Below are 112877 nucleotides of genomic sequence, written 5' to 3' on the forward strand. Positions count from 1 at the left end.
ATCCCGAACAGGACCGTGAAACGCCTCTGCGCCGATGATAGTGCGGATTCCCGTGTGAAAGTAGGACATCGTCAGGCTAATATCAGCGAAAAAACGCCGGACAATGTCCGGCGTTTTCTTCTCTAAAGAGTGTGATCAAGAGAATTGATTGCAGTCTTTAGCGAAAGCTGAATCAGCGCTGGTTTTGATCAGTGCAGCTCTTTAAAAATACACAGCCGATAAGCGTGGGCGTTTGAAGGCGGAAGCCAAGCTGGAGTCGAAAGACGAAAGCAGGTCTCTTGGACCTTAAACGCTCATGGAAGTGAAGTTCACTTCAATTCTTTGAGCAAATTCAAGATCGAACTGAAGAGTTTGATCCTGGCTCAGATTGAACGCTGGCGGCATGCCTTACACATGCAAGTCGAACGGTAACGCGGGGCAACCTGGCGACGAGTGGCGAACGGGTGAGTAACGCATCGGAACGTGCCCAGTAGTGGGGGATAGCCCGGCGAAAGCCGGATTAATACCGCATACGACCTACGGGTGAAAGGGGGGGATCGCAAGACCTCTCGCTATTGGAGCGGCCGATGTCAGATTAGGTAGTTGGTGGGGTAAAGGCCTACCAAGCCGACGATCTGTAGCTGGTCTGAGAGGACGACCAGCCACACTGGGACTGAGACACGGCCCAGACTCCTACGGGAGGCAGCAGTGGGGAATTTTGGACAATGGGCGAAAGCCTGATCCAGCCATGCCGCGTGCGGGAAGAAGGCCTTCGGGTTGTAAACCGCTTTTGTCAGGGAAGAAATCTTCTGGGTTAATACCTCGGGAGGATGACGGTACCTGAAGAATAAGCACCGGCTAACTACGTGCCAGCAGCCGCGGTAATACGTAGGGTGCAAGCGTTAATCGGAATTACTGGGCGTAAAGCGTGCGCAGGCGGTTTTGTAAGACAGAGGTGAAATCCCCGGGCTCAACCTGGGAACTGCCTTTGTGACTGCAAGGCTTGAGTGCGGCAGAGGGGGATGGAATTCCGCGTGTAGCAGTGAAATGCGTAGATATGCGGAGGAACACCGATGGCGAAGGCAATCCCCTGGGCCTGCACTGACGCTCATGCACGAAAGCGTGGGGAGCAAACAGGATTAGATACCCTGGTAGTCCACGCCCTAAACGATGTCAACTGGTTGTTGGACGGCTTGCTGTTCAGTAACGTAGCTAACGCGTGAAGTTGACCGCCTGGGGAGTACGGCCGCAAGGTTGAAACTCAAAGGAATTGACGGGGACCCGCACAAGCGGTGGATGATGTGGTTTAATTCGATGCAACGCGAAAAACCTTACCTACCCTTGACATGGCAGGAATCCTGAAGAGATTTGGGAGTGCTCGAAAGAGAACCTGCACACAGGTGCTGCATGGCCGTCGTCAGCTCGTGTCGTGAGATGTTGGGTTAAGTCCCGCAACGAGCGCAACCCTTGTCATTAGTTGCTACGAAAGGGCACTCTAATGAGACTGCCGGTGACAAACCGGAGGAAGGTGGGGATGACGTCAGGTCCTCATGGCCCTTATGGGTAGGGCTACACACGTCATACAATGGCCGGTACAGAGGGCTGCCAACCCGCGAGGGGGAGCCAATCCCAGAAAACCGGTCGTAGTCCGGATCGCAGTCTGCAACTCGACTGCGTGAAGTCGGAATCGCTAGTAATCGCGGATCAGCTTGCCGCGGTGAATACGTTCCCGGGTCTTGTACACACCGCCCGTCACACCATGGGAGCGGGTTCTGCCAGAAGTAGTTAGCCTAACCGCAAGGAGGGCGATTACCACGGCAGGGTTCGTGACTGGGGTGAAGTCGTAACAAGGTAGCCGTATCGGAAGGTGCGGCTGGATCACCTCCTTTCTGGAAAATGCTTCCAAATTCTTGCGCCCACACTTATCGGCTGTGTTGAAAAGACAGCAACAAGGAAGTGGAGCGTAGAGCCTGGTGAGCGTCGTTCAAGCGATGGCACGGACAGTGCTGTACGTGCGACACAGCAGACTTCGCGCTTGGTTCCCAAGAAATGCGAGGGTCTGTAGCTCAGTCGGTTAGAGCACCGTCTTGATAAGGCGGGGGTCGTTGGTTCGAATCCAACCAGACCCACCAACCATTTCGCACCGGATCAAGCGTGGCTTGATCCTGCAAGGTGTACGAAGGGGGATTAGCTCAGCTGGGAGAGCACCTGCTTTGCAAGCAGGGGGTCGTCGGTTCGATCCCGTCATCCTCCACCAATCGTTGCATGCATCGCCTGGCCTACAGGGGCTTCAGCGGTGCCGACTGACGCGAGCATCGAGTTCAGCACTCGGTGCTCGCGTCAGTCGTCGACATCAGTCGGCTGTCTGTTCTTTAACAATTCATAGAGTCGAATCAGCGTTGTCGATGGAAAGCTTGGAAGTTTCGACTTTCAAGCACCGTGCCATCGGCAACTTTTGATTGCGTCAACAGACTTCAACATGCATGCGGCTGCGTCAAGCAGCTGGCAGCAGCGTTTGAAGAACGGCATAACGCGTACTACTCAAAGAAGTGTCCTTGACCGATTCTTCGAAGAAATTCGAGGCGTCAAAATTATAGGGTCAAGTGACTAAGTGCATGTGGTGGATGCCTTGGCGATTACAGGCGATGAAGGACGTGATAGCCTGCGATAAGCTTCGGGGAGCTGGCAAATTAGCTTTGATCCGGAGATTTCCGAATGGGGAAACCCACCCGCAAGGGTATCAATCACTGAATACATAGGTGATTGAAGCGAACCAGGGGAACTGAAACATCTCAGTACCTTGAGGAAAAGACATCAACCGAGATTCCGAAAGTAGTGGCGAGCGAAATCGGAAGAGCCTGCGCAAGATAGCCATCGATTCATCAAAACGGCATGGAAAGGCCGACCAAAGAGGGTGATAGTCCCGTATGGAAAAAGTCGGTGGTGGTACTAGGTGCGGAACAAGTAGGGCGGGGCACGTGAAACCTTGTCTGAACATGGGGGGACCATCCTCCAAGGCTAAATACTCGTAATCGACCGATAGCGAACAAGTACCGTGAGGGAAAGGCGAAAAGAACCCCGGGAGGGGAGTGAAATAGATCCTGAAACCGCATGCATACAAAAAGTCGGAGCCTCGAAAGGGGTGACGGCGTACCTTTTGTATAATGGGTCAGCGACTTACATTCAGTGGCAAGGTTAACCGAATAGGGGAGCCGTAGAGAAATCGAGTCCGAATAGGGCGTTTGAGTCGCTGGGTGTAGACCCGAAACCAGGTGATCTATCCATGGCCAGGATGAAGGTGCGGTAACACGCACTGGAGGTCCGAACCGACTAGTGTTGCAAAACTAGCGGATGAGCTGTGGATAGGGGTGAAAGGCTAAACAAACCTGGAGATAGCTGGTTCTCTCCGAAAACTATTTAGGTAGTGCCTCAAGTATTACCATCGGGGGTAGAGCACTGTTTAGGCTAGGGGGTCATGGCGACTTACCAAACCTTGGCAAACTCCGAATACCGATGAGTACAGCTTGGGAGACAGTGCACCGGGTGCTAACGTCCGGACACAAGAGGGAAACAACCCAGACCGCCAGCTAAGGTCCCTAATATTGGCTAAGTGGGAAACGAAGTGGGAAGGCTAAAACAGTCAGGATGTTGGCTTAGAAGCAGCCACCATTTAAAGAAAGCGTAATAGCTCACTGATCGAGTCGTCCTGCGCGGAAGATGTAACGGGGCTAAGCCAGTAACCGAAGCTGCGGGTGCATCGCAAGATGCGCGGTAGGAGAGCGTTCTGTAAGCCTGTGAAGGCAGATCGTGAGGTCTGCTGGAGGTATCAGAAGTGCGAATGCTGACATGAGTAGCGTTAAAGGGGGTGAAAAGCCCCCTCGCCGTAAGCGCAAGGTTTCCTACGCAACGTTCATCGGCGTAGGGTGAGTCGGCCCCTAAGGCGAGGCAGAGATGCGTAGCTGATGGGAAACAGGTCAATATTCCTGTACCGATCTACAGTGCGATGTGGGGACGGAGAAGGTTAGCTCAGCCGGGTGTTGGATGTCCCGGTTCAAGCCTGTAGTCGTGCCTGGTAGGCAAATCCGCCGGGCTTAGATGAGGGGTGATAACGAGACGGCTTGCCGTCGAAGTGAGTAATACCCTGCTTCCAGGAAAAGCCACTAAGCTTCAGCTGTAGACGACCGTACCGCAAACCGACACTGGTGCGCGTGATGAGTATTCTCAGGCGCTTGAGAGAACTCTGGAGAAGGAACTCGGCAAATTGACACCGTAACTTCGGAAGAAGGTGTGCCTTTAGTAGGTGAACCATTGACTTGGGGAGCCCAATGAGGCCGCAGAGAATCGGTGGCTGCGACTGTTTAATAAAAACACAGCACTCTGCAAAGACGAAAGTCGACGTATAGGGTGTGACGCCTGCCCGGTGCTGGAAGATTAAATGATGGGGTGCAAGCTCTTGACTGAAGTCCCAGTAAACGGCGGCCGTAACTATAACGGTCCTAAGGTAGCGAAATTCCTTGTCGGGTAAGTTCCGACCTGCACGAATGGCGTAACGATGGCCACACTGTCTCCTCCAGAGACTCAGCGAAGTTGAAATGTTTGTGATGATGCAATCTCCCCGCGGAAAGACGGAAAGACCCCATGAACCTTTACTGTAGCTTTACATTGGACTTTGAACAGATCTGTGTAGGATAGGTGGGAGGCTTTGAAACCAGGATGCTAGTTCTGGTGGAGCCGACGTTGAAATACCACCCTGGTGTGTTTGAGGTTCTAACCTTGGCCCGTTATCCGGGTTGGGGACAGTGTATGGTGGGCAGTTTGACTGGGGCGGTCTCCTCCTAAAGCGTAACGGAGGAGTTCGAAGGTACGCTAAGCACGGTCGGAAATCGTGCGTATAGTGCATAGGCAAAAGCGTGCTTGACTGCGAGACTGACAAGTCGAGCAGGTAGGAAACTAGGACTAAGTGATCCGGTGGTTCTGTATGGAAGGGCCATCGCTCAACGGATAAAAGGTACTCTGGGGATAACAGGCTGATACCGCCCAAGAGTTCATATCGACGGCGGTGTTTGGCACCTCGATGTCGGCTCATCTCATCCTGGGGCTGTAGCCGGTCCCAAGGGTATGGCTGTTCGCCATTTAAAGAGGTACGTGAGCTGGGTTTAAAACGTCGTGAGACAGTTTGGTCCCTATCTTCCGTGGGCGCTGCAAGATTGAGAGAGCCTGCTCCTAGTACGAGAGGACCGGAGTGGACGCACCGCTGGTGTATCGGTTGTCATGCCAATGGCATTGCCGAGTAGCTAAGTGCGGAAGAGATAACCGCTGAAAGCATCTAAGCGGGAAACTCGTCTCAAGATGAGTCTTGCCGGGGCCTTGAGCCCCCTGAAGAGTCGTTCAAGACCAGGACGTTGATAGGCTGGGTGTGGAAGCGCAGTAATGCGTTAAGCTAACCAGTACTAATTGCTCGTGAGGCTTGACCCTATAATTTTGACGACAAGGCACTTGCCAAGGTCGTAAGCGTTATGCTAGACTGGCGGACTTGACTGATCGTGATCGATCAATGTCAAGCCGACGCAATCAAGACTGATTCGTCTCTGTGAATTGGCCCGGGCTGGCCAGCGCCACAAGCGCACCAGCTCAGGCAACAAGTTAAGCCTGATGACCATAGCGAGGCGGTCCCACTCCTTCCCATCCCGAACAGGACCGTGAAACGCCTCTGCGCCGATGATAGTGCGGATTCCCGTGTGAAAGTAGGACATCGTCAGGCTAATATCAGCGAAAAAACGCCGGACAATGTCCGGCGTTTTCTTTCGTCTGTACGTTGGCTGCGCTTTTGAATGTGATGCTGCCTGCCGGATAGTGATATCCGGCAGGCATTGTTCATTGAAATGCGACTTCGTCGAAGCTTCGTAGCTTACGGCTGTGCAACTGGTCCAGGCGGCGCTCCCTCAGCAGTTCGATGGCTCGCATGCCGATGCGCAGATGTTGGTCAACGCGTTCTCTGTAGAACGCGTTCGCCATGCCGGGCAGCTTGATTTCTCCGTGCAAGGGCTTGTCGCTCACGCAAAGTAGCGTTCCATATGGCACGCGGAATCTGAATCCGTTCGCCGCCAGCGTCGCGCTTTCCATGTCGAGTGCGATTGCCCGGCTTTGGCTGAATCGGCGCTCAGGGCCCGGATGGGGCAGCAGTTCCCAGTTCCTGTTGTCCGTTGAGGCCACCGTTCCTGTGCGCAGAATCCGCTTCAAATCGTGCCCTTGCAGCTGGGTCACGTTTGCGACAGCTTGCTCCAGCGCCACCTGTACTTCGGCCAGCGGCGGAATGGGGACCCACAACGGCAGTTCCTCATCCAGAACATGGTCCTCCCGCACATAGCCGTGCGCCAGAACGTAGTCGCCGAGTTGCTGTGTGTTGCGCAAGCCTGCGCAGTGACCCAGCATCAACCAAGCGTGTGGACGCAGGACGGCAATGTGATCCGATATGTTTTTTGCATTCGCAGGCCCGACGCCGATGTTGACCATCGTGATGCCGCTTCGGTCTGGCCGCATGAGGTGGTAGGCCGGCATCTGGGGTAGACGTGCAGGCGCAGTTCCTGTTTCGTCGCCCGCTTCGATCGGCAAGCCCCGTCGACGTGTGACGACATTTCCTGGTTCCACGAATGCGCAGTAGCCGTGGCCGTCGTCATCCCGTTGCATCAGTTCATGAGCCAACCGGACAAATTCGTCAATATAAAACTGGTAATTGGTGAACAGGACAAAGTTCTGAAACCGCTCAGGCGCCGTCCCCGTGTAGTGGCGCAGTCGTTGCAGCGAGTAGTCAACCCGTGGTGCGGTGAACAGTGCCAAGGGGTGCGGCTCTTGCCGATCAGGATCATGGGTGCCGTTGGCAATGCCGTCGTCCATCGCGGCCAGATCCGGCAGGTCGAAGTATTGGCGCATCAGCGCTTTGCGCTGCGGATCCATTTCTCCCTCGACGTGAGTATGCTCCGCGAACGAAAAATGAATCGGTATTGGCTGGCGACTCATCCCGACCTCGATCGGCCCGCCATGGTTGCGCAAGAGCAGATCAAACTGCTCCCGGTAGTAGTCGCTGAAGAGGTCCGGTCGTGTCAGCGTGGTCTCGTAGGTTCCTCGACCAGCCACGAATCCGTAACTCAGCCGGGAGTCGACCGGTAACGCGGAGTCGACGTGCAAGCGCACGAACGGATAACACGCGCGGATCCGTTGTTCCGGATCACGGCCGGCAACGAATTCGCCGAGGCTCTGCCGCAGGTGCGCGATGCCCGTGTCATAAATGGTCCGGGCGTGAGCCAGAGCCAAATCGGCATCGAAGAAGCTCTGGGTGGTGATCAGGGTCGTCGACGAAGGGTGCATGGCCCATTCTGACAGCAGCGCCTTGTTGGAAGACAAGACCGTACAGCCCCGGTGTCTGTTTGTGCAGGTGTGCTGGTAACCTCCTGACAATCCGAGCTTTCCGTGGCGGCGCGGTCCGCTTCAGGTCTGCGATCTGCGGCCGACGGCAGCCTGCCGGGACGGATCTCCACGGCGGAGGCCCGTGATCCGCAACGATTTGACGCCCGACGTCGTGCAAGACTTCGATGAGTTGGACGAGCCACGCAATCAGGCCCGGCTTTTTGCCGTACCCGCTGAGAAAGTTGCTGCTGGCAGCGTCGTGTGCGCTTTCGGCCGATACCGTGAACTTGGGGGATGTGGCCGAATGAGGGGACTTCACGCTGCCGAGTCGGCGGCCTTGCCTCGGCGCTGGATGACGGCGCTGTGTTCGCGCCTGTTGTGGGCCCGTATCGCGATGACCGGCCCGTCGCTGAACGGCGCCACCGCCGACGCGGTGCCACGGGGCCCTTACAGTATGCGGTTGGGGCACGGCGCAATCGATGGGACATCGTCTGCTTGGTGGGGCATCGCGCCCAGAGCATCCATGCGCTGCACCGATCCTGTCCGAACTGAACCCGCATGAGCTTTCTGGCCATCGACATCGGCAACACCCGCCTGAAATGGGCGCTGTACGCCACAGCCCGCCCGGGTGCTGAACTGCTGGCGCAAGGCGCCGTCTTCCTCGAGAACATCGAGGTGCTGGCCGACAGCGAATGGCGGCATTTGCGCCCGCCCGAGGCCGTGCTCGGCTGCAATGTGGCTGGCGATGCGGTGAGGCGTCGCGTCGAGGAGCAGCTCGAGCTCTGGGATCTCGAGCCGCGCTGGGTCGTGAGCAGCAGCCTGGCCGGCGGCGTCGTCAACGGCTACGACCATCCCGGGCGGCTGGGAACGGACCGTTTCGTGGCCCAGATCGGTGCCCGCCACCATGTGCTTCGGCGCGGACGGCCTTGCCCGGCGCTGGTGGTGATGGTCGGCACGGCGGTCACCGTGGACGCCCAGGACGCCGACGGCCGCTTTCTCGGGGGGCTGATCCTGCCGGGCCACGGCATCATGCTGCGGGCGCTCGAGAGCGGCACCGCCGGCCTGCGGGTGCCCACCGGCGAGGTGGTGATGTTCCCGGCCAACACCAGCGACGCGTTGACCAGCGGCGGGACCTACGCGATCACCGGCGCCATCGAGCGCATGTACCGCCATCTGCTGCAGCGCTGCGGAGCGCCACCCTTGACGCTGATGACCGGCGGTGCGGGCTGGAAGGTCGGGCCGGCGCTCGACCTGCCGCACGAACTGGTCGACACGCTGATCTTCGACGGTCTGCTGACGCTGCAGTCCACCCGCTTGGCGCCCTGAGGGCGCCGGGCGCCATGGCTGGCCGGCGTGATCCGGCCTGACGCCCGCCACCGGCGCCGCGCCCCCGCGCTCAGAGAATGAAGCGCGACAGGTCCTCGTTGCCGGCGACCACCGCCAGCTTGTCCTGCACCATCGCGGCGTCGATGGTCAGTGTCTCGCCCTGACGGCGCGGGGCGTCAAAGCTGATGTCGTCGAGCAGGCGCTCGAGGACCGTCGACAGCCGCCGTGCACCGATGTTCTCGGTCCGCTCGTTGACCTGGTGGGCGATCTGCGCCAGCGCACGAACCGCCTCCGGGCTGAAGACCAGCCCCACCCCTTCCGTGGCCAGCAAGGCCTGGTACTGGCTGAGCAGATTGGCGTGCGTGCTGGCCAGAATGGCCTCGAAGTCATCGACGCTCAAGGACGACAGCTCGACCCGGATCGGAAAGCGGCCCTGCAACTCCGGGATCAGATCGCTGGGGCGCGACAGATGGAAGGCGCCGGAGGCGATGAACAGCATGTGGTCGGTGCGCACCATGCCGTGCTTGGTGCTGACCGTCGTGCCCTCGACCAGGGGCAGCAGGTCGCGCTGGACGCCCTGGCGGCTGACCTCGCCACCGTGGGCGCCGTCGCTGCGGGTCGTCACCTTGTCGATCTCGTCGATGAAGACGATGCCGTTCTGTTCCGCGGCGGTGACGGCCCGTGTGCGGATCTCGTCCTCGTTGACGAGCTTGCCCGCTTCTTCATCGGTCAGCTGCTGCAGGGCCACGGCGATGCGCAGCTTGCGCGTGCTGCGCTTGGCCGCACCCATCTGGCTGAACAGGCCCTTGAGCTGCTCGGCCATCTCCTCCATGCCCGGCGGGGTCATGATGTCGACGTTCGCCCGGGCGTCCGGCAGGTCCAGCTCGACTTCCTTGTCGTCCAGAGCGCCTTCCCGCAGACGCTTGCGCATGATCTGCCGCGCGCTGTTCCCGTCCCGGCCTTCGGTCTCGCCCGTGCTGCCGAAGCCGCTGCGCGGCGGCGGGACCAGGATGTCGAGCAGGCGCTCTTCAGCGGCCTCTTCCGCGCGCAGCCGGTTGCGCCGCACGGCGGCTTCACGTTCCTGCTTGACGGCGATGTCGACCAGGTCCCGGATGATGGTGTCGACGTCCTTGCCGACATAGCCGACCTCGGTGAACTTGGTCGCCTCGACCTTGATGAAGGGCGCGTCGGCCAGCTTGGCCAGTCGGCGGGCGATCTCGGTCTTGCCCACGCCGGTGGGGCCGATCATCAGGATGTTCTTCGGCGTGATCTCGACGCGCAGCTTCTCGTCGACCTGCTGGCGACGCCAGCGGTTGCGCAGCGCGATGGCCACGGCGCGCTTGGCGTCGTGCTGGCCGACGATGTGGCGGTCGAGTTCGGAGACGATCTCCTGGGGGGTCATCGACATCGGATGGGGCGCTGGGCGCAGAGGGACCGGAGGCGGGTGAGCGGCGATGGCCGTTCAGTCCAGCGTCTCGATCGTGTGGTTCTGGTTGGTGTAGATGCAGAGGTCGCCGGCGATCACCAGGCTTTGCTTGACGACCTCGGCCGCGCTGAGGGCCGTGTGGTCGATCAGTGCCCGCGCAGCGGCCTGCGCATAGGCGCCGCCGGAGCCGATCGAGACGATGCCGGCCTCGGGTTCGAGGACGTCGCCGTTGCCGGTGATGATCAGGCTCGTCTGCCGGTCGGCGACGGCCAGCATGGCCTCGAGCCGGCGCAGCACACGGTCGGTGCGCCAGTCCTTGGTCAGCTCGATGGCGGCGCGCTGGAGATGGCCCTGGTGCTTTTCCAGCTTGGCCTCGAAGCGCTCGAACAGCGTGAAGGCGTCAGCCGTGGCGCCGGCGAAACCGGCCAGGACCTGGTCCCGGAACAGCTTGCGGACCTTGCGCGCACTGGCCTTGACGACGATGTGGCCGAGGGTGACCTGGCCGTCGCCGCCGAGCGCGACCTGCCAGCCCTGGGGCGTGCGGCGTCGCACGCTGACGATGGTGGTGCCGTGGTAGGGTTCCATAGAACCGCGGCAGATGGGGATGGCCGGCCGGGCTTTCAAGCCCGGTCGTCTCACTGTCGCTGGACCTGGACCCGGGCGTGCTCGTTGATGCCCATCGCGCTGAAGAACAGCGCCACCAGCCGGTGCGTGTCGACGAAGCTGACACTGCGCTGCTCGCCGCGGCGGGCCAGCACCCAGTTCAGCAGATCACCGGCGGCGATGAAGTCCACGCGCACCAGCCGTGCGCAGGACACCTGGATCAGCGTCGAGGCGCCGATGCGCTGGTCGATGCGGGTCAGCAGGGCGCTGATGTCGCCGGCGAGCTGGCCGTCCAACTCGACACTGACGATCGGGGTCAGCTCTTCCAGCCGCGATTCCGGGAAGCTGGTGCTGGTCCCGTCGCTCAGCAGCGAGGCCGGCGCCTGCGTCGGCGTCCCGCCGGCACCGGTGACGGTCCGCACCTTGCACTGCGCATGCGCCCACGACGGCGGCGACACCTCGTAGGTCACGCAATAGTCGATCGCGGTCTCGTCGAACTGGTCCGGCCGGTTGATCAGCCGCAGCACTTCGAGCCGGGCCATCCAGTAGGCCTGCGCGGCGTCGCGGACGCCCGTCGGCGAGACGGCCTGCAGGACCTGCAGCAGGCGGTCGGTGTCCTGCCAGCGCATCTCCAGGCGCTGACCGGCCCATTGGCGCAACAACACGGCCAGCGCGTCGGCTGCATCGAGGGTCACGTGGCGCAGGGCGGACCAGTCCAGGCCCCAGGGCAGCGGCAGCTGCAGCGTGCCGGCGCGCAGGCGCTGCACGGCGTCCGCGTCCAGCGTCTCGGGACAGCTCCAGCTGCCGTCGGCACTGACCGCCCGCGGCACGGCGGGTCGTTCGCCGACCTGCTCGCTGAGCAGCTGCGGCAGCGAGAACCACTGTGGCGCCGAGCGTCCGAACAGCGCGGCGTAGTCCATGGCCAGAGGCTCGAAGCGCTCCAGCTGGCCGGTGGCCCGATAGAGATCGAACAGCACATGCCAGGTCTCGGCGTGGCCGTGTCGCGGCCCGCCCTGGCGCAGCAGCCGCTCCAGCGACTGCTGGCAGCTGTCGAAGTCCGCGTTGGCGAAGGCCATCACCGCTTCGTCCAGGTCCGGATCATGGATGATCTCGTTGACCTCGACGGCCCCCGCGGGCAGCGGGGGCGGGGTCGCGGCCGACAAGGCCATCGCGCCACCGCTGACCATCGGCAAGCCGCCCAGATCCATCTCCAGCGGCGGCAGATCCGTCATGGGCGCGGTGTCGGCGCCGAGGGGGGGGACGCCCTCGAGCATCCCCAGCGACTCCAGCGTCGGAATCGCGATCGCCGCCATCGGGGCGTCGATGCCGCGCGGGGTATCGAGCGGCATCGGCTCGGTCGGGGCCATCGCGGACGACAGCACGACCGCCGGCTCGGTCGGCGCATTCGAGAAGTCGGTGACCGGGCCTAGGCTCGGCAATGAGGGCGGGCCGGCATCCGGCGCCGGTCCGGCCGCCGGCGCGAGTGGCCGCCGCGGCGTCGGTCGCACGATCTCGCTGCCGCGCGGAATGCCGCTGGCCCCATCGCCGACCATCTGCTGTTCGATCTCGTCGATCTTGGCCTTGACGCCGCCATCGGCGCGCACGATCGACGGCTCGGAGGCACGCACCTCCGAGTCGCTCATCTTCGAGGAGCCCCCGAGGGCGGCCAGCTGTTCGGGTGACAGGCCTTCGCGCCGCAGCCGGCGCAGCATGTCGAACTCCCGCTTGCGCACGAAGTCGTTGCGCCGCTTGCGCTCGACCATCGCCTTGAGCTCGGAGCGTTCGGCGTCGTTCGGGTCATCGCCGCGTGCGGCGCCCAGGTCGTTCCAGTCGGTGGCCGGGTTGGCCACGAAGCGCACGACCTTGCGGAAGAACCCGCCTCCGCTTTCTTTCGAGTCCGCCATGGGCCTGCTTGTGCTGGCGCCGCTGCTGGCCGGCGCCTGTGGATGCGTGCTGCTACGGGTGTGCGGGCGATGTCAGGTTCAGTCGCCGAACATCTTCTGCTTGAGCTCGCGGCGCTGTTGGGCCTCGAGCGACAGCGTGGCGGTCGGACGGGCCAGCAGTCGACCGAGGCCGATCGGCTCGCCGGTCTCGTCGCAGAAGCCGTAGTCGCCACTGTCGATGCGCACCAGCGACTGCGAGATCTTCTTCAGCAGCTTGCGCTCCCGGTCGCGGGTGCGCAGCTCGAGGGCGTGTTCTTCCTCGATCGTGGCGCGGTCGGCCGGATCGGGAACGATGGTGGTGTCCTCGCGCAGATGTTCGGTCGTTTCGCCGGCGTTCGACAGCAGATCGTCCTTGAGCGCCTGCAGGCGGGTGCGGAAGAACTCCAACTGCTTGTCGTTCATGTACTCGGCCTCGGGCATGGCCAGCAGTTCCGCCTCGCTCAGGTCTCGTCCTGCCTTGGTCTTCCAGGCGTTGGCCAGCTTCGGGTCAGCCTTGTGCACGGTCTTGATGGGTTCTATGGGTTCGGGAAAGGCCCGAGCGGGTGGTCGGGGCGGGGAGAAGCGCTCTGTGAAACGGTTGCCGGGCGCGGGAGCGGCCGCGGAACGGGCTGCTGCCCCCGACTCGGGGACAGGAGGCTTGGCCGGTGTCTTGCTCACGTCGGAACTCCTCGCGAAGTCGGGCCGCCGGCACTCGGGGCGCGGTGGCGCCCCATGCGTTTGGCCGTTTGAAGGCGCGCGGATTGTAGCCACGCGGCCGATGGGGTCGCCGCCCTTGTTCGACCAAGCCGTGACCTGTGTCGGATCGGCGCCACCTCGGCCCCCGCCGTCAGGCTCAGACCAGGCAGCCCTGCAGGCCCTGCAGCAGGATCTCGCGCGGCAGATCGATGCCGATGAAGACCATCTTGCTCTGTTTCTTCTCGCCCGGCATCCACTTCGGGCCCAGGTCCGAGCCCATCAGCTGGTGCACGCCCTGGAACACCACCTTGCGCTCGCTGCCCTTCATGTAGAGCACGCCCTTGTAGCGCAGCATGCTGGGGCCGTAGACCTGCACCACGGAGCCGAGGAAATCTTCCAGCTTGTTCGGGCTGAAGGGCTTGTCGGCGCGGAAGACGAAGCTCTTGACGTCGTCGTCGTGGTGATGGTGGTGCGGGTGGTCGCAGGCTTCGCCCGGTCCGTGGTCATGGCCGCAGTCGTGGCCGTCATGCCCGTGGTCATGGGTGTGCGCAGGTGCATGCGCATGGGCATGGCCTTCTTCGAGGAAGGCCGGGTCGATCTCGAGCTTGGCGTTGAGGTTGAAGCCCTTGAGGTCGAACACACTGGCGATCGGCACCTCGCCGAAGTGCACGCGATGCTGCGGCGCGCGCGGGTTCATGTGCTTGAGGCGATGCACCAGCGCCTCGATGGCCGCCGGCTCGCACAGATCGGTCTTGCTGATGAAGATCTGGTCGGCGAAGCCGACCTGGCGCCGGGCTTCCTGACGGGTGTCGAGCTGGGCCTGGGCGTGCTTGGCGTCGACCAGGGTCAGGATCGAGTCGAGCAGGTAGCTCTCGGCGATCTCGTCGTCCATGAAGAAGGTCTGGGCGACGGGGCCCGGGTCGGCCAGACCGGTGGTCTCGATGACGACCCGGTCGAAGTGCAGCTCGCCCTTGCGGCGCTTGGCCGCCAGCTCCGACAGCGTGGTGCGCAGATCCTCTCGGATCGTGCAGCAGACGCAGCCGTTGCTCATCTGGATGATCTGCTCCTCGGTCTCGACGCGCAGGATGTCGTTGTCGATGTTCTCCTCGCCGAACTCGTTCTCGATCACGGCGATCTTCTGGCCGTGCGATTCGCTGAGCACGCGCTTGAGCAGCGTGGTCTTGCCGGCCCCCAGGAAGCCGGTGAGGATGGTGGCGGGGATCAGTCCTTGGGACATGCAGGCTCCGGATGGCGCCGCGGCCAGGGAGCCGGGGTCGCCGAAAAGAATCTTGGAAGAGGGGGGCGATGGCGTCCGAGCGGTCGCCGCCGGCGGGCGGGCGGACGCGTCGGCGGACCGCAACGCCCGAGCATGCCCGATGTCGGGGTGCCGGTCTGCATTGCAATGGCTGAGTCCCGCCCGGGGCTTGGGGTATTCTCCGCCCAACGCCACTAGCCACCCGTCCGGTGTCCGAACCTCCGTCTTCACGCGCCGGCGCATCCCGTCCGGCGTCGCCCGCGCCGGCTGCCGCCGATCGCCGCAGTCTGTTCGATCGCGTGGTCGAGTTCCTGTCCCCCGGTCCGGACTCGCGTGACGAGCTGATCGAGACCCTGGCCGAGGCCGAGGAGCGCGAACTGATCGCGCCCGAGTCGCGGGCCATGCTCGAAGGCGTGCTGCGCATGGCGGACATGACCGCCGGCGACGTCATGGTCGCCGCCCCGCGCATGGACCTGCTCGACATCGACGCGCCCTATGACGGCATGCTGGCGGCGGTGATCGCGACGGGCCACTCGCGCTTTCCGGTACACGAGGGTGCCCGCGACAACATCATCGGCATCCTGCTCGCCAAGGACCTGCTGAAACTGCAGCGGTCGCCCGACCTCAACCTGCGCACCTTGCTGCGGCCGGCGGTCTTCGTGCCGGAGAGCAAGGGCCTGAACGAGCTGCTGCGCGATTTCCGCGCCAACCGCAACCATCTGGCCATCGTCATCGACGAGTTCGGCAACACCGCCGGCCTGCTGACGATCGAGGACGTGCTCGAACAGATCGTCGGCGAGATCGAGGACGAGTTCGACGACGCGACCACCGATGCCGAGCAGGGCATCGTCAGCCTGGCCGACGGCACCTGGCGGGTGGCCGGCGATGCCGACATTCCCGATGTCAACCGCGTGTTCGGTCTGGAATTGCCGGCCGATGGCTTCGACACCATCGGCGGCCTGGTGGCGCATGAGCTGGGCCATGTGCCGCGCCGCGGTGAACAGGTGCAGCTGGCCGGGCTGGCCCTGACCGTGCTGCTGACGCGCGGCGGTGCCGTGCGCTGGTTCAAGGTCCGGACGGCGGCGGCCTGATGCCGTTCGCCCGGTTCCCGCGGGCCGCCCGGAGCGACCCGGCGGGTGAGCCATCGCCCGCGCGGGCCCTGCATCCGCGGATGGCCCTGCTGTGGGCCGCGGTCAGCGGGGCCGCGATGAACCTGGCGCTCGCGCCCTTCGACGCCTGGTGGTTGCAAGCCCCGCTGCTGGCGGTCCTGGGCCTGTTGTGCGGGCTGGCCTCGCCCGCGGCCGTGCTGCGGCCGGGGCAGGTGGCCGCACGGGCCTGGATGTTCGGTCTGGGCTGGTTCGGTGCCGGATGGTGGTGGCTGTTCATCAGCCTGCACCGCTACGGGCAGATGCCGGCGGTGCTGGCGGGGCTGTCGGTGGCCTTGCTGGCGGCCGCGATGGCGCTCTATCCCGCGCTGGCGCTGGCCGGCTGGGCGCGCTGGCATGCGGCCAGCACGTCCGCGTGGCGGCGCGTGGCGGCCTGGGTCGCCTGGTGGACGCTGGCCGAGTTGGCCCGCGGCAGCTGGTTCGGCGGCTTTCCCTGGAGCGCCCTCGGTTATGCGCACACGCTCGGACCGCTGGCCGCCTGGGCGCCGTGGACCGGGGTCTACGGGGCCGGGGCCGTCGCCTGTGCCGTCGGCGGCGCGCTGGCGGTGGCCGTGGCCGCGGTCGTGCGCGGGCGGCGGTCCTCGGCCGGCCGCGGTGCGGCGCGCTTCGCCGTGCCCTGCGCGGCGCTGGCCGTCGCCCTGGGGCTCGCGCTGATCGGCCGGCTTCTGCCGCAGGACTTCAGCCGGCCCGCGGGGCGTCTGAGCGTCAGCCTGATCCAGACCGCCGTGCGCCAGGACGAGAAGTTCGATGCCGAGCACCTCGTCGGCCACATGGACACGCTGCTGCGCGATGTGGCCGCCGCCCGGGGCACGCTGGTCGTCACGCCCGAGTCGGCGGTGCCGCTGCCGCACGGCATGGTCGATCCGGCCTGGTGGCGGCTGTTGCGCCAGGCGGTCCGGCAGCGGCCGGAGCGCGCGGCGCTGGTCGGCGTCTTCCTCGGTGACGAGTCGCGTGGCTACACCAACTCGATGATCGGCGTGTCAACGGCCGATGACCCGGCGCGGGGCGAGGCCCAGGTCTACCGCTACGGCAAGCGCCATCTGCTGCCCTTCGGCGAATCGATCCCGCCGGGCTTCGGCTGGTTCGTGCGGGCGCTGGCCATTCCGCTGGACAGCCAGCAGCACGGCGACAGCGAGGCGGTCTATGTCGCTGGCGGCCAGCGCCTGCGGCCGCTGATCTGCTACGAGGATCTGTTCGGCGAGGAGATCGCGGTCGCCGCGGCGGTCGACGAGGGCGATCCGCGCGCGGCCACGGTCTTCGTCAACGCCAGCAACCTGGCCTGGTTCGGCCGCTGGATGGTGCAGGACCAGCACCTGCAGTTCTCGCGCATGCGGGCGCTGGAGTTCCAGCGGCCCGTGGTGCGGGCGACCAACACCGGCGCCACGGCCGTGGTCGATCACCGCGGCCGGGTCACGGCGCGCCTGCCGCCCGAGGTGGCGGGCGTGCTGGAGACCACGGTCGACGGCCGCACCGGCACCACGCCCTATGCCCGCTGGGTGCATGCGGCCGGCGGGCTGTGGCCGCTGTGGGCGGCCTGTGCCGGGCTGCTGGCGCTGTCCTTGATCGGCGACAGGCGCCGCCCGACGTCGCGCCGCAGGGCCGCTGGCTAGAATCCGGCGCTTGCCTCGGACCCGGGCGGTCGCGCGGGCATGCCCGCCGCCGCGGGAGCCCTGCCGGCCGCGGAGCCGGTTCATCCTGCGGCGTGCCGCATGTCCTGTGCGCCCCGTCACCGGCGCCGGGCGCCCGCGCACCGCGGCGCCCGCACCGAGCGCCCACGCTGACGTCCTCGCACCATGCTCACCTTCCAGCACATCATCCTGCGCCTGCAGTCCTACTGGGACCAACAGGGCTGCGCCCTGCTGCAGCCCTACGACATGGAGGTCGGTGCCGGCACCAGCCACACCGCCACCTTCCTGCGCGCGCTCGGCCCCGAGCCCTGGAAGGCCGCCTACGTGCAGCCCAGCCGCCGCCCCAAGGACGGCCGCTACGGCCAGAACCCGAACCGCCTGCAGCACTACTACCAGTTCCAGGTCGTGCTCAAGCCCGCGCCGGCCAACATCCTGGAGCTCTACCTCGGCTCGCTGGAAGCCCTCGGCTTCGACCTCAAGAAGAACGACGTGCGCTTCGTCGAGGACGACTGGGAGAACCCGACGCTGGGCGCCTGGGGCCTGGGCTGGGAGGTCTGGCTCAACGGCATGGAGGTGACGCAGTTCACCTACTTCCAGCAGGTCGGCGGCATCGACTGCAAGCCCGCCACCGGCGAGATCACCTACGGCCTGGAACGGCTGGCGATGTACCTGCAGGGCGTCGAGAACGTCTACGACCTGGTCTACGCGCCCGGCATCAGCTACGGCGACGTGTTCCACCAGAACGAGGTCGAGCAGTCGACCTACAACTTCGAGCACAGCAACGTCGAGTTCCTGCTCACCGCCTTCACCGCGCACGAGGGCAATGCCCAGCACCTGATTGCGCAGCAGCTGGCGCTGCCGGCCTACGAGCAGGTGCTCAAGGCCGCCCACACCTTCAACCTGCTGGACGCCCGCGGCGCCATCAGCGTGACCGAGCGCGCGGCCTACATCGGCCGCATCCGCAACCTGGCCCGGGCCGTGGCCGCCGCCTATCTGGACAGCCGCAAGCGCCTGGGCTTCCCGATGGCCCCGCGCGCCTGGGCCGAGGAAGTGACCGCCAAGCTGGACGCCGAGGCCGCCAAGGCCGCCGCCCGCGACGCCGCCAAGAACGACGCCAACCCGACGGCCTGAAGCCCCATGAGCACCGTGAAGAACCTGCTGGTCGAACTGTTCGTCGAGGAACTGCCGCCCAAGGCGCTGAAGAAGCTCGGCGAGGCCTTCGCCGGCGTGCTGGCCGACAGCCTCAAGGCCCAGGGCCTGGCCGCGGCCGATGCCGCCGTCACCCCGTACGCGTCGCCGCGCCGGCTGGCCGTCCATGTCAGCGGCGTGGCCGCCAAGGCCGCCGACAAGGCGGTGCAGCAGAAGCTGATGCCGGTGGCCGTCGCGCTGACGGCCGACGGCCAGCCGACGCCGGCGCTGCTGAAGAAGCTGGCCGCCGTCGGCGCCGATGCGTCGGTCGTGCCCCAGCTCAAGCGCCAGCCCGATGGCAAGGCCGAGGCGCTGTTCCTCGACAGCACGGTGGCCGGCGTCACGCTGGCCGACGGTCTGCAGAAGGCGCTGGACGAGTCGCTGGCCAAGCTGCCGATCCCCAAGGTCATGACCTACCAGCTGGCCGACGGCTGGTCCAGCGTCAACTTCGTGCGCCCGGCCCACCGCCTGGTCGCGCTGCACGGCGCCGACGTGGTGCCGGTGCGCACCCTCGGCCTGGCCTCGGGCCGGGAGACCCTGGGCCACCGCTTCGAGGCCAGCGTGCCGGTCGTCAGCGTGCGCGACGCCGACGGCTGGGCCGACCAGCTGGCCGCCGAAGGCGCCGTCATCGCCGGCTTCGAGGCCCGCCGCGCCGAGATCCGCCGCCAGCTCGATGCCGCCGCCGCGGTCGAGGGCCTGAAGCCGATCGACGACGACGCGCTGCTCGACGAGGTGACCGCCCTGGTCGAGCGGCCGAACGTGCTGACCTGCCAGTTCGAGCCCGAATTCCTGGCCGTGCCGCAGGAGTGCCTCATCCTCACGATGAAGGCCAACCAGAAGTACTTCCCGCTGCTGGATGGTCAGGGCAAGCTGACGAACAAGTTCCTGCTGGTCAGCGCCATCCGCCCGGCGGACGCCTCGGCCGTCATCGGCGGCAACGAGCGCGTGGTGCGCCCGCGCCTGGCCGACGCCAAGTTCTTCTTCGACCAGGACCGCAAGAAGACGCTGGCCAGCCGCGTCGAGGGTCTGGGCAAGGTCGTCTACCACGGCAAGCTCGGCAGCCAGGGCGAGCGCATGGAGCGCGTGCGCGCCATCGCCCACGCCATCGTCAACCAGCTGCGCATGGCGACCGTGCCGTTCACGGTCGATGCCAAGGACGGGTTCGACGTGCTCGACAGCAAGGTGCGCGAGGCCGCGACGCTGGCCAAGTGCGACCTGCTGACCGACATGGTCGGCGAGTTTCCCGAACTGCAGGGCATCATGGGCGGCTACTACGCCCGCCACGAGGGCCTGCGCGATGGTGTCGCCATCGCCATCGAGGACCACTACAAGCCGCGTTATGCGGGCGACGCGCTGCCGCGCAACCACACCGGTACCGTGCTGGCGCTGGCCGACAAGCTGGAGACCCTGGTCGGCCTGTTCGGCATCGGCCAGCTGCCCACCGGCGACAAGGATCCGTTCGCGCTGCGCCGCCATGCCCTCGGCGTGATCCGCATCCTCAGCGAGAAGAACCTGCCGCTGGACCTGCCCGAGCTGCTGGCCCAGGCCGTGCCCTGCTTCGGCGAGCGCATCAGCGACCCGACCGCGGCCCTGACCGGTTTCTTCGCCGATCGCCTGGCCGTCAGCCTGCGCGACCAGGGCTACAGCGCGCAGGAGGTCGATGCGGTGCTGGCGCTGCAGCCGACGCGCCTGGGCGACATCCCCAAGCGTCTGGCCGCCGTGCGGGCCTTCGCCGCGCTGGCCGAGGCGCCGGCCCTGGCCGCCGCCAACAAGCGCGTGTCCAACATCCTGAAGAAGATCGAGGGCGCGCTGCCGACGGTCGTCAGCGACGCGCTGCTGCAGGAGCCGGCCGAGCAGGCGCTGGCCGCCGCGCTGGCCGAGGTCGGGCCGCAGGCCGACCGCCGGTTCGAGCAGCACGACTACGCCGGCTCGCTGCAGGCGCTGGCCGCGCTGAAGGCGCCGGTCGACGCCTTCTTCGACGGCGTGATGGTCAATGCCGACGATCCGGCGCTGCGGGCCAACCGCCAGGCGCTGCTCCACCGGCTGCACCAGGCGATGAACCGCGTGGCCGATCTCTCCCGTCTGGCCGCCTGAGGCCGCTGGCGTCGCGCTTGCTTCCGACTGCCGCATGCAACACATCGTCAAGCTGCTGATCCTCGGGCGCGACGGCATCCTCAACGTGTTCCGCAAGGACCACGTGAAGGCGCCGGAGGAGTGGGCCGCCATCCCGGGTGCCCTGCAGGCCGTGGCCCGCCTGAACCATGCCGGCTGGCATGCGGTGATCGCCACCAACCAGTCGGGCATCGGCCGCGGCCTGATCGACATGGCCAGCGTCAATGCGGTGCATGCCCACATGCACCGTGAGCTCGCGGCGGTCGGCGGGCGCATCGACGCGGTGTTCTTCTGCCCGCACGCGCCGGAGGAGTCCTGCACCTGCCGCAAGCCGCTGCCCGGCCTGATGCACGACATCGCCAAGCGCTACGGCATCGCGCTGCGCCAGGTGCCGATGGTGGTCGACACGCTGCGCGACCTGCAGGCGGCCGGCGCCGCCGGCTGCGAGCCGCATCTGGTGTGCAGCGGCCGTGCCGCCGCGCTGACGCCGTCCGAGATCGAGGTCGTGCTGGGCCAGGTGCCGGGTGCGCGCGCCCATGCCAGCCTGGACGCCTTCGCCACCCACCTGTTGACCCGACCGGCCGCGAGTCCGGCATCCCGATGAGTCTGCTGCGTTCCGTCCTGTTCCTGGTCTACCTGGTCGTCACCGTCATCCCGTGGGCGATCTTCGCGCTGCTGTTCTCGGTCGTGCGCGGCGGCGCGCCGCTGTACTGGGTGTGCGCCGGCTGGCTCAAGGCGGCCATCCTCGGTGCGCGCTGGATCTGTGGCGTGCGCTGGCGCGTGCAGGGCATGGAGCACCTGCCGACGGCCGCCGAGGCCCAGGCCGCGGTCATCCTGTGCCCCAAGCACCAGAGCACCTGGGAGACCTTCGCGCTGCCGATGCTGATGCCGCATCCGCTGGCCTTCGTCTTCAAGCGCGAGCTGCTGCGCATCCCGTTCTTCGGCTGGGCGATGGCGCGGCTGGACATGGTCCACATCGATCGCACCCGCCGCGCCGAGGCCTGGGCCCGGGTGCTCAAGCAGGGCGGTGAGCTGATGCAGCGCGGCATCTGGCTGATCATGTTCCCCGAGGGCACCCGCGTGGGCCGCGGCGAGCGCGGCGAGTACAAGACCGGCGCCACCCGGCTGGCGGTGCAGACGGGGGTGCCGGTGGTGCCGGTGGCCGTCACGTCCGCGCGCTGCTGGCCGCGCAAGAGCTTCCTGCTGCGTCCGGGCGTGATCGATGTGTCGATCGGCCGGCCGATCCCGTCCGTCGGCCGCCGTCATGACGAACTGATGGCCGAGGTCGAGGGCTGGATCGAGGCCGAGATGGTCCGGCTGGACCCGCAGGCCTATCCGGCCGCCACCGCAGCAGGCGCCGCGCCCGCCTCGCGGCAGGCCTGAGCCGCCCCGGACCCCGCCGGGGGCCGGTTCCCGACCGGCACGACGGTGCGGTCACTAGAATTCCGGCCGATGGCCCGACATCCCGAGCGCGACACCCCGGACCCGCAACAGCTGGCGCTGTTCGACGCGGGCTTTGCCGCGGCCCGTCCGGTCGCCGCGCCGCCGTCGCCGTCGCCGCTGCCTCCGTCACTGCCGCCCCCCGGCGCCGGCCGGGCCCTGCCGGTCGCGGCGCCGGCGGATGGCGATGCCTCCGCCCGCTTCCTCCACCCGCGGGCCAGCCGCAGCATCGTCCTCGGCGAGCACCGCGTCGGCTATGCGCTGCGGCGCGCCCAGCGGCGCTCGATCGGCCTGACCATCAATGTCGACGGCCTGGCCGTGGCCGCGCCGCGCTGGGTCAGCCTGGGGGACGTCGAGCAGGCCTTGCGCGCCAAGAGCGCCTGGATCCTGCGCAAGCTGCATGAGCAGCACGAGCGTCAGCGCCGGGTCGAGGCCGCGCGCATCGACTGGCGCGACGGCGCCGTGCTGCCCTATCTGGGCGAACCGCTGTGCGTGCGCCTGGATCCGGCGGCCGGTGCGGCCCGGCTCGAGGACACGCCCGACGGCCGCGTGCTGCGCATCGGCCTGCCGCAGACCGCCGAGCCGGCGCAGATCCGCGAGGTGGTCCAGGCCTGGCTGCAGCGTCAGGCGCGGGACTGGTTCCGGGTCCGCGTCGCCCATTTCGCGCCGCGGCTGGGCGTGACGGTCCGCCGGCTGGGCTTGAGCTCGGCGGCCACGCGCTGGGGCAGTGCCAGTGCCGACGGCTCGGTGCGCCTGCACTGGCGGCTGATGCACTTCGCGCCCGCCGTGATCGACTACGTGGTCACCCACGAGCTCGCCCACCTGCGCGAGATGAACCACAGCCCCGCCTTCTGGGAGGTGGTGCGCTCGGTGCTGCCCGATTACGAGCTCACCCGCGGCGCACTGCGCAGCGACGTGCTGCCGCGGCTGGACTGAACCCGCGCCGCCGGCGCCGTGTCGATCGCGCCCTCCGGCCCCGCCCAGGGCGCGTCCAGCTGCGGTGCATCCGGCCTGCTTACACTGCCTTGCATCCGCCTGGCCAGCGGCCCGGCCACGAGCCGGGGCCGCCCCCCTCATCCGCAGTCCCGACCATGACCGACGACCTCTCCAACCTGTTCGACAACAACCGCCGCTGGGCGACCGAGACCGAAGCCCGTGAGCCCGGCTTCTTCAGCCGCCTGCTGCAGCAGCAGACGCCGCAGTACCTGTGGATCGGCTGCGCCGACAGCCGCGTGCCGGCCAACGAGCTGGTCGATCTGCTGCCGGGCGAGCTGTTCGTCCACCGCAACGTGGCCAACGTGCTGGTGCACTCCGACCTGAATGCGCTGAGCGTCATCCAGTACGCGGTCGATGCGCTGCAGGTGCGCCACATCATCGTCGTCGGCCACAGCAACTGCGGGGGCGTGCGCGCCGCGCTGACCAACGCCCGCGCCGGTCTGGTCGACAACTGGCTGCGCCATGTGCAGGACGTGCGCGATGCGCACGAGGGCTTCCTGGCCGGGCTCGATGTCTCGCTGCAGGTCGATGCGCTGGTCGAGCTCAACGTGCTCGAACAATCGCGCAACGTCTGCCGCACGACGGTCGTGCGCGATGCCTGGCAGCGCGGCCAGCAGGTGGTCGTGCACGGCTGGGTCTACGGTCTGCACAACGGCCTGCTGGAGGATCTGCGCATCACCGTCGGCGGGCCGGACGACGTCGGGCTGGCCTACGACACCGCGCTGGCCCTGGTCAAGCAGCGCTACCGCCAGGCCCAGGCCGCGCTCTGACCGTGGAGCGGGCCGGCGCCTCCGGGGACCGCCCCACGGCCGTGGCCGCCTTCGCGCCGCCCGTGCCCGGTGCCGGCGTGGCCGCGGCGATCGCGCGCGAGGTGCTCGACGGCTTCGACCGCCACTACCGGCTGTTCCGCGAGTCCAGCCGCGCCGCCCGGGCGCGCTTCGAGGCGGCCGACTGGGCCGCACAGCAGCAGGCCCAGGCCGAGCGCATCGCCTACTACGAGCGCCGCGTCGCCGAATGCGTCGAGCGGCTGCGCCAGGGCCTGGGTGCGACGCAGCCAGACGCCGTGCTGTGGGCCCGCGTCAAGCGCCACTACATCGGGTGGCTGCTGGCGCACCAGCAGCCCGAGCTGGCCGAGACCTTCTTCAACTCGGTCACCACCCGGCTGCTGCACCGGCGCGACTTCCGCAACGACTGCATCTTCGTGCGGCCCACGGTCAGCACCGAGTACATCGACGACGACGAGCCGCAGGCCGCGCCGACCTACCGCGCCTACTACCCGGCGCGCCCGGGCCATGACGGCGACGATCTGCACCGCACGCTGCGCCGCGTGGTGCAGGGCTTCGGCCTGCAGCGGCCCTTCGAGGATCTGGACCGCGACATCGGCCGCGTCCTCGGCGTGTTGTGCGAGCACCTGCCCGATGGCCTGCCCCGGCGGGCCAACTTCCAGATCCAGGTGCTGTCGAGCCTGTTCTACCGCAACAAGGGCGCGTACCTGATCGGCCGCATCGTCAACGGCAACACCGAGATCCCGATGGCGTTGCCGATCCTGCACGGCGACGACGGCCGCCTGCGCATCGACGCCGCGCTGTTCACCGAGGACGACCTGCTGCGCCTGTTCAGCTTCGCGCGGGCCTATTTCATGGTCGACATCGCGATCCCCTCGGCCTGCGTGCAGTTCCTGCGCGGGCTGATGCCGCGCAAGCCGCGCAGCGAGCTCTACACCGCCATCGGCCTGCACAAGCAGGGCAAGAACGCGTTCTACCGCGACTTCCTGCACCACCTGCGCCACAGCTCGGACCGCTTCGACCTCTCGCCCGGCATCCGCGGCATGGTGATGCTGGTGTTCGACCTGCCGTCCTTCCCCTACGTGTTCAAGGTCATCCGCGACCACTTCGCGGCGCCGAAGGAGACGACGCGGGCCCAGGTGCAGGCCAAGTACCTGCTGGTCAAGGCGCATGACCGCGTCGGCCGCATGGCCGACACCGCCGAGTACGCCAGCGTGCCGCTGCCGCGCGCGCGCATCAGCGAGGCGCTGATGGACGAGCTGCGCCGCTGCTGCGCCAGCCAGATCGAGGAGGACGGCGAGCAGCTGATCATCCACCACGTCTACATCGAGCGCCGGATGATCCCGCTGAACATCTGGCTGCAGGACGCCACGCCGGCCCAGCTGGAGCACGCGGTCATCGAGTACGGCAACGCGATCAAGGACCTGGTGGCGGCCAACATCTTTCCCGGCGACATGCTGTGGAAGAACTTCGGCATGACGCGCCACGGCAAGGTCGTGTTCTACGACTACGACGAGATCGAGTACCTGAGCGACTGCCGCTTCCGCCAGGTGCCCCCGCCGCGTGACGAGGACGACGAGATGTCGGGCGAGGTCTGGTATGCGGTCGGCCCGCGCGACGTCTTTCCCGAGACCTTCGCGCCCTTCCTGCTCGGGCATCCGGCGGTGCGCGAGGTCTTCATGCGCCACCATGCGGATCTGCTGGATCCGGCCTTCTGGCAATCCCATCAGGCACGCATCCTGGCCGGCCATGTGCATGACGTCTTCCCTTACGATCCGCACAAGCGCTTTCCTTCGTCCGGCTGACCGCGGCCCGGCGACACCCCTTCCGATTCCCGCCCAGACCGTACCGAGTCCATGAGCCTTGTCGATCCGCCCGTCCCGTCCCTGCCCGTGCCGGTGGCCGTCGGCGAGCACTGCACGCGCAGCCTGCGTCTGAGCCGCGAGCAGATCGCGCAGTTCGCCGACCTCACCGGTGACACCAACGCCCTGCACCACGATGCCGAGGCGGCGCGGCGTGCGCGCCACGGCGAGATCATCGCCGCCGGCCAGCACACGACCTCGATGATGATCGGCCTGGCCAGCACGCACTTCTCGCGTCCGGGCGAGGGCTTCGCCCGCGAGCTGCTGTGCCTGAACTTCAACTTCGCGTTCAAGCAGCCGGTGTTCGCCGAGCAGGAGCTGCGGCTGCACTGGCAGGTCGCCACCGTCGAATGGCACCCTCGTCTGGAAGGTTGGCTGCTGCACGTCGACGGCCATGCGGTGGTGGCCGATGCCGATGCGCGGCCGTCGGTGGTCGGCCGCGGCATGCTGCTGGTCAAGGCCGTACCCGTCGCCTGAGCGGCGGGGGCGGGCCGCCATCTGGCCGCGCCTGTCCGACGTCAATTGACGGCCGTCAATCCGCGCCGCGTCGACCGAGGCAAGATCCCGTCATGAGCGCACGTCCGTCGATCCCGATCCTGGCCGAGACCCCGAGCACCGATGGCGGCTGCTCGGCCTGTGCCGCCGGCAGCACCGGACCGATCTGCCGGACGGCCCTGGGCGAGGCCTGTGTGGCCACCGAGTTGAGCGGTCCGGGGCCCGAGCTGCAGCGGCTGCTGGCCGCGCTCGGCCAGCGCCTGGGTTTCGCGCCCGAGGCGCCGGAGCTCGGGGGGGTGCGGCGGCTGCACGTGCAGCCGGGCGAGGTCGAGCTGCATCTCGCGCTGCAGGCGCGTTGCGGCGCGGCCGAGCGGGCCGAGGCCGCCTTCGACACCTTGCGCACGCTGCTGCCCGACACCGACATCTACGTGATGCCGGTGACGGTCTGAGGCCTGCGGCCCGGGCCGCTGCCCGCGGCGCGATTCACATCACCGCACCGAGCTGCCAGGGCACGAACTCCGCCTGCCCGTAGCCGTGCTGCTCGCTGCGGCTGCGCTCACCGCTGGCGGTGGCCAGCATGCGCTGGAAGATCTCCTCGCCGATCTGGTCGATGCTGGCCAGCCCGTCGATGATGCGGCCGCAGTCGATGTCGATGTCCTCGGCCTGGCGGCGCCACAGCGCGCTGTTGGTCGACAGCTTCAGGCTGGGCGAGGGCGCGCAGCCGTAGGCCGAGCCGCGGCCGGTGGTGAAGCAGATCAGGTTGGCGCCACCCGCGACCTGGCCGGTGGCCGACACCGGGTCGTAGCCCGGCGTGTCCATGAAGACGAAGCCGCGCGCGCTCACGGCCTGCGCGTACTCGTAGACCTCGACCAGCCGCGTGGTCCCGCCCTTGGCGATCGCGCCCAGGCTCTTCTCCAGGATGGTGGTCAGGCCACCGGCCTTGTTGCCGGCCGACGGGTTGTTGTCCATCGACATGCCGTTGCGCGCGGTGTAGCGCTCCCACCAGGCGATGCGCGCCAGCAGCTTGTCGGCCACCGCCGGGCTGGCGGCGCGCCGGGTCAGCAGGTGCTCGCCACCGTAGATCTCGGGCGTCTCGCTGAGGATGGCGGTGCCGCCGTGGGCCACCAGACGGTCGACCGCGGCGCCGAGGGCCGGGTTGGCGCTCAGGCCCGAGTAGCCGTCGGAGCCGCCGCACTGCAGGCCCACCGTCAGGTGGCGGGCCGGCACCGGCTCGCGCTGCACGCGGTCGGCGGCCGGCAGCATCGCCCGGATGCGCTCGACGCCGAGCGCCACCGTGCGGGCCGTGCCGCCGGTGTCCTGGATCGAGAAGGTCTGCAGCCGCTCGCCGACCTGCAGCCCCTCCTGCTCGATCAGGCCCTGGATCTGGTTGGTCTCGCAGCCCAGGCCGATGACCAGCACGGCGGCGAAGTTCGGATGCCGGGCATAGCCGGCCAGCGTGCGGCGCAGCACCTGCAGCTCCTCGCCCTGGGCATCGGTCGCGCAGCCCATGCCGTGGGTCAGCGCGACCACGCCGTCGACCTGCGGGAAGCCGGCCAGCGCCTCGGGGAAGACATCGCGGCGGAAGCGGTCGGCGATCGCCCGGGCGACGGTGGCCGAGCAGTTCACGCTGGTCAGGATGCCGATGTAGTTGCGCGTGGCGACCTGGCCCGCGCGGTCGGCCTCCCGTCGCACGATGCCCATGAAGCGGGCCGGCTCGGCCACCGGCGCCGGGGCGCGGGCATCGGCGCCGGGCGTGTGGGCGCGCTCGAAGCGGGCGAAGGCCAGGTTGTGCACGTGCACGTGCTGGCCGGCCGCGATGTCCTGGGTCGCGTGGCCGATGATCTGGCCGTAGCGGCGCACCGGCTGACCGGCGGCCACGTCGCGCGTGGCCAGCTTGTGGCCGGGCGGCACCAGGCCGCTGACGCGCAGGCCGGCCTCCTCGGCCAGGGCCTCGCCGCCCAGCAGCTGGCGGCGGGCGATGACGACGTCGTCGTCGGGATGGATGCGGATGACGGCGGAATGCGGGCTCATGCGGTGCTGGCGGTGGGCGGTGCCGGTCGTCGTGGACCGGCGGGCGCACCAGCACCGACAGCCCCGGCAGGGGCTGTTGTGGGCCGACAGAGCCTCAGGGCGGTCGGCGCGGGTGACGGACGGAGGGGGCGGAAGACATGGCGACCCGTCAGCCCGCGCCGCAGCGCGGACGCCGGGTCAGAGCTTGGCCGCAGCCGAGCGCTTGGCCGTGGTGGCGTCGGACTGGTACTTCTCCTCGGCCTCGCGCCGCATCTTGATCGCCGAATCCAGTGCCGCCTGGTAACGCTCGGGCGTGTAGGTGTTCTGGTTGGCGATGTAGACGCTGCGGCGCAGCGGCTTGGCACCGAAACGCGGCAGGTTGACCGAGAAGTGGCACTCGGGCACCGAGCGGCCCGGGCGGTGACGCAGGATCGGGCCGCTGATGCCGACCGGCAGGTCGTTCTGCTTGTTCGGGCTGAGGCCGCGCTGCAGGCCGGTCGGTGCCGGCAGATCGGCGATGCGCTGACGCAAGGCGTCGATCGCACGCTTGAGCGCCGGCCGCGGGCCGTTGCCCTGGCCTTGGCCATCCGAGAAGAACAGGGTCGGCGTGCCATAACGCATCTGCCAACCGTGGGTGCTGTGGGTGTCGATGCGCTGGATGTGCTCGGGCACACGGATGCGCAGGCCGTTGTAGATCGTGACAGTACGGGTTCGCATGGGCTCTGGGCTCTTGTAGGGGCCAACCCCCCTGGGCGCGCCGATCGCCATCGCCGACGCACCTCTGATCTCGGCTTCTGGGCCGCGAGCCTGAGCCCCGAGTCCATGACTTTTTTAACCGTCAATCAACGCAGGGTCCCAGGCGTGCACCGTCTGGGCCTGTTGACCCAGGCCGTCGATGCCGAGCGTCATTTTATCGCCCTGTTTCAGATATATCGAATTTGGCTTTTGTCCCATTCCCACGCCCGGGGGGGTGCCGGTCGAAATCAGGTCACCCGGATACAGCGTCATGAAGCGGCTGATGTAGCTGACGAGGTGGGCGACACCGAACACCATGGTGCGCGTGCTGCCGTTCTGATAGCGGTGGCCATTGACCTCCAGCCACATGCCGAGCGCCTGCGGGTCGGCCACCTCGTCGGCCGTCACCAGCCAGGGGCCGATCGGGCCGAAGGTGTCGCAGCCCTTGCCCTTGTCCCAGGTGCCGCCGCGCTCCAGCTGGTACTCGCGCTCGGAGACGTCGTTGACCACGCAGTAGCCGGCGACGTGGGCGAGCGCGTCGGCCTCGCTGACGTAGCGCGCCTTGCGACCGATGACCACGCCGAGCTCGACCTCCCAGTCGGTCTTGACCGAGCCCTGGGGCAGCACCACCGGGTCGTTGCAGCCGACCACGGTGCTGACGTGCTTGGTGAACAGCACCGGCTCGGCCGGCACCGGCAGGCCGGACTCGGCCGCGTGGTCGGCGTAGTTCAGGCCGACGCAGATGAACTTGCCCATGCCGGACCAGGGCGGCGCCATGCGGCCGGGCTGCTCGATCCGCGGCAGGCTGCGCGGATCGAGGGCGCGCAGCGGCGCCAGGCCCTCGGGCGTCAGCATGTCGGCGCGCAGGTCCGGGATCACGCCGGAGAGGTCACGGACGTGGCCGTCGGCATCGAGCAGGGCCGGGCGTTCCTGGCCCTTGGGGCCGTGGCGGAGGAGTTTCATGGTTCGCGGGGTGTCGGTGCGGGGCAGGGTGGGGCGGGCCGGTGGGCGACCCGTCCCAGGGAAAGCACGGGCGGTGCGGCGGTGGCGCGCAGGGGATCGATCAGTTCGACCAGCCGCCGTCGATGATCTGGGTGGTGCCGGTGGTGAAGCCGCTCTCGTCACTGGCCAGATAGACGGCCAGTGCGGCGATCTCGTCCGTCCGGCCCAGGCGGCCCATCGGCTGGCGTGCGACGAACGCGGCCTCGACCTCGGCCAGGCTCTGGCCACCGGCCGCGGCCTGGGCCTGCATGCGCTGGCGCAGCGACGGCGATTCGACGGTGCCCGGGCAGATCGCGTTGCAGCGCACGCCGCGGGTCACGTGGTCGGCGGCCACCGACTTGGTCAGGCCGACGACGGCGGCCTTGGTCGTGCTGTAGACGAAGCGGTTGGGCACGCCCTTGACGCTGCCGGCCACCGAGGCGATGTTGATGATGGAGCCGCCGCGCGGGCGACCGCCGGCGCCGGCCTCCAGCATGCCGGGGATGAAGGCGCGGATCGTGTGCCACTGGGCGCGCACGTTGAGCGCGAAGGCCAGGTCCCAGTCGGCCTCGGTGCAGGCCTGGACATCGCCGGCATGCACGATGCCGGCGGCGTTGACCAGCAGTTGCACCGGCCCGTGGGCCTGCTGCACGCGGGCCGCGCAGGCGGCGATGGCGGCGGCGTCGGTCACGTCCAGCACCTCGACGGCGCAGCCGGTGTCGCGTGCCAGGGCGTCCAGCAGGGCGGCGTCGCGGTCGCTGGCGACCACGCGGGCGCCCTCGCGCACGAAGGCCTCGGCGATGGCGCGGCCGATGCCCTGGCCGGCGGCGGTGATGAAGGCGGTCTTGCCGTGCAGGCGTGCGGTCATGGTGCGGTGCCCGGCCCGGGGCCGGAAGGTGGGGAGCGGATCGGACCGTGCCGGGCGGCGCGGCGGTCGTGGTGGATCCCGGCGCTCAGCCGCGTCCGACGTAGGGCATCCGGGTGGCCATCACCGTCGTGAACAGCACGTTGGCCGACAGCGGCAGCTCGGCCATCGCCAGGAAGGTGCTGACCACGGCCGACATGTCCATCCGCGGCTCGGGGCGGATGCTGCCGTCGGCCTGCGGCACGCCGTTGGCCATGCGCTCGGTCATGTCGCTGGCCACGTTGCCGATGTCGATCTGGCCGACGGCGATGTCGAAGGCCCGGCCGTCGAGGGACGCGGCGCGGGTCAGGCCGGTGATCGCGTGCTTGGTCGCGGTGTAGGCGATCGAGCCCGGGCGCGGCACGTGGGCCGAGATGCTGCCGTTGTTGATGATGCGTCCGCCCATCGGCTGCTGCGCCCGCATCAGGCGGAACGCGTGGCTCAGGCAGTAGAAGGCGCCGTTGAGGTTGGTGTCGACCGCGCGCCGCCAATCGGCCGGATCGAGGGCGTCGGGCGTGCGCACCGGCAGCGAGATGCCGGCGTTGTTGAACAGCAGGTCGAGCCGGCCGCAGCGCTCGCGCACGGTGTCGAACAGGGCGGCGACGGCGGCCTCGTCGCCGATGTCGGCGCTCAGGGCCAGCGCGCGGGCGCTGCAGCCGGGCTGGCCGGCCTCGGCCTCGGCGATGGCCGCGTCGAGCAGGGCCGCTCGGCGGCCCACGAACACCACCTGCCAGCCCGCCTGCAGCAGGGCCGTCGCACAAGCCTTGCCGATGCCGGAGCTCGCGCCGGTGACCAGGGCCGTGCGCGGTGACGGGGGGGACGGGGTACGGGACATCTGGGCTCCTCCTGGAATGCGGACAATCGTATGACGAATGCCGGGGGGCACGGAGCGCGGGCAAGCCCGGGGGATGACCGTCCAGCGGCGCACAGGCACTGTGCAGGAATCGTCAGCGGCCGGGCCGGCCTCAATGCCGCGGCGCAACGGCCGAAATCGCCGTATGTCCGATCCCTGGCTCCTGCTCGACCTGCCGTTGTCCGCCGAGACGCCCGAGGCCGTGGCGCGTCCGCAGACGCCGCCTGGTGTGGCCTGGCCGCAGGCCGCGGCCCATGAGCGCTGGGCGAGCGTGTCCGACGGCCCGTGCCGTACCGACCCCGCGGCCGGCGCCTGCCACGGGGCGTCGGTGGCGACCGCGGCGGCCGCGCGCCCCTGGACCGTGACCGCCTGGCAGCGCGACCTGTCGCAGCCGGATCAGGGCTCGCCCTGGGACAGGTTGCACCGCATCAGCGGCCGCCCGGCGGCCGACTGGTGTGTCGGCCTGCTGCTGATGCAGCCGCTGTGGCGGCTCGGCGAGGGTCGCCCCGAGGACGAGCCCGCCCCGCCCGCGGGGCTGCGCACCCCGCTGCGCCTGCGGTGGTATCAGCCGGCGCGGACGGCCTGGCTGGCGCTGCCGGCCGACGGGCTGGATGCCGCCCTGATGGCGGCGGCCGCCCATCTGTGTGTCGGTGTGGCCGGGGCCGCGTCCTTCATGCCCCAGGGGCGTGCGCTGTGGCGCGACTGGCTGCAGGGCTGCTGCCGGCCCTGGGCCGGCGCCAGCCTGTTGTGGGACGCCGATGACATCCTCCATTACCTGCGCGCCGAAGCGCTGAGCCCGCGATGACTCTGCCACCGCCCCCCGGCTGGCGCTGTCGCGCCGCCCACGCCCTGCGCACCCTGGCCTGGGACACCGAGGCCGCCGTCGTGCACGACGCCCGCAGCGGTGACACCCATCTGATCGACGGCCTGGCCGCGCAGGCCCTGTGGCAGCTGATGCGCCAGGGCCCGGCCACGCGCCAGGAGCTGGCCGCCCTGCTGCTGCCGGCCGCCGCCGCGGACGATGCACCGGCCGCCCAGCGCCTGCTGGACGAGCGGCTGCAGCGGCTGTTCCAGCGGGCGCTGATCGAGCCCTGGGAGCCGGCGCGATGACCGGCTTCGGTACGGGGGCCGGCCAGGGCGCGGCCGCCCGCCTGGGTGATCTGGCGCCGGCACGGCTGCTGCGGCAGCTGCGCGGTGGCCGCCTGGCCTTGCGGCTGGGGCCGCTGGTCTGGGCCCTGGAGTCGTCGTTGCCGGCGCTGGCGGCCTCGCTCGGTCAGCATTACCGGGCCGCGCCGCTGGCCGACGAGACGGCCTGGGTCGATTTCCGGCTCGCCGTGCGGTCCGCCGATCGCTGGAGCCGCGAGCCTGCGGCCGTCGAGCGCCATGGCTGTCTGCTGGACGGCCGGCCACTGCCACTGCCGGCCCAGGACGATGCCCTGGCCGCGCTCGAGGCCGGCCTGGACTGGTGCGTCGGTGAGCTCTGCCACCAGTACCTGGTGCTGCGCGCCACCGCGCTCGAACGCGATGGCCTGGCGCTGCTGCTGTGCGGCCAGCCGGGCGCCGGTCACAGCGTGCTGGCCTGCGCGCTGCAGCGCCAGGGCTGGCGCCTGCTGTCGGACGGCCTGAGCCTGTTCGATCCGGTCAGCACCCTGCTGCAGGGGCTGGCCCGGCCGGTGCGTCTGCGCGCCGAGGCCCTGCACGAGCCGACGATGCGGACCGAGCAGCACGCCGGTGACGACCGTCGCTGGCGCCCGGTCGACGACGTGGCCATGCAGCGCAGCGGCGAGCCGGCCTGGCCGGGCTGGCTGGTGCAGCCGCACTGGCGACCGGGCCAGCAGGCCGCGCTCGAACCGGTCTCGTCGGCCGAGGGCCTGATGTGGCTGGCCGCGTCTTCACCGAACTATGCGGTCCACGCCACGGCCGGCTTCGAGGCGCTCGGCAGCCTGATCGATCAGGTCGGCGTCTGCCGGCTGAGCTATGGCCGGCTCGGCGATGCGCTCGACGCGCTGGCCACCCTGTGCGCGACCCCGCCATGCCCGCGACGACGCCTGTCCTGATCCGCGCCTTGCGCCAGCCCGACGAGGTGCTGGAGCTGCCGCTGCCGCAGTGGGAGCGGCTGCTGCGCGAGGCACGGGTCTGCGGCCTGGGCGCGACCCTGGCCTTGCGCCTCAAGCAGGTGCGCCTGCAGACGGCCCTGCCCGACGGCCCGCGCCAGCACCTGGTGGCCGCCTGGCGCCAGGCGGGTCACGTGCAGCGCCAGCACGGACGCACCCTGGTCCAGCTGACCGACCTGCTGGCCCCGGCCGGCCACGAGTGGGCCCTGCTGGATGTGGCCGCGCGGGCGCAGGTCGGCCTCAGCACCTGCCACCCCTGCGGCCTGCCGGGGGCGCCGCTGCGCCTGGATCTGCTGTGTCTGCCCCAACGCCGGGAACGGCTGCTGAGCCTGCTGATGCGCCAGGGCTGGCGGGTGATGTCGGCCGTGCCGGCACGCGCGGCGGCGGCCGGCGCGCGCGGTGCCCCTGCGGCACCGCCGCCCCTGCGCCTGCGTCACGCCCGCCATGGCCAGACCGTGCTGCTGCATGTGGGCGTGCCCCCGGGGACTGTCGCGCCGCAGCTCGGTGCGGAGGCGCTGCGCAGCGGCTGGCAGGCCTTGCCCGGGCTGCCGGGCGCCCATCTGCTGTCGGCGCCCGATCTGGTGCTGTCCGAGGTGCTGCGCTGCTGGCACCTGAGCCCGCCGCAGGGGCTGCTGCATGCCCTGACCTGCTGCGACCAGTGGCTGCGCCTGCATGCCGAGCAGCCGGGGTTCTGGCCCGCCCTGGTCTCGCGCGCCGAATGGGCGCAGCAGAGCACGACGCTGTTCCTGGTGCTGCGCTACCTGCGCGGCCTGCTGTACACGCCGGTACCCGATGCGGTGGTCGATGCGCTGGACCTGCACGCGCCCGACGACCGCACGCTGCTCTGGCAGGACGCGCTGGTGCGCCGCTGCGTGGCGCCCTGTCTGCCCGGCGATGACCAGCTGGCCGCGCGGGCCGCCCGCATGGCCTGGATGCTGGCGCGCCGCACCCCGGGCGATGGCACGCGGCCCGTGCCCGGTCCGACCCGCTGGCGTGCGCTCTGGCAGGCCGCCGGCGCGCCCGGTCAGCCGCTCGCGGGCATGGCCTGCGACGGGGGCTGAGCCCGGCCCGGGCGGGCCATCACAGCGGCTGCGGCACCGTCGCCCCGCGCGTCAGCAGGCGCTCGACCAGCTCGCGCACGCTGCGGATCTGGGGGCCGAAGGGCAGGGCGCCGACACCGCGGAAATACAGGCCCTTCTTCTCGTCACCCCGCAGCGCGGCCGCCAGCTGGTTGTCGATGCAGAACTGGCCCCAGTCCTTGAAGCCGTCACGCAGGCCGCACTGGGCCAGGCAGTCGAAGGCCTTGGTGCAGCGCGCCTTCGCATGGGCCACGGCCTGCAGCGCGGGCTCGGCCTTCAGGTAGTTCTTCAGCCACGGCGTGGCGACCGCACGGGCCGGCAGGCCGGCCACGCTGGTGAACTCGACGAGGTCCTCGTCGCGCGCTTCGGCCAGCACCCGCTTGAAGGCGTCGCTGGCGTCGCCCTCGGATGTCACCGCGAAGGGCGTGCCCAGCTGGGCGCCGGCGCCACCCAGGCCCTGGATGCGCGCGATGTCCTCGCAGGAGCGCACGCCACCGGCGGCGATCAACGGAATGTCGTAGCCGGCCTTGGCGAGGAACTCGCGCGATTCGGGGATCACGCGCTCGAAATCGAAGCGCGGGTCGTCCAGGTCACTGATGCGCGCCGCACCGAGGTGGCCGCCGGCCAGCTTCGGGTGTTCGATCACGATGGCGTCGGGCAGGCGCTTCTTGCGCTCCCATTTCTTGACGATCAGCGCCACGCCACGGCTGTCCGACAGGATGGGCACCAGCAGCGCCTTCGGATGCTCGGCCGCCAGATCCGGCAGGTCCAGCGGCAGGCCGGCGCCCACCACCATCATGTCCGCGCCGGCTTCGAGCGAACGGCGGACATAGGCCGCGTAGTCGCTGACCGCGCGCATCACGTTCATCGCCACCAGGCCCAGGCCGCCGGCCAGCGCCTTGGCCGACCGGACCTCGCGCTCCAGCGCCTCCAGGTTGGCCGCGTTGATCTGCGCCTTGGTGTCCTCGTCCTGACCGACGCGGGCCGCCAGGCCCTCCGTGCGCTCCATCAGGTCCGGGTGGTGGCGGCGCAGATCGACGCTGCTGAGCGTGCCGATGCCGCCGAGGGCCGCCACGCTGCCGGCCAGGCGGTGGGCGGACACCCCCACCCCCATGCCGCCCTGGACGATGGGCAGCAGTCGGCGGCCGGCCAGCTGCAGCGGTGCGAGTCCGCTGCGCGCCAGCGCCGGCAGCAGGTCCGGGGCGATGGCGGAATCGGTCGATTGCGGCAGGGCGGTCATCGGATGGCGGGCGCCGCGGTGACGGCGCGCAGAGGTCGATCAGGGCCGTGCAGGCTAAGGCCTGTGTCATCCGATGGACTTGATGCGCGTCATGTGCGGCCGATCCGGCCGCCGCGTCTCCGCACTCAGCGGTGCAGCGCCAGCGTGCGGTCGGGTGCCGGCAGGCGGCCGGTCAGCGCCCGGCGCAGGCCATCCTCGAAGATGCGCGGCTGCAGCGGCTTGACCCAGTACTCGAAGGCGCCGAGGCTCATCGCCTTGATGATGTCCATCGACAGCCGGTCGCCGGTCAGGATGGTCACCCGCAGGCCGCGCGCGGCGATGTCCTCGTTGAGCTGGCGCACCACGTCGAGACCGCCGATGTCGGGCAGGTGCATGTCCAGCAGCACGAAATCGGGGCGCCATTCACGGGCCAGCCGCACGCCCTCCAGGCCGGTGGCCGCGTGCAGGAACTCGACGTCCGGGTGCGCGTCCAGCAGCTGGCGCACGACCGGCACGACCAGCGCGTCGTCCTCGATGTAGAGCAGGCGACCGCGCAGCGCGGGGCGGTCATCGGTGTCGGGCTGGGCGGACATGGGGGGCACTCCGAGGCAGGATCTGGTCCGGTAGGACAAGGGGCTGGCCGACGGTCCTCCCCGGTCGGGCCGAGGCCGTCGTGCGCGGCTGGTGATGCGCGCGCACCGTTCCGGATGCACTGCCCCCCGCGGATGCGGGGTATCCGGATCCGCAGGACGCTAGCAGGAGCCGTGCCGTCCGTCCACCGGGTGAACCCGCCGCCCTGGCTCGACCGTGATGGCGGACCGGAAGTTCCCGCCCCCCCGCTGATGCATCGCAAGACCGCGCACCGGCCGCCCCGGACAATCCGCCGGTGCCCCTGTCCGACCCTGTCCTGCTGCTGGCCGATCTGTCGCTGGCGTCCGCCGCCGTGGCGCTGGCCCTCTGGCTGCGGCCCTGGCGGTCGTTCGCCGGGCACGAGCTGCCCTGGCCCTGGCTGCTCTGGTGGCTGTTGCTGCCGCTGCTGTGGGGCGCCGACCACTATGCGCACAGCGCGCTGCTGCAGCCGCTGTCCGGTGCGGTGCTGCTGATGCTGCTGGCCGGCTGGCCGCTGGCGATGATGGCGCTGCCGCTGGACGCCCTGCTGGTCTGGGGCGTGGGCGACCTGCCGGCCGCGCTCGCGCTGCATCGCCTGGTGTGGCTGGGGGTGGTGCCGGCCACGCTGGCGCTGCTGATCGGCGCCGGTTTGCGCCGATGGTTGCCGCACCACCTGTTCATCTACATCCTGGGCCGGGGCTTCTTCGGCACGCTGCTGGCGGTGGCCGTCGCCGGGGCGCTGGCGCTGGTCCTGACCGGCCCGCCTGCCGGCGCCGAGGTGGCCGACCTGCTGGTCGCCCGCTGGTTGGCCGCCTCGGGCGAGGCCTTCCTGACCGGCATGCTGGTGGCGATCTTCGTCGCCTTCCGGCCGCAGTGGCTGGCCACCTACTCGGACCGCCTGTACCTGCCGCGCTGAGGGCCGCGGCCCTCGTGCCGGGCCGTCGGCGTGCGCCGTCAGCCCAGCCCGCGCAGCGCCTCGGGCCGCTCGCGCCGGCAGTCGTCGATGTACTGGCGGAGGATGGCGTCGACGTCGGGCTCGGGTTGCAGGCCGAGGGCGGCGGCGCGCTCGCCCCGCGCGCCGGCCGGCCAGCGCGCGACGATGCCGGCGATGCGCTCGTCGCGCTCGAAGCGCACACGGGCGCGCACCGCGGGGCCGGCCACCCGTTCCAGCGCCTCCAGCATCTGCGCGACGCTGACGTTGAGCGCCGGCAGGTTCAGCGCGGTGCGGCCGCCGAGTGCGGCGGGCGTGGCCTCGTAGACGGCGATCAGGCCGTCGACCGTGCGCTGTGGCGAGGACAGCGGATGGGTGACGCTGGCATCGACCGGGCAGATCGCCGTCTCGCCGGCCAGTGGCTCGCGCAGGATGCCGCTGAAGAAGGACGAGGCCGCGCCGTTGGGCCGGCCCGGCCGCACGGTGACGGTCATCAGCCGCGCGCTGCGGCCGTCGATGTAGCCCTTGCGGCTGTAGTCGGCCACCAGCTGCTCGCAGACGTACTTCTGGATGCCGTAGCTGGTCTGTGGCGTCGGCAGCGTGTTGTCGTCGACCACCGGTGGCAGCGGATGGGCGTCGTCGGGGCCGAAGACGGCCACCGAGCTGCTGAACACCAGGCGGGCCGGGGCGCGGCCGGCGGCCGTCTGGCGGCGCAGGCCGTCGAGCAGCGCCCGCGTCGAATCCAGGTTGCTGCGCAGGCCGAGGTCGAAGTCGGCCTCGCACTCGCCCGAGACCGCCGAGGCGAGGTGGAAGACGCCGTCGGGCGCCTCCTCGCACAGCGCGGCGGCCTGCTCCAGCAGCGGGCCGACGCGCACCTGCACCCGCGGATCGGCCGCCAGCGCGGCCGGTGGCGCGATCTGGTCGGCCAGCACCAGGGTGGCGATCGGCCGGCCGCCGAGCTCGCCGCGTTCGAGCAGACGCCGGGCGAGGCGGGCGCCGACGAAGCCGCCGCCGCCGGTGATCAGCAGGCGCAGGCCGTGGGCGGCGGGCGTGGCGATCGAGGTGGGGGCGGCGTCGGGGGCGTGGGCGGTGGGCGAGGCAGGCGTGGTCATCGCGGTCGGGTGGGGTGGGAGGAAGCGGGCGGGCGCCGCGGGCGCGGTGCGCCGGGCGTGTGGTGCACCGCCGCGGCGCCGGTGCGGACCGCGCGGTGGGGCGTGCGCACGAGCGGGCCCATCGCGCCGTGTGGTCCGCGGCCCCGTCCCGCGCCTCAGCGCGGCCGGTTGCCCTTGAGCACCGGCGCGGGCAGGGCCAGCGAGGGCAGCTTGCGGCGGCTGTTGAGCACGGTCTCGACGTCGAGCGCGGCACCGTCGATCAGCACCAGCGCGGCCTGCTCGGCCCGCACCGGATCCTGGGCGATGACGGCATCGAGCACCGCCCGGTGCAGCGGCAGCGAGCGCGCCGGGCCGTCGGGGCGCGAGGTGCTGATCTCGAAGCAGGTGCGCAGCAGGGCGCCGAGCGCCTTGCCCATCTGCTGCACCATGCGGTTGTGGCTGGCGGTCAGCAGGCCCTGGTGGAAGCGCAGGTCGGACGTCACGTAGTCGCCGCCGTCCTCGATCGCGCTGCGCATGCCGGCGTAGGCCGTCTCCAGGCCGGCGATGTCGTCGGCCGTCGCGCGCTGGGCGGCCAGCCGCACGGCGGCGGGCTCGACGATGCGGCGCAGCTCCTGCAGGTCGCGCACCAGATCGCGGGAGAGGCCCTGCTGGCTCTGCCAGCGCACCAGGTCCGGGTCGAACCAGTTCCAGTGCTCGGTCGACAGCACGCGGGTGCCGAGCTTGGGGCCGGTCACCAGCAGGCCCTTGGCCACCAGCGACTTCACCGCCTCGCGCACCACGGTGCGGCTGACGCCGAGCTCATGGCACAGCAGCGGTTCGGCCGGCAGCGTGCCACCCACCGCGTAGCGGCCGCCGATGATGGCCACGCCCAGCAGGTCCAGCGTGTGGCCCAGCACGTTGCGGATCAGCGGTGTGGCGATGGCCGACAGCGGTGCCGCACGGGCGGCCGCCAGCGCGGCGCCGGCCGTGGCGCGCTGGCTGCCCGGCGCCGGGACGTCATCCGGAGTGGGACTGACCATGGTGATCGCCGCCAGCGTCAGCCGCGCACGAACAGGGTGACCAGCGGCGCGTCGCCCACCTGGCGGCTCCAGTGCCCGTGCAGCGTGGGGTCGAAGCGGGCGCCGGCCGGCAGGGTGTCGGCCGAATGGAAGTGCTGGCCGGGGCCGAAGACGCGCGAGCTGCCGTCCTGCAGGCCGATCTCCATCTGGCCGGCCAGGATGAACACCCACTGCGGCTCGCCGGTGCAGTGGAACTCGCTGCGGAAGCCGACCGGGCTCTCGCGCAGCTGGTAGCCGCCGCTGGCCATCAGCGGCGAGAGCCGGGCCTGGGGCTTGCCTTCGGTCAGCGCGATCGGCTGTTCGCGCCAGCGCGCGCGGCCGTCGGTGTCGGTGTAGAGCTGGACCTGGGTGAAGCTGGGGGTCGTCATGATCGGCGGGCGGCGTCCGTCAGGGGCGCGGCAAGGGGGTTCAGGATGCCGGCGAGGGTATCAAGAAGCCGACCACGGGCCGGGTGGGCCGCCGGCCGGGCAGGGGCCTGGCGCGGCGCGCTGGGGGCATCAGTTCAGGCGTTGGCCGCTGCCGCTGTCGAACAGGTGGGTGCGCGGTGCGTCGATGGCCAGATGGACGACGTCACCCGGTTGGGCCTCGGTGCGGCCGTGCAGCACGACGGTCAGCTGCTGGCGGGCGCCGGCGTCACCGCCGGGCTCGCCGACCTCGACCAGCAGCTCGGTCTCGGCGCCGGTGGGCTCGACCACCACCACGCGCGCCGGGATGCCGCTGTCGGCCAGGGTCAGGTCGCTCGGCCGCACGCCGTAGTGCACGGCCTGGCCGGGCTGGCCCTGGCCGGCACCGGTCGCCGCCAGCGGCCACAGCGCACCGCAGGCCTCGACCACGTCGCGCATCGCGCCCGGGCCGTCGACCCGGCGCAGCGTGCCCGGCAGCACGTTCATCGCCGGCGAGCCGATGAACTGGGCGACGAACAGATTGCCCGGCCGGTCGAACAGCTCCAGCGGGGTGCCGATCTGCTCGATGATGCCGTCGTGCATGACGACGATGCGGTCGGCCATCGTCATCGCCTCGATCTGGTCGTGGGTGACGTAGACGGTGGTGGTCTTCAGCCGCTGGTGCAGGGCCTTGATCTCGGCGCGCATGGCCACGCGCAGCTTGGCGTCGAGGTTGGACAGCGGCTCGTCGAACAGGAAGACCTTGGGGTCGCGCACGATGGCACGGCCCATGGCCACGCGCTGGCGCTGGCCGCCCGAGAGCTCGCGTGGATAACGTTCGAGCAGATGGTCCAGGTTCAGGATCCTGGCCGCATGGGCCACGCGTTGGGCGGTCATCGCCGCCTCGGCCTTGCGCAGGCGCAGGCTGAAGCCCATGTTCTCGCGCACCGTCATGTGCGGGTAGAGCGCATAGCTCTGGAAGACCATCGCGATGTCGCGGTCCTTGCTCTCCAGGTCGTTGACGACGGTGTCGTCGATCGCGATCTCGCCGCCGGAGATCTCCTCCAGGCCGGCCAGCATGCGCAGCAGCGTGCTCTTGCCACAGCCCGACGGGCCGACGAGCACGACGAACTCGCCGTCACGGATGTCGAAGCCGACACCGTGCAGCACCTTGACCTTGCCACCGTAGGTCTTCTGGACGTTGCGGAACGAGACGGATGCCATGGAATGACTCTGCTGAAGCGTGAGCGGGGTGGGGACGGGCGTTCAGGACTTCACGGCGCCGGCGGTCAGGCCGGAGACCATGTAGCGCTTGAAGGTGTAGTAGATGGCCGCGGGCGGTGCGGCATAGACCAGGCCGGTGGCCATCAGCACCTCCCAGGGCGAATCGTCGGCGGCCAGGAAGTTGCCGAGCGCCACCGCCAGCGTGATGTCGGTCTCGGCCGACAGCAGCAGGAAGCCGTAGAGGTACTCGTTCCAGGCCAGCAGCAGAGCGTAGGTGCCGACCGCCACCAGGCTGGGCACCATCAGCGGCACGTAGACCAGACGGAACAGCTGCAGCGGGCTGGCGCCGTCGATGCGCGCGGCCTCGTCGAGCTCGAAGGGCAGCTTGTCGCTGGCCTGCTTGAGCACCCAGATGCAGTAGGGCGTGGCGATGGTGACCATCGCCAGGATCAGCGACCAGCGGTTGTTCAGCAGGCCGTAGGTGGCCATGGTCTTGTACATCGGCACGGCCAGGAAGGCGGCCGGGATGAAGTAGGTGAACAGCGCCAGGTTCATCACCGTGCGGCCGCCGCGCACCCGCAGCCGGCTGATCGCGAAGGCCGCGCAGGTGGCGACGAACAGCGTGATCGCGCCGACGGCCACCGCCACCATCAGCGAGTTGCCCATCTGCTGCCAGAAGTGGTTGAGGTAGTAGTGCTTCTGGCCGAAGACGGTGGCGAAGTTGTCCAGCGTCGGATGCGCCGGCCACAGATGGCCGCCGGTGGCGGTGTCGCGGGCACTGAACGCGAACACGGCCAGGTGGTAGATCGGCAGCAGGGTCCAGATCAGCACCGGGATGCCGACCAGCAGCAGCTGTGCTTCGCGGGTGACGGTCTTGAGCTTCATCGCGTGCCCCTCACTTCGACAGGCGTTTCATCATCACCCAGACCATCGGCAGCACCAGGGGCAGTGCGACGACGATGGTCGACATGGCCAGCTCGATCTGGTCGAGCCGCAGGTAGCGGATGCCGAGCGTGGCCAGCACGTGGGTCAGGTCGGCCGGGCCGCCACCGGTCAGCAGGTAGACGCTGTTGAAGTCGCCCAGGGTCCAGATCATCGAGAGCACCGTGCTGGTCACGTAGAGCCCGGCCATCGACGGCCAGGTGATGAAGCGGAACTTCTGCCAGCGGGTGGCGCCGTCCACGCTGGCCGCCTCGTAGTGCTCGGCCGGGATGGCCATGCGGCCGGCCAGCAGGATCAGCGTCCAGAACGGCAGCGACTTCCAGATGTGCATCAGCATCGAGAAGGTCAGGGCCAGCGTCGGATCGTTCAGCCAGTTCGGTCCGTCGAGGCCGGTCAGCTTGAAGTAGGTGGCGTTGATCACGCCCCACTCGGGGTTGAGCATGAAGCGCACGCTGAGGATCGTCGGGATCGACGGCACGGCCCACGGCAGGATGAACACCAGCGACAGCGCCTTGACCCACCAGCGCTGCTGCAGGAAGAAGCCCGAGAGGCCGAGGGCGACCAGCATCTTCAGGTTCACCGCCACGACGATGAACACCACGGTGTTGATCGCCGTGCGCAGGAAGATCGGGTCCTCGGCCAGCCGCACGTAGTTCTGCGGATCGCGCGCCAGCCACAGCCCGTAGCCCACCGGATACAGCACGAAGACGAGGAAGAACAGCAGATAGGGCAGCAGCAGCATCCGGCCCCAGAACTGCCAGGGGCTCAGCCCCTGGCGTCGTGGCGGGGCCTTCAGGCCGGGACTGTCCTCGGAGGGCGCGGGGGTGCGCAGGGCGTGGCTCACGTTCACGGCTCGCTCGTCTTGCGGGGCTGGGGCTGGGGCCGGGCGCCGATGCTCAGGAGCCCGCGACCGTCTTGATGCGGGCGATCATCTCGTCGACCGCCTTGTCCACCGGCACCTTCTCGTTGAGGATGCGGTTCATCGCCTTGGCCCAGACGTTCTCGTTGTTGAGCACCGTGAACTTGAAGTTCTTGGTGAACTCGAACGGCACGGTGCCGGACTTGAACTGGTTGTAGACCGTGGTGCGGTGCGGATCGGCCTTCCAGAACGGGCGCTCCTGCGCGCTCTTGAGCACCGGGAACCAGCGGCCCTGCGAGCCCTCCACGTACGGCGTCAGGTTGGACTCGTCGAGCATGAAGGTGACGAACTTCTTCGCCATGTCCTTGTTCTTCGCGTCCTTGAAGATCACGCCCGTCTTGACCGCCGCGCGGTAGACCATCTTGCTGCCGTCGGGCTTGGCCGGGAAGGCGGCGGTGGCGATGTTCTCGCCGTAGTTCTTCTTGGCGGTGGCGCGCTGCTCCTCGGTCAGCGTGGCATTGGTGCTGTCGTCGAGCCACTTGGCGGCGATCGAGATCGTCGCGTTGTGCGTCAGCAGGATGGTCTTGTTGTGGAAGGCGACGTTGTTGTCCGGGTCCTTCCAGCTGGTGGCCGACGGCGGCGTGCAGCTCTTGGCGTAGACCGAGGTGTAGTCGGTCATCGCGTTGATCAGGCCCTGGCGCACGGCCGGGTCATCGACCAGCAGCTTGCCCGAGTCGTTGACCAGCTTGACGTTGTGCGCGTCCATGAAGGTCAGGAACGAGTAGAACGAGTCGCTCGAATCCACGCCCATCGGGAAGCCCGTGGCGTAGCCGCGCTTGCCGCTCTTCTGGCGGTAGGCCGGCTGCACCTTCTCGCACCAGAAGCTCCAGTAGCCCTTCCAGTCGGTGGGGATGTCGCTGTCCTTGAAACCCGCCTCGGCCAGCATGTCCTTCCAGTACTGGATGTGCATGGTCTGCTGCTTGATCGGGAACGCGAAGTAGGCGCGCTTGCCGGTCGCGTTGTTCAGCAGGAAGGTGGTGGCCAGCGCGTTGGGTTCGAACTTCGCGCGGATCGGATCGATGATGCCGGTGACGTCCTCGAGCTTGCCGTCGAAGGCCCACTTGGCGGTGACCTGGAAGTCGTAGACGTCGCCGTAGGCCACGTCGGGCGGGTTGCCGGCATCGAGCGCGGCGACCGACTTCGGGATGATCTCCTGCGGGGCGTACAGCGACAACTCGACCTTGACGCCCTTGTTCTTCTCCTCGAACTTCTTGATGGCGGCGAACAGCGCGTCGTCCTCGCCCTTGTAGTAGCCCTTGTTCCACCACACGGTCAGGCTCTGCTGGGCCCAGACGGGCGCCGAGGCGGCCAGGCCGGTACCGATGAGCAGGCCGGCGATCCAGGGTTTGACGTTCATCGCTTGTCTCCAGTCGGGCATGCCGCGGCTTTGGCGGCGGGTTGTCTTACGTCTTATCGTATGACCGGTTACCGGTCTCACCTTGCGTGCTTTCCCTAGACGGCCCGGGGTGCGGCCTCAGGGTTTGCCGCAGCGGGGTCCCGGCATTCGGGAACCGGGCTGGGCAGGACCTGACCGGCGAAGTGCGCGGCCAGATTGGCCAGCGTCAGGTCGGCCATCGCCTGGCGGGTGTCCTGGGTCGCGCTGCCGATGTGCGGGCTGAGCACGACCTGCGGCAGTGCGCGCAGGCGCTCGGGCACGTTCGGCTCGTCGGCGAACACGTCGAGGCCGGCGGCCGGGATCACGCCGTGCTCCAGCGCGTCGATCAGTGCCGCCTCGTCGACCACCGAGCCGCGCGCGACGTTGATCAGGATGCCGCCCGCCGCCGAACTGCGGCCGAGCGCGGCCAGCACGCGGGCATCGACCAGATGCCGCGTCGCCGCACCGCCGGGCGTGATCACCACCAGCAGATCGCTGCGCGCGGCCAGTGCGGCGGCATCGGCCTCGAAGTCCCAGGGCAGTTCGGCGCGGCGTGAACGCGCGTGGTAGGCCACCGTCATGCCGAAGGCCTGCGCGCGCTGCGCGATGGCCTGGCCGATGCGGCCGATGCCCAGCAGGCCCAGGCGTGAGCCGCTCAGTTTGCGGGCCAGGGGCATCGGGCCGTCGGCGGCCCAGCGGCCCGATCGCACATGGGCGTCGGCCTGCGGGATGCGGCGCGTGGTGGCCAGCATCAGGGCCAGAGCCAGATCGGCCACGTCGTCGTTGAGCACGTCGGGCGTGTGGGTGACGGTGATGCCGCGTGCGCGGGCCGCGGCGACGTCGATGCCGTCGTAGCCGACGCCCATCACCGAGATGATCTCGAGCGCGGGCAGGCGGGCGATCAGCGCCGCGTCGACCCGCGACTCGCCCGAGGCCGAGATCGCGCGGATGTGCGGTGCGACGGCGTCGAAGGCGGCTGCGTCGGCCTGCAGGTGCAGCCGGTCATGGACACGGAAGTGACGCTGCAACTGAGGGGCGAGCAGCGGGGAGGTGGCGTTGACCGCCAGCAGGTCGATCGGGCCGTTCGGCGCGTCGGTCATGGGGAATCTCCTGAGGTCCGGACGGGCGCCAGGGGCTGTTGGCGTCAATCGTCATACCATAATATGCAGGCCATCAAGACCGCCCCGCAACCGGGAAAGCCAGCACGATGAGCGACCACGACACCCCGCAGCCGGACGACGACGCCGGCATTCCCCGTCCGCTGCGCAGCCAGCAGTGGTTCGGCCGCCAGGACCGCGACGGCTTTGCCTACCGCAGCTGGGTCAAGGGCAAGGGTGTGCCGCACGACCAGTTCGACGGCCGCCCGGTGATCGGCATCTGCAACACCTTCAGCGAGCTCACGCCCTGCAACTCGCACTTCAGGACGCTGGCCGAGCAGGTGAAGATCGGCGTCTACGAAGCCGGCGGCTTCCCGCTGGAATTCCCGGTGATGTCGCTCGGCGAGACGCTGCTGCGGCCCACCGCGATGCTCTACCGCAACCTCGCCAGCATGGACGTCGAGGAAAGCATCCGCGGCAACCCGATCGACGGCGTGGTGCTGCTGATGGGCTGTGACAAGACCACGCCCAGCCTGCTGATGGGCGCGGGCAGCGCCGGCCTGCCGACCATCGGCGTGTCGGGCGGGCCGATGCTCAACGGCAAGTGGCGTGGCCAGGAGCTGGGCTCGGGCACCGGCGTGTGGAGCATGAGCGAGCAGGTGCGCGCCGGCACGCTCAAGCTGCAGGACTTCTTCGAGGCCGAGAGCTGCATGCACCGCAGCCACGGCCACTGCATGACGATGGGCACGGCCAGCACCATGGCCAGCATGGTCGAGGCGCTCGGCATCGGCCTGCCCGGCAATGCGGCCTACCCGGCGGTCGACGGCCGGCGCAACGTGCTGGCGCGCAACGCCGGGCGCCGCATCGTGCAGATGGTCAAGGACGACCAGACCATCTCCAAGGTGCTCACGCGCGAGGCCTTCGAGAACGCGATCCGCACGCTGGCGGCCATCGGCGGCTCGACCAATGCGGTGATCCACCTGATCGCCATCGCCGGCCGGCTCGGCATCGATCTGACGATCGACGACTTCGAGCGCCTGGGCAGCGAGATGCCCTGCATCGTCAACCTGCAGCCCTCGGGCCAGCACCTGATGGAGGACTTCTGCTACGCCGGCGGCCTGCCGGTGGTGATGAAGGAGATCGCCGCCACGCTGCACCTGGACCACGTGACGGTCAGCGGCCAGACGGTGCGCGAGAACATCGCCGATGCGCAGAACTTCGACCCGCGCGTGATCAAGACCGTGGCCGAGCCGTTCAAGGACAAGGCCGGCATCGCCATCCTGCGCGGCAATCTGGCGCCGCGCGGCGCGGTGATCAAGCCGAGCGCGGCCACGCCCGCGCTGCTGACGCACACCGGCCGCGCGGTGGTGTTCGAGGACTCGGACGACTTCCACCGCCGCATCGACGACGAGGCGCTCGATGTCGACGAGACCTGCATCCTGGTGCTGAAGAACTGCGGCCCCAAGGGCTATCCCGGCATGGCCGAGGTCGGCAACATGCCGCTGCCGCCGAAGGTGCTGCGCAAGGGCATCACCGACATGGTCCGCATCAGCGATGCGCGGATGAGCGGCACCGCCTACGGCACCGTCGTGCTGCACACCGCGCCTGAAGCCGCCGCCGGCGGCCCGCTGGCGGTGGTGCGCAACGGCGACACCATCACGCTGGACGTGCCGAACCGGTCGCTCCACCTGCACGTCAGCGAGGCCGAGCTGGCGGCCCGGCTGGCCGACTGGCAGGCGCCCGAACCGCCGCTGAAGTCCGGCTACTGGAAGCTCTACGTCGACCACGTGCTGCAGGCCGACCAGGGCTGCGACCTGGACTTCCTGGTCGGCCAGCGCGGGGCCTTCGTGCCCAAGGACAACCACTGACGGGGCGCGCGGCCGGCCGGGCCCGGCCCGGCCGCCGCCTCAGAGCTCGTCGCGCGCCAGCCCGTCGATGTGCTGGGTGTCGTTCCAGCCGACCAGCGTGAAGCCGTCGGCCGTGTGCAGCAGGCGGTTGATCGCGCAGTTGCCCAGCTGCCAGGTGCGCGGCGCATCCAGCGGTGCCCGGGTCGCGGCGCGGTACAGGCAGTCCAGCACGCCGCCGTGGCAGACGATGGCGATGCTGCGGCCGGCGTGCGCGCGGGCGATGCGCTCGGCCGCGGCCACGCAGCGGGCGCTGAAGTCCGGGATGCTTTCGCCGCCCTCGGGCGTGTAGCTCAGGTCGCGGCCCATCCAGCGGCGGGCGATGTCGGGCCAGTGCGTCTCGATGTCACTGCGGGTGTGGCCCTCCAGCGTGCCGAAGCAGCGCTCGCGCAGCCCGGCCTCGGGCTGCACGTCCAGGCCCAGCGGGCCGGCCAGCGCCAGCGCGGTGTCCCAGGCGCGCTGCAGATCGCTGCTGATGATCTGCTCGATGCCCTCGTCGCGCAGGGCGGCGGCCAGCTGCGCGGCCTGCCGGCGGCCGAGCGCGTTCAGCGGGATGTCGCGGTGGCCCTGCAGACGCTGCTCGGCGTTCCAGGGCGTCTCGCCATGGCGGATGGCGACGATGCGGGTGACGTCGGCCATGGCCTCAGACCCCCCAGACGACCGGCACGTCCGCGCGCTGCGCCTGGCGCAGCAGCTCGATCATCGGCCACAGCCGGGTGCGGGCGGTGATGTCGGGCCGCGGCGGCGGCTCGCGCCCTTCGGCCAGGGCCTGCGCCTGGGCCTCGGCGCGGCGCGCCTCGTCGTCGGCGATCGCGGCCTCCAGCGCCTGGATCAGCGCCGGCAGGTGGGCCGCCTCGAAGATGCCGCGCGGCGCGGGCTCGCGCCCCATCGCGCGCAGCATCGCGTCACCGTGCGGGCCCAGCATGATGAGGTCGGCGGCGACCTCGCTCTTGAACTTGTAGATCATCGCGGCAGGGGCGGTACGGCAGTCCGCCCGGGTTCGGTGGGGCCGCGCGGAGGGACGGCGGCCGTGGGCCGATTGTGCGATGGCCGGCGGCACGGCGGCTGTCGGACGCCGCCGCGCGGGCTCAGGCCGGGCCGCCCGGGCGCACCAGCGTCAACCGGGGCCGGGGGGCCGGACCGGTCGCCTCGGGCGGGTTCACCAGCCGTTGCTCGAAGCTGGGCACGTCCAGCGCCGGCGCGCACAGGAAGCCCTGGAACTCGTCGCAGCCGATGTCCTGCAGGAAGCGGCGCTGCACCTCGTTCTCGACCCCTTCGGCGATCACCGTCAGCTCCATCGTGCGGGCCAGCTGCACGATGGCGCGCACGATGGCCGCGTCGCTCTCGTCCTGCGGCAGGGCGCGCACGAAGCTGCGGTCGATCTTCAGCCGCCGCAGCGGCATGCGCTTGAGGTAGGACAGGCTGGAGTAGCCGGTGCCGAAATCGTCGATCGCCAGCCGCACGCCCATGGCCGAGAGCTGCGCCAGCCGGCCCAGCGTCTCATCCCCGTCCTGCAGCAGGGACTCGGTCAGTTCCAGCTCCAGCAGCTCGCCCGCCAGCCCGTGCTCGGCCAGCGTGTCGGCCACCCGCTGCACGAACTCGGCCTGCTGGAACTGCAGCGCCGAGACATTGACCGAGACCGGCATCTGCAGGCCGCGCTGCTGCCACTGTGCGGCCTGCCAGACGGCCTGGCGCAGCACCCAGTCGCCGAGCGCGATGATGAAGCCGCTGGCCTCGGCCACCGGGATGAACTGGGCCGGCGAGACCTCGCCCAGCTCCGGATCGCGCCAGCGCAGCAGCGCCTCGGCGCCGACGATGCGGCCGCTGACCAGATCGACCTGCGGCTGGTAGTGCAGGCGGAAGCGCTGCTGGGCCAGGCCCTGGCGCATCGCGTGGTCCATCCGCATCTGGTGGCGGCGGTCGCCGGCACCGTCCTCGGGCTGGTGCAGCCGGTAGCACTCGCGGCCGCTGAGCTTGGCGCGCCGCATCGCGGCCTCGGCCTGGGCCAGCAGCACGTCGCCTTCGCCCGCATCCACCGGATAGAGCGCGACGCCGATGCTGGCCGTCAGCGTGAACGGCAGGTCCTCGACGCAGTGCGGCTGGCCGACGGCCTGCAGCACGCGGCGGGCGGTGGTCTCGGCGGCGCTCTGGTCGGCCTCGCGCAGCAGCAGCGCGAACTGGTCGCCGCCCAGTCGCGCGACCAGGTCCTGGTGGCGCACGCAGCCGCGCAGGCGCTCGGCCGTCTCCTGCAGCAGCTGGTCGCCGACGCTGGCGCCCAGGCCGTCGTTGACGTGCTGGAAGTGGTCCAGGTCGAGCACCAGCACCGCCAGCGGCTGGTGCTGGGTGCGCGCGCGCTGCAGCGCCAGCGCCAGCGCCTGCCCCAGACCATGGCGGTTGGGCAGCCCGGTCAGCGGATCGCTGCTGGCGAGCTGCTCGATGCGGTGTGTGGCGCGCACCAGCTCGGTCCGGTCCCGGAAGGCCCAGACGCGGCCGCAGGGGCGGCCCTGCACCAGCAGCGGCTGGCTGACGCGCTCGAGCACCCGGCCCGAGCGCAGCGTGATCTGGTCGGTGGAGCCCATCAGGGCGGCCTGGCCGATGGTCTGCAGCCGGCGGGCGTAGAGCTCGGGCTCCTCGACGGCCAGGCGCAGGTGCTCGTGCACGGCGGCATCCTGCCGCCGGCTCAACAGCTCGGACGGCAGCCCCCAGATCAGCGCGAAACGGTGGTTGAAGCTGCGGATCGCGCCCTGGCCGTCGGTGACCAGGATGCCGTCGGCGGTCGATTCCAGCGTGGCCTGCAGTTCGGCCAGCGTGCGCTGCTGCTCGTCCTGCACCGCGCGCTCGGTGCTGCGGTCCTGCAGCTGGACCAGCCAGCAGGCCGGCAGATCGGGCGTCGCGCCCAGGCGGTGGATGCGGCGGCTGACGTGGCGGCGCGCGCCCGCGGCATCCCCCAGCACGGTTTCGCTGTGCAGCGGGCCGTCGTCACCGGCGCGCACGCCCAGCCAGAAGGCCGTGTCCTCGGGCGTCGGGATCAGCTGCTCGACCGGCAGCCGGGCCAGCGTGGCCTCGTCCAGGCCGAGCAGCGTGCAGGCGGCCGCGTTGGCCGCGCACAGGTGCAGCGCATGACCATCGATCAGCCAGGCCGGCTCGCCGATCCACTCCAGCATGCGGCGGGCCGGATGGTCGGCCGCCAGACGCGGCGGCGGCGTGCTGAGGGCGGGAGTCTGCGTCATCGCGGCGTCCCGTCAGGCGGCAGCCCGGTGGTCACCGGGCTGCGGCGCCGGCCGCTGGCCCGGCTCGAAGAAATAGACCATCCGCGGTCGCGGCGACAGCCAGTCGCGCACCGCCGCGGGCAGGGCGGCCGGCTTGAGGCTGCGGCGGATCGTCAGACCGTTCGGCTCGCGGTCGAGGTCGACGATCAGCGCGTCATCGGGCGAGCGGTCGAGCTCGCACACCAGCACCGAGGGCTTGAGGGGGCGGCTGGCGTTGACGCTGATCACGCTGGCGTAGCGCTCGTCGCTGAGCTGCACGCAGCTGCCGGGCGGGTAGACGCCCATCATGCGGATGAAGGCGCTCAGCAGCGCCGCATCGAACTGGTTGCGGCACTGCGAGAACATCAGCGACAGCGCCTCGTGCGGCGTGATGGCCAGCGCGGGCCGCGCCGGGTTGCACAGCCGGTCGTAGCGGTCGACGATGGCCACGATGCGTGCCAGCGGATGGATCTGCGGGCCGCGCATGTGCTGCGGAAAGCCGCTGCCGTCGTCGAGCTCGTGGTGCTGGGTCAGGATCTGCAGGGCGTCCTCGTCCAGTCCCATGCGTCGGCCCAGCACCAGGCCATGGGCCACGTGATCGCGGTAGAGCGCCAGTTCGGCCGGATGGCTCAGGCACTCGGCGGCATGGGCGCGTTCGGGCAACTCCAGCTTGCCGATGTCGTGCAGCAGCGCGGCGCGACCCAGACACTGCAGCTGCGCGGGTGACAGCTGCTGGGCGCGGCCCAGCAGCATGGCCACCAGCGAGACATTGAGTGCATGGGCGGCGGCCGGGTCGTCATGGCCTTGCGCCAGCACGCGCACGCTGACCTCCCCTTCGGCCAGCAGCTGGCTCAGCAGGTCGTCGGTCAGGCGGGTGCAGGTCTGCAGCGCCTGCTCGGGGGCGTCGAGCAGGGTGCGCAGGGCATTCGCGCAGGCGTCGCCGGCCTCGGTGTAGCGCTGCTGGCAGCGCTGCAGGGCCTCGCGCTGGCTCTGCAGGGCGCGCTCGTGGGCGGAGGCCGGGGCCGTTGCCGGGCGGTCCGCCGGCTGGGCGGCCGGGGGCGGCGTGGTGGCCGCGGCGGCGTGCGTGGCGGCGTTCGAGGGGGGGCGGGTGCCGGACAGCGGCGGCGGCGAGGGCCAGGCGATCACCGTCGCCCCGGCGGGGGCGGGGGTGGAGGTGGGCGCGGCGGCCGTCGGCGCGTCGGATCCGACCGGCGAGGCGGGTGTGGGCGTGGACGTGGGCGTGGCGGCCGGAGCCGGCATCGGCTCGGCTGCCGGGCCCTGCACGGCTGCCGGTGGCGGCGCAGCCGTGGCGTCGTGCGGCGTGGCCGCGTCCTCGCCCACGGCGTCGGCCGGCACGCTGCGCTCCGGGCTCCAGCGCACGCGCGCCAGGCCCAGCCCGCGGATGGTCTCGATCTGGTCCGCACTCTGGATCTGGAAGCTCGAGCGTGCGAAGGGGTGCGCCCACCAGCCCAGATCGAGGTGGACGAACATCCCCACCTGCAGCTCATCGATGTTGATCGTTGCCGACATGGCGCCCTGTGCAATGCATGTGGCGGGCCCCAAAGGCCCCCCGTTGGGCAGGGTTTCGGCAGCCGCGGGCGGGACTTGACCGTGGCGTCAGGTCCGCCCCGCCGGTGATCCCGGGTGCCGCGCGCCGGGCGTGACCTCGGTCACGCCGGTGTTCGGCCGTGGCGGGCGCAGGGGCGCCGTGGCGGCCGCGGGGCGCTCAGCGCCGGCGCAGCGCGCGCCACGCCGATGGCGTCATCCCGCAGCCGCGGACGAAGAAACGGCTGAAATAGCCGGCATCGCCGAAGCCCAGGCCGTGGGCGATCTGCTGGATCGTGAGCTGGGTGTAGGCCAGATCGCGCTGGGCCTCCAGCAGCAGCCGGCGGTGCACCTCGTCGAGCGCGCCATGGCCCAGCACGGCGCGGCAGACCCGGTTGAGCTGGGTCGGCGTGATGGCCAGCGCCGCGGCGTAGTCGCTCAGCGGCGGTTGTTCGCGGAAGCGGGCTTCGATCAGTGCTCGGAAGCGGGCGACGTGGCGGCGGGCGCGGTCGCCGGTGGCAGCCGGACCCGGGGCCGCCGTGGCGGTGGCGGGCGTCGCGGACAGGGCCTGCGGTGCGGACAGGGCCTGCGGTGCGGACAGGGCCTGCGGCGTGGGCATGGCCTGCGGCGGCGTGACCTCGGCCCGCCCCAGGCCGATCAGCAGACGCAGCAGGGCGGCGTCCAGCGCCGCTTCGCGCCAGGGGGCGGGCGGGGCCAGGAACTCGTCGCGCAGCGCACGGGCCGCCCGCGCCGCCATCGCGTGGCCGCCATCGTCCGCCGCGCCGCGGTTGTCGGCGGAGCCGGTGCTGTCGGCCGGTCCCGGTGCCTGTGATCTCGTGTCTGCCGCGCCGGCCTGCAGCAGCCCCGGCGTGGCCAGTCGCGCGCCCAGCCCGCCCAGCGGCTCGACCAGGCGCTCCAGATGGCTGCGCAGCACCGTCAGCACGCAGCCGTCGATGCCGGGCTCGAACTGGAAGCCATGCACCACCGGTGGCGGCACCCACAGCAGGGCCGGCCCGGCCAGCGGCCAGAGCGCGCCGTCGACCTGGGCCCGGCCCTGGCCGGATTCGATGTACAGAATTTGAAACAGCGTCGCGTGGCGATGGGGCCGGATCTCCCAGGCGTGCAACTGACTGCGGGCGGCGATGCTCTCGCAGTGCAGCCAGTCCACACCCAGGCCACCGCCGGTCTCGCCATAGAGCGCATAGGTCGGCAGGCCGCCGTCGTCACGGATCGGGCCCTGGGGTTTGCGAGAGGTCGCCATGTTCGAATTGTTCAAGACCTGGGCGTCTGCGTCCATTGGCGGGCGGGGCGGCGGTCCCTAGGCTTGCGGCCTTGTCATCGATCAAACCGCGCCGGCCTGCGCTGCCGTCGCCCGCACCGGAGACCCCGCCCATGTCCACCGTCACCCACCGCACCCAGGTCGCCATCATCGGCGCCGGTCCGTCCGGCCTGCTGCTGGGGCAGTTGCTGGCCCGGTCCGGCATCGACAACGTCGTGCTGGAGCAGCGCAGCCCCGACTACGTGCTCGGCCGCATCCGCGCCGGCGTGCTCGAACAGACCGCCGTCGATCTGCTGGCCGAGGCCGGCGTGTCCCGGCGCATGCATGCCGAAGGCCTGCCGCACGACGGCGTGGTGCTGTGCTTCGACGGCCAGCTGCACCGCATCGACCTGCACGCGCTGACCGGCAAGCGGGTGATGGTCTACGGCCAGACCGAGGTCACGCGCGACCTGATGGACGCCCGCGGCGCCAGCGGCCAGACCACCGTCTACGAGGCGGCCGACGTCGCCATCCACGACTGGTCGCTCGACGGCGCGCCGCGCGTGACCTGGACGGCCGGCGGCCAGTCCCACGAGCTGCACGCCGACTTCATCGCCGGCTGCGACGGCTTCCACGGCGTGTGCCGCGCCAGCGTGCCCCAGGACGCGATCACGCTCAACGAGAAGGTCTACCCCTTCGGCTGGCTGGGCCTGCTCAGCGACACGCCGCCGGTGCACGAGGAGCTGATCTACGTCCACCACGAGCGCGGCTTCGCGCTGTGCAGCCAGCGCAGCCGCACGCGCAGCCGCTACTACGTGCAGTGCAGCCTGCAGGACAAGGTCGAGGACTGGTCGGACGAGGCCTTCTGGGCCGAGCTCAAGCGCCGCCTGCCGGCCTCGGTGGCGGCCGATCTGGTGACCGGACCGTCGCTGGAGAAGTCGATCGCGCCGCTGCGCAGCTTCGTCGCCGAGCCGCTGCGCTTCGGCCGCCTGTTCCTGGCCGGAGACGCCGGCCACATCGTGCCGCCGACCGGCGCCAAGGGCCTGAACTTGGCCGCCAGCGACGTCGGCTACCTGTGGCAGGGCCTGGTCGAGCACTACCGCGGCGCCTCGATGGCCGGGCTGGACGCCTACAGCCAGCGCGCGCTGGCCCGCATCTGGAAGGCCGAGCGCTTCAGCTGGTGGATGACCTCGCTGATGCACCGGTTTCCGGAGACCGGCGTCACCGGCCCCTTCGGCGAGCGCATGCAGCAGGCCGAGCTGGCCTATCTGTTCGAGTCGAAGGCGGCGCAGACGGTGCTGGCCGAGAACTACGTCGGCCTGCCGATGTGAGGGCCGCGGGCGCCGGGCGACCGGCCGCCGTCAGACGCCGTCGAACAGCGGCCCGGCGCCGCTGCCGGACCCCGCACCGGTCGGCGGCGTCAGCCCCAGGTGGCGCCAGGCGGCCTGGGTCGCGATGCGCCCGCGCGGCGTGCGCTGCAGATAGCCCTGCTGGATCAGGTAGGGCTCGATCACGTCCTCGATCGTGCCCGGCTCCTCGCCGATGGCGGCGGCCACGTTGTCCAGGCCCACCGGGCCGCCGTCGAAGCGGTGCACCACGGCCTCCAGGAACTTGCGGTCCATCAGGTCGAAGCCCTCGGGGTCGACATCCAGCATCTTCAGCGCCGCATCGGCGATCTTGCGCGTGATGATGCCGTCGCCCTTGACCTCGGCATAGTCGCGCACCCGGCGCAGCAGGCGGTTGGCGATGCGCGGCGTGCCGCGGCTGCGGCGGGCGATCTCGAAGGCCCCTTCACCGCGGATCGGCACGTTCAGCAGCCCGGCCGAGCGCTCGACGATGGTGCCGAGTTCGGCCGGCGTGTAGAACTCCAGCCGCGCCACGATGCCGAAGCGGTCACGCAGCGGGTTGGTCAGCATGCCGGCGCGCGTGGTGGCACCCACCAGCGTGAAGGGCTGCAGGTCCAGCTTGATGCTGCGCGCCGCCGGCCCCTCGCCGATCATGATGTCGATCTGGTAGTCCTCCAGCGCCGGGTAGAGGATTTCCTCGACCAGCGGGCTGAGCCGGTGGATCTCGTCGATGAACAGCACGTCGTTCTTCTCGAGATTGGTCAGCAGCGCGGCCAGATCCTTGGGCTTTTCCAGCACCGGGCCGGAGGTCTGGCGCAGGTTGACGCCGAGCTCGGCGGCGACGATGTGGCTCAGCGTGGTCTTGCCCAGGCCCGGCGGGCCGAACAGCAGCACGTGATCCAGCGCCTCCTGGCGCTTGCGGGCGGCGCCGATGAAGATCTCCAGCTGCTCGCGCGCCTTGGCTTGGCCGATGTATTCCTGCAGCGCCTTGGGCCGCAGGGCGCGCTCCAGCGCCTCCTCCTGGGTCGACTGCGGCGCGGTGGCCACCAGGCGCGGGGAGGGGGGAGCGGCGAAGTCGTCGGTCTGGATGCCCATACAGCGTATTGTCCATCCGCCGGCGGGCGGATGCTCAGCGCGACAGGGCCTTGAGCGCGGCCTTGATGCCGTCGGACACGCCGATGTCCGGTGGCAGGGCCTTGAGCGCGGTGGCCGCTTCCTTCTCGTTGTAGCCCAGCGCCAGCAGGGCCTGCACGATGTCGGTCTGGGCCTCGTGGGTGATCGCGGCGGCGCCACCGCCCGGTCCGGCGATGTCCTCGGCCAGCTTGCCCTTGAGCTCCAGCAGCAGGCGCTCGGCCGTCTTCTTGCCGATGCCCGGCACCTTGACCAGGCGGCTGACCTGCTGCTGGGCCACGGCCTGGGCCAGTTCGGTCACGCTCAGGCCCGACAGGATGGCCAGCGCCATGCGCGGGCCGATGCCGCTGATCTTGACCAGTTCGCGGAAGGTGGTGCGTTCTTCCGGCGTCAGGAAGCCGTAGAGCAGCTGCGCGTCCTCGCGCACGACGAAGTGCGTCAGCAGGGTGACCCGCTCGCCGAGCGCCGGCAGGTTGTAGAAGCTGGACATGGGCACGTCGACTTCGTAGCCCACGCCGTTCACGTCGAGAAGCACCTGGGGCGGCGTCTTGGCCGCCAGGGTGCCGGTCAGTCGTCCGATCATGCGGCGCAGTGTACGGGGCGCCGACCGCCGCGCCGGAGGGCGGGCGTCAGTCGTCCTGATCGAGGTCGGCGGTTTCCCGCTGGGCCGCTTCCTCGGCCATGATCTGGGCGCGTTCGGCCCGCTCCGCGCGCTGGCGCGCCCGTCGCCACTGGCGGTCGGAGGCGAAGCCGGCCAGCAGCGCGGCCTGCTGGGCGCTGGCGCCACGGGCCAGCGCCTGGCGCGCCAGGGTGACGCGCACGTGTTCGACCCAGGCGCGTGGCGACAGCCCGGTGTGCTGGCGGAACAGGCGTGTCAGATGGCGGGTGGTCACGTCGGCCACCTCGGCCAGGGCCTCCACCGGCCAGTCGCGGGTCGGCGCCAGACTGACCGCGTCCTGCACGCGCTGCAGCGCCCCGTGCAGGTGGTCGCGGTACTGCAGCAGCGGCGAGCGCTGCGGGGCATCGGCGCTGCGGCGTGCGGCCATGACCAGCTGGTGGGCGATGCGGGCCGCCAGCGCATCCCCGTTGACGCCACCGATCAGGTGCAGCATCAGATCGAGGCTGGCGCAACTGCCGGCACAGCTGGCCAGCGGTCCATCCTCGACCCACAGCCGGTTCGGCACGGGCTGGGCCGTCGGCACGGCCTGCTGCAGCGCGTCGACCGCCGATGGGTGGGTGGTGCACCGGCGACCGTCGACCAGGCCGGCGGCCGCGGCCAGGTCGATGCCCTCGCCGATGGTCAGCAGGCGGTGTGCGCCGTCGGCTTCACGCAGGGCCGGACCGACGACGCGCGCCAGCCAGTCCCGTGTCGCGGCCCAGGCCGCATCGGCCGGCCGCGTCGGCGCCGGGCCGGCATGGCTGCCGAGCACGATCCAGGTCGGCCGTGCGAGGGTCTCGGGCAGCGGGGCCAGGCCGCTGCAGTACAGGCCTTCGGCCGTCAGGGCCGAGGCCTGCGGGCCGACGTGCCGGATGGCGAAAGCGCCTGGCTCCCCCTGCTGCAGCGAGGCCGTGTTGGCCCGACGCAGGGCCTCGGCCGCGCTGGCCAGGTCCATCAAGGGGGTGTCAGGGAGGACGATGAACAGCACGTCGACCATGTTCGGCTGGCAGATGTCGTTGGAGTGGGGCCCGAAACCGCCGGCAGGAGCGGCGGGTCTTCGGTCGGGGCAGGCGAGAGGCGGCACACAGGCGCGTCTGGCAGGGGGCGGATCCCTGGCGAGGTCCGGGTCAGGCCACGGCGGTCTCCGCGCCAGGCCGGTCCGGGCAAGGCGGTCGCACCGGGCCGGTGGCCGCCTGCAGGGGCAGCCGGACGATGAATTCGCTGCCGGCGCCCGGGCTGCTGACCAGGTCGAGCCGGCCGCCCATCGCCTGGACCAGCTGGCGCGTGATCGCCAGCCCGAGGCCGGCGCCCTGGCGCTGTCCGACGGCGGCCGAACCTTGCTGGTAGGGATCGAAGATGCGGGCCTGCTCGTCGGGGGTGATGCCCGGGCCCTGGTCGGCCACGTGCAGGGTCAGCGCGTGACCGTCCCAGCGGGCTTCGACACGGACTTCGCCGGCCGGTGTGAACTTCAGTGCGTTGTGGCCCAGATTGGCGAGTACCTGCGCGACGCGCGTGCCGTCCATGGTCAGCCGCAGATCGGCCGGCCAGCGGGTCTGCTCGCGCAGCACCAGGCCCCTCAATCCGGCGTCCAGGCGCAGCGGTGCCAGGGCCTGTGACCACCAGGTGGACAGCGGCGTCGGCCGCAGCTGCAGGTGCAGTCGTCCGTGCGCCGCACCGGCGTGGTCCAGCGTGGACTCCAGCAGCTGCTGCAGCTGGCGAGCGGCCTGCTGCATGGTCCGCAGCAGCTCCTGCTGCAGGTCGGCGGGCTGGTCGCCGTCGCGCAGGACCCCCAGTCCGGCGCCCAGTGCCGCGACGGTGCCGCGCAGTTCGTGGCCCAGAAAGCCGATGAAGCGGTCGCGGGCCTGCAGCGCCTGCTCGGCCTCCTGCCGGCGGCGGCTTTCCTCGCGCAGTGCGCTGCCCAGGCGGCGGGTGCTGGCCCACAGGCCCAGCAGGATGGCCAGCAGGGACAGCAGCACGGGCAACAGCCAGAGGCCGGCGCCGCCCAGCGGCGCGGCGAAGGCCGCGGCATGGGGCAGCCCGTCGACCGTCGGCCGGTCCAGGGTGGCGGAGGCGCTCAACACATGCGCCAGCGCCGGGTCGTGGCTCCAGGCCGCGAGCGCGGACGCGACGATCGCACGGCCGTATCGCCGCCCTGCAGAGGCAGGACGACGGCAGCGGATCAGCGTGTGATCGAGGAGTCGGGGCATGGCGGCGGGCGGAGTCGGCCCTGCCATCGCGCCCATCGACATGGACGCACAAGCCTGTGCAGAAGCCGTGCCGTCAGGTTAGCAGTCCGCTTTCCCGGGCCCCGCGACTGAAGGGCGTCCGTCCTCTCGCGGTGCGCGCTGTCGTGATCTACGCACGGAAATCAAGAAACCCGGCGCCGGTTTTCAGGTGGCTTGCACGCAACGAATTGTGATAACCGCCGAAGTCAATCCTTGCTTTTAGGGGGTGATGGCCGGGTGCTGCCGGGTCATCCCCGAGGTGCCAGCCACGCCCGGGCGAGGTCGATCCAGGCCCGCGCGCCGACCGGGATCAGCGCGTCGTTGAAGTCGTAGCTGGGGTTGTGCAGCATGCAGGGGCCCAGGCCGTGGCCGGCGCTGCGGTGGTCGCCTTCGCCGTTGCCGATCATGAAATAGCAGCCCGGCACCTGCTGCAGGTAGAAGCTGAAGTCCTCGGCGCCCATCGTCGGCTCGAAGTCGATGACCTGGTCGGCGCCGAAGGTGTCGGCCAGCACGCGGCGGGCGAAGGCGGTCTCGGCCTCGTGGTTGATCGTCGGCGGGTAGTTGCGCGAGAACGCGAACTCGACCTGGCAGCCGTAGGCGGCGGCCAGCTGCCGCGTCATCTCGCCCATGCGCTGCTCGATCAGGTCCAGCACCTCGGTGCGGAAGGTGCGCACCGTGCCCTGGATCTCGCAGCGGTCGGGGATCACGTTGGTGGCCTCGCCGGTGTGGATCATCGTCACCGAGATCACGCCGGTGTCGATCGGTTTGACATTGCGCGAGACGATGGTCTGGAAGCCCTGCACCAGGGCGCAGGCGGCCGGCACCGGATCGATGCCCAGGTGCGGCATCGCGCCATGCGCGCCCTTGCCGACCAGCGTGATCAGGAACTCGTTGCTGCTGGCGTAGCAGGGGCCGGGCTTGAGCGCGAACTGGCCGGCACGCAGGCCCGGCCAGTTGTGCGCGCCGAAGATGGCCTCGACCGGGAAGCGCTCGAACAGGCCGTCCTTCATTATCTCGCGGGCGCCGCCGCCGCCTTCCTCGGCCGGCTGGAACACCAGCACCACGCGGCCGTCGAAGTCGCGCGTGGTCGACAGATGGCGGGCGGCGGCCAGCAGCATCGCCGTGTGGCCGTCGTGGCCGCAGGCGTGCATGCGGCCCGGATGCCGGCTGGCATGGGCGAAGGTGTTGCGCTCGGTGATCGGCAGCGCGTCGAAGTCGGCCCGCAGCGCGACGCCGCGCGGGCTGCTGCCGCCCTGGATCACGCCGACCACGCCGGTGCGGCCCAGGCCGCGGTGCACCTCGATGCCCCAGTCCTGCAGCGTGCGGGCGATCAGCGCCGAGGTGCGGTGCTCCTCGAAGCACAGTTCGGGGTGGGCGTGCAGGTCGCGGCGCAGCGCGGTGATCTCGGCGACATCGGCCAGGATGGGGTCGTGCGGGGGCATCGTCAGGTCTCCAGGCGGCCGGCCTCGGCTCCGGGCGTGGCGCCGGGCGACTCGTGGACCAGTGTAGCGGCGGCCCCTGTCGCGGCGGCGCGTGCCGGGCGTGACCCTGTGGTCGCTGTGCCATCATCCGGCCATGAGCGTCGCCACCGCATCCTCCCCGCTCGTGCCTGCCGAGCACATCGTCCGCGGCGCCTGTCCGCACGACTGCCCCGATACCTGCGCACTGCGCGTGACCGTGCGCGACGGTGTCGCGGTCAAGGTCGGTGGCGACCCCGATCACCCGCCGACCCACGGCGCGCTGTGCACCAAGGTATCGCGTTATCCAGAGCGCACCTACCACCCGGAGCGCGTGCTCACGCCGCTGCGCCGCGTCGGCCGCAAGGGCGAGGGCCGCTTCGAGCCGATCAGCTGGGAGGCCGCGCTCGCCGAGATCGCGCAGCGCCTGCAGGCCATCGCCGCGCGCGATCCGCAGGCCATCCTGCCCTACAGCTATGCCGGCACCATGGGCCTGCTGCAGGGCGAGGCGATGGCCGGGCGTTTCTTTCACCGGCTGGGCGCCAGCTTGCTCGACCGCAGCATCTGCGCCAACGCCGGAGGTGAGGCGCTGGCCGGCACCTACGGCGCCAAGATCGGCATGCACCTGGAGCACTTCGCCGAGGCGAAGCTGATCCTGATCTGGGGCAGCAACTCGATCGCCAGCAACCTGCATTTCTGGACCTTCGCCCAGCAGGCCAAGCGCGCCGGGGCGAAGCTGGTGTGCATCGATCCGCGGCGCAGCGAGACGGCCGAGAAGTGCCATGAGCACCTCGCCCTGCGCCCTGGCACCGACGGCGCGCTGGCGCTGGCGCTGATGCACGAGCTGATCGGCCACGAGCTGCTCGATGCCGACTACATCGCGCGTCATGTGGCGGGCTTCGATGCATTGCGCGCCGAGGCCCTGCAGTGGCCGCCCGAGCGGGCGGCGGCCGTCTGCGGCCTGCCGGCCGAGGTCATCCGCGCGCTGGCGCAGGACTACGGCCGCAGCCCGGCGGCCGCCATCCGCCTGAACTACGGCATGCAGCGCGTGCACGGCGGTGGCAATGCGGTGCGCCTGATCGCGCTGCTGCCCTGTCTGACCGGCGCCTGGCGCCGCCGCGGTGGCGGCCTGCTGCTGTCGGCCTCGGGCTGGGGGCGGCCGCACGTGGCGCCGGATCTGCAGCGCCCCGGTCTGCTGGCCGGCCGCCAGCCGCGGACCCTCAACATGAGCACCATCGGCGACGACCTGCTGCACGAAGGCTCGCCCGCCTTCGGGCCGCGGGTCGAGGCCGTCATCGTCTACAACAGCAACCCGGTGGCGGTGGCGCCGGACTCCGCCCGCGTGGCCGCCGGCTTCGCGCGCGAGGACCTCTACACCGTCGTGCTGGAGCACTTCCTGACCGACACCGCCGACCATGCGGACATCGTGCTGCCGGCCACCACCCAGCTCGAACACCGCGACATCGTGCTGTCCTACGGCCACACCTGGGTGATGGCCAACGCACCGGCCATCGCGCCGCTGGGCGAGGCGCGGCCCAACACGCGGATCTTCCGCGACCTGGCGCGTGCGATGGGCTACGACGAGCCCTGCTTCGCCGACGATGACGAGACCCTGGCCCGCCAGGCCCTGCCCGGGCTGGACCAGGATGCGCTCTGGCGCCAGGGCTGGTTGCGCCTGCCGGTGCCCGAACAGCCGCTGGCCGACGGCGGCTTTCCGACGCCGGACGGCAAGGCCCGGGTGCTGGGGCCGGGCGATGCCTGGGGCGTGCCCACCCACGTGCCGCCGCACGAGAGCGCCGATTCGGCGCCCGCGCTGGCGGCCCGTTATCCGCTGGCCATGATCTCGCCGCCGGCACGCCACTTCCTGAACTCCAGCTTCGTCAACGTCAAGAGCCTGCGCAGCATCGAGGGCGAACCGGTGCTGGAGATGCATCCGGACGATGCGGCCGCCCGCGGCATCGTCGATGGCGCGCGGGTGCGCGTGTGGAACGACCGCGGCGTCCACCGCTGCAAGGCCGTGGTCGGTCCGCGCGCGCGGCCGGGCGTGGTCAACGGTCTGGGCATCTGGTGGCGCAAGTTCGCCGCCGACGGTACCAACGTCAACCAGCTGACCAGCCAGAAGCTGACCGACATCGGCCGCGGCGCGACCTTCTACGACTGCCTGGTCGAGGTCGCGGCCGAGGCCGGGGACGAGCCGGCGGATGCCGCCGCTCCCGGCCATGCCACCCGCGCAGCGGCCACCGGCGCCTTGCAGCCGGACTGAGGTGATGGTCGGCGTCTCGGGCCGGGCGCATCCGTGGGTGCCACGGTGGGTCCATCGGCGGGCTGCGGTGCCCCTTGCCCTGGCCACGCTGCTGCTCGGCGGCTGCCAGAGCCTGGGTGCCGTCGGCGAGGCGGTCGGCTACTACGGCCAGGCGGTCGGCGGCCACCTGCAGCTGATGCGGGCGGCGCGGCCGGTCGACGACTGGCTGGCCGATCCGGCGACCCCGCCCGCGCTGGCCGGGCGGCTGCGCGAGGCGCAGCAGATGCGGCGTTGGGCGGTGCAGGCGCTGGCCCTGCCCGACAACGCCAGCTACACGCGTTATGCGCAGCTCGATCGGCCCGCCGTGGTCTGGAACGTGGTGGCCACGCCGGAGCTGTCGCTGGCGTTGCACACCTGGTGCCATCCGCTGATGGGCTGCGTCGGCTACCAGGGCTGGTTCGACGAGGCCCGTGCCCGTGCCGAGGCAGCGCGGCTGCAGGCCCGGGGCCTGGAGGTGATGGTCTACGGCGTGCCGGCCTACAGCACGCTGGGCTGGACCAACTGGCTGGGCGGCGATCCGCTGCTCGACACCTTCGTGCGCGGCGCCGAGGACGAGACGGCCCGCCTGATCTTCCACGAGCTGGCGCATCAGCGGGTCTACGTCGCCGACGACACCCGCTTCAACGAGTCTTACGCGACGGCGGTCGAGCGTCTCGGTCTGGCCCGCTGGCAGGCCGACCAGGGGCGGCCGGTCGTCGACGGCACGCGGGCTGCCCGCCTGCGTGCCGACTTCCTGCGCCTGACCCGTCAGGCCCGCGATGAGCTGCAGGCGCTCTACGCCCGCCAGGATCTGTCGGCGGCCGAGCGCCGGCAGCAGAAGGCCGAGGTCTTCGCTCGGCTGCGGGCCGCCCACGCGGCGCTCAAGGCCGGCCCCTGGCAGGGCGATGCCCGCTACGACGCCTGGTTCGCGCGGGCCAACAATGCCGCGCTCGCGCTGCAGACGGCCTATGACGGCTGGGTGCCGGCCTTCGAGCGCCTGCATGCCGAGGAGGGCGCCGACTTCGCCCGTTTCCATGCGGCGGTCGAGCGGCTGGCGGCGCTGCCGCCCGATGAGCGGCGCGCCCGGCTGCAGGCCTTGATGGCGCCCGTGCAGCCTTTCACGACGCGACCCTGATGGGCGGCCCGCCAGCCGTGCGCGATGGTGCGCGCCGTTCCGTCCCCGTCAACGTCCGTTGCGCCGCCCCGGGCGGCTTGTCCGCATGAGCCACACCCTGCACCTGCATCGCCCTCACGATCTCGGCCTGGAGGGCGCGCGGGCGATCGCCCGGCGCTGGATCAGCGAGGCCGAGTCGGTCTTCGGTCTGCGCTGCCGCAGTGAGCCGGGTGTGGCCGGGGACCGCGTGCATTTCGAGCGGCCGGGCGTGCGGGGCACGCTCCAGGTTGCCGCCGACGGCTTCACGCTCGATGCCCAGCTGGGCTTCCTGCTGGCCGGCTTCGCGCCGCGCATCGAGGCGGAGATCGCCCGCAATCTCGATGCGCTGCTGGGCGCGGCCCGGCAGGGTGACGCGATGTGAGTCGGCCGGGGCGCTGGTGCGCCGCCGGCCGGCAAGGTCACTTCAGGCTGTCGACCAGATCGACGTAGCGGGTCATCGCGTCATCGGTGGACGTGCCGCGCAGGCCGGCCCAGCCGTCCCACTTGGCGCGGCCGACCAGGTCGCTGAAGCCGGGGCGTTCACCCGTCACGTCGCCCTCGGTGGCCTGCTTGTACAGCGCATAGAGCTGCAGCAGGGTCATGTTGTCGGGGCGAGACGTCAGCTGACGTGACTCGGTGACGGCCTGCTGGAAGCGGGCGTTCAGATCGTCCATCGGTGCTCCTGGTACTGGCAGCATGACTGTCGGCCGCGTGGGCTGCGGCCTGTAGTGCAACGGCGGATTGTCTGGCCCGCTCATGCGGGCAGGTGTGCAGGGCGCACGCACCGCCGGCGCCGCTTTGCAAGCGGATGCAACAGGATGCGCCCCGCTGTCGCGGGCCAGCCCCCGGTGACGGCGGGCTGGCCACGGCGCAGGTTCAGCGCTCGGGCGGCCTCGACAGCCCGTCGCCGGACGCCGCTTCGCCGTCGCCCGAACCCTCCCGGCGCACATCCGGCCGCACCAGTGGCGGCAGGGCTGCCCCCAGCTCGGTCGAGCGGCCATGCGGCATCTCGTCGAAGCCGCGCGAGCGCATGCCCCCGCGCAGATAGCGGTTGTGCGGGTTGATCCGGGGCAGGAAGCGGGCGAGCTCGGACAGCGCCATCTGGTAGACGTCGCGCTTGAACTCGATGACCAGTTCCAGCGGCACCCAGTAGTCGTTCCAGCGCCAGGCGTCGAACTCAGGGTGGTCGGTGGCGCGCAGATCCAGGTCGCTGTCGCGGCCCATCAGCTTGAGCAGGAACCAGATCTGTTTCTGGCCCCGATAGTGGCCCCGGGCGTCCTTGCGGATGAAGTGCTCCGGCACTTCGTAGCGCAGCCAGTCGCGCGTACGCGCCAGGATGCGGACATGCTCGGGCCGCAAGCCGACTTCCTCGTGCAGCTCGCGGAACATGGCCTGCTCGGGCGACTCACCCTGCTTGATGCCCCCTTGCGGGAACTGCCAGGAGTGGGTACGCAGACGCTTGCCCCAGAAGACCTGATTGCGCGCGTTGAGCAGGATGATGCCGACGTTGGGCCTGAAGCCTTCCCTGTCGAGCATAATCAAACCCCAATTTCTCTAATTACGCTCATTATTGCATCGACTCCGAACGGCCCGGGAAGATCGCTTACCCGCACCGTCTGTCGAGTCAAGAGCGTCACGTCCAGTTCCCTGTGGATGCGGGCCCTGAGGTTCGAGGGCCCGGCTTCACGGGGGATCCGCCGCCCATGAAAGCCTCCCAGTTCTTCATCTCCACCCTGAAGGAAGCCCCGGCCGATGCCGAGGTGGTCAGCCACCAGCTGATGATGCGTGCCGGCATGATCAAGCGCCTGGGCGCCGGCATCTACAACTACATGCCGATGGGCCTGCGGGTGATCCGCAAGGTCGAGGGCATCATCCGTGACGAGATGAGCCGCGGCGGTGCGGTCGAGCTGCTGATGCCGATCGTGCAGCCGGCCGAGCTCTGGCAGGAGACCGGCCGCTTCGACAAGATGGGCCCCGAGCTGATGCGCGTGAAGGACCGGCATGACCGCGACTTCATCATCCAGCCCACCAGCGAGGAGGTCGTCACCGACATCGCCCGCCAGGAGCTGCGCAGCTACAAGCAGCTGCCCAAGAATTTCTATCACATCCAGACCAAGTTCCGCGACGAGCGCCGGCCGCGCTTCGGCATCATGCGCGGACGTGAGTTCACGATGAAGGACGCGTACTCCTTCGACCGCAGCCCCGAGGCGGCGGCCAGGAGCTACGAGACGATGTTCGCCGCCTACAAGCGGATCTTCGACCGCTTCGGCCTGACCTACCGTGCCGTGGCGGCCGACACCGGCGCGATCGGTGGCGACCTCAGCCACGAGTTCCAGGTCATCGCCCAGACCGGCGAGGACGCGATCATCTACTGCCCGACCAGCGACTACGCCGCCAACATCGAGCTGGCCGAGGCCGTGGCGCCGGCCGCCCCGCGCGCCGAGCCGACCGTCGCGATGGCCAAGACGCTGACGCCGGGCAAGAGCACCTGCGCCGACGTCGCCGCCTTCCTCGGCCTGCCGATGACGAAGTCGCTCAAGAGCCTGGTGCTGGCCACCGACCGGCTCGACGAGCAGGGCAACCCGGCCGGCTCGACCGTCTGGCTGCTGCTGCTGCGCGGCGACCACGAGATGAACGAGGTCAAGGTCGGCAAGGTGCCGGGCCTGAAGGACGGCTTCCGTTTCGCCACGCTGGCCGAGATCGACGCGCACTTCGGCTGCAAGCCCGGCTACCTGGGCCCGATCGGCCTGAAGCAGCCGGTCAAGATCATCGCCGACCGTTCGGTCGCCGCGATGAGCGACTTCTGCTGCGGCGCCAACGAGGAGGACTACCACCTGACCGGCGTGAACTGGGGCCGTGACCTGCCCGAGCCGGACCTGGTGGTCGACATCCGCAACGTCGTCGAGGGCGATCCCTCGCCCGACGGCCAGGGCGTGCTGGCGATCGAGCGCGGCATCGAGGTCGGCCATGTGTTCTACCTCGGCACCAAGTACTCGAAGACGATGAACGCCACCTTCCTCGACGAGACCGGCAAGCCGGCCTTCTTCGAGATGGGCTGCTACGGCATCGGCGTCACGCGCATCCTGGGCGCGGCCATCGAGCAGAACCATGACGAGCGCGGCATCATCTGGCCGGCCTCGATCGCGCCGTTCCAGGCCGTGATCTGCCCGATCGGCATGGACCGCTCGGCCGAGGTCAAGGCCGCGGCCGAGGCGCTGTACGCCGAGCTGCAGGCCGCCGGCGTGGACGTGCTGCTGGACGACCGCGGCGAGCGCCCGGGCGCGATGTTCGCCGACTGGGAGCTGGTCGGCGTGCCGCAGCGCATCGTCATCTCCGACCGCGGCCTGAAGGCCGGCACGGTCGAGGTGCAGGGCCGTCGTGAAGCCCAGGCCACGGTGATGCCGCTGGCGGAGGCCGCCAGCCAGGTCGGGGCGCGGCTGCGCGGGTGAGTCGGGTCGATGATGGCGTGGCGGCCGGGCTGTCACGCCGGCGCTGCCTGTCGGCCGTGATCTCCGCCGCCGCGCCAGCGCTCGGCACGGTCTCGGCGCTGGGCCTGGCCTTGTCCGCTCCGCCGGCGCGTGCGGGCGCCCAGGCCGAGGAGCCGCTGGCCGACAAGGTGCGCAGTGCGCTGTCGGCGGCCATCGCCGCCGAGGCGCCGCCGCGGCTGCAGCGCTTCGCCGATGTGGCCGCGCAGCAGCGCTACGACCAGTGGCTGGCGGTGATGAGCGAGCGCCTGAAGCGCCGCAAGTCCGAGGCCCAGACCCGCATCGAGTTCCTGGAGGCGCTCTGGTACGAGAGTGCCCGTGCCGGGCTGGAGCCCGCGCTGGTGCTGGGCCTGATCCAGGTCGAGAGCGGCTTCCGCAAGTACGCGATCAGCCCGGTGGGCGCGCGCGGCTACATGCAGGTGATGCCGTTCTGGGCGCGGCTGATCGGTGATGGCGACCCGGCGCGGCTGTTCCACATGCAGACCAATCTGCGCTTCGGCTGCGTGATCCTGCGCCACTACCTGGACCGGGAGCGCGGCGATCTGGGCATGGCGCTCGGCCGCTACAACGGCAGCCGTGGCAAGCCTCAGTATCCGAACGCGGTGCTGGCCTGCCGCCAGCAGTGGCTGGCCTGAGTCCGCGGTCTCAGCGGCCCGCACCCGGCCGCAGGCCGGTCCAGCGCTGCGGTGTGGCGGCCTCGATCCCGCACAGCGCCAGCACCCGCTCGACCGTCTCGTCGACCATCTCGTCGATCGTCGCCGGCCGGTGGTAGAAGGCCGGCAGCGGCGGGAAGATGACGCCGCCCATCTCGGTGACGGCCGTCATGTTGCGCAGATGGGCGAGGTTGAACGGCGTCTCGCGCACCATCAGCACCAGGCGCCGGCGCTCCTTGAGCATCACGTCGGCCGCCCGCGTCAGCAGGTTGTCGCCGAAGCCATGGGCCACGGCGGCCAGCGTCTTCATCGAGCAGGGCGCGACGACCATCGCCGCGCTGTCGAAGCTGCCCGAGGCGATGCAGGCGCCGACATCGCCCGGCGCATGGGCCTGGTCGGCCAGCGCCTCCAACGCGGCGCGGTCCAGCCCGCACTCGTGGTGGACGTTGAGCACGCCGGCCGGGGTCACGACCAGGTGCGTGCGCAGGCCGAGGGCCCGGGCGCGCGACAACAGCCGCACGCCATAGGCCGCGCCGCTGGCACCGGTGATGCCGACGATCAGCCGCGGCCCGTCGCCCGTGGCGGTGACCGCAGCCGGCGCGCCGAGGCTCACGCGCTGCCCAGCAGCTGCTGCAGCTCGCCCGACTGGTACATCTCCATCATGATGTCCGAGCCGCCGACGAACTCGCCATCGACGTAGAGCTGGGGGATGGTCGGCCAGTTCGCGTAGTCCTTGATGCCCTGGCGGATGCCGTCGTCTTCGAGCACGTTGACGGTCTTGGGCGAGACGCCGCAGGCCTTGAGCACCTGCACGGCGCGGCCGGAGAAGCCGCACATCGGGAATTGGGCGGTGCCCTTCATGAAGAGCACGACACGGTCGCCCTTGACGATCTGGTCGATGCGTTGTTGCACGTCGCTCATGGTGGTGTCCTCAGGATCGGAGAGTTCGGGGCGGGCCCTGGGGCGCGGTCTGCGCCTTCCGGCCTCGCGGGTGGAAGGGTTATACGGCAAAGGCCGGCCGCGACGCGGCGAGGGCCGGATTGTCGCGCGCGGCGCCCGGCCGCTGGCGGGCAGGGCCTTCAGGATGCGCCGGTCGTTCCGGCAGGGCTGCGGCCGCCGGTACAGCGTGGCTGACCGCCCAGGTCCTCGCGTGTGGCCACGTCGGTGAAGCCGGCGGCCTGCAGCAGCGCGCGCACCGCCGGGCCCTGGTCCCAGCCGTGTTCGAGCAGCAGCCAGCCGTCGGGTTCCAGCCGCGCGCGGGCGCCGGCGGCCAGCACACGCAGCGCGTCCAGGCCGTCGCCTTCGGGCGTCAGCGCCAGGCGGGGCTCGTGCCGCAGCGCGGGCAGGTGCGGATCATCGCCGGCGATGTAGGGCGGGTTCGACAGCAGCAGATGCCAGCGCTCGCCCTGTGGCAGCGGATCCCACCAGGGCCCCTGGTACCAGGCCTGCAGCCGCAGGCCGAGGGCCTGTGCGTTCGCCTGCGCCTGGGCCAGGGCATCCGGGCTGAGGTCGCTGGCGCTGACCGTGGCGGCCGGTCGGGCATGGGCCACCGACAGCGCGATCGCGCCGCTGCCCGTGCCCAGGTCCAGCACGCGGGCCTGCGGCTGGCCGGCGGCCGCCAGCGCGTCCAGGCGTTCGAGCGCCCAGTCGACCAGCACCTCGGTGTCGGGCCGCGGATCGAGCACGGCCGGACCGACCTGCAGCCGCAGCCCGTGGAACTCGCGCGTACCGGTCAGATAGGCCACCGGCACGCCGTCGGCGCGGCGGCGCAGCCAATCGGCCCAACGTCCAGTCTGCACGGCATCGAGCCGCTGGTCGTCATGGGCGATCAGCCAGGCGCGGTCACGGCCGAGGAGGGCGCCCAGCAGCGCGTGGGCGTCGACACGGTCCAGGCCGGCGTGCCGGGCGTCGTGCAGGGCCTCGGCCAGCGTGGGGCCGGCGGGCCGGGCGGCGGCGGGGTCTGCCGGCGCGCTCATGCCTGCCCTTGTTCAAGGGCGGCCAGCTGGTCCTGTGCCTGGGCCGTCTGCAGCGCGGCCAGCACGTCGTCGAGCGCACCTTCCATGATCTGGCCCAGCTTGTAGAGCGTCAGGTTGATGCGGTGGTCGGTCAGCCGGCCCTGCGGGAAGTTGTAGGTGCGGATGCGGTCCGAGCGGTCGCCGCTGCCGACCAGGCTGCGGCGCGTGGCGGCCTCGCGGCTCTCGCGTTCGATGCGTTCGCGGTCGCGCAGACGGGCCTGCAGCACGGCCAGGGCCTTGGCCTTGTTGCGGTGCTGGCTGCGGTCGTCCTGGCACTCGGCCACCAGGCCGCTGGGCAGGTGGGTGATGCGCACGGCCGAGTCGGTCTTGTTGATGTGCTGGCCGCCGGCGCCGCTGGCGCGGAAGGTGTCGATGCGCAGCTCGGCCGGGTTCAGCGTCACCTCGCTTGCTTCGTCAGGCTCGGGCAGCACGGCCACCGTGCAGGCGCTGGTGTGGATGCGGCCCTGGCTCTCGGTGGCGGGGATGCGCTGCACGCGGTGGCCGCCACTCTCGAACTTCAGCCGGCCGTAGACGCCCTCGCCCTCGATGCGCAGCACCAGCTCCTTGTAGCCGCCGAGGTCGGAGGCGTTGGCGCTCATCACCTCGGCGCGCCAGCCCTGGGCCTCGACGAAGCGCAGGTACATGCGGGCCAGGTCGCCGGCGAACAGCGCCGACTCGTCACCGCCCGCGCCGGCGCGGATCTCGACGAAGGCCGGCCGCGCGTCGTCCGGATCGCGCGGCAGCAGGGCCAGTTGCAGCTCGGTCAGCAGGCTGGCCAGATCGGCGTCGGCCTGGGCGATCTCCTCGCGCGCCATGGCGCGCAGATCGTCGTCGCTGGCCGCGTCGTCGAGCATTGCGCGGGCGGCGGTCCGATCGGCCTCACGCTGCTCGTAGCGGTGCAGGCGCTGCACGTGCTCGGCCGTCTCGGCCTGCTCGCGGGAGGTCTGGCGGTAGCGGTTGATGTCGGCGCTGAGGGCCGGATCGGCCAGCAGCGCGTCGAGCTCCTGCAGCCGCAGGGCCAGGCGATGCAGCGCGGTGCGCAGGGAGTCCTTCATGGGGTGTCGCGGTGGTGGGCCGTGGCGTCGGACGGCGGGGTTCCGGGCCCGCTCGCGGCCGTGGCCGGGCGGATGTCCCGGCTGGCGTGTGCGGGCCGGGCTGCAGCGACAGGCGCTGCCAGGCCGGATCGTCGTCGGGACCGGCTGCGGACGATGGGCGTCGCTAACGCCCGTCCTGCGGGCCCGCGTCGCCGGGCAGCGGGGAGCGCGTCGACTGCCGCAGGAACAGGCGCGAGACCGTCTCGGCCAGTTGCGCGCGGTGCGCGCCGTCGCTGGCGTGCAGCTCGGCGAGTGCGCCGTGCAGCAGCTTGTGGGTCAGGCCGCGGGCCAGCTGCTCCAGCACCGCGTCCACGTCCTGGCCCTTGGCCAGCGCCTTGCGGGCGCGCGCCAGCTCGGCGGTGCGCCAGTCATCGGTCTGCGCGTGCAGGGCCTGGATCAGCGGCACGGTCGCGCGCTGGTCCAGCCAGTGGGTGAAGCTCTGCACGCCGGCATCGATGATGGCCTCGGCCTGGGCGACGGCCGCCTGGCGCTTCTCGCCGGCGGTCTGCACCACGGCCGACAGGTCATCGACGGTGTAGAGGTAGACGTCGTCGAGGGCGGCGATCTCGGGCTCGATGTCGCGTGGCACGGCCAGATCGACCATGAACATCGGGCGGTGGCGGCGCGCCTTGAGCGCGCTGCGCACGGCGCCCAGGCCGATGATCGGCAGCGAACTGGCGGTGCAGGAGACGACGGCGTCGAACTCGTGCAGACGCTGCGGCAGATCGGCCAGGCGCAGCGCCTCGGCACCGAAGCGGCCGGCCAGCTTCTCGCCACGCTCCAGCGTGCGGTTGGCAATCGCCATCGCCTTCGGGTTGCGGGCCGCGAAATGCGTGGCCACCAGCTCGATCATCTCGCCGGCGCCGACGAACAGCACGCGGATGTCGGCCAGGTCCTCGAAGAGCTGGCCGGCCAGGCGCACGGCGGCGGCGGCCATGCTGATGCTGTGGGCGCCGATCTCGGTCGAGCTGCGCACGTCCTTGGCGACCGAGAAGCCGCGCTGGAACATCTGGTGCAGCGTGGTGCCGAGCGTGCCGGCGGCATCGGCCTCGCGCACGGCCTGCTTCATCTGGCCGAGGATCTGCGGCTCGCCCAGCACCATCGAATCCAGCCCGGCGGCCACGCGGAAGGCGTGGCGGGCGGCATCCCGGTGGTGCAGCACGTGGGTGTGGCGCTGCAGGTCCTCGACGCCCACGCCACCGTGGCGCGCCAGCCACTGGATCACGGGCGGCACCGCGGCGGGCGCATGGGCCGGATCGATGGCCAGGTAGAGCTCGGTGCGGTTGCAGGTCGACAGCAGCGCGGCCTCGGGCAGCAACCGGTCCAGACCATCGCGCAGGCCGCGCAGCGCCGTCGGGATCTGTTCGAGCGTGAACGCGAAACGGCCGCGCAGGTCGACCGGCGCGGTGTGGTGGTTCAGGCTGAGGGCGAGGACGGACACGGGAGCGGATTGTAAGATTCGGGCCCGTTCAACGGCACACCGGCGGGGCATCGGGACTCACCCGCTTGATCTGCGTCAGGTGCGACCGCGCACCGTGTCACGGTGCCACAGCTGTCGCGTCCTTGCACGGTGGCCGCTTTTTTCGCCGGTCGCACCGGTGTCGCGTGCATGGGCCTGCTGCTGTTCTTCAACCACCTGGTCAACCTGCTGCTGCCGGCGCTGGTCGTCACGCTGATCTGTGCCGGGGCGGCCAAGGGGCTGTTGTGGCGCCGTGCGCTGGCCGGCGTGGGGTGGCGCGGGCTGTGCCTGTGGCCGGCGCTGGCGGGGGCGGCGGTGCTGCTCGGCGGCCTGTTGCTGACGGGCCATGACGGGCGCATCGGCACCTACGGGCTGATGTGCGTGGCGATCGCCGGCCTGCAGTGGTGGGCCGGCTTCGGGCCGGGGCGCCAGGCGGGCTGAACGCGGCCCGCCCGGGCTGCCGTGCGCGGCACGGGGGTGGTGTCCGCCCGCCCGCGCGTACAGGCCTCAGGCCTCGCGCCGCAGCACCTCACCGCGCAGCGAGTGCGGCAGGGCTTCGGTGATCCGCACGTCGACCATCTGGCCGATCAGGCGGTCGCGCAGCGGGCCGCCGTCGAAGTTGACGATGCGGTTGCAGAAGGTGCGGCCCATCAGCTCGGGCTGGCCATCCGGGCCCGGGCGGCGCGACGGGCCTTCGACCAGGATGGTCTGGACGGTGCCGGCGCGGCTGGCGCTGATGCGGCGCACGTTCTCCTCGATCAGCGCCTGCAGCTGCTGCAGGCGCTTGAGCTTGACGTCCTGCGGCGTGTCGTCCGCCAGGTTGGCCGCCGGCGTGCCGGGGCGCGGGCTGAAGACGAAGCTGAAGCTCGCGTCGTAGCCGATGTCCTCGATCAGCTTGAGCGTCTTCGCGTGGTCGTCCTCGGTCTCGCCGGGGAAGCCGACGATGAAGTCGCTGGACAGGCTGATGTCGGGGCGCACGGCGCGCAGCTTGCGGATCGTGCTCTTGTATTCGAGCGCGGTGTAGCCGCGCTTCATCGCCATCAGGATGCGGTCGCTGCCGTGCTGCACCGGCAGGTGCAGGTGGCTGACGAGCTTGGGCAGGCGGCCATAGGCGTCGATCAGCGCCTGCGTGAACTCGTTGGGGTGGCTGGTGGTGTAGCGGATGCGCTCGATGCCGGGGATCTCGTGCACGTAGTCCAGCAGCGTGGCGAAGTCGGCGATCTCGGCGCTGTCGCCCATCTTTCCGCGGTAGGCGTTGACGTTCTGGCCCAGCAGCGTCACTTCCTTGACGCCCTGCTCGGCCAGGCCCGCCACCTCGACCAGCACCTCCTCGAAGGGGCGGCTGAACTCCTCACCCCGGGTGTAGGGCACCACGCAGTAGCTGCAGTACTTGCTGCAGCCTTCCATGATCGAGACGAAGGCCGACGCGCCCTCGACCTTGGCCGGCGGCAGGTGGTCGAACTTCTCGATCTCGGGGAAGCTGATGTCGACCTGCGGGCGCTGCGCCTCGGCGCGGCGCTTGAGCAGATCGGGCAGGCGGTGCAGGGTCTGCGGGCCGAACACCACGTCGACGTAGGGTGCGCGCTCGATGATGGCCGCACCTTCCTGGCTGGCCACGCAGCCGCCGACGCCGATCAGCACGCCTTTCTTCTTGAGGTGCTTGACGCGGCCGAGGTCGGAGAACACCTTCTCCTGCGCCTTCTCGCGCACCGAGCAGGTGTTGAAGAGGATCAGGTCGGCCTGCTCGGGGTCGTCGGTGGGCGTGTAGCCCTCGGCCGCACCCATCACGTCGGCCATCTTGTCGGCGTCGTACTCGTTCATCTGGCAGCCGAAGCTGCGGATGTAGACCTTCTTGCCGGTCTTGGCGTCGGGGGTGTCGGTGCTCATGGCGTCGTGTGGGCGAGGGCGGACGCAGGGAGGGCTGCGGTCGATCGGCCGTGCGTCGGCGGCCGGGACGGTGAGTGGCGGCGCGAGCGCCGTCTCAGGGCCGGGACCAGGTCTGGCTGGCCGGATCGAAGGTCCAGGCCGCGGCTTCGGCCGCGGTCGTCGGCCAGGGCTTGCGGGCGGCTTCCTCGGCCGTCAGCACCCAGACCTGATGGATCAGGCCCTGCAGCTCGGTCGTGTAGTGCACGGTCAGCGTCTGGCCGCTGAGCTGGACCGGCAGCAGCAGCAGGTTGTCGGTGCCGCGGATGCGGGCGCCGGGGGCCAGGCGGGCGGCCACGCCGTTGAGTCGCACGTCCGGCGGCTGCAGCACCTGCAGGCTGCCGCGCAGCGCCGCGACCGGGAAGGGCCGGGCGGTGGACTGGGCTTGGACGGTCGGCACAAGGGCGGCCAGCGCGCAGACGGTGGCCGCCAGGGCACAGCGGAGCATGGTGTGGATCCAGGGGCTGTGGTGGGCGATCGGCGGGCCTCATCGGGTGAGGCCCACCATGCAAAAGCCCGCTGACCTTGCGGGCAGCGGGCTGTGCGAATTCTGGTGGCGCTTCAGGGAGCCACCACCAAAATCTCAAAATTCTCGGCTTCTTTCGAAGCAGATCAAGCACTTGCGACAGCGATGATGCTCGGCCGGAGCGATCAAAAGCGTCACCCCGAAGTGTAACCCCAGCCGGCGGGCGTCGGGGGCCGTGTGTTGCCGTTAACGCGAGGCGAATTCGAGGGTTGAGGTACGGGATCAGGGAGCTTGGTTCGCTTTGCTGGCAAGCTACGGTGACATCACAGCACTGATCGGAACCCGGTCAAATTCCGGACCGTTCGCGAGAGGCCTTGCTTCGACAAGATCGCGAGGTAGCGATCCACGTCGATGGGCGGGTTCTTCAGCGTGCTGCGCTGCTTCTGGGCGGCGGCCACCACGGCGGCCTGGTCCAGGTCGAACAGGTTGTCGATGAACTCATCGGGGTGCTGAACTTCGATGCCGAAGGCCGACAGCGCATCCGCAGGGAAATCGCGTTCATTGAAGGTCACGATCACGCTGGCGTTGCACCGGATGGCCGCGGCCAGCACATGCCGATCATCGCGATCGGGCAGACTCAATCCGCCGATCAAGTCTTCGTGACCGATGACCATCGCGTCCGGAACGGCGCGGTTCATGAGGTCTACCGTTCGCTGCAACTGCGCAGGGTTCAGATCCGGGCGGTTCTTCAGCAGGTTGCGCACCCACTCGTCATGGATCAGGGCCGTCCATCGGGCGCGAAACCGGCCGGAGAGCGCCAGCCAGACCAGGAAGTCACGAAGCGGCGCCGGGTACAGAACACAGGCATCAAAGACGGCCGTGAACGGAGAGCTCCTCATTCGTAGCCCAGCTGCAGGGCCTGAGCCTGGGCGGCGAGCTCCTCCATCGCGGCTGCGCTGGCCTGCTCTTGCGCTGCCTTGTAGGTCATCAGGTCGGAGAAGCGCACGCGCCGATGCTTGCCGGTCTTGTGGAACGGCAGGACGCCCGCCTCCAGCAGCTTGACCAGGTGCGGCCTCGATACATTGATGAGATCGGCGGCCTCCTGAGTAGTCAGCTCGGCATGGATAGGCACTACCTTCACCGCGTTGCCGTCAGCCAGCTCGGAGAGGATGTCAACGAGCAAGCGCAATGCCGATGTCGGCAACTCCACCGCATGGGCTTCGTTCTTCTCATCGAAGATCTGGATTTGCTGGGTCTCGAGTTGCGTGGACAGGTATGCCGCCAAGGCCCGTTGGCCATGGGTGGCCGCCGCGACTTCCCGTGCTGCCGGGAGCGAAGTTTCGAAAGATTGGGGCTGCGTCATGAGAGGGCCTTCGTGGGCAGCGCATTTTATTCGAAACAAACGAAAATCGCAACAATCGAAAGGAGTCTGAGCCGAACGTCTTGGCTTTGCTCGCCTGATGGCTTCGCGGTTGATCCCGCTCGATGCGAGCCTGTTCGACCCACGCTACGCATAAAATTGAAGTACGAATCGACGACACGATGATCGTTCCGTGCTTCAGGCGAGTGCTGCTAGGTGCGTTAGACGCCCATCGTCCTGCGCAGATTCGCCCCGTTGTTGGCCAGCAGATCCGCGACCGCTCCCACAGGCAAGTTCCAGACTTCGCTGAGGCGCTGAGCAGTCTCCGGTGCGCTCCAAGGCATCACCGGCCTACCGCCCATCTGCGCAAATGGCCCGTCGCTCTCGGGGACAACGCGGTCGTGCGGCATCGCCGCAGACAACGTGCGACCGCTTGCAGACTCGAACATGGCCGGCCCAATACTGAACCAGCACCCAAGTTCCTTGGCGGCTTTTAGTTCAAGATTGCTCCCGGAAAACCAGTGCAGTACAGCCGTCCCGTAGCCTCGATGTGCATCGAGGTCGGCAAGTACGTCCCGTACCGCTCGACGGGAGTGGATGCTCAGGGTTCTACCGCCCAACTCCGCGCTCCGCGCGACGACCGCTCTAAAGATGCGTCGCTGGACCTCATAGTGGGGTCTGAATCGCGGTGACCCGTCGAGACCTACCTCGCCAACTGCCTTGACGCTCGCCATCTGCTCCAGCAGCATGCCGAGCTCCGCGGCACGCTCGTGAGCAATCTCAGGGTGTAACCCTGGCGAAATCAGCACCGATGGCGCGGCCGGCAGCGCACGTGACGTAGCTGCAAAGGCCTTCGGGCTCGTGGTCACCAACCAAGTGAACTCGTTCCGGTGGGCCGCTTCGCGGTGAACCTCCCTCGCCCCAGGATAGAGGTCGAGGTGGCAGTGGAAGTCCATCAAAGCAGTCCATCCCCTCGAAGCAGCGCTTCAAGCTCGCCAAGCCCTGCGTGAAGCACCCGGCGATACGCAGGCCGCTCGGTCAGCGATGAAAAGGCCAAGGTTCCTCCCAAGAAGCGGTCCAACCCCTTCGCCTGGGCCGACAGCACAGCCAAAGCTGCTGCCATCGGGTCATCCGGGCCACTCGACTTGTCCGAGCCGACGACTGACGGGTGCACATACTCGGTCGTGTCCCGCCCAGGTCCCCAGGCGAGAAACGCGGCACGGCGAATCATGCAGGGAACACAGCGCCCGCAGTGGGTCCGGTTGTAGGTTCGGAACCTCCCACAGCTCGTAGAGTTGGACGCGACGCTGCTGAGCAAGGCCTGGTCCGCGCACTCGCGAAGCATCTCCCCCTTCGTCTTGAACTGATAGGGCAACTCCAGTCGCACGCCGATGTCGAGCCCGTCAAGTAGACCCTGTAGCTCCGCGATGAACATCGGGTGCGTCGTTCGGGTACTCAGGCTGGCTACCCGACCGGGAACCAAAGGCGGGTTGATGCAGATGAATCCGTTCTCCGGGATGAAGACCTGGACCGGCACGCCAGCAATCCGCGAGGCGGCCAGGACCGCGAACGCATAGAACGCCAGCGACCGTCCACGCGTCGAGGGTTCGCGGCTGCCTGAGAAGCTGATGCCATGGCTCCACTGCATGTGGGTTGCGCCGCCTCCGAGCATGTTGGCGTACCGACGCTGACGCTCCGAGTCCTCATGGGCCAACTGCGAGACAAATGCAGGTCGCCGACCTTCGGACATCAGATTGATGCCGCCAATGAGGCTGTCGAGGCCGCCAGACAGGAGGCTAACGCAGTCGTGCGGCAGAGGCTGGGGCTTGCCATTCGGCGGGGCGACACCGCCGTCCACGAAGTTCAGCGTCCAGTAGTCCCCGGTCAGCACCTTCAGCATGGACTCGGCATGAGCTTTCCAGGGCGTCCACCGAAGTGGCTCGTGCAGAGCCACTGTCAGCTCGATGGTCCGTGTCCAACCGTCCGCGCTCGTGCTCCGCGGGCAACACAGGTCCGCTGCGCACGCGGCGAGACAGAACTGAACGAAGTCCCAGGTCTGCGCGCTCGGGGCAAAGCCCTTGCGTTTGAGCGAGCCACGCCAACCCTTGGCGATGGTTCCAACGCCAGCGCGCTTGGCGCTCTTGAACAGCGTGAAAGCACGCTCGCCTTCGGCCAGGGTTGCCGGCAGGTGGTCAACAGACGTGCACAGCACCTTCATCATGATGCGAACACCTCCAAGGACGACTTCAGCACCTCATGGGCGAGACTTTTGGGGTCAAGTCCCGCAGATCCGTGGCGCTCCATCACGACCCGCACTTCTGACTGCACGTACTCCTTGACGTCCTGCCGGTAAAGCTGAATCTGCTGGGGTTCGTACTTCAGCTTCTCGTAGGCCTGCCCGAGCTGCTGGTCCATGCGATTGCAGACATCGTTGGCGATGGTGATGGCCATGACGTCGTGAATCTGGGCGTCGGTCAAGTTGAAGATGTCAATGTCAGGGTTGAGCTCGTAGAGCTGCCCCAGTGCTTCGGCAGCTGCGTTGCGCAGCGACTCGTCGTCAATGCTGCCGGTACTCGGCATGACCTCCTTGACCAACTCCACTATGAGGTCGTCTGCAGCCATGTTCGACTGCCGGGCATGGTTCACCCAATCGGCGACACGCGGGTCGGACCCGTCACGGGCTGAGGCCAAGAACTGGCCAAGGGCACCAGCGCCTCGCGAGGTGCCTCGCATGGTCGAAGCAGCCCTACTTGACCCGCCCATCCCACGAGTAACCATGCTCTTGGCCGCGGCGCGCAACGAAGGGCGACCACCTCCAGCGAGGTAGGCGGACATCTTTGTCCGCGCGTCGGCAAACCGCCGGTTCGGCGCAAAGTCCCCGTCAACAGCCCCCTCTGAACCACCGTCCTGCTGGCCGTCCGCGCCGCTGGCGTCGCCACCACCGTCAGAAGCGCCATTTCCGCCGGCCGCAGCTCCAGCAGCCCCGGATGAAGTCAGCCACTCGGGGTCGAATGGCGAGCCAGCCTTCCCGCCAGAGCTTGAAGTGGAAGTACCCATCACTTCACCTTCTTCTTCGCCTGGATGGCGTTCTTGGCCGTCTTGTCGAGATGCGAACTTCCCTCCCACTCATCCAGGATGGGACGCGCCCAGCTTTGTTCGTACAGCGAAGGGATGATTCCGGGCCCGATTTTGGCGACGGGAGCCGCCTTCAGTAGCTCACCTGCCTGGCCGGCCAGCTCAGGGAAGACCTTGCAGGGCTCGATGAGCGTGATGACATCCTCGGCCGAACGCCAAGTTCGCTTGCCTGCCCTCAACTGCCAAGCCCTTGCCATCGCCATCCCTGCCTGCGCAGCGTCGACCGCCTTGATGGCTGCGGTCAGCGGCGCATTGGAGGCCGTTGCAACGGCCAACGCGTCCCTCAATGCACGACCTGCGGTCGTCATGTTGTCCGCGCCGAACTCCCGAGTTGCAGTGTCCCTGCTCAGGTGCAACAAGGGACGCAGGTCGAGTTCTCCGAGGGCTGGCTTCAGCTGGAGCCACTCGCGCGCGAACGACTCATCGTTGACCTTGAACGGGTCGGGTAGAGCCTTGGCGGGGTCCTTTGCCGCTTCTTCCGCGGCCTGAAGCGCGAGAACCCGCCCATCTGACCCGGAGGTAACCAGCGCAGCCAAGGCGTTCGCCAGCGGCTCGTTGCACCGCTCAACAAGATGCCACTTTGCGAGGGCCGGAACATCCAGCTTGATACCTTGAGGCTCGGCCAACGCTGAACGGAGGTACACCGTGTTCAAGAACCGCTTCATCAATCGCGGATTGGCCTTCACGCTGGAAGTGGTCAGCAGCGGCGCCAAGCCCTCCGCCAGCTCCATGAGGGCCACCATCTTGACGTTGTCCACGCCAGCCTGCGCCTGTAGGAATTCGGTAGACACGGCGTCACCCTTCCAACTGGTTTGTAGCCGTTCCGGGATAGCCTTCTTCGCAGCGTTGAACTTCTCTGTATCGAAGTCGCCATCTGCGTGTGCTCGTTCCATGAGCAAGAGCGCCAAGTAGGCCTTCGCCTCGTTGGTGCCGAGCCTGGGGACATGCAAGGGGACCTGGATGAGCTTGTCGAAGTAGTTCGTCTCGACCTCGCCCGAGATACCAGTGCCCTCGAAGTGCACACGGACCGCGCCTTTGATGAACTCGTTGTCTGCTGCGATGACGAAAGCACTGCGCTTGAGGAACAGGAGCAGGCGAATCGACTCCAGCGTCGAGATTGCAGTCTTGGGAAGGCAACGGTCCAGGTCATCCACGAAGACAACAAGCGTGACCTTCAGCTCCTCCAGCAGTTCTTCGAGAGCATCACGGAACGCCTGGATCTCACTCGGCAGCGACACTGGTTCCGCTGGTTTTAGCAAGCCCGTGCCCTTCTCCTCGCCGGCTTCGTCCTTGTCCTTGCCATCGTTGGCTTCTTCGGAGTCGTCGGCGTCGTCCTTGCCGCCAAGCCCGAAGAATCCGCCAACTTTCATGATGGCCGAGCCGATGGTGCCGACGGGCACACCCGTGTAGAGCGTCGCTGCAGCTTCTCCACCCAACTGAGCCAATCGAAGGAGGTTGATGCGTTTCAGGACCTTTTTGGCCTTCTTGAGGAGGGTCTCATCCTTGGCAGCAAGGCGAAGAACCTCGTCTCCCACGAGCTGAAGTAGCGCGCTTCGGGCGCCCTCAAAATCCTGGTACAGCCACGGGTTGAATGTCACCACCACGTAGGTGTTATTCCCCGGCGTGTCGGCCTTCTTCAGTCGCCCCTCGATCATGCGCACGAGAGAGGTCTTGCCCACACCCCAACCTCCAGAGATGCCGACGGAGATAGGAGTGCCCTTCGCCTGCTGAAGGAGCTTGGCACAGGCGTCAGCGACGACGCCGAAGTTCAGATAGTCAACCGTTGTTTCGTTGTCAGACCACATGGTTCTTTGTTCTCCCTGGGGTAGCCGGACGGAAGGCTTCACCATTCTTCAGCCTTACCGTCGAGTCACGCAGAAATTCGTCAGTGAGTCTTCTCTTCGAAGGAAGACATCCCACCCGCGCGCAACTGACAGTTTGCATCGCGCTGCGCCCGACATTGCCGTAGGTTCACTCCGAGCCGGCAGGAGCTGGTCGCAGTGCGTTCACCAGCACGTCTTCAAACCGCCGCACGAGTTCCGCCGCCGAGCACCCCAGCGCCGCCGCGATGCGCACGATGGCAGCGAGGTTGGGTGCGCCCTGGCCGCGCTCGAGCTTGCCCATGTAGGACCTGTCCACGCCCGCCAGCAAAGCAAGGTTCTCCTGCGAGATGTTGACTTCCCGCCGCATGGCGACCAAGGCTTGACCGAAGGCACGGGCTATCGCGGGGTCGGCTGACGTGGCGCCCGCAGGCCTGCCGGCTTTGAGGGGTTTGGCTGCTTCATTCATGCACCTCAGATTTCCATTGTGTAGTCGCAAAAACCACGGTTAAAAAATCCCTTTCAGCTAGAGTTGCATGCATCCCGGCGGCCCATCTGGTGGCTGCCGACAATGGGCAAGGAGCACCATGCAACTCACGCGCATCCGTCAAGGTTCAGCGATCGCCGCATTCATCAGCGCACTGCTGGTGGGGCCTGCCGCGCAAGGGGCGGTGGCAACGGTGCCGGAGGCGGTGCGTGCAGCTGCGGAAGCCGCCCGGCGCGACGTGGACCCGTCGATCAACGGCGCAGTCGGCGACGTGCATCGCACGCTGGTGACCAGCCAGCCGCTGGACGCGGCGGCCGCCGCGCGGCGGGACGGCGATCCCAGCCTCAATGGCCGTCCGGTGGACAGCCTCGGGCCTGATGCCGCCGTGGTTGGCAACACCGACCTCACCAGCGCATGGGCCGCCTACGAGCGCTGCCACTGGTGGGCGGCCTTCGACGCGTTCACCGCTGCCGCTGATGCCGGCGTGTCTGAGGCGGCTCGAATGGCACTGGCGATGGCCCGGCATGGCCGTCTGCTGTACGGGCAGGTGTTCGTGGTCACCGAGGGCCAGCGGATTGCATGGCAGCGGCTCGGCCGTTTCGCGGCAGGCTCAGCGGCGAATGCCCAGCAGGCAGAGGGAGCGACGCAATGATCAATGCACTGCAGTTCACTGACCTGGCGGTCAGCGGCTTCGAGGCCGCGGTGGAGGGCTTCGTTCACCGCCGTCAGGAACAGGTCGCGCATGAGATCCAAGAAGACGCACACGCAGCACGGGCGTCGGCAAAAGCCTGGCAGGACTACGCCAAGGGTCTGGAACGTCGCAATGCGCAGCTGGCCAGCAGCCTGGCCCAACTGCAGAACGACCGTAGCAAGGCCCTTTCGCGGCAGCAAAGCATTCAGGACGCATTCGAGAGGCACATCACTGCGCTGGTGCTGCGCATCCGCGAGCTGGACGAGAAGCTCCAGCAGGTCAGCGCCAGGCGTTTCGCGCTCACGTGCGCCCGCGCTCGCGAGCGGCAATCACGCCTGCCTGAGGCGTCAACCCCAGAGTGCCTGGAGGCCGACGACCGTGCCTACCAGGCCAACGTCGCGTGGTTCCTGGCCAATCGGAATGTGCGTCTCGGTGTACCGGATGTCTTCGAACAAATGAAGCGCTGACGAACGCGCCAGAGTTCCGCTGAGCTGCCCGGAGGGCGGCCCCCGGGAACAGATCTTGTTGCACGCGATGCGCGCCATGTCGGCCGCGCACGCCTGCGCTGTCGACAGGATCGCCGCATGACGCACCCCCGCCACCCCACCATCCCTGCGCCGCAGGACGAAGCCGAGAACGTCGCAGGCCCGGAGCCACGGCGTTGTGGCGCCGATTCCGAAGTCGTCCGCAAGGAGTCGATCGAGGACCTCGTGAGCTTCTTGACCGAGGATGGGACGGCGGCGGCCCCGAGTCTTGCCGAAGCGCCCCGCCACACGCTGTGCACCTGGCAGGCTGTGGATGAGCTGGCTGCGGCGGTGGCGATGGAAATCGGTAACGAAGACCTTCGGCGGCGAAACGCCAGCGTGCTGGCGAAACTGCGTGCGACCAACGGTCGCGTTCGCCAGCTCCGGCGTTTGCCTGATCAATGGCGCTCAGACATCGACGCGCTGGAACGCAGCTTCCCCAACTTCTGCGACGTGCTGCAGTACGTGCGCACCATGGGCGCCCTGGCCGAACTGCATGACGGCGTGGTCAAGCTGGACCCGATGTTGTTCGACGGCACGCCCGGCACAGGCAAGTCCACTTTCGCGGAGCAGCTGGCAAAGATCGTGGCCGGTGGCTTCCAGCGGGTCCTGATGAGCTCTGCCGAAACCGGCGCACAGCTTGGCGGCTCGGCCGCCAGCTGGGCCAACAGTCAAGCGGGGCAGGTCTTCGAACTCCTGGTGAACGGCAAGGAGGCGAATCCGGTCATCCTGCTCGACGAGCTCGACAAAGCCATGCTGCACCCGGGCGAACGTTTCTCCCCGGTCGGTCCGCTCTATCAGTTACTGGAGCCTGCGATGGCGCGCACATTCCGCGACATCTCGGTGCCGACGTTGGAGATCGATGCGTCAGCCATCGTGTGGATGGCCACCTCGAACGACCGGCACCTGCTGCCTGCGCCCATTCTCAGCAGGCTGCTGTCGTTCGACATCCCGCTGCCGGGGCCAGCGGTCGCTGTCCAGGTCGTGCACTCGGTTCTGCGCCAGATGGCGGATGCCGAGCCCGTCTTCGCGCGCTTCCAGCTCAGCGCGGAGGCTGCGACCAAGCTGGCCATGCACGGACCGCGCGCCGTGCGGAGCCTGCTGCGCCGTGCCTGCGGCAGCGCCGCTCAATCGGCGTGTTGGACCGTCCATGCCCATGACGTGCCGGACAACCGTGCAGAACGCGCACCCATGGGGTTCTGCGCATGACCACGGCGATGGTTGGCGGCGCCAGATGCCCGCTGCGGACCCTGGAACAGGAACTGCTGGACCTGGAAGACTGGCGCCCGCTCACCGAGGCCGAATTCCGCGCCTGGACCTGCGGCGAGCTCGAGCCTGCGCCAGAGGGGCAGATCTACGGCTTCAGCCCGTGCGGCATCCCGGTCATTTACCGGGCGGAAAGCCTGGAATCGGCGGCGATGTCGCTGCACGCCGCCGGCGCACTGGGTCTCGTGACCGCCTTGCTCGATTCACCGGAGGCCTGTCAGCTCCATGCTGCGGCCCGGGTGGACATCTGCATCGCCCTCGGCGACCGGCGACGCGCCCTGCGCGCACTGGAGGCAGACGTACCCTGGGCCCGCGAGTACGTGCTCGACCAGGCGTTGAACCCTTGGAAGCACGGGCCCACCTGGCAGTGGGCGCGCGAAATGGCGGGCATCGTGGCCGTACGGATGGCGGCGATGGCTGTGCTCGATGGCGAACAAGGCGTCGCGGTCGGCGGCTGAACGCGGCACGGCATCGTTGCAAGCAACGGCGACGAAGGCTTCGTCAGCGATGCATTTGCTCGTCGTTTGGACCCGTTGGGTCGCTCCCACAGGGGGGCGCAAAATGCGCAAGCAAGAATGAACAACAAGTGTCTCGAACATGCCCAGTGCGTCCAAGAAGAAACCCCGGCCTCGCGTGGTCAGTGCCCCGCGGTCGAAGCAGGCCAAAGCCCGCGTGAATTTCCGGATGGCGGAGGATGAACTCAAGGCGCTGGACGAGGCCGCAGGGAAGCATCACCGCAGCCGATCCGAATTGATCTTGCTGGGGCTTCAGCGCTGTCTGGCCGATGGCGTGTGGCAGGCGACGCCGATGCCGGCTCCGGTGACTGCGCAGCCGCGGGATACCGTCTCCCCGGCGCCTGAGTTGGTCGTCTTGTCGCAGGTGCTGATGAGCGCCGTAATGGGGATCGAAGCCCTCCATGCGGGCAAGAGGCGCTCGTCCACTGCTATGAAGGAGGCCAGAGACACGTTGGCAGACGCGCGGACCATGCTGAAAGAACTGCTCGAGGGTCTTCGGTGCTCCTGAAGATCATCAACCACCGGCGCGCGCAACCGCGCCGGCGTGCCGACCTGAGGCGCCTGTTTCGCTACCTGTTCTCGCCCCAGGATTCCCTGTCCGGTTCGAACGTTCGGCTGCTCGGCCCGCCGCAGCTCTACAAGGTTGCGCTGACGGCGATGCCATTGGGTACCGAGGTGGCCGACGCCGCCGCCGAACTGACGCAGCAGATGGACCGCTATTGCCGAGCGGCCAAGGCCGGCGCGAAGATCCCACCGGTCTGGTACGTGCACATCGTGGTCTCGTTCGCACCTGCGGCCTCGCGGGTGCTGAAGAACCCACCGGAACAGCCTCGCCATGTGCCGCGCTGGGCATCGAGTGCGCAGAACGCGTACCGCGTGGCGCGCGACGCGCTCGATTTCTTCGGCTGGACGCCCAACAGGCCGACGGTGATGGTGGCGCATGGTGACAAGCGCCACATCCACGTGCACGTCGTTGCGGTGATCCCCACCCTCCATGACGACGACTGGAACATCTTGAGGAACTCCCGGCGGCAGATGAATGAGATCGCGATGTTGTGCGCCGGCGCCTATGGCATTCCCCGCACGTCCCGGACGGGGCGAAAGCATCACGAGAAGTGGGCGCACCTGCTGGATTTCCGGCCGGCGAGTTCGCGCGATGAGTGAACGTCGCGGTGCTCGGTCATGATGGCTCGCCACCGTGCCACCGTGCCACCGTGCCACCGTGCCACCGTGCCACCGTGCCACCGTGCCACCGTGCCACCGTGCCACCGTGCCACCGTGCCACCGTGATGACACGATGACACGATGACATGGCGACGTGCTGGCGACCATGTTGACCCTTGGCCAGCCAAGCCCCACAGACCATTGCGAAGCGTCGCAAGAACAAGTCGGGAAGAACCTCATCGGTGTTTGCGGAATCAAAATTGCGCCGTGCAGCCCTCTGGCAGGCAGTCGCCATCGTTCAGGAGCCCAGCGCCAGCCTGCTGGCCGCCGTCGTTTCCCTCTCCGATCCAGACCTGCCCTTCTTCATTGCCGACGGTGACCTGACCGTTGCCGAGGTCGGGCGCGGGCGTCATGCGAACGCCTTGCTGACGGCGTTGGAGGCGCAACGGCCACTGATCGGCCAGCTGACCCGGCTCTTGCTCGCTCGCCGCGCCTTCCCTGCGGACGCCGACGAAGGCTTGCGAATTCACTGCCATTCAGTCGCGCTGGACGCGACCCGCACGGCGGTCACCGTCGTCGCATCGCTGGATCCGGGCGACAGCGCTGTGCCCACGGCGCTCCGTAATGCGGCCATCGTCCATGTCACCCGCTACAGGGCCGAGGCGGCCCAGGCCAGCGCGCGACGGGCGCTTGAGCAGCTCGATGGCTCGGCGGCGCCATGCACGGGCGCCGCAGACGCTGCGCCCGTGCGGCCGGCGTTCGACATCACTCCGTTGCTGGACCTGATCCCGCCCGGCTTCGTGGTCCGGTTGCCCAAGTCATCGACAGCGTCTGGCATTCGCACGATCAGCAAAGCCATCCTGGCCGCGCCCGACCCGCTGCATCCGCCACCGCGTGATGGCCTGTACCGCGCGCTGATCGTGAATACCAACGCCAGCCAGCGCCTCGCCGTGGTCACCTGGGCGCCGCACCGGGGCCTGCCGCCCTATGGCGAAGTTCGCGCCGCAGCCGAGCGTCGGTTGCCGAGGGCCTTTCTGTCACCACGCCAGACCGGCGCGCCCCCCCCTTCGCTGCCCCCTGGGGCCTGCGAGAGCGCCGTGAGTGATGCCAGCCCCTTCGACCCGGCCGATCCCGCCTGGCTCGATGCCTTCGATGACGAGGTGGTGTTCGATTGGCCGCAACCGCAGGCTTCGGCAGAGCGGGTTCGAGCGCTTCAGGGGCAGTACGGCCTTGAGGCGATCGCCTGGTACCAGCCCCACCATGCCCATGCCGAACGTGCGTGGGGCATCTACTTCGACGCGGCGAACCTGGATGCCTTCGTCTGCAGCCTGTCGCTGGATCTGCAGCGCGAGGGCTTCAGGCGCGGCAGTGATGCGCTGGCGGCCAGGCTCGGCATCGGCTTGATCTATGAGCACGCCTTGTTCCACTCGCAAGTGGAGGCTGCGCTCACATGGATGGAGCTGCAGGCTGGCCATGCCAAGTTCATGCCCTACCAAACTCAGGTGGTGATGGCCGTGCGCGGCACGGACGCTTGGCTGGAAGAGGCGCTGGCCAACTTCTGGGCCTGGTCGTGGATCAGCACCGAGTCGATGATGGCCATGGTCACTGGCGTGCTGACGGGTGAACAACACGCAGCGCTGGAGCGCATCGTCCAGGCCGCGCTGGACCGGGCGCCGGCCGGCTACCGACGCTGGCGCGACGGCCGGCAGCGGGAGCTGTGGCGCACCCTGGCAACCCAGGCCGCCACCGGCAAGCCGGCCATGGCGGCGCCCGGCATCGGCATGCCCATCGAGCCAATCCTGCGCGGCCCGCTGCCATTTGACTTCGGGCCCATGGACGTACCGCTGCGCATCGTGGGAACCGGCAAGGTCGCCGCCCGTCTGCTGACCTCGCCCGCCACGTTCCGCCTGCCTGCACGCCGCGATCTGCACGATGTGCTCACCCGGCACTTTGGTTTCACGGCGGTGGCCGGCGTCGGCGCTGGCGGGACGCAGCACTTCGTCGGGCCCGAAGGGCAGACCTTTCCGGGTCCGCTTCAAGACCCCTTCAGCCAGACGCACTTCGATGCACTGCTCGCGCTCCTGCGATGTGGTGCAACAACGTTCATGGGCTTGCGGACTCCGCCTGGCTGATTTGCTCCAATTAAGTTGATGCGGAAATTTCTTGCATCGAGCGATGCGCCGGTTATGATGCGTCACCGTGATTGATGCAAAACTTCTTCTTCTGAGCCAGGTCGCCACCGTCCAAGCGGGTTACCCCTTCCGGGGCGCCATTGAGGGCGCTCCCGACGGCGACGTGATCGCGCTGCAGATGAAGGACGTCGATCCCGAGTCAGGCGTCGCCTGGGCAGGTGCCCTGCGAGCGCACCTGCCGGGCCGCAAGGTGCCCAGTTGGCTGCAGCCAGGTGACTTGCTCTTCGTCGCCAAAGGCGCCCGGTTCTACGCCGTGGTGGTCGATACGCCGCCCATGCCGGCGGTCTGCGGCCCGGCCTTCTTCCACCTGCGCGTGCAGCCAGGCGCCGCAGTGGCCCCGGCCTTCCTGGCTTGGCAGATCAACCAGCCACCGTTCCAGCGCCTGCTGATGCAGAGCGCCGAGGGCAGCGGTCAGCTCAGCATTCGCCGCCCAGTGCTGGAGGCGCTGCCACTGGCCGTGCCGCCCCTGCCGCAGCAGCACCGCATCGTTGCGCTGGACGGCACCGCTCGCGCTGAGCGGGCCATGATGCGCCGCCTCATCCAGAACCGCGAACAACAACTCCATGCGCTGGCCGAAGCCCTGTCGGCGGCCTCCATGCGGAGTCAACAGGCCACCCGCCCATGAACGACCTCACCACGCCCCAGGCCGCCCAGGCTGCAGTCAGCCAGGACGACATCAACGCCGCCGTCTGGGCCGCCTGCGACACCTTCCGCGGCACGGTGGACCCCAGCATCTACAAGGACTACGTCCTGACGATGCTGTTCCTGAAATACGTCTCCGACGTCTGGCAGGACCACTACGACAACTACAAGGCCCAGTACGGCGACCACCCCGAGCTGATCGCCGAGATGCTGAAAAACGAGCGCTTCGTGCTGCCCGCCAGCGCCAGCTTCTACGCCCTGCACGCGCTGCGCCACACCCCCGGCAATGGCGAGCGCATCGACAAGGCCTTGCACGCCATCGAAGACGCCAACCTGGCCAAGCTGCGCGATGTGTTCCAGGACATCAGCTTCAACAGCAACAAGCTGGGTGACGAGCAGCAGAAGAACGACATCCTGCGCCACCTGCTGGAAGACTTTGCCAAGCCCGCGCTGAACCTGCGCGAGGGCCGAGTCGGCAACCTTGACGTCATCGGCAACGCCTACGAATTCCTCATCAAGAACTTCGCCTCCACCAGCGGCAAGAAGGCCGGCGAGTTCTACACCCCGCCCGAGGTGTCCACCCTGATGGCGCGGCTGATGGCACCCCAGCCTGGCGACGAGATTTGCGATCCCACCTGCGGCTCGGGCTCGCTGCTGATGAAGTGCGGCCGGCTGATCCGTGATGGCGCCGGCAGCCGCAAGTACGCGCTCTATGGGCAAGAGGCCATCGGTAGCACCTGGGCGCTGGCCAAGATGAACATGTTCCTGCACGGTGAGGACAACCACCGCATCGAGTGGGGCGACACCATCCGCAACCCCAAGCTGCTGGACGGCACCAACAGCCTGAAGCACTTCGACATCGTGGTGGCCAACCCGCCCTTCAGCCTGGAAAAGTGGGGCTTCGAGGGTGCCGATGCCGACAAGTTCAGCCGCTTCCGCCGAGGCGTGCCGCCGCGCACCAAGGGCGACTACGCCTTCATCCTGCACATGGTCGAGACCATGAAGCCTGGCACCGGCCGCATGGCGGTGGTGGTGCCGCACGGCGTGCTGTTCCGCGGTGCGGCCGAGGGGCGCATCCGCCAGAAGCTGATTGAGGAGAACCTGCTCGACGTGGTGATCGGCCTGCCCGAGAAGCTGTTCTACGGCACCGGCATCCCGGCCGCCGTGCTGATGCTGCGCAAAAACAAGGTCGATGACCGCGTGCTGTTCATCGACGCCAGCCGCGACTTCGAGGCCGGCAAGAACCAGAACGTGTTGCGCGAAGCCGACTTGAAGCGCATCCAGGCCACGGTGGCCGCCCGCCAGCCGGCGCCGCGCTACGCCCACTTGGCCACGCTGGCCCAGATCGCCGAGAACGACTTCAACCTGAACATCCCCAGGTACGTCGACACCTTTCAGGAAGAGGCTCCCATCGACCTGATGGCCGTGCGCCGCGAACGTCTGGAACTCAAGGCGGAACTGGCGCGGCTGGAAACCCAGATGGACTCCTACCTGAAGGAGCTGGGCTATGAGTGAGCTGCCGCTGCAGCCAGGCGCCGAGGGCCAGGGCGAGTTCGTTCTCTACACCACCGAGGACGGGCTGACCCGGGTTGAGATGCGTGCCGACGGCGGCTCCTTGTGGCTCAGCCAGGCCGAGATCGGCACGCTGTTCCAGACCACGCCGCAGAACGTCACCCAGCATGTCAAGGCCATCTACGCCGAGGGCGAGGCTGACCCGGCGGCAACCTGTAAGTCCAGCTTACAGGTTCGCCAGGAGGGCGGCCGGCAGGTCCGACGCACGGTGCGCTTCTACAGCCTGGAGGTGATTCTGGCCGTGGGCTACCGCGCCCGGTCGGCTCGTGGCACGCAGTTTCGCCAATGGGCGACGGCCCACCTGAGTGAGTACCTGCTCAAGGGCTTCACCATCGACGACGAGCGCCTGAAGAACCCGCCCGTGGCCGACTCGGCCTTGCCCGACCGCTTTGGCGAGTTGCTCGAACGCATCCGCGACATCCGCGCCAGCGAGCGGCGCATGTACCTGCGGGTGCGCGAGATCTTCGCGCTGGCCGCCGACTACGCGCCCTCGCTGCCCGAGACCACGCGCTTCTTCAAGGTCATCCAGAACAAGCTGCACTTCGCGGTGCACGGTCAGACCGCGTCGGAGCTGATCGTCCGCCGCGCTGACGCCAACCAGCCCCACATGGGCTTGAGCACCTGGAAAGGCACTCACGTCACCAAGGCCGACGTGGGCACAGCCAAGAACTACCTGCGCGAGGCGGAGGTGAGCGAGCTGAACCGCATCGTCACCATGTGGCTGGACTTTGCCGAAGACCAGGCCTTGCGACGCAAGGAGGTGTTCCTCAAGGACTGGGCCGAGCGGCTGGACGCCTTCCTGGCGTTCAACGAGCGCCAGGTGCTGGCGGGCGCGGGCACGGTGTCGCACAAGCAGGCCGTGGCCCATGCGGAGGGCCAGTACGAGAAGTTCTCGGTGCAACGACGGGCAGCGCTGGAAGCCGAAGGCCAGGCCTACGCTGCGCGGATGCTGGAGGCACCGGCTGGCGACGAGTCCGGTGTGCAGGAGCTGGGGCAGGTCGCCAAGCGGCTGGCGAAGAAAAAGGGGAAGAACGATGCTTCCTGAAGGCTGGCACAGCAGCACCCTGGGCGAGATTGCCCGCATCACGTCGGGCGGCACGCCGGATCGGTCGGAACCGAGCTACTGGGGCGGCGATGTGCCCTGGGTCACCACCGGCGAAATCCAGTTCAACACCATCACCGACACAGCCGAGAAGATCACCGCTGCCGGGCTGAAGAACTCATCGGCCAAGCTGTTTCCGCCGGGCACGCTGTTGATGGCGATGTATGGGCAGGGCAAGACGCGAGGGCAGGTGGCCAAGCTGGGGATCGAGGCCGCCACGAACCAAGCTTGTGCTGCGATCCATCTACACGACGGATGCAGCCCGGACTTCTTCTTTCAGCTCCTGACCTCTCAATACACGACGATTCGTGAGCTCGGCAACGCCGGAACTCAGCAGAACCTCAGCGGCGGCATCCTGAAGGCTGTGACGGTGGCTGTTCCACCGCTTGATGAGCAACGCCGCATCGCCAGCATTCTTGCCGCATGGGACGACGCAACCGTCTTGACGCAGTCACTGCTGGCGAACCGTAGGGTGCAGTGGCAGGCGTTGCTTGCCGCGACGCTGCACCTGCCGCCGGCCAACCCCAGCGCGGAAGGCGGCGCGGACAACGGTGGCTACCCGGCCTCGGTGCAGCCAGGCATTCCCAATCTGTCAGCCACACCTGAGGGATGGCGGCGTATCCCGCTGATGCGCCATCTGACCGAAGTGCGTCGGCCGGCTGGGCTGCGCGCTGGCGAGACTTACCGGCTGATCACCGTCAAACGTTCGCGCGGCGGCGTCGAACTCCGAGAAACCTTGACCGGCGACGAGATCAAGACGCCCTCGCAGTTCTACGTGCGCGAAGGGGATTTCCTGATCTCCAAGCGCCAGATCGTCCACGGCGCCTGCGGCATCGTGCCGGCCGAACTGGACGGTGCGGTGGTGTCCAACGAATACGCGGTGCTGAACAGCGATGGGCAGATCGACCTGAAGTTTCTGCGCTACCTGTCCGAGTCGCGCTACTTCCAGCAAACCTGCTTCCACTCCAGCATCGGCGTGCATGTCGAGAAGATGATCTTCAAGACCGAGCGCTGGTTGAAGTGGCCGTTCAACATCCCGCCGCTGCCAGAACAGCGCCGCATCGTCGGCATCCTGGACCTGGCGCGCCGCGAGGTCGAACTGCTCGAACGGCAGATTCAGGGGCTGCGGCAGGAGAAGGCTGCGCTGATGGCCGACCTGCTGACCGGCAAGCGCCGTGTTCGCCTGGATCGTGAAGGAGTTGCTGCGTGACCCCGGCGAAAGCGGCGCGACTACCAGTCGCCTTGGGCTGGCATGCGGCGTGTTGTACACTGTGGTCAACACAGCCGCCACGCCTCTGCTCACGCATGCGCAACCTTGGCGGCTTTTTCTTGCCTGATCGGAACAGCTAGCCATGGCAGCCATGGCCCAGGTTCCCTTCACGAAGACGGCGCTACCGTACGCCGATCAGGTTGCTCTGCTCATGCAGCGGGGCCTCGTGATCGACGATCCGGCCGCTGCTGAGCGCACGCTGGCGTCGATCAGCTACTACCGTCTCAGCGCCTACTGGTATCCCTTCCGTCGGCGCGATGCCCAGGGCGCGCTGCTGGATGACGTTCACCCCGGCACGTCGTTCGAGGACGTGGTCGCGCTCTACGACTTTGATCGCCAGCTCAGGCTGCATGTGCTGGATGCACTCGAGCGTGTTGAGGTGGCGCTGCGCACGGCCGTGACCCACCGTATCGGCATGACCTACGGCGCCTTTGGCCACGAAGATCCGGCCAACTTTCATCCCAGGTTTCGCCACGCGCAGTGGCTGGAGAAGCTGCGCGATGAGACCGGGCGTTCGAGTGATGCCTTCGTGGGCCACTACGCGACCAGGTATCAGGGGTTCCCGGCGCTTCCGATCTGGATGACGACCGAGCTGATGAGCCTGGGCTCGCTGTCCACGCTCTACCGGGGCATGTTGCCGGCCGATAGGCGCGATGTGGCCGCTCCCCTTGGCATTCACCACAAGCGCCTGCAAGACTGGCTGCACGTGTTGACCTACGTGCGCAATGTCTGCGCGCACCACAGCCGCCTGTGGAACCGCGAACTGGCCATCCGACCCGATCACATGCCGGAGGCGGAATGGCGGCCCCCGCATCTGCCCAGGCTGGATCGCGTGTTCGCCATTTTGCTGATCCTGAGCTACCTGCTGCAACGCCTAGGCAACGGTGCCACCTGGCGGGCCGAGGTCACCGCCTTGCTGGCGCCAATGGCAGCGCATCCACGCTGGCTGTCCGCCATGGGCATGTCGCCGCAGTGGATGCAGCACCCCTACTGGATTTGAGGTACCGGATGACCACCCCGAACCCCCGAGAACAGTACAGCGCCCACATCCCCGCGCTGCACCTGCTGTGCAACCTGGGCTGGAACTTCCTGTCCACCGCCCAGGCGCTGGCCCTGCGCGGCGGCACGCGCGAGGTGATCCTCAAGCACCGCCTGGTGGAGGTGCTGCAGACCCGGCGCTACGACTACAAGGGGCAGAGCTACCCGCTGTCGGGCAGCGGCATCGAGCAGATCGTGCGCGAGCTGTCGGCGCTGAACCTGGCCGAAGGGCTGCTGCCGGCCAACGAGCGGCTGTACGCCAAGCTGGCCCTGGGCATCACGGTCACCGAGTTCATGCCCGACGGCAAGAAGCACCAGCCGACGATTGCGATCGTCGACTGGACCAACTCCGACCCAACGGCGAACCGCTTCGATGTGACGGAGGAGCTGCAGGTGCTGTCGGCCCAGGGCACACACCACCGCGCACCCGACATCGTGGGCTACGTCAATGGCCTGCCTCTGGTGGTGATCGAGGCCAAGCGGCCCGAGGGCTCGCACGCTGCGAAGTCCATGGTGACCGAGGGCGTCAGTCAGCACCTGCGCAACCAGCGGCCGGACGAGATTCCCCAACTCTTTGCCTATGCCCAGTTGTTGCTGGCCATCAGCCAGACCGAGGGGCGCTACGGCACCACGGGCACGGCGGCCAAGTTCTGGGCCCGCTGGCGCGACGAAGAATTCAGCGCGCCGCACTGGTTGGCGGTGAAGAACGCGCCGCTGACCGCCGACGTGCGCGCGCGCCTGATTGACGGCAAGCCACCAGCGCTGCGGGCCTACTTCGAGGGCCTGTGGGCCCAGACCATGGCCACGTCCGAGCAGGACGTGCTGCTGATCGGCCTGCTGACGCCGGCGCGGCTGCTGGAGTTCTTGCGCGGCTATGTGCTGTTCGACCGCAAGGTGGGCAAGATCGTCGCGCGCTACCAGCAGTTCTTCGGCATCCGTGCGCTGCTGCAGCGGCTGGGCCAGCAGCGGCCCGATGGTGGCCGCGAGGGCGGGGTGATCTGGCACACCACCGGCTCGGGCAAGAGCTTCACGATGGTGTTCCTCACCAAGGCTCTGTTGCTGGTGGAGGCACTGGCCGAATGCCGCGTGGTGGTGGTCACCGACCGCGTGGATCTGGAAAGCCAGCTGGCACGCAATTTCATGTCGGGCGGCGCCTTTGGATCGGCGATCGCGTCGGTGAAGGACGGCGAGAAGAGCCGGGCGCTGTCGGGCCGTGACCTGGCCCGGCGCATCGGCAGTGGCACCGAGCGCATCTCCTTCACGCTGGTGCACAAGTTCAACGCGGCGTCCAAGCTGCCGGAGTGCCGCAACGACTCCCCCAACCTGATCGTGCTGGTGGACGAGGGCCACCGCAGCCACGGCGGCGAGACGCACGAGCGCATGAAGCAGGCGCTGCCCCGTGCGGCCTACGTGGCCTTCACCGGCACGCCGTTGCTGAAGAACGAGAAGACCGCCAGCAAGTTCGGCCCCATCGTGCACGCCTACACCATGCAACGGGCGGTGGACGATGAGACCGTGGCGCCGCTGCTGTACGAAGAGCGGGTGCCCGAGTTGACAATCAACGAAGAGGCGGTGAACCGCTGGTTCGACAAGCTCACAGCCAGCCTCAGCGACGCACAGCGCGCCGACCTGAAGAAGAAGTTCGCCAAGAAGGGCGCGATCTACGGCGCGGCCGGCCGCATCGAGCTGATCGCATGGGACATCGCTACCCATTTCGACCAGAACTTCAAGCAACTGGGCCATGGCCTCAAGGGCCAGATCGCCACCGACAGCAAGCAGGACGCCATTCGCTACAAGAAGGCGCTGGACGACACCGGCCTGGTCAGCAGCGCCGTCGTGATCTCGGCGCCCGACACCCGCGAGGGCAATGCCGAGGTCGACGAGGACACGCTGCCCGAGGTGCAGAAGTGGTGGAAGCAGACGGTGCTGGCCAGCGGGCGGGACCCGGAAGACTACGAGAAGCAGCTGATCGCCGACTTCGGCACCGATGGCGAGCCCGACCTGCTGATCGTCGTCGACAAGCTGCTGACGGGCTTTGACGAGCCGCGCAACGCGGTGCTCTACATCGACAAGCCCTTGAAGGGCCACAACCTGATCCAGGCCGTGGCACGGGTGAACCGGCTGCACGATGCCAAGCGCTTTGGCCTGCTGGTGGACTACCGCGGCATCCTGAAGGAGCTGGACACGGCGATCCGCGCCTACCAGGAACTGGAAGAACGCACCCAAGGCGGCTTCGACCTCAACGACCTGGAAGGCCTGTACCAGCAGGTCAGCACCGAATACAAGCGCCTGCCGGCGCTGCACGACAAGCTTTGGTCCTTCTTCAAGGGCGTGGCCAACAAGCGCGACCGCGAGCAGTACCGCCAGGTGCTGACGCCGAAGTTCGTGACCGCGCCTGAGGGTGAGGAATACGACGAGCGCCAGAAGCTGCGCGATGACTTCTATGCGGCCGTCACGGCCTTCGGACTGTGCCTGCAGACGGCGCTGGCCAGCCGCAGCTTCTTTGAGGACAAGAGTTTTTCGGAAGGCCTGATCGCGCAGTACAAGGCCGACCTGCGCTTTTTCACTGAGCTGCGCCAGACCGCCCGTCGCGACGCGATGGAAGTCGTGGACTACAGCGTCTACGAAGACCAGATCCGCCGCCTGGTGGACAAGCAGGTCATCGGAACCGAGGTGCGTGAACCCGAAGGCGTGTACCTGGTGCACCAGCTCGGCCAGCCCGAGGATCCGGCGCAATGGTCCGAGGAGAAGACCCGCAACGAGACAGACCTGATCCGCACCCGGCTGCGCAAGACCATCGAGCAGGAGTTGGCCGAAGATCCGTATGCGCAGAAGGTGTTCGGTGAGTTGCTGCGGCAGGCCATCGCCGAGGCCGAGGCCATGTTCGAGCACCCGCTGAAGCAGTACGCGCTGTTCAAGGACTTCGAGGACAAGCTCGGCCCGCGCCAGGCGCCGGGCACGCCCGACGTGCTGGCCGACCAGCCCCATGCCCGGGCGTACTTCGGCGTGTTGCGCCTGGTGATGGGCGACGAGGCCCTGGCCGCCATGGACGCCCCCGCGCGCGACGCCGTGGTGGCGCAGGCGCTGGCCATCGACCAGGTGGTGCGCGACGCGGTCGCCGAGAACTCGCTGAGCCCGCAGAGCATCGAAGCTGCCATCCGCAAGGGGCTGCTGCCGCTGCTGTTCAAGACCCTGGGCCTGGACGGCGCGAAGCAGGCCGTGGACCAGATCGTGCAGATCACGCGCCTGGGGCTCGGAAAGGCGTGATGGCCGGCGCCGAGGTTAGGGCCGGACGCTTCAGCGTCCGCTACGGAGACGAAGTCATTTCGTTTTCGGTGCGGCTTCAACGTGAACGAAAGCCATCGAAGGTGGCGATCCACGTCGAGCCCGATGGGCGGGTGATCGTGGACGCACCCGAAGGCGTCGGACACGAAGCGGTCATCGCTGCCGTGAAGAAACGGTCGCGATGGATCCTCGATCACGCAGAGGCTGCTCGTTTGCGCACGGCCCACGTTCGCCCGCGTGAATACGTCAGCGGTGAGGCGGTGCACTACCTCGGCCGTCGGTATCGCTTGCGGGTCATCGTTGACGCAGTGGCAACGCCTGCGTGCAAGCTGCGGGGTGCGTGCCTGGAAGTGGTCGTGCCCGAAGCAGCTTCGGCAACGGTGCAGCAAGCGCTGGACCATTGGTATCGGCAACGCGCCCGAGAGGTACTGCGTGACCGGATGGATTCGGTCGCGAAGGGGCTTCGCTGGGTGAAGGCATCGCCGCCGATGCGTCTGCAGGCCATGCGCGTGCAATGGGGCAGCTGCTCACCCACCGGCCGCATCACACTGCACCCGGGCCTGGTCAAGGCGCCGCGCGAATGCATCGACTATGTGGTGCTGCACGAGCTGTGTCACCTGGCCAGCCACGACCACAGCCCGCGGTTCTACCGGCTGCTGGATCGGCACTTGCCGGGCTGGAAGGGCATCAAGCAGCGCCTGGACGGCATGGCGGAGGATGTACTTCGCGTCTGAAAGGCGGGAGTGCTACTGCGGTGCCAGTTGCTTGATCTCTGCGATCAGCTGAAGCTGCTGCAGGTACTCTGCGTGCGTCCGGGCCAGCCACCGCACGACGGCGACGTTCTCGAGCAGCGTCTTTCCGACATAGGTCTTGATGATCTCCAGCTGCAGGTTCGCCGGCCCGTAGCCTTCCTCCAGAAGCTTGGTATCGGCCTGCACGGCGGCCAGTTCGCGCTGCAGCCGCTGAAGGGCTTCGGTCGGGCCTGCGCGCTGCTCCTTGGCCGCCGCTGCCTCGGTCAGTTGGTCGGGTGGGGTGGCCTGGAGCATCGCCAGCGACAGCTTCGTCGAGTAGTTGCCGAGATTGACCATGGCCTGGGCCACGTCGATCTGGCGAAAGGGCTTCATCTGCTTGAGCACCTTGAACACGCCATGCGTCGCGGGCTTGTCGGCCAGCAACGACACGGCTTCGCCGCAGATGCCGTCCAGCAGCCTGAATTGCTGGCGTATCGCGCCTTGTGATACGTCCAGCACCTCAGCCAGTTGCTGAACAGACACGCCGCGCTCGGCGGCGCGGACGATCATGCGGTGCTCCTGCACCACGGACAGGCGGTTGACGCGCTTGTTGTAGGTGTAGGCCTCGTCGTCGGTCGAGATCAGGCACAGCGCCTTCTGGGCGCCCAGTTCGCGCAGGGCCTCCAGGCGCATGTGGCCATCCAGCACCACGAAGCTGCCGGCGCTGTCGCGGCTGTGGGTAACCACGATGGGTTCGACCAGGCCAATGGCGCGTACCGAGGTGCGGATCTGGCGGAACTTGACCGTGTCCTTGATGCCGGCCGGCAGCGCGATGCCGGGTTGAAGCAGCTCAAGCGCAATTTCCTTGCAGTTGCGCTCGAACCCCAGACGGACAGATTTGGGCGGCTTGTCGCTCATCGGGCCACCCCACCGCGCTGAGCCATTTCTGCCAGCGGCTGCGGAACGCTGGCGAGCTTCTCCGACTTGAGCAAGGCGCGGAATTCCTTGTTCGCAAACAGCTCCTTGAAGATCTGCTGGACCAGCAGCAGTGACTTCTGTGCGTACTCGGACTTCTTCTGGATCCGCCGATGCATCTCGACCTCGCGCTGGTACAGCTTCGCCAGGTCCTCGGGACTCATGTGGCGCTTGGACGGCCATCTGGCGAACGAGTTGGTGCCCTTCTTTCCGCTGCGCTCACGTTGCTCGAGGATCTTGCGCACCACCGTGATCTTGCGGCCCGTCAGCTCGCCGCTCTCGTAGGCAGCCATCAGCAGTTCCTGCGTCTCGCTGCCGTTGGCGCGCGAGATGCTGACTGCCAGATTGAGCGGAATATGGCCGGCCTCGGCGGCCGCCAGCAGGCGCTTTTCACCGCGCTCCAACAGGTTCACGACGTTGTTGACCCAGGAGGCCGTGCAACCGAGCTTGGCCGCGACCTCGCCATCGGTGTAGCCGCGCTGCTTGAGCACGCGCACATGCTCCAGCGTTTCCGCCGCGCGCGGCGTGCGGCGGGCCACGTTCTCCACGATGCTCATCACGTGCCCGGTCTCCTCGTCCACATCGACGATGAGCGCGGCGATCTCGGTCTGCCCGAGCATCCTGCAGGACTCCAGACGCCCCTGCCCGCAGATCAGCGCGTACTGGGTGTCACCTTGCCCCGGCGACAAGCGGCGCACGGTGATCGGGCGTTTGAGCCCGACCTGATCGATGCTCTCGGTGATGGTCTTGTGAACCTTCGCGTTGCGCACACGCGGGTTGGCCACGGTGATGTCCGCGATGGGGATCATCTCGATGTGCGGGGAGGAAGGGCTCATGCGGCGTCCTGCAGGGGCATGCGCCCCGCCAGTTGATAGAAGAAGTCGAGCGAGTCGGTCCGGTAGGCGTCCAGCGTGAAGCCGTTGTCCTCCAGCGTCGGCAGCGTCTCCGGCAGGAAGTCGATGGCCGGGAATACGTAGTGGTCGAAGACCCGCTGGTTGCTGGGGTCCATGCGTGCCACCACCGTGATGTCCGGCAGCAGGCTGGCATCAAACCGGATGCGCCAGCGGTGCGCTCCCGCAGGCGTCGGCTTGCAGCGCGCAATGACCAGCGACACAGTGAATTCGCCGTTGACTGTCAGCAGGTCCGTCGCGGGGTCACGCACCGTCCAACCGCCAGCTCCGGTGATGCTCGCCGCCATCTGCTCGATCAGCTCGGGGTGGTGACGCCGCAGCGCTCGGTTGATCTCCAGGTAGGCATAGTCCCGGCGCGGCCGGTAGCCAATGAGGCTGTAGGCCCGAAGCAGGCAGCCGAACCGGCTGCGGTAGATTGAGCTGGAGGGTGCGTCGTCGTCTTCGTCGATCACGATGCCGGACAGTGCGCCGTGCTTCTCCAGGGCCTTGCGGAGCAGGTCGAGCAACTGCTCGTCATCAAGATGGCGCGACCGCGCGGCGATGATGGCTTGGGCCTGAATGAACAGATGTACCGGGACGATGGCCTCGAAAGCGCTGTCGCAGCGCACCCATTCGCTCGGCGGGTTGCGCACATGCCGGACCTTGAGCTTGTACGAGGTGCGGTTGTAGACGTTGTGGCCGATGTACTTCTCGTTGGTCAGGATCTGGTGGACGGTGCCGCGGGTCCAGGGTGCGCCGCTGTCCGAGCGGATGCCTTCACGGTTCAGAACGGAGGCGATGACGCGCTCCGGCATGCCGCCTTCCAGGAACAGGCGGTAGATTCGGTGCACGACGGCGATCTCGTCGGCCGGCCCGGGCACCAGCACCACCCGGTCGGTCTGGATGCTCTTCTTCTCGCCGCGTGACAGCAGGCCCTTGACGTTGTGCTGCTCGTCGATGAGTTGGCGTCGCAGACCAAAGCCAGCGGCACCGCCTTGGCGAAAGCCGTGCCGGACGATGGTGCTGGCACCGGCAAACACCTTGACCGACAGCTCCCGGCTGTATTCGGCGGCCATGCTGCGCTTGATGCCGATGAACACCGTCGACGGCAGCGACCCGTCGTTGTTGAAGGGCTCGGCGCAGTAGATGACGCGGATGCCTCGGCTCTTGCAGGCATGCTCGTAGACGGCGGCCTCGTCCGGGTCGGGGAAGCGGCCCCAGCGGCTGACGTCGTACACCAGCACGGCATTGAAGCCTGGGTTGGGCTGCCTCACGTCGTGGAGCAGCGCCTGCAGGCCGCCGCGGCCTCTGAGGTTCAGCCCGCTCTTGCCAGCGTCCTCGTAGGTCCGCACGATCCGCATGCCGTGTCGGGCCGCGTACTCGGCGATCGTCGCGGCCTGATTCTCGGTCGAGTACCTCTGGTGCTCGGTGGACATGCGGACGTACTGGGACACCGGTAGCCCGGTTTCCTTGGGGTCATGCCCATTGCCCAGTCCCGTCTGTTCCTGCACCCGATAGCCTCACCTGATCGCAACGCATCCATGTGAAAGCGAATAGTCCAGTCAGTTTTTGACGCCTTCATGACGGGGCGGCGCTCGCAAGCGCCCGACCCAGGCGCGCTGGCCCGCAAGCAACCGGGAGACCCTATACCTCGTGCTTGCAGCGCTCCACGATGGAGCCGACAAGTTCAGCAGCGTCTACCTCCAAGGCATCAGCGATCCGCAGCAGGACCGCCAGGGATGGCTGCGTCTGTGCGACTTCCACCCGGGCAATGAAGGAGCGGTGGATGTCGGCCCGATGGGCCAGTTCCTCCTGGCTGATCTGGATGTGCCCGCGGCGTGCCTTGATCTCGGCGGCGGCCGCCCGCAATACCTGCTCGTCTTTTGCTCTGCGCATCCTCAGAAATGCTGAAGATGAACTCGCATATATGCACCCGCATATATGGTACAAATCGGGATCGAGCCCATGCGCCGATACCGATCCACACGCTGCAGTGACCGTCGCCAACGCGCCGGTCACGCCGGCCCATGAACGCGCCTGGGGAGGCCGAGACAACATGAAGACTCGCACGCTTGCCGCAACCGTCGGCATCGTCGCGCTGACTGTGCTGGGTGCTGTCACTGCGCATGGCGCCGAGACCCGGTTGCGCAGCCAGGCCAAAGCGCCATCGCCGACGAAGGCGCATGCACCTTCGGCCGCAACAGGTCTTCCGAATGCCGGACACCTGGCAGCCGCAGCCCTGGCTGCGCGCAAAGACACCGACCCAACGCTGAACGGCAGCGTCCAAGAGCCCCAGCTTGCCGCAAGCGCCGCGGCGTCGCGCGGACCCCACGAGCTTTGAGCGCGGTCGTCGGGTTTGCCGCTGGCGACCGACGCGTGGCCGCATGACCCCATCTCACTTCGAACGAAACACCATGACCAACACTGTGCTCCGCCACCGTCCCGGCATCTTTGCCTCCGTGCTTCTTGCAGCCTTGGGCGTGGGTGCCGTGCACGCCGCTTCCATCTACAAGCCGCAGGACACGAAAGGCGCCATCAGCACCTACGACCTGCTCGGCGTGAAGCTCGGCATGAGCGAGTCCGAGGCCATCGCCGCCGTCAAGAAGCGTTTCCCGCCGGGCAGCAAAGATGCCAACGACCGGTCCATCAACCTCAAGCAGAGCGACTACGAACTCACCAGCCCGGCAACGGGCGCGAAGGTGAAGGCTGGCATCCGGTTCGATCTGTATCCGGAGGCGAAGTCGAACTTCGATTTCGTGAAGATCTTCGTTCACGAAGGACGGGTCTGGGCCATCTGGCGCGACGACGCGAGCGCCCGCTACCCCTACGAAAAGATGGTGGCCGACGTGCAGGCCAAGTACGCGGAGGCGGCGCCCATCAAGAGCGCTTTCATGATCGTGAACGGCGGCACCATCGCACCCCAGCAAGGGGATCCAGCCACCCACGGCGCAGAGCTCTTCGAGGGCCAGTGTCTGGACTTTCCGTTCGTCCGCAGCGGCAGTGGCGACAAGATCAGGCTCGACCCCGCGTGCCGCAAAGCATTCGGCGTCAGCTACCAGCCGCAACACAAGAACGGCGTCAAGATTCTTGCGTCGGGCTTCGGCCAACTGGTGGACCTCGACGCTGGGCGCGCCTTCATGAAATACATGGCCTCGGGGGCCGGCAACATCCATGGTGAGCGGCCAAAGACCAGCGACTCAAAGCTCTGAGCGCTGGTGCCGGGGATCGGGCTGGTGTCTAGCATGTGGCCTGAGGAACGGCCGTCACGTGGCTTCGATTGGAGCCTGCCGGGGCTCGCGCCTCGCCGCTTTCCCTGCATCCTTCCGATGCGCGTCACTTGGCGGGTTGAATCTCCGTCAACATCATCTTGCCGCCTTCGCTGACGACCATGAACTTGACCTTGTCGCCCGCCTTGACGGCTGCGAGCATGGCCTTGTCCTTGGCGGTGAAGACCATGGTCATGCCGGGCATGTCCAGATGCTTGATGTCACCGTGCTTGATCGTGACCTTGCCGGCTTCCTGATCGACCTTCTTGACTTCGCCGTCGGTCATCGATGCCGGTTGAGACATGCCCGTCTTGCCATGGTCCATGGCGGCCTGGGCGAAGCTGCCGACGGGAAGTGCCATGCCGAGGGCCAGCACGGAGAGGGCCAGAGTGTTCTTGATCATGGATGTCAGTTCCTCACGAGTGGTTTGAAAACACGGTCGCTGTCCCGTCCTTCTGGACGAGCAGCACTTGATAGGGGTCGCGCCTTCCGCCATAGGCCGGCGCGTCCATCCCCGGGGAGCCGATCGGCATGCCCGGCACCGCCAGGCCCAACGCGTTCGGGCGCTCTTTCAGCAGCCGCTGGATGTCACCGGCCGGGACGTGCCCTTCGATGACGTAGCCTTGAACAACAGCGGTGTGGCAGGAGCCCAGCTTCTGCGGCATGCCCAGGCGCGCGCGGGCCGCCGTGTTGCCCTGGTCGAACACGCGAACCTTGAAGCCCTGGCGCTCCACGTGGGCAATCCAGTCCTTGCAGCAGCCGCAGTTCGGGTCTTTCCAGACCTGAACGGTGGTATCCGCGTCGGGTGCGGCCAGCACGCCAGTTGCGCAGAGCGCGGCAGCCGCGCCCAGGAACTGCCGACGCGCGGCCAGGGTTCGCACAGCGGAGTTCACTTCCGGCTGACCTTGACGGCGCCCTTCATGCCGGCCTCATAGTGGCCCGGCATCAGGCAGGCGAAGTTCACGGTCCCCGCCTTGGTGAACTGCCAGATGATTTCGCCCTGCTTGCCTGGCGCCAACGTCACCTTGCTCGGCTCGTCGTGCTCCATGTCCGGGAACTTCTTCATCTGTTCCAGGTGCTCTAGCAGTTCCTTCTCGGTGCCCAGGCTGAGTTCGTGTTTGACCTTGCCAACGTTCTTGATCACGAAGCGCACGGTCTCGCCTTGTTTGACCTGGATGTCCGACGGGGTGTAGCGCATCGTGTCGCTCATCTCGACGGCGATGGTTCGCGCCGCCTTGGCGGCTGTGCCGGGCTTGCCGATGGCGGACTCCGCTTCATCGTGCCCATGGCCGCCTGCATGGTTGCCGCCAGCGAATGCGGCGCCGGAAAGGCACAGGGTGATGACGGCAATGAGGCGATGGGCAGCAGTGGTGTGGACGTTCATGGGTTGTTCCTGTTGATGGCTGGCGTTGAAAGTGGAATGGCGTTGAAACGGTCGATCAATGTCCACCGTGCGAAGTGGGCTTGCGAACCTGAACCTCGGTCGGCTTGGCTGGCATGACGGCGCGCGGCATCGACTGCCCGCCTTCGGCCTTGAAACGAGCTGGCTCGGCCAAAGCGCCCGTGTACTCGTGCGCCACCGTGCCCTCCGGGTGCTTGAACCAGCCCGGGTCCTTGTAGTCGCCCGGCTTCTGGTCACGCCGCACCTTGAGCACGCTGAACATGCCGCCCATCTCCACCGAGCCGAACGGGCCTTCGCCTGTCATCATCGGTGCGGTGTTGTCGGGGATGGGCATCTCCATCTCGGTCATGTCGGCCATGCCGCGCTCGCCCATCGTCATGTACTCGGGGATCAGGTTGTTGATCTTTTTCGCCACGCCGCGGTGATCGACGCCGATCAAGGTGGGCACGTTGTGCCCCATCGCGTTCATCGTGTGGTGGCTCTTGTGGCAATGGAAGGCCCAGTCACCCTCCTCGTCGGCCAGGAAGTCCACCTGCCGCATCTGGCCGACGGCGATGTCCGTCGTGACCTCGGGCCATCGGGTGCTCTTGGGTGTCGGCCCGCCGTCGGTGCCTGTGACGAGGAACTCGTGTCCGTGCAGGTGAATCGGGTGGTTCGTCATCGTCAGGTTGCCGATGCGGATGCGCACCTTGTCGTTCAGGCGCACGTTCAGCGAGTCGATGCCCGGAAAGATGCGGCTGTTCCAGCTCCACAGGTTGAAGTCCAGCATCGTCATCGTCTTGGGCGTGTAGCTGCCCGGGTCGATGTCGTAGGCGTTGAGCAGGAAGCAGAAGTCGCGCTGGACCTCGTCGATCAGCGGGTGTTTGGCCTTCGGGTGCGTGACCCAGAAGCCCATCATGCCCATGGCCATCTGCGTCATCTCATCGGCATGCGGGTGGTACATGAATGTGCCGGGCCGGCGCGCGACGAACTCGTAGACGAAGGTCTTGCCTGGTTGGATCGACGGCTGCGTAAGGCCGGCAACGCCATCCATCCCGCTGGGCAAGCGCTGGCCATGCCAGTGAACGCTGGTGTGCTCCGGCAGTTTGTTGGTCACGTAGATGCGCACGCGGTCACCCTCGACCACCTCGATCGTCGGACCCGGGCTCTGCCCGTTGTAGCCCCACAGATGGGCCTTGAAGCCGGGCGCCATCTCGCGCACCACCGGCTCGGCCACCAGGTGGAACTCCTTGACACCCTGGTTCATCCGCCACGGCAGGGTCCAGCCGTTGAGCGTGACCACCGGGTTGTAGGGCTGGCCGGTCGACGGCACCAGTGGCGCCATGGTGTCCGGGCGGGTCTGGATCACCGGCTCCGGCAGAGCCGCCATGGCCACGCGGCTCACCGCGCTGGCGGCCACGGCGCCGCCGGCGATGCCCGCAAACTTGAAGAACTCTCGTCTCGACGACATGAACAATCCTTGCTTCCGAAGCTGATGTCAGTGGCCTGCGCCGCCACCACTGCTGGGGGCGGCAGCGGTTGCAGCGAGGCTGGCGGAGGTGGGACGACCGATGACCGAGGCCTGCAGCGCCGCATCGGCCAGCCAGAACTGCTGCTCGGCGTCGATGGCGGCCATCACGGTGCCGACCTGGTCGCGGGCATCGGCCATCAGCTCGAACACCCCGATGAGCATGCCGTTGTAGCGAAGCTGGTTTTCCTCGGCGATCACCTTGCGCAGCGGGATCACCTCGTCGCGCTGGTGCCGCGCAATGTCATAGGCGGTGCGATAGGCCGAGTAGCTCTCCCGCAGGGTGGAACCCGCGGTGCGGACCGTCGCCTCCAGCTGATGGGCGGCGGCCAGGGTGCGCGCGCTCCAGGCATCGCGCTGCATGCCGCCCCAGTCGAACAGCGGCAGACGAACGCCTACCTCGTAGCCTCGCGCCGTGCTGCGGCTCCCGGCGGCGTTGTCGAACGCGGTGTTGCGGCGCGCGGTGAGCTCGATGTCAGTGAAGCTCATCACCGTGGTCAGCCCCTGCGCCTTGGCCGATGCATCCAGTGCGGCCTGTGCCAACCGGATGTCCAGCCGGCCGCGGGTGGCCATCGCCGCCACCGACTGCGGCTCCAGCGCCTGCTTGGGAAGGTCGGGCAGGCGCTCGGGCAATTGAAGCGTCAGGGCCTGCGCTTCGTCCAGACCCAGCACACGCACCAATTCTTCGCGGGCAGCAGTTGCTTGATGCGTTGCAGTGGCCAGTCGGGTGGCGGCATCGGCATAGAAGGACTGTTCTCGAGCCCGTGTGATGCGGTTGAAGTTGCCCACGGATTGCATGCGGCGCGCCAGTTCGGCGCTGGCTTCCGCGCTGTCGAACACCTGCTGGGCGTACCTCAGCGTCTGTCCGGCCGCCACTGCGCGCACCCAGGCCTGGCGCACCTGCGTCACCTGGTCCACCACCTCGGTGGTCAATCGCAGCAGCGATTGCTCAATGCGACGGTTGGCCACACCTTGCCGAGCAGGGACGGTCAACACGTCGAGCAGGCCGAACGCCAGCGAGCGACCGATGTCCAGCGAGTCTCCGGCAACCATGCGCTCGAAGCTGAAGATCGGATTCGCGATGCGTCCGACCTGCGCGGCATCGGCCGACTCTGCCCAGCCCTGGGCCAGTAAGGCCTGCAGCGCGGGGCTGTTGGCCAGCGCCAGTTGCACGGCTTCGCGCTGGCCCAGGGGTTTGGCCAGCAGTTCCCTGGCGGCCGAAGAGCGCTTCTCGCGCTCCGCGTCGGTGCGTGCCAACACCAGTCGGCCTTCGGTGAAGCTGGCGGCCTCGTCGTTCACGCGGGCCACGGTGTGATCCGCGCTGATGCTGGCGCAGCCTGACAGCACGGCGATGGAGACCCCCGTCAGTACCAGCCGGCCCCAGCGGCTCTTGAGCGCCCGCTTCATCGCTTCGCCCCGCCGTGGTGGCCCGCGTGTGGGTCGGCCGACGACGCAGCCGGCTTGGCCTGCTCCGTAGGCACGTCCATGGCAGCCTCACCTGTCTGCATCTCCTTTGCGTAGGCACGCCAGCCGCCAATGCGCCCCACCCGGTCGTTGGCCTCCCGCCACGACGCCACCGGTTGGTCGGCGTAGGCCTTGTAGGCTCGCAGCGGCGATACGTACTGCAGCTGGCTCGGCTGGGCGGGCTTGGTCGATTCCGTGCTGGTTTGAGCGAGCGACATGCCGCTCAGCATCAGCAGGGCGCCCGGCAGAAAGAACTGCCGCAATGGAAGTCGGGCTGGATAGGGCATGGGGCCTCGTCAGAGAGAGCGAATTTCGTTGGACGCATTCTCAAAACCAGGACCCGACACCAAGCTGAGCTGTTGTTTACATTTTTGTTATCTGGCTAACAGGTGAGACGGAGTCGGTCAAACTGGTGGCCCAGCAACACCGGAAACTCGGCCGTGAAGCTCCTGCTTGTCGAAGACGAACCCAAGACCGGGGACTACACCCGCCAGGGCCTGACCGAGGCGGGGTTTGTCGTGGACTGGACGCAGGATGGCGCCGAAGGCCTGCAGCTCGCGCTTCAGAGCCATTACGACCTGGTCATCCTTGATGTGATGCTGCCTGGCCTGGACGGCTGGCAGATCCTGCAGTCCTTGCGTGGTCGTGGGCTGCAGATGCCGGTTCTCTTCCTGACGGCCCGGGACGACATCACGGATCGCGTGAAAGGCCTTGAACTCGGGGCCGACGACTATCTCGTCAAGCCCTTCTCGTTTGCCGAGCTGCTGGCGCGGGTGCGCACCATCCTGCGCCGCGGCCGCAGCGGCACCGAGAGCACCTCTCTGCGGGTCGGCGATCTGGAACTGGACCTGCTGCGCCGCCGGGTTCACCGCGCGGGCAAGCGCATCGACCTCACCGCCAAGGACTTCGGCTTGCTGGAACTGCTGATGCGACGGCACGGTGAGGTGCTGCCCAGGTCGCTGATTGCCTCGCAGGTCTGGGACATGAATTTCGACAGCGACAGCAACGTCATCGAGGTGGCCGTGCGCCGCCTTCGCGTCAAGATCGACGAGGGCCACGAGGTCAAGCTCATCCACACCGTCCGGGGCATGGGCTACGTGCTCGACGAGCCCGAGGAGCCTTGAGTGCTGCGCAGACTGCCGCTGACCCAGCGCCTGACCCTGTTCTTCACGGTCCTGGGGGCCATCATCGTCCTGGGGCTGGGGCTGGTGTTCATCCAGGCGACGGACCGACACTTCGCTGAGTTGGATCGTGGCGCCTTGCAGGACAAGCAGCACCTCATCGACGACATTGTGCGGAGCGCGAACTCGGTCGAAGACGTCAAATGGCGCCTGGGCGAGGCGCTCAGCCACCACGATGGCCTGTACGTCGTGGTCAAGGATGCGCAGGGGCGCGTGCTGTACCAGCCGGAGAACTTCGAGGTGCCGGCGTCGGCGCTGGTGCAAGGCGGCCTGCCATCCGCCGGCTCACGGCCTTCAGTCCTGCATTGGCGTGTCGGCGAACGGGACTTCCGGGCGACGACGTTCTTGGTCACGCCGGCCTACGACCAGGCCCACCCGCTGCAGGTGCTTGCCGCCGTCGATACCGTGCACCACGCGCACTTCCTGGCCGAGTTGCGCCGCACGCTGCTGCTGTATGCCTTGATCGCTGTGGCCGTCAGCGGCGTGTTGGGCTGGCTGGCCGCGCACCAGGGCTTGGCACCGTTGCGCGCGATGCGCACCCGGGCGGCGGCGGTCTCTGGGCACGCCTTTGAAGAACGCATGCCGGTGGACGCCGTGCCGGTCGAAATGGCCGCCCTGGCCACCGAACTCAACGGCATGTTGGATCGCCTGCAAGAGGACTACCGCCGTCTGGCGGCGTTCTCGTCGGACCTGGCGCACGAGTTCCGCACCCCGATCAGCAACCTGCTGACGCAGACGCAGGTGGCCCTGTCCAGCAGGCGCGATGCCCCGACCTACCGCAAAATCCTCGCTTCCAATGCGGAGGAACTGGAGCGCATGGCCCGCATGGTGGCCGACATGCTCTTCCTGGCCAAGGCTGAACGTGGCATGGCCCTGCCGAACCGCGAGCGCTTCACAGCTGCCGCCGAAGTGCAGGCGCTGCTGGACTTCTACGACGCGGTGGCGGAGGAGAAGCGGCTGCGGCTCAGTGTGGCCGGCGACGGTGTCATCGATGGCGACCGGCTGATGTTCCGCCGTGCGGTGAGCAACCTGCTGTCCAACGCCGTGCGGCATGGTGACCTCGGCAGCCCGGTGCTGGTCAAGATCACCGACGCGGCGTCGGGTGTGACCGTCAGCGTCGAGAACGCTGCCGACGACATTCCACCCGAGGCCCTGTCCCGCGTGTTTGACCGCTTCTTCCGCGTGGACCCGTCGCGGGCTCATCCGGCCGCCGAAGGCGCCGGGCTGGGGCTGTCGATCACCCAGGCCATCGTGGCCGCGCACGGCGGAAGCGTCGCCGCGACCTCCCGGGATCGAACTGTCCGCGTGACCATGCTGTTTCCGCCTCCGCCTGCCACCGGCTGAAGCCGGGGGCCGCGGAATCCGATGGCTTGGCCCGACACGTGTTGCACAGGTCGTCCGGCACCATCCCGGCCGTGGTCACACCCTTGGCAGGGCACGATCCCTCATGGCCTGTACCCTGGCGACAGCAGCCCCCGCAGCCTGGGCAAAGCCTCCTGTGCTGCGTGCTCACCGGCACGCATCAGCCACTCGCGGTCGGCCAGGCCCAGCTGCGATGCGGTGCGGATCTGCGGCGTGATCACCAGGTCGGCTTGGGCCAGTTCATGCATCTTGACGCGCTGCGTGGCGATGGTGAAGGCCTGGGACAGCACGCCAACGGTGTGTGCGATCTCGGCGTGCTCGGGGGGAAAGGTGGCATCCACGGCGATCACGACCTCGGCTCCCAGTGATCGGGCCAGGGTCACCGGTACCGGGCTGCTGACCTGGCCGTCGACATAGGGTCTGCCGCCAATGAGCGGTGGTACAAAAACACCGGGTACCGCCGCCGAGGCCTGAACGGCCAGCCCGGCCGATCCGTGGGTGAAGGCCACCGGGCGTCCGCTCTGCAGGTCGGTGGCCACCACGGCCACCCGCCGCGGCAGCGCCTCCAGAGGTCGCCCGCCTGCTACCTGGTCGATCCAGCGGCGCAGGCGTTCGCCGCGCACCCAGCCGCGCTCACCGCCCAGCACGGGCAGGCCCAGGTCGGGCAGCGTGAAGTCGGCGAAGGTGGACATCTCCAGCGCCCGGGCGGCCTCGGTCAGCTGCGGCGCGTTCAGACCGCTCGCCCAGCCGACCGCCACGATGGCCCCGGCGCTGCTGCCGACCACGATGTCAGGCTCGACCCCTTGAGCCTGCAGCACGCGGATCACTCCAACATGGGCGAATCCGCGAGCCGAACCCCCGGACAGAACCAGCGCCATCCGGGGGCGGGTGGCCGGGGGCAGGGCCAGCAAGCCCTCGCGAGGCTCGTCGCAGGTGCGGCACGGATGCTCCTCCACCGTGGCGCAAGCGGCCAGGACTGCCAGCATGGCCAGGGCAAAGAAGTGCCTCGCTCGGTGCACACGCAGTGATTCAGCGCATGGCATGACTGGCCTCCGGCGAACCCGGTGACGTAGCCGGCCGCACCCGGCGCCGTCGCATCAACAGGTAGGCCGCTGGCACCACAAGCATCGACAGCAGCGGTGCCGTGACCATGCCACCCACCATCGGCGCGGCAATGCGCTGCATCACCTCTGAGCCGGTGCCCGATCCCCACATGATCGGGAACAGGCCGGCCAGGATCACAGCCACCGTCATGGCTTTGGGCCGCACGCGCAGCACAGCGCCTTCCTGGATGGCAGCCAGCAGGGCATCGGTATCCGCCCGTCCGGCGTCCAGGCGTTCCTGCCAGGCGGTCTTCAGGTACAGCAGCATGATCACGCCGAACTCGGCCGACACGCCGGCCAGCGCGATGAAGCCCACTGCACCCGCCACCGACAGGTTGTAGCCCAGCAGGTACAGCAGCCAGATGCCACCCACCAGCGCGAACGGCAGGGTGGCCATGATGAGCAAGGCCTCGTCCACGCGCTGGAAGGTCAGGACCAGCAGCACGAAGATGATCAGCAGCGTGAACGGCACCACCACCTTCAGTTTCGCCGTGGCCCGTTCCAGGAACTCGAACTGCCCCGACCACGACACCGAGTAGCCGGCCGGCAGTGGCACCTTGGCACCCACGGCGCGCTGCATGTCCTGCACCGCAGAGCGCAGGTCGCGGCCGCGTACGTCCACATACACCCAGCCCGACAGCCGCGCGTTTTCGCTGCGCAGCATCGGCGGGCCATCGGTGATGCGGATGTCGGCCACGTCCGACAGCACCAGGCGCGCCCCGCGCTCGCTGACGATGGGCAGCTGGCGCAGCTTGTCCAGTGAATCGCGCAGCTCTCGCGGATAGCGCACGCTGATCGGGAAGCGCTGCAGGCCTTCGACCGTTTCGCCGATGTTGTCGCCACCCACCGCCGTGGTGATGATCGACTGCACGTCGGCGATGTTCATGCCAAAGCGCGCGGCGGCGTCGCGGCGGATGTTCACGTCCACGTAGCGGCCGCCAGTCAGGCGCTCGGCGAGTGCGCTGCTCACGCCCGGCACGTCCTTCAGCACCTTCTCGATCTCACCGGTCAGGCGGTCGATGGTGGCCAGGTCAGCGCCCGCCACCTTCACGCCCACCGGGCTCTTGATGCCGGTGGCCAGCATGTCGATGCGATTGCGGATCGGCGGCACCCAGATGTTGTCCAGGCCTGGCACCTTGACGATGCGGTCCAGTTCGTCGACCAGCTGGTCCTGTGTCATGCCGGGCCGCCATTGGCTCTTCGGCTTGAACTGGATCGTGGTCTCGAACATCTCCAGCGGCGCCGGGTCGGTGGCCGTTTCGGCGCGGCCGGCCTTGCCGTACACGCTGGCAACCTCGGGCACGGTCTTGATCAGCCGGTCGGTCTGCTGCAGCAGCTCGGCCGCCTTGCCGGCTGACAGGCCCGGCAAGGCCGACGGCATGTAGAGCAGGTCGCCTTCGTCGAGCCTGGGCATGAACTCGCCGCCGATGTGCTGCAGCGGCCACAGGCTGGCCAGCAGCGCCACGCCAGCCAGCGCCAGCGTGAACTTGGGCCAGCGGAGCACCACGTCCAGCAGCGGGCGGTAGACCGCGATCAGCGCGCGATTGAGCGGGTTGGTCCTTTCATCGGGGATGCGGCCACGGATCAGGTAGCCCATCAGCACCGGGATCAGCGTGGCCGACAGCCCCGCCGCTGCAGCCATCGCGTAGGTCTTGGTGAAGGCCAGCGGCGAGAACAAGCGCCCCTCCTGTGCCTCGAGCGTGAACACCGGGATGAAGGACAGCGTGATGATCAGCAACGAGAAGAACAGTGCCGGCCCAACCTCGGCGGCAGAGTCGCCAATCACCCTCCAGCGCGCCTCGCC

General features: G+C 68.6%; 102 protein-coding genes, 2 tRNA genes and 3 rRNA genes (1 of these 107 running past the window's edge). 48 read left to right on the forward strand and 59 right to left on the reverse strand.

The genetic code is table 11. The features are described from left to right. Positions 1-339 precede the first annotated feature (339 nt). From AACH11_RS00595 to rrf, 5 genes are all read left to right on the forward strand, one after another. Positions 340-1868: ribosomal RNA gene (locus AACH11_RS00595) — 16S ribosomal RNA — on the forward strand. A gap of 166 nt (positions 1869-2034) precedes the next feature. Then, positions 2035-2111: transfer RNA gene (locus AACH11_RS00600), tRNA-Ile, on the forward strand. Positions 2112-2160: 49 nt separating this feature from the next. After that, a tRNA-Ala gene (locus AACH11_RS00605) sits at positions 2161-2236 on the forward strand. A 340-nt stretch (positions 2237-2576) separates the two neighbouring features. Beyond that, positions 2577-5454 (forward strand): 23S ribosomal RNA (locus AACH11_RS00610). Positions 5455-5627: 173 nt separating this feature from the next. Beyond that, positions 5628-5740: ribosomal RNA gene (gene rrf / locus AACH11_RS00615) — 5S ribosomal RNA — on the forward strand. The 16S, 23S and 5S rRNA genes sit together here with 2 tRNA genes alongside, the layout of an rRNA operon. Positions 5741-5853: 113 nt before the next feature. Here the strand turns inward: rrf and AACH11_RS00620 are convergent. Then, on the reverse strand, positions 5854-7344 hold the full coding sequence (locus AACH11_RS00620) for an AMP nucleosidase (protein WP_341372627.1): 1491 nt from the start codon (positions 7342-7344) through the stop codon (positions 5854-5856). 597 nt (positions 7345-7941) lie between these two features. On the opposite strand from AACH11_RS00620, the gene AACH11_RS00625 reads away from it, so the two are divergent. Further along, entirely contained in the window at positions 7942-8709 is a 768-nt protein-coding gene (locus tag AACH11_RS00625; RefSeq protein WP_341372255.1) for a type III pantothenate kinase, read from the forward strand. Positions 8710-8779: 70 nt separating this feature from the next. Here AACH11_RS00625 and hslU read toward each other — a convergent pair whose 3' ends face one another. From hslU to AACH11_RS00650, 5 genes are all read right to left on the reverse strand, one after another. Beyond that, entirely contained in the window at positions 8780-10117 is a 1338-nt protein-coding gene (gene hslU / locus AACH11_RS00630) for an ATP-dependent protease ATPase subunit HslU (RefSeq protein WP_341372256.1), read from the reverse strand. A gap of 54 nt (positions 10118-10171) precedes the next feature. Continuing rightward, entirely contained in the window at positions 10172-10720 is a 549-nt protein-coding gene (gene hslV / locus AACH11_RS00635) for an ATP-dependent protease subunit HslV (protein WP_341372257.1), read from the reverse strand. Between the two features lie 50 nt (positions 10721-10770). Then, complete coding sequence (locus AACH11_RS00640; RefSeq protein ID WP_341372258.1) at positions 10771-12642, reverse strand: hypothetical protein; 1872 nt, start codon at positions 12640-12642, stop codon at positions 10771-10773. Positions 12643-12720: 78 nt separating this feature from the next. Continuing rightward, entirely contained in the window at positions 12721-13338 is a 618-nt protein-coding gene (gene dksA, locus AACH11_RS00645; protein WP_341372259.1) for an RNA polymerase-binding protein DksA, read from the reverse strand. Positions 13339-13513: 175 nt separating this feature from the next. Continuing rightward, positions 13514-14593, reverse strand: a complete 1080-nt coding sequence (locus AACH11_RS00650; protein ID WP_341372260.1) for a CobW family GTP-binding protein — start codon at positions 14591-14593, stop codon at positions 13514-13516. A 227-nt stretch (positions 14594-14820) separates the two neighbouring features. On the opposite strand from AACH11_RS00650, the gene AACH11_RS00655 reads away from it, so the two are divergent. The 11 genes from AACH11_RS00655 to AACH11_RS00705 all read left to right on the forward strand — a co-directional run bounded on the left by AACH11_RS00655 (position 14821) and on the right by AACH11_RS00705 (position 26732). Continuing rightward, positions 14821-15702 (forward strand): HlyC/CorC family transporter, encoded by an 882-nt coding sequence (locus AACH11_RS00655; RefSeq protein WP_423228669.1) that lies wholly within the window; start codon positions 14821-14823, stop codon positions 15700-15702. 80 nt (positions 15703-15782) lie between these two features. Continuing rightward, positions 15783-17387 (forward strand): apolipoprotein N-acyltransferase, encoded by a 1605-nt coding sequence (gene lnt / locus AACH11_RS00660; protein WP_341372261.1) that lies wholly within the window; start codon positions 15783-15785, stop codon positions 17385-17387. A 183-nt stretch (positions 17388-17570) separates the two neighbouring features. Further along, complete coding sequence (gene glyQ, locus AACH11_RS00665; RefSeq protein WP_341372262.1) at positions 17571-18536, forward strand: glycine--tRNA ligase subunit alpha; 966 nt, start codon at positions 17571-17573, stop codon at positions 18534-18536. 6 nt (positions 18537-18542) lie between these two features. Next, the gene (gene glyS / locus AACH11_RS00670; protein ID WP_341372263.1) at positions 18543-20687 is read left to right on the forward strand and encodes a glycine--tRNA ligase subunit beta; all 2145 of its coding nucleotides are present in this window, start codon (positions 18543-18545) and stop codon (positions 20685-20687) included. Positions 20688-20721: 34 nt separating this feature from the next. Then, positions 20722-21309: a D-glycero-beta-D-manno-heptose 1,7-bisphosphate 7-phosphatase gene (gene gmhB / locus AACH11_RS00675; protein WP_341372264.1), complete on the forward strand. Its 588-nt coding sequence runs from the start codon at positions 20722-20724 to the stop codon at positions 21307-21309. Next, the gene (locus AACH11_RS00680) at positions 21306-22088 is read left to right on the forward strand and encodes a lysophospholipid acyltransferase family protein (RefSeq protein WP_341372265.1); all 783 of its coding nucleotides are present in this window, start codon (positions 21306-21308) and stop codon (positions 22086-22088) included. The genes gmhB and AACH11_RS00680 overlap by 4 nt, the downstream gene beginning before the upstream one ends. A gap of 69 nt (positions 22089-22157) precedes the next feature. Continuing rightward, complete coding sequence (locus AACH11_RS00685; RefSeq protein WP_341372266.1) at positions 22158-23081, forward strand: M48 family metallopeptidase; 924 nt, start codon at positions 22158-22160, stop codon at positions 23079-23081. 155 nt (positions 23082-23236) lie between these two features. Beyond that, positions 23237-23911, forward strand: a complete 675-nt coding sequence (can, locus tag AACH11_RS00690) for a carbonate dehydratase (RefSeq protein ID WP_341372267.1) — start codon at positions 23237-23239, stop codon at positions 23909-23911. Between the two features lie 41 nt (positions 23912-23952). After that, complete coding sequence (gene aceK, locus AACH11_RS00695) at positions 23953-25731, forward strand: bifunctional isocitrate dehydrogenase kinase/phosphatase (protein ID WP_341372268.1); 1779 nt, start codon at positions 23953-23955, stop codon at positions 25729-25731. A gap of 51 nt (positions 25732-25782) precedes the next feature. Next, positions 25783-26265 (forward strand): MaoC family dehydratase, encoded by a 483-nt coding sequence (locus AACH11_RS00700; protein WP_341372269.1) that lies wholly within the window; start codon positions 25783-25785, stop codon positions 26263-26265. 92 nt (positions 26266-26357) lie between these two features. Next, entirely contained in the window at positions 26358-26732 is a 375-nt protein-coding gene (locus tag AACH11_RS00705; RefSeq protein ID WP_341372270.1) for a hypothetical protein, read from the forward strand. 34 nt (positions 26733-26766) lie between these two features. Here the strand turns inward: AACH11_RS00705 and AACH11_RS00710 are convergent, their stop codons facing one another. The 5 genes from AACH11_RS00710 to AACH11_RS00730 all read right to left on the reverse strand — a co-directional run bounded on the left by AACH11_RS00710 (position 26767) and on the right by AACH11_RS00730 (position 31748). Continuing rightward, positions 26767-28314 (reverse strand): UxaA family hydrolase, encoded by a 1548-nt coding sequence (locus AACH11_RS00710; RefSeq protein WP_341372271.1) that lies wholly within the window; start codon positions 28312-28314, stop codon positions 26767-26769. A 177-nt stretch (positions 28315-28491) separates the two neighbouring features. Further along, on the reverse strand, positions 28492-29010 hold the full coding sequence (locus AACH11_RS00715; protein WP_341372272.1) for a hypothetical protein: 519 nt from the start codon (positions 29008-29010) through the stop codon (positions 28492-28494). Positions 29011-29124: 114 nt separating this feature from the next. Further along, a complete protein-coding gene (locus tag AACH11_RS00720) occupies positions 29125-29991 on the reverse strand; it encodes a fumarylacetoacetate hydrolase family protein (RefSeq protein ID WP_341372273.1) in 867 nt (288 codons plus the stop codon). A gap of 100 nt (positions 29992-30091) precedes the next feature. Continuing rightward, complete coding sequence (locus AACH11_RS00725; protein WP_341372274.1) at positions 30092-30877, reverse strand: SDR family oxidoreductase; 786 nt, start codon at positions 30875-30877, stop codon at positions 30092-30094. Between the two features lie 85 nt (positions 30878-30962). Beyond that, positions 30963-31748 carry an SDR family oxidoreductase gene (locus tag AACH11_RS00730; protein ID WP_341372275.1) on the reverse strand — a complete coding sequence of 262 codons (786 nt, stop codon included), beginning with the start codon at positions 31746-31748 and terminating at the stop codon, positions 30963-30965. Between the two features lie 163 nt (positions 31749-31911). On the opposite strand from AACH11_RS00730, the gene AACH11_RS00735 reads away from it, so the two are divergent. From AACH11_RS00735 to AACH11_RS00750, 4 genes are read left to right on the forward strand one after another with little or no spacing between them, the layout of a single operon-like run. Next, a complete protein-coding gene (locus AACH11_RS00735) occupies positions 31912-32571 on the forward strand; it encodes a hypothetical protein (RefSeq protein ID WP_341372276.1) in 660 nt (219 codons plus the stop codon). Next, a complete protein-coding gene (locus AACH11_RS00740) occupies positions 32568-32876 on the forward strand; it encodes an HPr-rel-A system PqqD family peptide chaperone (RefSeq protein WP_341372277.1) in 309 nt (102 codons plus the stop codon). Before AACH11_RS00735 ends, AACH11_RS00740 begins: the two co-directional genes overlap by 4 nt. Then, positions 32873-33823 (forward strand): hypothetical protein, encoded by a 951-nt coding sequence (locus AACH11_RS00745; RefSeq protein ID WP_341372278.1) that lies wholly within the window; start codon positions 32873-32875, stop codon positions 33821-33823. Before AACH11_RS00740 ends, AACH11_RS00745 begins: the two co-directional genes overlap by 4 nt. Further along, positions 33799-34941 carry a nucleotidyltransferase family protein gene (locus AACH11_RS00750; RefSeq protein ID WP_341372279.1) on the forward strand — a complete coding sequence of 381 codons (1143 nt, stop codon included), beginning with the start codon at positions 33799-33801 and terminating at the stop codon, positions 34939-34941. Before AACH11_RS00745 ends, AACH11_RS00750 begins: the two co-directional genes overlap by 25 nt. A gap of 19 nt (positions 34942-34960) precedes the next feature. Here the strand turns inward: AACH11_RS00750 and AACH11_RS00755 are convergent, their stop codons facing one another. Continuing rightward, positions 34961-36199 (reverse strand): NAD(P)H-dependent flavin oxidoreductase, encoded by a 1239-nt coding sequence (locus AACH11_RS00755; protein WP_341372280.1) that lies wholly within the window; start codon positions 36197-36199, stop codon positions 34961-34963. A 125-nt stretch (positions 36200-36324) separates the two neighbouring features. Next, the gene (locus AACH11_RS00760) at positions 36325-36771 is read right to left on the reverse strand and encodes a response regulator (RefSeq protein WP_341372281.1); all 447 of its coding nucleotides are present in this window, start codon (positions 36769-36771) and stop codon (positions 36325-36327) included. A 293-nt stretch (positions 36772-37064) separates the two neighbouring features. On the opposite strand from AACH11_RS00760, the gene AACH11_RS00765 reads away from it, so the two are divergent. Then, positions 37065-37703, forward strand: a complete 639-nt coding sequence (locus AACH11_RS00765) for a hypothetical protein (RefSeq protein WP_341372282.1) — start codon at positions 37065-37067, stop codon at positions 37701-37703. A 38-nt stretch (positions 37704-37741) separates the two neighbouring features. Here AACH11_RS00765 and denD read toward each other — a convergent pair whose 3' ends face one another. The 8 genes from denD to AACH11_RS00805 form a co-directional block, all read right to left on the reverse strand. Next, complete coding sequence (gene denD / locus AACH11_RS00770; protein ID WP_341372629.1) at positions 37742-38752, reverse strand: D-erythronate dehydrogenase; 1011 nt, start codon at positions 38750-38752, stop codon at positions 37742-37744. A gap of 233 nt (positions 38753-38985) precedes the next feature. Next, a complete protein-coding gene (locus AACH11_RS00775) occupies positions 38986-39738 on the reverse strand; it encodes a FadR/GntR family transcriptional regulator (RefSeq protein WP_341372630.1) in 753 nt (250 codons plus the stop codon). A gap of 128 nt (positions 39739-39866) precedes the next feature. After that, positions 39867-40256 carry a cupin domain-containing protein gene (locus tag AACH11_RS00780; protein WP_341372283.1) on the reverse strand — a complete coding sequence of 130 codons (390 nt, stop codon included), beginning with the start codon at positions 40254-40256 and terminating at the stop codon, positions 39867-39869. A gap of 129 nt (positions 40257-40385) precedes the next feature. After that, positions 40386-41495, reverse strand: a complete 1110-nt coding sequence (locus AACH11_RS00785; protein WP_341372284.1) for an ABC transporter ATP-binding protein — start codon at positions 41493-41495, stop codon at positions 40386-40388. 42 nt (positions 41496-41537) lie between these two features. After that, on the reverse strand, positions 41538-42380 hold the full coding sequence (locus AACH11_RS00790) for a carbohydrate ABC transporter permease (RefSeq protein ID WP_341372285.1): 843 nt from the start codon (positions 42378-42380) through the stop codon (positions 41538-41540). A 10-nt stretch (positions 42381-42390) separates the two neighbouring features. Continuing rightward, positions 42391-43233, reverse strand: coding sequence for a carbohydrate ABC transporter permease (locus AACH11_RS00795; RefSeq protein ID WP_341372631.1), 843 nt, complete (start codon positions 43231-43233; stop codon positions 42391-42393). Between the two features lie 100 nt (positions 43234-43333). Beyond that, positions 43334-44713 (reverse strand): ABC transporter substrate-binding protein, encoded by a 1380-nt coding sequence (locus tag AACH11_RS00800; protein WP_341372286.1) that lies wholly within the window; start codon positions 44711-44713, stop codon positions 43334-43336. Positions 44714-44808: 95 nt separating this feature from the next. After that, positions 44809-45831, reverse strand: a complete 1023-nt coding sequence (locus AACH11_RS00805) for a 2-hydroxyacid dehydrogenase (RefSeq protein ID WP_341372287.1) — start codon at positions 45829-45831, stop codon at positions 44809-44811. A 107-nt stretch (positions 45832-45938) separates the two neighbouring features. Between AACH11_RS00805 and AACH11_RS00810 the strand changes: the two genes are divergently transcribed. Continuing rightward, positions 45939-47696, forward strand: a complete 1758-nt coding sequence (locus tag AACH11_RS00810; RefSeq protein WP_341372288.1) for an IlvD/Edd family dehydratase — start codon at positions 45939-45941, stop codon at positions 47694-47696. Between the two features lie 39 nt (positions 47697-47735). On the opposite strand, the gene AACH11_RS00815 is transcribed toward AACH11_RS00810, so the two are convergent. From AACH11_RS00815 to AACH11_RS00835, 5 genes are all read right to left on the reverse strand, one after another. After that, the gene (locus AACH11_RS00815; RefSeq protein WP_341372289.1) at positions 47736-48371 is read right to left on the reverse strand and encodes a histidine phosphatase family protein; all 636 of its coding nucleotides are present in this window, start codon (positions 48369-48371) and stop codon (positions 47736-47738) included. Positions 48372-48375: 4 nt separating this feature from the next. Beyond that, positions 48376-48699: a DUF1840 domain-containing protein gene (locus AACH11_RS00820; protein ID WP_341372290.1), complete on the reverse strand. Its 324-nt coding sequence runs from the start codon at positions 48697-48699 to the stop codon at positions 48376-48378. Positions 48700-48820: 121 nt separating this feature from the next. Then, the gene (locus tag AACH11_RS00825) at positions 48821-50962 is read right to left on the reverse strand and encodes a putative bifunctional diguanylate cyclase/phosphodiesterase (protein WP_341372291.1); all 2142 of its coding nucleotides are present in this window, start codon (positions 50960-50962) and stop codon (positions 48821-48823) included. A 12-nt stretch (positions 50963-50974) separates the two neighbouring features. Beyond that, complete coding sequence (locus tag AACH11_RS00830; protein ID WP_341372292.1) at positions 50975-52510, reverse strand: cyclic di-GMP phosphodiesterase; 1536 nt, start codon at positions 52508-52510, stop codon at positions 50975-50977. A gap of 196 nt (positions 52511-52706) precedes the next feature. Next, positions 52707-53786, reverse strand: a complete 1080-nt coding sequence (locus AACH11_RS00835; protein ID WP_341372293.1) for a helix-turn-helix domain-containing protein — start codon at positions 53784-53786, stop codon at positions 52707-52709. 131 nt (positions 53787-53917) lie between these two features. On the opposite strand from AACH11_RS00835, the gene pobA reads away from it, so the two are divergent. Next, complete coding sequence (pobA, locus tag AACH11_RS00840; protein WP_341372294.1) at positions 53918-55114, forward strand: 4-hydroxybenzoate 3-monooxygenase; 1197 nt, start codon at positions 53918-53920, stop codon at positions 55112-55114. 30 nt (positions 55115-55144) lie between these two features. Here pobA and ruvB read toward each other — a convergent pair whose 3' ends face one another. The 5 genes from ruvB to AACH11_RS00865 all read right to left on the reverse strand — a co-directional run bounded on the left by ruvB (position 55145) and on the right by AACH11_RS00865 (position 60585). Further along, positions 55145-56224, reverse strand: a complete 1080-nt coding sequence (gene ruvB / locus AACH11_RS00845; RefSeq protein ID WP_341372295.1) for a Holliday junction branch migration DNA helicase RuvB — start codon at positions 56222-56224, stop codon at positions 55145-55147. Between the two features lie 34 nt (positions 56225-56258). Beyond that, the gene (gene ruvA / locus AACH11_RS00850) at positions 56259-56843 is read right to left on the reverse strand and encodes a Holliday junction branch migration protein RuvA (protein WP_341372296.1); all 585 of its coding nucleotides are present in this window, start codon (positions 56841-56843) and stop codon (positions 56259-56261) included. 46 nt (positions 56844-56889) lie between these two features. Beyond that, complete coding sequence (locus AACH11_RS00855) at positions 56890-57915, reverse strand: GlxA family transcriptional regulator (protein ID WP_341372297.1); 1026 nt, start codon at positions 57913-57915, stop codon at positions 56890-56892. Between the two features lie 130 nt (positions 57916-58045). Beyond that, positions 58046-59125, reverse strand: coding sequence for a sensor histidine kinase (locus tag AACH11_RS00860; RefSeq protein ID WP_341372298.1), 1080 nt, complete (start codon positions 59123-59125; stop codon positions 58046-58048). Between the two features lie 266 nt (positions 59126-59391). Further along, complete coding sequence (locus AACH11_RS00865) at positions 59392-60585, reverse strand: M20 aminoacylase family protein (RefSeq protein ID WP_341372299.1); 1194 nt, start codon at positions 60583-60585, stop codon at positions 59392-59394. Between the two features lie 133 nt (positions 60586-60718). Between AACH11_RS00865 and AACH11_RS00870 the strand changes: the two genes are divergently transcribed. From AACH11_RS00870 to AACH11_RS00880, 3 genes are all read left to right on the forward strand, one after another. After that, positions 60719-62863 (forward strand): molybdopterin-containing oxidoreductase family protein, encoded by a 2145-nt coding sequence (locus AACH11_RS00870; RefSeq protein ID WP_341372300.1) that lies wholly within the window; start codon positions 60719-60721, stop codon positions 62861-62863. 67 nt (positions 62864-62930) lie between these two features. Further along, positions 62931-64016: an aminopeptidase gene (locus AACH11_RS00875; protein ID WP_341372301.1), complete on the forward strand. Its 1086-nt coding sequence runs from the start codon at positions 62931-62933 to the stop codon at positions 64014-64016. A gap of 85 nt (positions 64017-64101) precedes the next feature. Then, positions 64102-64416 carry a polyhydroxyalkanoic acid system family protein gene (locus AACH11_RS00880; protein WP_341372302.1) on the forward strand — a complete coding sequence of 105 codons (315 nt, stop codon included), beginning with the start codon at positions 64102-64104 and terminating at the stop codon, positions 64414-64416. Between the two features lie 37 nt (positions 64417-64453). Here AACH11_RS00880 and AACH11_RS00885 read toward each other — a convergent pair whose 3' ends face one another. After that, entirely contained in the window at positions 64454-64708 is a 255-nt protein-coding gene (locus AACH11_RS00885; RefSeq protein ID WP_341372303.1) for an acyl-CoA-binding protein, read from the reverse strand. Positions 64709-64910: 202 nt separating this feature from the next. Continuing rightward, on the reverse strand, positions 64911-65570 hold the full coding sequence (locus AACH11_RS00890; protein ID WP_341372304.1) for an RNA pyrophosphohydrolase: 660 nt from the start codon (positions 65568-65570) through the stop codon (positions 64911-64913). Positions 65571-65737: 167 nt separating this feature from the next. Between AACH11_RS00890 and AACH11_RS00895 the strand changes: the two genes are divergently transcribed. Then, positions 65738-67483 (forward strand): proline--tRNA ligase, encoded by a 1746-nt coding sequence (locus tag AACH11_RS00895; RefSeq protein ID WP_341372305.1) that lies wholly within the window; start codon positions 65738-65740, stop codon positions 67481-67483. 59 nt (positions 67484-67542) lie between these two features. Further along, positions 67543-68154, forward strand: coding sequence for a lytic transglycosylase domain-containing protein (locus AACH11_RS00900; protein WP_423228677.1), 612 nt, complete (start codon positions 67543-67545; stop codon positions 68152-68154). Positions 68155-68164: 10 nt separating this feature from the next. Here AACH11_RS00900 and AACH11_RS00905 read toward each other — a convergent pair whose 3' ends face one another. From AACH11_RS00905 to hemA, 5 genes are all read right to left on the reverse strand, one after another. After that, positions 68165-68785 (reverse strand): UbiX family flavin prenyltransferase, encoded by a 621-nt coding sequence (locus tag AACH11_RS00905; RefSeq protein ID WP_341372306.1) that lies wholly within the window; start codon positions 68783-68785, stop codon positions 68165-68167. Then, positions 68782-69093 carry a Grx4 family monothiol glutaredoxin gene (grxD, locus tag AACH11_RS00910; RefSeq protein WP_341372307.1) on the reverse strand — a complete coding sequence of 104 codons (312 nt, stop codon included), beginning with the start codon at positions 69091-69093 and terminating at the stop codon, positions 68782-68784. Before grxD ends, AACH11_RS00905 begins: the two co-directional genes overlap by 4 nt. A gap of 158 nt (positions 69094-69251) precedes the next feature. Further along, positions 69252-70148 carry a peptide chain release factor N(5)-glutamine methyltransferase gene (gene prmC, locus AACH11_RS00915; protein ID WP_341372308.1) on the reverse strand — a complete coding sequence of 299 codons (897 nt, stop codon included), beginning with the start codon at positions 70146-70148 and terminating at the stop codon, positions 69252-69254. Beyond that, a complete protein-coding gene (gene prfA, locus AACH11_RS00920; protein ID WP_341372309.1) occupies positions 70145-71242 on the reverse strand; it encodes a peptide chain release factor 1 in 1098 nt (365 codons plus the stop codon). Before prfA ends, prmC begins: the two co-directional genes overlap by 4 nt. 163 nt (positions 71243-71405) lie before the next feature. Then, entirely contained in the window at positions 71406-72722 is a 1317-nt protein-coding gene (gene hemA, locus AACH11_RS00925; protein WP_341372310.1) for a glutamyl-tRNA reductase, read from the reverse strand. Between the two features lie 168 nt (positions 72723-72890). Between hemA and AACH11_RS00930 the strand changes: the two genes are divergently transcribed. Continuing rightward, a complete protein-coding gene (locus AACH11_RS00930) occupies positions 72891-73181 on the forward strand; it encodes a hypothetical protein (protein WP_341372311.1) in 291 nt (96 codons plus the stop codon). 66 nt (positions 73182-73247) lie between these two features. On the opposite strand, the gene miaB is transcribed toward AACH11_RS00930, so the two are convergent. From miaB to AACH11_RS00975, 9 genes are all read right to left on the reverse strand, one after another. After that, positions 73248-74627 (reverse strand): tRNA (N6-isopentenyl adenosine(37)-C2)-methylthiotransferase MiaB, encoded by a 1380-nt coding sequence (miaB, locus tag AACH11_RS00935; protein ID WP_341372312.1) that lies wholly within the window; start codon positions 74625-74627, stop codon positions 73248-73250. Between the two features lie 94 nt (positions 74628-74721). After that, positions 74722-75111 carry a hypothetical protein gene (locus AACH11_RS00940; RefSeq protein WP_341372313.1) on the reverse strand — a complete coding sequence of 130 codons (390 nt, stop codon included), beginning with the start codon at positions 75109-75111 and terminating at the stop codon, positions 74722-74724. 341 nt (positions 75112-75452) lie between these two features. Continuing rightward, entirely contained in the window at positions 75453-76028 is a 576-nt protein-coding gene (locus AACH11_RS00945; protein ID WP_341372314.1) for a VapC50 family PIN domain-containing toxin, read from the reverse strand. Then, positions 76025-76492 carry a helix-turn-helix domain-containing protein gene (locus AACH11_RS00950; RefSeq protein ID WP_341372315.1) on the reverse strand — a complete coding sequence of 156 codons (468 nt, stop codon included), beginning with the start codon at positions 76490-76492 and terminating at the stop codon, positions 76025-76027. Before AACH11_RS00950 ends, AACH11_RS00945 begins: the two co-directional genes overlap by 4 nt. Before the next feature lie 218 nt (positions 76493-76710). Beyond that, positions 76711-77445, reverse strand: coding sequence for a Qat anti-phage system TatD family nuclease QatD (qatD, locus tag AACH11_RS00955; protein ID WP_341372316.1), 735 nt, complete (start codon positions 77443-77445; stop codon positions 76711-76713). Further along, positions 77445-78710, reverse strand: a complete 1266-nt coding sequence (gene qatC / locus AACH11_RS00960; RefSeq protein ID WP_341372317.1) for a Qat anti-phage system QueC-like protein QatC — start codon at positions 78708-78710, stop codon at positions 77445-77447. The genes qatD and qatC overlap by 1 nt, the downstream gene beginning before the upstream one ends. Further along, on the reverse strand, positions 78707-79546 hold the full coding sequence (qatB, locus tag AACH11_RS00965) for a Qat anti-phage system associated protein QatB (RefSeq protein WP_341372318.1): 840 nt from the start codon (positions 79544-79546) through the stop codon (positions 78707-78709). The genes qatC and qatB overlap by 4 nt, the downstream gene beginning before the upstream one ends. Then, positions 79546-81429, reverse strand: a complete 1884-nt coding sequence (locus AACH11_RS00970) for a KAP family P-loop NTPase fold protein (RefSeq protein WP_341372319.1) — start codon at positions 81427-81429, stop codon at positions 79546-79548. The genes qatB and AACH11_RS00970 overlap by 1 nt, the downstream gene beginning before the upstream one ends. Positions 81430-81595: 166 nt before the next feature. After that, complete coding sequence (locus AACH11_RS00975; protein WP_341372320.1) at positions 81596-81913, reverse strand: helix-turn-helix domain-containing protein; 318 nt, start codon at positions 81911-81913, stop codon at positions 81596-81598. Positions 81914-82031: 118 nt separating this feature from the next. Between AACH11_RS00975 and AACH11_RS00980 the strand changes: the two genes are divergently transcribed. From AACH11_RS00980 to AACH11_RS01045, 14 genes are all read left to right on the forward strand, one after another. Then, positions 82032-82583 (forward strand): hypothetical protein, encoded by a 552-nt coding sequence (locus AACH11_RS00980; RefSeq protein ID WP_341372321.1) that lies wholly within the window; start codon positions 82032-82034, stop codon positions 82581-82583. Continuing rightward, positions 82580-83089, forward strand: a complete 510-nt coding sequence (locus AACH11_RS00985; protein ID WP_341372322.1) for a hypothetical protein — start codon at positions 82580-82582, stop codon at positions 83087-83089. Before AACH11_RS00980 ends, AACH11_RS00985 begins: the two co-directional genes overlap by 4 nt. A 117-nt stretch (positions 83090-83206) precedes the next feature. Continuing rightward, positions 83207-84355, forward strand: coding sequence for an AAA family ATPase (locus tag AACH11_RS00990; RefSeq protein ID WP_341372323.1), 1149 nt, complete (start codon positions 83207-83209; stop codon positions 84353-84355). Beyond that, entirely contained in the window at positions 84352-84870 is a 519-nt protein-coding gene (locus AACH11_RS00995) for a hypothetical protein (protein ID WP_341372324.1), read from the forward strand. Before AACH11_RS00990 ends, AACH11_RS00995 begins: the two co-directional genes overlap by 4 nt. A 139-nt stretch (positions 84871-85009) precedes the next feature. Then, positions 85010-85435 (forward strand): ribbon-helix-helix protein, CopG family, encoded by a 426-nt coding sequence (locus tag AACH11_RS01000; RefSeq protein ID WP_341372325.1) that lies wholly within the window; start codon positions 85010-85012, stop codon positions 85433-85435. Continuing rightward, the gene (locus AACH11_RS01005; RefSeq protein ID WP_341372326.1) at positions 85426-86091 is read left to right on the forward strand and encodes a relaxase/mobilization nuclease domain-containing protein; all 666 of its coding nucleotides are present in this window, start codon (positions 85426-85428) and stop codon (positions 86089-86091) included. Before AACH11_RS01000 ends, AACH11_RS01005 begins: the two co-directional genes overlap by 10 nt. Before the next feature lie 176 nt (positions 86092-86267). Continuing rightward, positions 86268-88223, forward strand: coding sequence for a hypothetical protein (locus tag AACH11_RS01010; protein ID WP_341372327.1), 1956 nt, complete (start codon positions 86268-86270; stop codon positions 88221-88223). A 67-nt stretch (positions 88224-88290) separates the two neighbouring features. After that, positions 88291-88908, forward strand: a complete 618-nt coding sequence (locus AACH11_RS01015; RefSeq protein WP_341372328.1) for a restriction endonuclease subunit S — start codon at positions 88291-88293, stop codon at positions 88906-88908. After that, on the forward strand, positions 88905-90440 hold the full coding sequence (locus AACH11_RS01020; RefSeq protein ID WP_341372329.1) for a type I restriction-modification system subunit M: 1536 nt from the start codon (positions 88905-88907) through the stop codon (positions 90438-90440). Before AACH11_RS01015 ends, AACH11_RS01020 begins: the two co-directional genes overlap by 4 nt. Further along, positions 90433-91542, forward strand: a complete 1110-nt coding sequence (locus AACH11_RS01025; RefSeq protein WP_341372330.1) for a virulence RhuM family protein — start codon at positions 90433-90435, stop codon at positions 91540-91542. The genes AACH11_RS01020 and AACH11_RS01025 overlap by 8 nt, the downstream gene beginning before the upstream one ends. Next, positions 91532-92809: a restriction endonuclease subunit S gene (locus AACH11_RS01030; RefSeq protein WP_341372331.1), complete on the forward strand. Its 1278-nt coding sequence runs from the start codon at positions 91532-91534 to the stop codon at positions 92807-92809. Before AACH11_RS01025 ends, AACH11_RS01030 begins: the two co-directional genes overlap by 11 nt. A gap of 151 nt (positions 92810-92960) precedes the next feature. After that, positions 92961-93869 (forward strand): Abi family protein, encoded by a 909-nt coding sequence (locus tag AACH11_RS01035; protein WP_341372332.1) that lies wholly within the window; start codon positions 92961-92963, stop codon positions 93867-93869. Positions 93870-93877: 8 nt separating this feature from the next. Beyond that, the gene (locus AACH11_RS01040; RefSeq protein ID WP_341372333.1) at positions 93878-97174 is read left to right on the forward strand and encodes a type I restriction endonuclease subunit R; all 3297 of its coding nucleotides are present in this window, start codon (positions 93878-93880) and stop codon (positions 97172-97174) included. Then, complete coding sequence (locus tag AACH11_RS01045; protein ID WP_341372334.1) at positions 97174-97926, forward strand: M48 family metallopeptidase; 753 nt, start codon at positions 97174-97176, stop codon at positions 97924-97926. The genes AACH11_RS01040 and AACH11_RS01045 overlap by 1 nt, the downstream gene beginning before the upstream one ends. Positions 97927-97938: 12 nt before the next feature. Here AACH11_RS01045 and AACH11_RS01050 read toward each other — a convergent pair whose 3' ends face one another. From AACH11_RS01050 to AACH11_RS01065, 4 genes are all read right to left on the reverse strand, one after another. Beyond that, complete coding sequence (locus AACH11_RS01050; protein ID WP_341372335.1) at positions 97939-98841, reverse strand: ParB/RepB/Spo0J family partition protein; 903 nt, start codon at positions 98839-98841, stop codon at positions 97939-97941. Next, complete coding sequence (locus AACH11_RS01055; protein WP_341372336.1) at positions 98838-99734, reverse strand: plasmid partitioning protein RepB C-terminal domain-containing protein; 897 nt, start codon at positions 99732-99734, stop codon at positions 98838-98840. The genes AACH11_RS01050 and AACH11_RS01055 overlap by 4 nt, the downstream gene beginning before the upstream one ends. Next, entirely contained in the window at positions 99731-101224 is a 1494-nt protein-coding gene (locus tag AACH11_RS01060) for a recombinase family protein (protein ID WP_341372337.1), read from the reverse strand. Before AACH11_RS01060 ends, AACH11_RS01055 begins: the two co-directional genes overlap by 4 nt. Positions 101225-101432: 208 nt before the next feature. Beyond that, positions 101433-101684 (reverse strand): helix-turn-helix domain-containing protein, encoded by a 252-nt coding sequence (locus AACH11_RS01065; protein ID WP_341372338.1) that lies wholly within the window; start codon positions 101682-101684, stop codon positions 101433-101435. 160 nt (positions 101685-101844) lie between these two features. On the opposite strand from AACH11_RS01065, the gene AACH11_RS01070 reads away from it, so the two are divergent. Both AACH11_RS01070 and AACH11_RS01075 read left to right on the forward strand, forming a co-directional pair. Beyond that, positions 101845-102129 (forward strand): hypothetical protein, encoded by a 285-nt coding sequence (locus tag AACH11_RS01070; protein ID WP_341372339.1) that lies wholly within the window; start codon positions 101845-101847, stop codon positions 102127-102129. Positions 102130-102202: 73 nt separating this feature from the next. Continuing rightward, a complete protein-coding gene (locus AACH11_RS01075) occupies positions 102203-102997 on the forward strand; it encodes a hypothetical protein (protein WP_341372340.1) in 795 nt (264 codons plus the stop codon). Positions 102998-103121: 124 nt separating this feature from the next. Here the strand turns inward: AACH11_RS01075 and AACH11_RS01080 are convergent, their stop codons facing one another. From AACH11_RS01080 to AACH11_RS01105, 6 genes are read right to left on the reverse strand one after another with little or no spacing between them, the layout of a single operon-like run. Continuing rightward, on the reverse strand, positions 103122-103457 hold the full coding sequence (locus tag AACH11_RS01080; protein WP_341372341.1) for a copper-binding protein: 336 nt from the start codon (positions 103455-103457) through the stop codon (positions 103122-103124). Between the two features lie 13 nt (positions 103458-103470). Continuing rightward, positions 103471-103935, reverse strand: a complete 465-nt coding sequence (locus tag AACH11_RS01085; RefSeq protein ID WP_423228670.1) for a DUF411 domain-containing protein — start codon at positions 103933-103935, stop codon at positions 103471-103473. A gap of 8 nt (positions 103936-103943) precedes the next feature. Further along, positions 103944-104438 carry a cupredoxin domain-containing protein gene (locus AACH11_RS01090; protein WP_341372342.1) on the reverse strand — a complete coding sequence of 165 codons (495 nt, stop codon included), beginning with the start codon at positions 104436-104438 and terminating at the stop codon, positions 103944-103946. A 55-nt stretch (positions 104439-104493) separates the two neighbouring features. Then, positions 104494-105906, reverse strand: coding sequence for a multicopper oxidase family protein (locus tag AACH11_RS01095; protein ID WP_341372634.1), 1413 nt, complete (start codon positions 105904-105906; stop codon positions 104494-104496). A 27-nt stretch (positions 105907-105933) separates the two neighbouring features. Further along, positions 105934-107370 carry a TolC family protein gene (locus AACH11_RS01100; RefSeq protein ID WP_341372343.1) on the reverse strand — a complete coding sequence of 479 codons (1437 nt, stop codon included), beginning with the start codon at positions 107368-107370 and terminating at the stop codon, positions 105934-105936. Next, entirely contained in the window at positions 107367-107714 is a 348-nt protein-coding gene (locus tag AACH11_RS01105; RefSeq protein WP_341372344.1) for a hypothetical protein, read from the reverse strand. The genes AACH11_RS01100 and AACH11_RS01105 overlap by 4 nt, the downstream gene beginning before the upstream one ends. Before the next feature lie 153 nt (positions 107715-107867). Here AACH11_RS01105 and AACH11_RS01110 point away from each other — a divergent pair, with 153 nt between their 5' ends. Together AACH11_RS01110 and AACH11_RS01115 are read left to right on the forward strand one after the other, a co-directional pair. Then, positions 107868-108551 (forward strand): heavy metal response regulator transcription factor, encoded by a 684-nt coding sequence (locus AACH11_RS01110; RefSeq protein ID WP_341372345.1) that lies wholly within the window; start codon positions 107868-107870, stop codon positions 108549-108551. Beyond that, entirely contained in the window at positions 108552-109952 is a 1401-nt protein-coding gene (locus tag AACH11_RS01115; RefSeq protein ID WP_341372346.1) for a heavy metal sensor histidine kinase, read from the forward strand. A gap of 101 nt (positions 109953-110053) precedes the next feature. Here AACH11_RS01115 and AACH11_RS01120 read toward each other — a convergent pair whose 3' ends face one another. Both AACH11_RS01120 and AACH11_RS01125 read right to left on the reverse strand, forming a co-directional pair. Beyond that, a complete protein-coding gene (locus tag AACH11_RS01120; RefSeq protein ID WP_341372347.1) occupies positions 110054-110956 on the reverse strand; it encodes a patatin-like phospholipase family protein in 903 nt (300 codons plus the stop codon). 43 nt (positions 110957-110999) lie between these two features. Continuing rightward, positions 111000-112877 carry the 3' portion of an efflux RND transporter permease subunit gene (locus AACH11_RS01125; protein ID WP_341372348.1) on the reverse strand. 1293 nt of this gene lie beyond the right edge of the window, so 1878 of the gene's 3171 nt are visible here — the last part of the coding sequence; the start codon falls outside the window, past its right edge — the gene reads right to left on this strand; it ends in the stop codon at positions 111000-111002.

This window comes from Pseudaquabacterium rugosum, from assembly GCF_038066575.1.
GTDB lineage: Bacteria > Pseudomonadota > Gammaproteobacteria > Burkholderiales > Burkholderiaceae_C > Pseudaquabacterium > Pseudaquabacterium rugosum.

Excerpts from the sequence above, each read along its gene's own strand:
- glyS (WP_341372263.1), top strand. The coding sequence starts at position 18,543 with ATGAGCACCGTGAAGAACCTGCTGGTCGAACTGTTCGTCGAGGAACTG.
- AACH11_RS01035 (WP_341372332.1), top strand. The coding sequence starts at position 92,961 with ATGGCCCAGGTTCCCTTCACGAAGACGGCGCTACCGTACGCCGATCAG.
- AACH11_RS00830 (WP_341372292.1), bottom strand. The coding sequence starts at position 52,510 with ATGTCGGCAACGATCAACATCGATGAGCTGCAGGTGGGGATGTTCGTC.
- AACH11_RS00950 (WP_341372315.1), bottom strand. The coding sequence starts at position 76,492 with ATGACGCAGCCCCAATCTTTCGAAACTTCGCTCCCGGCAGCACGGGAA.
- AACH11_RS00855 (WP_341372297.1), bottom strand. The coding sequence starts at position 57,915 with ATGGTCGACGTGCTGTTCATCGTCCTCCCTGACACCCCCTTGATGGAC.
- pobA (WP_341372294.1), top strand. The coding sequence starts at position 53,918 with ATGTCCACCGTCACCCACCGCACCCAGGTCGCCATCATCGGCGCCGGT.
- AACH11_RS01075 (WP_341372340.1), top strand. The coding sequence starts at position 102,203 with ATGACCAACACTGTGCTCCGCCACCGTCCCGGCATCTTTGCCTCCGTG.
- gmhB (WP_341372264.1), top strand. The coding sequence starts at position 20,722 with ATGCAACACATCGTCAAGCTGCTGATCCTCGGGCGCGACGGCATCCTC.
- miaB (WP_341372312.1), bottom strand. The coding sequence starts at position 74,627 with ATGAGCACCGACACCCCCGACGCCAAGACCGGCAAGAAGGTCTACATC.
- AACH11_RS00685 (WP_341372266.1), top strand. The coding sequence starts at position 22,158 with ATGGCCCGACATCCCGAGCGCGACACCCCGGACCCGCAACAGCTGGCG.
- grxD (WP_341372307.1), bottom strand. The coding sequence starts at position 69,093 with ATGAGCGACGTGCAACAACGCATCGACCAGATCGTCAAGGGCGACCGT.
- AACH11_RS01050 (WP_341372335.1), bottom strand. The coding sequence starts at position 98,841 with ATGAGCGACAAGCCGCCCAAATCTGTCCGTCTGGGGTTCGAGCGCAAC.
- AACH11_RS00650 (WP_341372260.1), bottom strand. The coding sequence starts at position 14,593 with ATGTCCCAAGGACTGATCCCCGCCACCATCCTCACCGGCTTCCTGGGG.
- AACH11_RS00985 (WP_341372322.1), top strand. The coding sequence starts at position 82,580 with ATGATCAATGCACTGCAGTTCACTGACCTGGCGGTCAGCGGCTTCGAG.
- AACH11_RS00620 (WP_341372627.1), bottom strand. The coding sequence starts at position 7,344 with ATGCACCCTTCGTCGACGACCCTGATCACCACCCAGAGCTTCTTCGAT.
- AACH11_RS01120 (WP_341372347.1), bottom strand. The coding sequence starts at position 110,956 with ATGCTGGCAGTCCTGGCCGCTTGCGCCACGGTGGAGGAGCATCCGTGC.
- AACH11_RS00870 (WP_341372300.1), top strand. The coding sequence starts at position 60,719 with ATGAGCGTCGCCACCGCATCCTCCCCGCTCGTGCCTGCCGAGCACATC.
- AACH11_RS00735 (WP_341372276.1), top strand. The coding sequence starts at position 31,912 with ATGTCCGATCCCTGGCTCCTGCTCGACCTGCCGTTGTCCGCCGAGACG.
- AACH11_RS00700 (WP_341372269.1), top strand. The coding sequence starts at position 25,783 with ATGAGCCTTGTCGATCCGCCCGTCCCGTCCCTGCCCGTGCCGGTGGCC.
- AACH11_RS00995 (WP_341372324.1), top strand. The coding sequence starts at position 84,352 with ATGACCACGGCGATGGTTGGCGGCGCCAGATGCCCGCTGCGGACCCTG.
- prmC (WP_341372308.1), bottom strand. The coding sequence starts at position 70,148 with ATGAGCGCGCCGGCAGACCCCGCCGCCGCCCGGCCCGCCGGCCCCACG.
- AACH11_RS00805 (WP_341372287.1), bottom strand. The coding sequence starts at position 45,831 with ATGACCGACGCGCCGAACGGCCCGATCGACCTGCTGGCGGTCAACGCC.
- AACH11_RS01025 (WP_341372330.1), top strand. The coding sequence starts at position 90,433 with ATGAGTGAGCTGCCGCTGCAGCCAGGCGCCGAGGGCCAGGGCGAGTTC.
- AACH11_RS01100 (WP_341372343.1), bottom strand. The coding sequence starts at position 107,370 with ATGAAGCGGGCGCTCAAGAGCCGCTGGGGCCGGCTGGTACTGACGGGG.
- AACH11_RS01070 (WP_341372339.1), top strand. The coding sequence starts at position 101,845 with ATGAAGACTCGCACGCTTGCCGCAACCGTCGGCATCGTCGCGCTGACT.
- AACH11_RS00990 (WP_341372323.1), top strand. The coding sequence starts at position 83,207 with ATGACGCACCCCCGCCACCCCACCATCCCTGCGCCGCAGGACGAAGCC.
- hslU (WP_341372256.1), bottom strand. The coding sequence starts at position 10,117 with ATGTCGATGACCCCCCAGGAGATCGTCTCCGAACTCGACCGCCACATC.
- AACH11_RS00740 (WP_341372277.1), top strand. The coding sequence starts at position 32,568 with ATGACTCTGCCACCGCCCCCCGGCTGGCGCTGTCGCGCCGCCCACGCC.
- AACH11_RS00810 (WP_341372288.1), top strand. The coding sequence starts at position 45,939 with ATGAGCGACCACGACACCCCGCAGCCGGACGACGACGCCGGCATTCCC.
- AACH11_RS01080 (WP_341372341.1), bottom strand. The coding sequence starts at position 103,457 with ATGATCAAGAACACTCTGGCCCTCTCCGTGCTGGCCCTCGGCATGGCA.
- AACH11_RS01030 (WP_341372331.1), top strand. The coding sequence starts at position 91,532 with ATGCTTCCTGAAGGCTGGCACAGCAGCACCCTGGGCGAGATTGCCCGC.
- AACH11_RS00865 (WP_341372299.1), bottom strand. The coding sequence starts at position 60,585 with ATGCCCCCGCACGACCCCATCCTGGCCGATGTCGCCGAGATCACCGCG.
- AACH11_RS00755 (WP_341372280.1), bottom strand. The coding sequence starts at position 36,199 with ATGACCGCCCTGCCGCAATCGACCGATTCCGCCATCGCCCCGGACCTG.
- AACH11_RS00970 (WP_341372319.1), bottom strand. The coding sequence starts at position 81,429 with ATGTGGTCTGACAACGAAACAACGGTTGACTATCTGAACTTCGGCGTC.
- AACH11_RS01045 (WP_341372334.1), top strand. The coding sequence starts at position 97,174 with ATGGCCGGCGCCGAGGTTAGGGCCGGACGCTTCAGCGTCCGCTACGGA.
- hslV (WP_341372257.1), bottom strand. The coding sequence starts at position 10,720 with ATGGAACCCTACCACGGCACCACCATCGTCAGCGTGCGACGCCGCACG.
- AACH11_RS00780 (WP_341372283.1), bottom strand. The coding sequence starts at position 40,256 with ATGACGACCCCCAGCTTCACCCAGGTCCAGCTCTACACCGACACCGAC.
- AACH11_RS01040 (WP_341372333.1), top strand. The coding sequence starts at position 93,878 with ATGACCACCCCGAACCCCCGAGAACAGTACAGCGCCCACATCCCCGCG.
- AACH11_RS00895 (WP_341372305.1), top strand. The coding sequence starts at position 65,738 with ATGAAAGCCTCCCAGTTCTTCATCTCCACCCTGAAGGAAGCCCCGGCC.
- AACH11_RS01105 (WP_341372344.1), bottom strand. The coding sequence starts at position 107,714 with ATGCCCTATCCAGCCCGACTTCCATTGCGGCAGTTCTTTCTGCCGGGC.
- glyQ (WP_341372262.1), top strand. The coding sequence starts at position 17,571 with ATGCTCACCTTCCAGCACATCATCCTGCGCCTGCAGTCCTACTGGGAC.
- AACH11_RS00640 (WP_341372258.1), bottom strand. The coding sequence starts at position 12,642 with ATGGCGGACTCGAAAGAAAGCGGAGGCGGGTTCTTCCGCAAGGTCGTG.
- AACH11_RS01095 (WP_341372634.1), bottom strand. The coding sequence starts at position 105,906 with ATGTCGTCGAGACGAGAGTTCTTCAAGTTTGCGGGCATCGCCGGCGGC.
- AACH11_RS00680 (WP_341372265.1), top strand. The coding sequence starts at position 21,306 with ATGAGTCTGCTGCGTTCCGTCCTGTTCCTGGTCTACCTGGTCGTCACC.
- AACH11_RS01055 (WP_341372336.1), bottom strand. The coding sequence starts at position 99,734 with ATGAGCCCTTCCTCCCCGCACATCGAGATGATCCCCATCGCGGACATC.
- qatB (WP_341372318.1), bottom strand. The coding sequence starts at position 79,546 with ATGGGTACTTCCACTTCAAGCTCTGGCGGGAAGGCTGGCTCGCCATTC.
- AACH11_RS00820 (WP_341372290.1), bottom strand. The coding sequence starts at position 48,699 with ATGATCTACAAGTTCAAGAGCGAGGTCGCCGCCGACCTCATCATGCTG.
- can (WP_341372267.1), top strand. The coding sequence starts at position 23,237 with ATGACCGACGACCTCTCCAACCTGTTCGACAACAACCGCCGCTGGGCG.
- AACH11_RS00890 (WP_341372304.1), bottom strand. The coding sequence starts at position 65,570 with ATGCTCGACAGGGAAGGCTTCAGGCCCAACGTCGGCATCATCCTGCTC.
- AACH11_RS00790 (WP_341372285.1), bottom strand. The coding sequence starts at position 42,380 with ATGAAGCTCAAGACCGTCACCCGCGAAGCACAGCTGCTGCTGGTCGGC.
- AACH11_RS00860 (WP_341372298.1), bottom strand. The coding sequence starts at position 59,125 with ATGCCCCGACTCCTCGATCACACGCTGATCCGCTGCCGTCGTCCTGCC.
- AACH11_RS00725 (WP_341372274.1), bottom strand. The coding sequence starts at position 30,877 with ATGACCGCACGCCTGCACGGCAAGACCGCCTTCATCACCGCCGCCGGC.
- AACH11_RS00975 (WP_341372320.1), bottom strand. The coding sequence starts at position 81,913 with ATGAATGAAGCAGCCAAACCCCTCAAAGCCGGCAGGCCTGCGGGCGCC.
- AACH11_RS00745 (WP_341372278.1), top strand. The coding sequence starts at position 32,873 with ATGACCGGCTTCGGTACGGGGGCCGGCCAGGGCGCGGCCGCCCGCCTG.
- lnt (WP_341372261.1), top strand. The coding sequence starts at position 15,783 with ATGGCCCTGCTGTGGGCCGCGGTCAGCGGGGCCGCGATGAACCTGGCG.
- AACH11_RS00715 (WP_341372272.1), bottom strand. The coding sequence starts at position 29,010 with ATGCGAACCCGTACTGTCACGATCTACAACGGCCTGCGCATCCGTGTG.
- AACH11_RS01060 (WP_341372337.1), bottom strand. The coding sequence starts at position 101,224 with ATGTCCACCGAGCACCAGAGGTACTCGACCGAGAATCAGGCCGCGACG.
- AACH11_RS01090 (WP_341372342.1), bottom strand. The coding sequence starts at position 104,438 with ATGAACGTCCACACCACTGCTGCCCATCGCCTCATTGCCGTCATCACC.
- AACH11_RS00825 (WP_341372291.1), bottom strand. The coding sequence starts at position 50,962 with ATGACGCAGACTCCCGCCCTCAGCACGCCGCCGCCGCGTCTGGCGGCC.
- AACH11_RS01000 (WP_341372325.1), top strand. The coding sequence starts at position 85,010 with ATGCCCAGTGCGTCCAAGAAGAAACCCCGGCCTCGCGTGGTCAGTGCC.
- AACH11_RS00710 (WP_341372271.1), bottom strand. The coding sequence starts at position 28,314 with ATGAGCCCGCATTCCGCCGTCATCCGCATCCATCCCGACGACGACGTC.
- AACH11_RS00800 (WP_341372286.1), bottom strand. The coding sequence starts at position 44,713 with ATGAACGTCAAACCCTGGATCGCCGGCCTGCTCATCGGTACCGGCCTG.
- AACH11_RS00815 (WP_341372289.1), bottom strand. The coding sequence starts at position 48,371 with ATGGCCGACGTCACCCGCATCGTCGCCATCCGCCATGGCGAGACGCCC.
- AACH11_RS00835 (WP_341372293.1), bottom strand. The coding sequence starts at position 53,786 with ATGGCGACCTCTCGCAAACCCCAGGGCCCGATCCGTGACGACGGCGGC.
- AACH11_RS00785 (WP_341372284.1), bottom strand. The coding sequence starts at position 41,495 with ATGGCATCCGTCTCGTTCCGCAACGTCCAGAAGACCTACGGTGGCAAG.
- qatC (WP_341372317.1), bottom strand. The coding sequence starts at position 78,710 with ATGATGAAGGTGCTGTGCACGTCTGTTGACCACCTGCCGGCAACCCTG.
- AACH11_RS00945 (WP_341372314.1), bottom strand. The coding sequence starts at position 76,028 with ATGAGGAGCTCTCCGTTCACGGCCGTCTTTGATGCCTGTGTTCTGTAC.
- ruvB (WP_341372295.1), bottom strand. The coding sequence starts at position 56,224 with ATGGGCATCCAGACCGACGACTTCGCCGCTCCCCCCTCCCCGCGCCTG.
- AACH11_RS00930 (WP_341372311.1), top strand. The coding sequence starts at position 72,891 with ATGGGCCTGCTGCTGTTCTTCAACCACCTGGTCAACCTGCTGCTGCCG.
- AACH11_RS00730 (WP_341372275.1), bottom strand. The coding sequence starts at position 31,748 with ATGTCCCGTACCCCGTCCCCCCCGTCACCGCGCACGGCCCTGGTCACC.
- AACH11_RS00705 (WP_341372270.1), top strand. The coding sequence starts at position 26,358 with ATGAGCGCACGTCCGTCGATCCCGATCCTGGCCGAGACCCCGAGCACC.
- AACH11_RS00750 (WP_341372279.1), top strand. The coding sequence starts at position 33,799 with ATGCCCGCGACGACGCCTGTCCTGATCCGCGCCTTGCGCCAGCCCGAC.
- prfA (WP_341372309.1), bottom strand. The coding sequence starts at position 71,242 with ATGAAGGACTCCCTGCGCACCGCGCTGCATCGCCTGGCCCTGCGGCTG.
- AACH11_RS00980 (WP_341372321.1), top strand. The coding sequence starts at position 82,032 with ATGCAACTCACGCGCATCCGTCAAGGTTCAGCGATCGCCGCATTCATC.
- AACH11_RS00885 (WP_341372303.1), bottom strand. The coding sequence starts at position 64,708 with ATGGACGATCTGAACGCCCGCTTCCAGCAGGCCGTCACCGAGTCACGT.
- AACH11_RS00880 (WP_341372302.1), top strand. The coding sequence starts at position 64,102 with ATGAGCCACACCCTGCACCTGCATCGCCCTCACGATCTCGGCCTGGAG.
- AACH11_RS00760 (WP_341372281.1), bottom strand. The coding sequence starts at position 36,771 with ATGTCCGCCCAGCCCGACACCGATGACCGCCCCGCGCTGCGCGGTCGC.
- AACH11_RS01020 (WP_341372329.1), top strand. The coding sequence starts at position 88,905 with ATGAACGACCTCACCACGCCCCAGGCCGCCCAGGCTGCAGTCAGCCAG.
- ruvA (WP_341372296.1), bottom strand. The coding sequence starts at position 56,843 with ATGATCGGACGACTGACCGGCACCCTGGCGGCCAAGACGCCGCCCCAG.
- qatD (WP_341372316.1), bottom strand. The coding sequence starts at position 77,445 with ATGGACTTCCACTGCCACCTCGACCTCTATCCTGGGGCGAGGGAGGTT.
- AACH11_RS00625 (WP_341372255.1), top strand. The coding sequence starts at position 7,942 with ATGAGCTTTCTGGCCATCGACATCGGCAACACCCGCCTGAAATGGGCG.
- AACH11_RS00720 (WP_341372273.1), bottom strand. The coding sequence starts at position 29,991 with ATGAAACTCCTCCGCCACGGCCCCAAGGGCCAGGAACGCCCGGCCCTG.
- AACH11_RS01065 (WP_341372338.1), bottom strand. The coding sequence starts at position 101,684 with ATGCGCAGAGCAAAAGACGAGCAGGTATTGCGGGCGGCCGCCGCCGAG.
- AACH11_RS00940 (WP_341372313.1), bottom strand. The coding sequence starts at position 75,111 with ATGCTCCGCTGTGCCCTGGCGGCCACCGTCTGCGCGCTGGCCGCCCTT.